Annotated in this window: 115 protein-coding genes and 3 tRNA genes (2 of these 118 only partly in view); 70 read left to right on the top strand and 48 right to left on the bottom strand. The window is 68.8% G+C overall.

Going from position 1 to position 112,723, the window contains the following annotated elements; all coding sequences use genetic code 11:
- Positions 1 to 85: the 5' end (the start) of a (Fe-S)-binding protein gene (locus tag QSK35_RS23715; RefSeq protein WP_285749781.1), read on the bottom strand. It extends 626 nt beyond the left edge of the window; only the first 85 of its 711 coding nucleotides appear in the window; the start codon lies at positions 83 to 85; the stop codon falls past the left edge of the window.
- Positions 86 to 196: 111 nt separating this feature from the next.
- Between QSK35_RS23715 and QSK35_RS23710 the strand changes: the two genes are divergently transcribed.
- The gene (locus QSK35_RS23710) at positions 197 to 1,456 is read left to right on the top strand and encodes a histidine kinase (RefSeq protein ID WP_285749650.1); all 1,260 of its coding nucleotides are present in this window, start codon (positions 197 to 199) and stop codon (positions 1,454 to 1,456) included.
- Positions 1,457 to 1,589: 133 nt separating this feature from the next.
- On the top strand, positions 1,590 to 1,733 hold the full coding sequence (locus QSK35_RS23705; RefSeq protein ID WP_285749649.1) for a hypothetical protein: 144 nt from the start codon (positions 1,590 to 1,592) through the stop codon (positions 1,731 to 1,733).
- Here QSK35_RS23705 and QSK35_RS23700 read toward each other — a convergent pair whose 3' ends face one another.
- Positions 1,734 to 1,901 (bottom strand): hypothetical protein, encoded by a 168-nt coding sequence (locus tag QSK35_RS23700; RefSeq protein ID WP_186762810.1) that lies wholly within the window; start codon positions 1,899 to 1,901, stop codon positions 1,734 to 1,736.
- Positions 1,902 to 2,006: 105 nt separating this feature from the next.
- Here QSK35_RS23700 and QSK35_RS23695 point away from each other — a divergent pair, with 105 nt between their 5' ends.
- The 8 genes from QSK35_RS23695 to QSK35_RS23660 all read left to right on the top strand — a co-directional run bounded on the left by QSK35_RS23695 (position 2,007) and on the right by QSK35_RS23660 (position 9,543).
- A complete protein-coding gene (locus QSK35_RS23695) occupies positions 2,007 to 2,873 on the top strand; it encodes a S49 family peptidase (protein WP_285749648.1) in 867 nt (288 codons plus the stop codon).
- Between the two features lie 63 nt (positions 2,874 to 2,936).
- Complete coding sequence (locus QSK35_RS23690) at positions 2,937 to 3,797, top strand: LytR/AlgR family response regulator transcription factor (protein WP_285749647.1); 861 nt, start codon at positions 2,937 to 2,939, stop codon at positions 3,795 to 3,797.
- Positions 3,794 to 4,222, top strand: a complete 429-nt coding sequence (locus QSK35_RS23685) for a hypothetical protein (RefSeq protein WP_285749646.1) — start codon at positions 3,794 to 3,796, stop codon at positions 4,220 to 4,222. Before QSK35_RS23690 ends, QSK35_RS23685 begins: the two co-directional genes overlap by 4 nt.
- Before the next feature lies 1 nt (position 4,223).
- Positions 4,224 to 6,023 carry a sodium/solute symporter gene (locus tag QSK35_RS23680; RefSeq protein WP_285749645.1) on the top strand — a complete coding sequence of 600 codons (1,800 nt, stop codon included), beginning with the start codon at positions 4,224 to 4,226 and terminating at the stop codon, positions 6,021 to 6,023.
- A gap of 258 nt (positions 6,024 to 6,281) precedes the next feature.
- The gene (locus QSK35_RS23675) at positions 6,282 to 6,632 is read left to right on the top strand and encodes a DUF485 domain-containing protein (RefSeq protein WP_285749644.1); all 351 of its coding nucleotides are present in this window, start codon (positions 6,282 to 6,284) and stop codon (positions 6,630 to 6,632) included.
- Entirely contained in the window at positions 6,629 to 8,218 is a 1,590-nt protein-coding gene (locus tag QSK35_RS23670) for a monocarboxylic acid transporter (RefSeq protein ID WP_285749643.1), read from the top strand. Before QSK35_RS23675 ends, QSK35_RS23670 begins: the two co-directional genes overlap by 4 nt.
- Positions 8,219 to 8,302: 84 nt before the next feature.
- Positions 8,303 to 8,641 (top strand): rhodanese-like domain-containing protein, encoded by a 339-nt coding sequence (locus tag QSK35_RS23665; protein WP_285749642.1) that lies wholly within the window; start codon positions 8,303 to 8,305, stop codon positions 8,639 to 8,641.
- Positions 8,641 to 9,543 carry a DUF4328 domain-containing protein gene (locus tag QSK35_RS23660; protein ID WP_285749641.1) on the top strand — a complete coding sequence of 301 codons (903 nt, stop codon included), beginning with the start codon at positions 8,641 to 8,643 and terminating at the stop codon, positions 9,541 to 9,543. Before QSK35_RS23665 ends, QSK35_RS23660 begins: the two co-directional genes overlap by 1 nt.
- A gap of 3 nt (positions 9,544 to 9,546) precedes the next feature.
- Here QSK35_RS23660 and QSK35_RS23655 read toward each other — a convergent pair whose 3' ends face one another.
- A complete protein-coding gene (locus QSK35_RS23655; RefSeq protein ID WP_285749640.1) occupies positions 9,547 to 11,181 on the bottom strand; it encodes an MSCRAMM family protein in 1,635 nt (544 codons plus the stop codon).
- A 283-nt stretch (positions 11,182 to 11,464) separates the two neighbouring features.
- Between QSK35_RS23655 and QSK35_RS23650 the strand changes: the two genes are divergently transcribed.
- A complete protein-coding gene (locus tag QSK35_RS23650) occupies positions 11,465 to 12,316 on the top strand; it encodes a glycerophosphodiester phosphodiesterase (RefSeq protein WP_285749639.1) in 852 nt (283 codons plus the stop codon).
- Here the strand turns inward: QSK35_RS23650 and QSK35_RS23645 are convergent.
- Positions 12,294 to 13,493, bottom strand: coding sequence for a cytochrome P450 (locus QSK35_RS23645; protein ID WP_285749638.1), 1,200 nt, complete (start codon positions 13,491 to 13,493; stop codon positions 12,294 to 12,296). The genes QSK35_RS23650 and QSK35_RS23645 overlap by 23 nt on opposite strands.
- A gap of 62 nt (positions 13,494 to 13,555) precedes the next feature.
- Between QSK35_RS23645 and QSK35_RS23640 the strand changes: the two genes are divergently transcribed.
- From QSK35_RS23640 to QSK35_RS23610, 7 genes are all read left to right on the top strand, one after another.
- Positions 13,556 to 14,374, top strand: a complete 819-nt coding sequence (locus QSK35_RS23640) for a glycerophosphodiester phosphodiesterase (protein ID WP_352244144.1) — start codon at positions 13,556 to 13,558, stop codon at positions 14,372 to 14,374.
- Positions 14,334 to 15,269 carry a DUF5926 family protein gene (locus QSK35_RS23635; protein ID WP_285749637.1) on the top strand — a complete coding sequence of 312 codons (936 nt, stop codon included), beginning with the start codon at positions 14,334 to 14,336 and terminating at the stop codon, positions 15,267 to 15,269. The genes QSK35_RS23640 and QSK35_RS23635 overlap by 41 nt, the downstream gene beginning before the upstream one ends.
- 32 nt (positions 15,270 to 15,301) lie before the next feature.
- Positions 15,302 to 15,640 (top strand): DUF952 domain-containing protein, encoded by a 339-nt coding sequence (locus tag QSK35_RS23630; RefSeq protein WP_285749636.1) that lies wholly within the window; start codon positions 15,302 to 15,304, stop codon positions 15,638 to 15,640.
- A gap of 159 nt (positions 15,641 to 15,799) precedes the next feature.
- On the top strand, positions 15,800 to 16,240 hold the full coding sequence (locus QSK35_RS23625; protein ID WP_502881707.1) for a SigE family RNA polymerase sigma factor: 441 nt from the start codon (positions 15,800 to 15,802) through the stop codon (positions 16,238 to 16,240).
- A gap of 2 nt (positions 16,241 to 16,242) precedes the next feature.
- Positions 16,243 to 16,974 (top strand): hypothetical protein, encoded by a 732-nt coding sequence (locus tag QSK35_RS23620; protein WP_285749635.1) that lies wholly within the window; start codon positions 16,243 to 16,245, stop codon positions 16,972 to 16,974.
- Between the two features lie 152 nt (positions 16,975 to 17,126).
- Positions 17,127 to 17,720: a hypothetical protein gene (locus tag QSK35_RS23615; protein WP_285749634.1), complete on the top strand. Its 594-nt coding sequence runs from the start codon at positions 17,127 to 17,129 to the stop codon at positions 17,718 to 17,720.
- Between the two features lie 36 nt (positions 17,721 to 17,756).
- Positions 17,757 to 18,371: a hypothetical protein gene (locus tag QSK35_RS23610; protein WP_285749633.1), complete on the top strand. Its 615-nt coding sequence runs from the start codon at positions 17,757 to 17,759 to the stop codon at positions 18,369 to 18,371.
- Between the two features lie 76 nt (positions 18,372 to 18,447).
- Here the strand turns inward: QSK35_RS23610 and QSK35_RS23605 are convergent, their stop codons facing one another.
- From QSK35_RS23605 to QSK35_RS23590, 4 genes are all read right to left on the bottom strand, one after another.
- Positions 18,448 to 19,008 carry a ferritin gene (locus QSK35_RS23605; protein ID WP_285749632.1) on the bottom strand — a complete coding sequence of 187 codons (561 nt, stop codon included), beginning with the start codon at positions 19,006 to 19,008 and terminating at the stop codon, positions 18,448 to 18,450.
- Positions 19,009 to 19,100: 92 nt separating this feature from the next.
- The gene (locus QSK35_RS23600) at positions 19,101 to 20,288 is read right to left on the bottom strand and encodes an arginine deiminase (RefSeq protein WP_285749778.1); all 1,188 of its coding nucleotides are present in this window, start codon (positions 20,286 to 20,288) and stop codon (positions 19,101 to 19,103) included.
- 181 nt (positions 20,289 to 20,469) lie between these two features.
- Complete coding sequence (locus QSK35_RS23595; RefSeq protein WP_285749631.1) at positions 20,470 to 21,255, bottom strand: CPBP family intramembrane glutamic endopeptidase; 786 nt, start codon at positions 21,253 to 21,255, stop codon at positions 20,470 to 20,472.
- 10 nt (positions 21,256 to 21,265) lie between these two features.
- A complete protein-coding gene (locus QSK35_RS23590; protein WP_285749630.1) occupies positions 21,266 to 22,030 on the bottom strand; it encodes a DUF2470 domain-containing protein in 765 nt (254 codons plus the stop codon).
- A 59-nt stretch (positions 22,031 to 22,089) separates the two neighbouring features.
- On the opposite strand from QSK35_RS23590, the gene QSK35_RS23585 reads away from it, so the two are divergent.
- On the top strand, positions 22,090 to 22,566 hold the full coding sequence (locus QSK35_RS23585) for a hypothetical protein (protein WP_285749629.1): 477 nt from the start codon (positions 22,090 to 22,092) through the stop codon (positions 22,564 to 22,566).
- A gap of 32 nt (positions 22,567 to 22,598) precedes the next feature.
- Positions 22,599 to 23,048, top strand: coding sequence for a hypothetical protein (locus tag QSK35_RS23580; protein WP_285749628.1), 450 nt, complete (start codon positions 22,599 to 22,601; stop codon positions 23,046 to 23,048).
- Here the strand turns inward: QSK35_RS23580 and QSK35_RS23575 are convergent.
- The 6 genes from QSK35_RS23575 to QSK35_RS23550 form a co-directional block, all read right to left on the bottom strand.
- Positions 23,045 to 24,187, bottom strand: a complete 1,143-nt coding sequence (locus QSK35_RS23575) for a VWA domain-containing protein (protein WP_285749627.1) — start codon at positions 24,185 to 24,187, stop codon at positions 23,045 to 23,047. The genes QSK35_RS23580 and QSK35_RS23575 overlap by 4 nt on opposite strands.
- Positions 24,184 to 26,310 (bottom strand): DUF5682 family protein, encoded by a 2,127-nt coding sequence (locus QSK35_RS23570; protein ID WP_285749626.1) that lies wholly within the window; start codon positions 26,308 to 26,310, stop codon positions 24,184 to 24,186. Before QSK35_RS23570 ends, QSK35_RS23575 begins: the two co-directional genes overlap by 4 nt.
- Complete coding sequence (locus tag QSK35_RS23565) at positions 26,303 to 27,376, bottom strand: ATP-binding protein (RefSeq protein ID WP_285749625.1); 1,074 nt, start codon at positions 27,374 to 27,376, stop codon at positions 26,303 to 26,305. Before QSK35_RS23565 ends, QSK35_RS23570 begins: the two co-directional genes overlap by 8 nt.
- A 331-nt stretch (positions 27,377 to 27,707) precedes the next feature.
- The gene (locus tag QSK35_RS23560; RefSeq protein ID WP_285749624.1) at positions 27,708 to 29,123 is read right to left on the bottom strand and encodes a DUF5691 domain-containing protein; all 1,416 of its coding nucleotides are present in this window, start codon (positions 29,121 to 29,123) and stop codon (positions 27,708 to 27,710) included.
- Complete coding sequence (locus QSK35_RS23555; protein WP_285749623.1) at positions 29,120 to 30,292, bottom strand: SWIM zinc finger family protein; 1,173 nt, start codon at positions 30,290 to 30,292, stop codon at positions 29,120 to 29,122. The genes QSK35_RS23560 and QSK35_RS23555 overlap by 4 nt, the downstream gene beginning before the upstream one ends.
- Before the next feature lie 100 nt (positions 30,293 to 30,392).
- On the bottom strand, positions 30,393 to 31,556 hold the full coding sequence (locus QSK35_RS23550) for a homogentisate 1,2-dioxygenase (protein ID WP_285749622.1): 1,164 nt from the start codon (positions 31,554 to 31,556) through the stop codon (positions 30,393 to 30,395).
- 69 nt (positions 31,557 to 31,625) lie between these two features.
- Here QSK35_RS23550 and QSK35_RS23545 point away from each other — a divergent pair, with 69 nt between their 5' ends.
- The 3 genes from QSK35_RS23545 to QSK35_RS23535 are packed head-to-tail and all read left to right on the top strand — an operon-like array spanning position 31,626 to position 34,284.
- Complete coding sequence (locus tag QSK35_RS23545) at positions 31,626 to 32,489, top strand: hypothetical protein (RefSeq protein ID WP_502881704.1); 864 nt, start codon at positions 31,626 to 31,628, stop codon at positions 32,487 to 32,489.
- Complete coding sequence (gene fahA / locus QSK35_RS23540) at positions 32,486 to 33,652, top strand: fumarylacetoacetase (protein ID WP_285749620.1); 1,167 nt, start codon at positions 32,486 to 32,488, stop codon at positions 33,650 to 33,652. Before QSK35_RS23545 ends, fahA begins: the two co-directional genes overlap by 4 nt.
- A complete protein-coding gene (locus tag QSK35_RS23535) occupies positions 33,652 to 34,284 on the top strand; it encodes an IclR family transcriptional regulator (RefSeq protein ID WP_285749619.1) in 633 nt (210 codons plus the stop codon). The genes fahA and QSK35_RS23535 overlap by 1 nt, the downstream gene beginning before the upstream one ends.
- Before the next feature lie 100 nt (positions 34,285 to 34,384).
- Here QSK35_RS23535 and QSK35_RS23530 read toward each other — a convergent pair whose 3' ends face one another.
- The gene (locus tag QSK35_RS23530) at positions 34,385 to 34,738 is read right to left on the bottom strand and encodes a cupin domain-containing protein (protein WP_285749618.1); all 354 of its coding nucleotides are present in this window, start codon (positions 34,736 to 34,738) and stop codon (positions 34,385 to 34,387) included.
- A gap of 74 nt (positions 34,739 to 34,812) precedes the next feature.
- Between QSK35_RS23530 and QSK35_RS23525 the strand changes: the two genes are divergently transcribed.
- Positions 34,813 to 35,253: a MarR family winged helix-turn-helix transcriptional regulator gene (locus QSK35_RS23525; protein ID WP_285749617.1), complete on the top strand. Its 441-nt coding sequence runs from the start codon at positions 34,813 to 34,815 to the stop codon at positions 35,251 to 35,253.
- On the opposite strand, the gene QSK35_RS23520 is transcribed toward QSK35_RS23525, so the two are convergent.
- On the bottom strand, positions 35,254 to 35,841 hold the full coding sequence (locus QSK35_RS23520) for a TMEM165/GDT1 family protein (RefSeq protein WP_502881703.1): 588 nt from the start codon (positions 35,839 to 35,841) through the stop codon (positions 35,254 to 35,256).
- 126 nt (positions 35,842 to 35,967) lie between these two features.
- On the opposite strand from QSK35_RS23520, the gene QSK35_RS23515 reads away from it, so the two are divergent.
- Genes QSK35_RS23515 through QSK35_RS23500 form a run of 4 tightly spaced genes read left to right on the top strand, consistent with a single transcriptional unit; the run spans position 35,968 to position 42,566 of the window.
- Positions 35,968 to 37,425, top strand: a complete 1,458-nt coding sequence (locus QSK35_RS23515; RefSeq protein ID WP_285749616.1) for a cytochrome ubiquinol oxidase subunit I — start codon at positions 35,968 to 35,970, stop codon at positions 37,423 to 37,425.
- Positions 37,426 to 37,435: 10 nt separating this feature from the next.
- Positions 37,436 to 38,404: a cytochrome d ubiquinol oxidase subunit II gene (gene cydB / locus QSK35_RS23510; protein ID WP_285749615.1), complete on the top strand. Its 969-nt coding sequence runs from the start codon at positions 37,436 to 37,438 to the stop codon at positions 38,402 to 38,404.
- Positions 38,404 to 41,457 (top strand): thiol reductant ABC exporter subunit CydD, encoded by a 3,054-nt coding sequence (cydD, locus tag QSK35_RS23505; RefSeq protein ID WP_285749614.1) that lies wholly within the window; start codon positions 38,404 to 38,406, stop codon positions 41,455 to 41,457. The genes cydB and cydD overlap by 1 nt, the downstream gene beginning before the upstream one ends.
- A 5-nt stretch (positions 41,458 to 41,462) precedes the next feature.
- Positions 41,463 to 42,566, top strand: coding sequence for a GAF domain-containing sensor histidine kinase (locus QSK35_RS23500; protein ID WP_285749613.1), 1,104 nt, complete (start codon positions 41,463 to 41,465; stop codon positions 42,564 to 42,566).
- On the opposite strand, the gene QSK35_RS23495 is transcribed toward QSK35_RS23500, so the two are convergent.
- Entirely contained in the window at positions 42,541 to 43,161 is a 621-nt protein-coding gene (locus QSK35_RS23495) for a response regulator (protein ID WP_285749612.1), read from the bottom strand. The two genes, QSK35_RS23500 and QSK35_RS23495, sit on opposite strands and share 26 nt — an antisense overlap.
- 60 nt (positions 43,162 to 43,221) lie before the next feature.
- Here QSK35_RS23495 and QSK35_RS23490 point away from each other — a divergent pair, with 60 nt between their 5' ends.
- Positions 43,222 to 43,716: a GNAT family N-acetyltransferase gene (locus QSK35_RS23490; protein ID WP_285749611.1), complete on the top strand. Its 495-nt coding sequence runs from the start codon at positions 43,222 to 43,224 to the stop codon at positions 43,714 to 43,716.
- A 47-nt stretch (positions 43,717 to 43,763) separates the two neighbouring features.
- On the opposite strand, the gene QSK35_RS23485 is transcribed toward QSK35_RS23490, so the two are convergent.
- The gene (locus QSK35_RS23485) at positions 43,764 to 44,333 is read right to left on the bottom strand and encodes a macro domain-containing protein (RefSeq protein ID WP_285749610.1); all 570 of its coding nucleotides are present in this window, start codon (positions 44,331 to 44,333) and stop codon (positions 43,764 to 43,766) included.
- Between the two features lie 88 nt (positions 44,334 to 44,421).
- Between QSK35_RS23485 and pheA the strand changes: the two genes are divergently transcribed.
- Both pheA and QSK35_RS23475 read left to right on the top strand, forming a co-directional pair.
- Positions 44,422 to 45,321, top strand: a complete 900-nt coding sequence (gene pheA / locus QSK35_RS23480) for a prephenate dehydratase (RefSeq protein WP_285749609.1) — start codon at positions 44,422 to 44,424, stop codon at positions 45,319 to 45,321.
- The gene (locus QSK35_RS23475; protein ID WP_285749608.1) at positions 45,318 to 45,911 is read left to right on the top strand and encodes a histidine phosphatase family protein; all 594 of its coding nucleotides are present in this window, start codon (positions 45,318 to 45,320) and stop codon (positions 45,909 to 45,911) included. Before pheA ends, QSK35_RS23475 begins: the two co-directional genes overlap by 4 nt.
- Positions 45,912 to 46,719: 808 nt before the next feature.
- On the opposite strand, the gene QSK35_RS23470 is transcribed toward QSK35_RS23475, so the two are convergent.
- Both QSK35_RS23470 and QSK35_RS23465 read right to left on the bottom strand, forming a co-directional pair.
- A complete protein-coding gene (locus tag QSK35_RS23470; protein WP_285749607.1) occupies positions 46,720 to 47,070 on the bottom strand; it encodes a metallopeptidase family protein in 351 nt (116 codons plus the stop codon).
- Complete coding sequence (locus tag QSK35_RS23465; RefSeq protein ID WP_285749606.1) at positions 47,067 to 48,113, bottom strand: septum formation family protein; 1,047 nt, start codon at positions 48,111 to 48,113, stop codon at positions 47,067 to 47,069. Before QSK35_RS23465 ends, QSK35_RS23470 begins: the two co-directional genes overlap by 4 nt.
- Positions 48,114 to 48,252: 139 nt before the next feature.
- On the opposite strand from QSK35_RS23465, the gene QSK35_RS23460 reads away from it, so the two are divergent.
- The 11 genes from QSK35_RS23460 to QSK35_RS23410 all read left to right on the top strand — a co-directional run bounded on the left by QSK35_RS23460 (position 48,253) and on the right by QSK35_RS23410 (position 58,780).
- Complete coding sequence (locus QSK35_RS23460; protein WP_352244143.1) at positions 48,253 to 48,900, top strand: hypothetical protein; 648 nt, start codon at positions 48,253 to 48,255, stop codon at positions 48,898 to 48,900.
- A 1-nt stretch (position 48,901) separates the two neighbouring features.
- Positions 48,902 to 50,065, top strand: coding sequence for a glutathionylspermidine synthase family protein (locus QSK35_RS23455; RefSeq protein ID WP_285749605.1), 1,164 nt, complete (start codon positions 48,902 to 48,904; stop codon positions 50,063 to 50,065).
- Positions 50,066 to 50,084: 19 nt separating this feature from the next.
- Positions 50,085 to 50,534, top strand: coding sequence for a DUF350 domain-containing protein (locus QSK35_RS23450; protein ID WP_285749604.1), 450 nt, complete (start codon positions 50,085 to 50,087; stop codon positions 50,532 to 50,534).
- Between the two features lie 56 nt (positions 50,535 to 50,590).
- Entirely contained in the window at positions 50,591 to 51,847 is a 1,257-nt protein-coding gene (gene serS, locus QSK35_RS23445; RefSeq protein WP_285749603.1) for a serine--tRNA ligase, read from the top strand.
- Between the two features lie 97 nt (positions 51,848 to 51,944).
- On the top strand, positions 51,945 to 53,312 hold the full coding sequence (locus tag QSK35_RS23440; protein WP_285749602.1) for a hypothetical protein: 1,368 nt from the start codon (positions 51,945 to 51,947) through the stop codon (positions 53,310 to 53,312).
- A 112-nt stretch (positions 53,313 to 53,424) separates the two neighbouring features.
- On the top strand, positions 53,425 to 54,123 hold the full coding sequence (locus QSK35_RS23435) for an acyl-ACP--UDP-N-acetylglucosamine O-acyltransferase family protein (RefSeq protein ID WP_285749601.1): 699 nt from the start codon (positions 53,425 to 53,427) through the stop codon (positions 54,121 to 54,123).
- A gap of 30 nt (positions 54,124 to 54,153) precedes the next feature.
- Positions 54,154 to 54,393 carry an acyl carrier protein gene (locus QSK35_RS23430; protein ID WP_285749600.1) on the top strand — a complete coding sequence of 80 codons (240 nt, stop codon included), beginning with the start codon at positions 54,154 to 54,156 and terminating at the stop codon, positions 54,391 to 54,393.
- On the top strand, positions 54,386 to 55,120 hold the full coding sequence (locus QSK35_RS23425; protein ID WP_285749599.1) for an SDR family NAD(P)-dependent oxidoreductase: 735 nt from the start codon (positions 54,386 to 54,388) through the stop codon (positions 55,118 to 55,120). The genes QSK35_RS23430 and QSK35_RS23425 overlap by 8 nt, the downstream gene beginning before the upstream one ends.
- Positions 55,117 to 56,505 (top strand): AMP-binding protein, encoded by a 1,389-nt coding sequence (locus tag QSK35_RS23420; RefSeq protein ID WP_285749598.1) that lies wholly within the window; start codon positions 55,117 to 55,119, stop codon positions 56,503 to 56,505. Before QSK35_RS23425 ends, QSK35_RS23420 begins: the two co-directional genes overlap by 4 nt.
- The gene (locus QSK35_RS23415; protein ID WP_285749597.1) at positions 56,502 to 57,557 is read left to right on the top strand and encodes a LuxE/PaaK family acyltransferase; all 1,056 of its coding nucleotides are present in this window, start codon (positions 56,502 to 56,504) and stop codon (positions 57,555 to 57,557) included. The genes QSK35_RS23420 and QSK35_RS23415 overlap by 4 nt, the downstream gene beginning before the upstream one ends.
- Complete coding sequence (locus QSK35_RS23410; protein WP_285749596.1) at positions 57,554 to 58,780, top strand: acyl-CoA reductase; 1,227 nt, start codon at positions 57,554 to 57,556, stop codon at positions 58,778 to 58,780. The genes QSK35_RS23415 and QSK35_RS23410 overlap by 4 nt, the downstream gene beginning before the upstream one ends.
- Positions 58,781 to 58,838: 58 nt before the next feature.
- On the opposite strand, the gene QSK35_RS23405 is transcribed toward QSK35_RS23410, so the two are convergent.
- The 6 genes from QSK35_RS23405 to QSK35_RS23380 form a co-directional block, all read right to left on the bottom strand.
- Positions 58,839 to 60,155 (bottom strand): glucosaminidase domain-containing protein, encoded by a 1,317-nt coding sequence (locus tag QSK35_RS23405; protein WP_285749595.1) that lies wholly within the window; start codon positions 60,153 to 60,155, stop codon positions 58,839 to 58,841.
- Positions 60,156 to 60,187: 32 nt separating this feature from the next.
- Positions 60,188 to 61,537 (bottom strand): C40 family peptidase, encoded by a 1,350-nt coding sequence (locus QSK35_RS23400; RefSeq protein WP_285749594.1) that lies wholly within the window; start codon positions 61,535 to 61,537, stop codon positions 60,188 to 60,190.
- Between the two features lie 116 nt (positions 61,538 to 61,653).
- Positions 61,654 to 62,832 (bottom strand): L-2-hydroxyglutarate dehydrogenase, encoded by a 1,179-nt coding sequence (gene lhgD / locus QSK35_RS23395; RefSeq protein ID WP_285749593.1) that lies wholly within the window; start codon positions 62,830 to 62,832, stop codon positions 61,654 to 61,656.
- Between the two features lies 1 nt (position 62,833).
- Positions 62,834 to 64,033, bottom strand: coding sequence for a glycosyltransferase family 4 protein (locus QSK35_RS23390; protein WP_285749592.1), 1,200 nt, complete (start codon positions 64,031 to 64,033; stop codon positions 62,834 to 62,836).
- Between the two features lie 6 nt (positions 64,034 to 64,039).
- The gene (locus tag QSK35_RS23385; RefSeq protein WP_285749591.1) at positions 64,040 to 65,020 is read right to left on the bottom strand and encodes a Gfo/Idh/MocA family protein; all 981 of its coding nucleotides are present in this window, start codon (positions 65,018 to 65,020) and stop codon (positions 64,040 to 64,042) included.
- Complete coding sequence (locus QSK35_RS23380) at positions 65,017 to 66,114, bottom strand: DegT/DnrJ/EryC1/StrS family aminotransferase (RefSeq protein ID WP_285749590.1); 1,098 nt, start codon at positions 66,112 to 66,114, stop codon at positions 65,017 to 65,019. The genes QSK35_RS23385 and QSK35_RS23380 overlap by 4 nt, the downstream gene beginning before the upstream one ends.
- Before the next feature lie 228 nt (positions 66,115 to 66,342).
- Between QSK35_RS23380 and QSK35_RS23375 the strand changes: the two genes are divergently transcribed.
- The gene (locus QSK35_RS23375) at positions 66,343 to 67,347 is read left to right on the top strand and encodes a lysylphosphatidylglycerol synthase domain-containing protein (RefSeq protein WP_285749589.1); all 1,005 of its coding nucleotides are present in this window, start codon (positions 66,343 to 66,345) and stop codon (positions 67,345 to 67,347) included.
- 68 nt (positions 67,348 to 67,415) lie between these two features.
- Here the strand turns inward: QSK35_RS23375 and QSK35_RS23370 are convergent, their stop codons facing one another.
- The gene (locus QSK35_RS23370; protein WP_285749588.1) at positions 67,416 to 68,219 is read right to left on the bottom strand and encodes a Cof-type HAD-IIB family hydrolase; all 804 of its coding nucleotides are present in this window, start codon (positions 68,217 to 68,219) and stop codon (positions 67,416 to 67,418) included.
- A 63-nt stretch (positions 68,220 to 68,282) separates the two neighbouring features.
- Between QSK35_RS23370 and QSK35_RS23365 the strand changes: the two genes are divergently transcribed.
- The gene (locus tag QSK35_RS23365; protein WP_285749587.1) at positions 68,283 to 69,188 is read left to right on the top strand and encodes an LLM class flavin-dependent oxidoreductase; all 906 of its coding nucleotides are present in this window, start codon (positions 68,283 to 68,285) and stop codon (positions 69,186 to 69,188) included.
- On the opposite strand, the gene QSK35_RS23360 is transcribed toward QSK35_RS23365, so the two are convergent.
- The gene (locus QSK35_RS23360) at positions 69,178 to 71,145 is read right to left on the bottom strand and encodes a DUF6541 family protein (RefSeq protein WP_285749586.1); all 1,968 of its coding nucleotides are present in this window, start codon (positions 71,143 to 71,145) and stop codon (positions 69,178 to 69,180) included. The genes QSK35_RS23365 and QSK35_RS23360 overlap by 11 nt on opposite strands.
- A 190-nt stretch (positions 71,146 to 71,335) precedes the next feature.
- Here QSK35_RS23360 and glf point away from each other — a divergent pair, with 190 nt between their 5' ends.
- Entirely contained in the window at positions 71,336 to 72,520 is a 1,185-nt protein-coding gene (gene glf, locus QSK35_RS23355) for a UDP-galactopyranose mutase (protein WP_285749585.1), read from the top strand.
- Positions 72,521 to 72,693: 173 nt separating this feature from the next.
- A complete protein-coding gene (locus QSK35_RS23350) occupies positions 72,694 to 74,592 on the top strand; it encodes a glycosyltransferase (RefSeq protein WP_285749584.1) in 1,899 nt (632 codons plus the stop codon).
- 15 nt (positions 74,593 to 74,607) lie between these two features.
- Here the strand turns inward: QSK35_RS23350 and ddaH are convergent, their stop codons facing one another.
- Entirely contained in the window at positions 74,608 to 75,348 is a 741-nt protein-coding gene (gene ddaH, locus QSK35_RS23345) for a dimethylargininase (RefSeq protein WP_285749583.1), read from the bottom strand.
- A gap of 61 nt (positions 75,349 to 75,409) precedes the next feature.
- Here ddaH and QSK35_RS23340 point away from each other — a divergent pair, with 61 nt between their 5' ends.
- Positions 75,410 to 76,147 (top strand): class I SAM-dependent methyltransferase, encoded by a 738-nt coding sequence (locus QSK35_RS23340; RefSeq protein ID WP_285749582.1) that lies wholly within the window; start codon positions 75,410 to 75,412, stop codon positions 76,145 to 76,147.
- Here the strand turns inward: QSK35_RS23340 and QSK35_RS23335 are convergent.
- The 9 genes from QSK35_RS23335 to QSK35_RS23295 form a co-directional block, all read right to left on the bottom strand.
- Positions 76,144 to 76,956, bottom strand: a complete 813-nt coding sequence (locus QSK35_RS23335; protein ID WP_285749581.1) for a carbohydrate ABC transporter permease — start codon at positions 76,954 to 76,956, stop codon at positions 76,144 to 76,146. The genes QSK35_RS23340 and QSK35_RS23335 overlap by 4 nt on opposite strands.
- Positions 76,953 to 77,819 carry a carbohydrate ABC transporter permease gene (locus QSK35_RS23330; RefSeq protein WP_285749580.1) on the bottom strand — a complete coding sequence of 289 codons (867 nt, stop codon included), beginning with the start codon at positions 77,817 to 77,819 and terminating at the stop codon, positions 76,953 to 76,955. The genes QSK35_RS23335 and QSK35_RS23330 overlap by 4 nt, the downstream gene beginning before the upstream one ends.
- Positions 77,816 to 79,045, bottom strand: a complete 1,230-nt coding sequence (locus tag QSK35_RS23325) for an ABC transporter substrate-binding protein (protein ID WP_285749579.1) — start codon at positions 79,043 to 79,045, stop codon at positions 77,816 to 77,818. The genes QSK35_RS23330 and QSK35_RS23325 overlap by 4 nt, the downstream gene beginning before the upstream one ends.
- A gap of 19 nt (positions 79,046 to 79,064) precedes the next feature.
- Entirely contained in the window at positions 79,065 to 79,262 is a 198-nt protein-coding gene (locus QSK35_RS23320; RefSeq protein ID WP_285749578.1) for a hypothetical protein, read from the bottom strand.
- Between the two features lie 75 nt (positions 79,263 to 79,337).
- The gene (gene glfT1 / locus QSK35_RS23315; RefSeq protein WP_502881702.1) at positions 79,338 to 80,240 is read right to left on the bottom strand and encodes a galactofuranosyltransferase GlfT1; all 903 of its coding nucleotides are present in this window, start codon (positions 80,238 to 80,240) and stop codon (positions 79,338 to 79,340) included.
- Positions 80,241 to 80,243: 3 nt separating this feature from the next.
- Positions 80,244 to 81,059 (bottom strand): galactan export ABC transporter ATP-binding subunit Wzt/RfbE, encoded by an 816-nt coding sequence (gene wzt, locus QSK35_RS23310; protein WP_285749577.1) that lies wholly within the window; start codon positions 81,057 to 81,059, stop codon positions 80,244 to 80,246.
- Positions 81,060 to 81,077: 18 nt separating this feature from the next.
- Entirely contained in the window at positions 81,078 to 81,998 is a 921-nt protein-coding gene (gene wzm / locus QSK35_RS23305; RefSeq protein WP_285749576.1) for a galactan export ABC transporter permease subunit Wzm/RfbD, read from the bottom strand.
- Positions 81,999 to 82,067: 69 nt separating this feature from the next.
- Complete coding sequence (locus QSK35_RS23300; RefSeq protein WP_285749575.1) at positions 82,068 to 82,910, bottom strand: class I SAM-dependent methyltransferase; 843 nt, start codon at positions 82,908 to 82,910, stop codon at positions 82,068 to 82,070.
- Positions 82,911 to 82,960: 50 nt separating this feature from the next.
- Positions 82,961 to 83,449, bottom strand: coding sequence for a bacterial proteasome activator family protein (locus QSK35_RS23295; RefSeq protein ID WP_285749574.1), 489 nt, complete (start codon positions 83,447 to 83,449; stop codon positions 82,961 to 82,963).
- Between the two features lie 90 nt (positions 83,450 to 83,539).
- Between QSK35_RS23295 and QSK35_RS23290 the strand changes: the two genes are divergently transcribed.
- Complete coding sequence (locus QSK35_RS23290; RefSeq protein ID WP_285749573.1) at positions 83,540 to 84,739, top strand: cysteine desulfurase-like protein; 1,200 nt, start codon at positions 83,540 to 83,542, stop codon at positions 84,737 to 84,739.
- Here the strand turns inward: QSK35_RS23290 and QSK35_RS23285 are convergent.
- Positions 84,736 to 85,695: an NAD(P)H-quinone oxidoreductase gene (locus QSK35_RS23285; RefSeq protein ID WP_285749572.1), complete on the bottom strand. Its 960-nt coding sequence runs from the start codon at positions 85,693 to 85,695 to the stop codon at positions 84,736 to 84,738. The two genes, QSK35_RS23290 and QSK35_RS23285, sit on opposite strands and share 4 nt — an antisense overlap.
- A gap of 44 nt (positions 85,696 to 85,739) precedes the next feature.
- Between QSK35_RS23285 and QSK35_RS23280 the strand changes: the two genes are divergently transcribed.
- The 3 genes from QSK35_RS23280 to QSK35_RS23270 all read left to right on the top strand — a co-directional run bounded on the left by QSK35_RS23280 (position 85,740) and on the right by QSK35_RS23270 (position 88,411).
- Entirely contained in the window at positions 85,740 to 86,372 is a 633-nt protein-coding gene (locus QSK35_RS23280) for a GNAT family N-acetyltransferase (RefSeq protein ID WP_285749571.1), read from the top strand.
- A gap of 80 nt (positions 86,373 to 86,452) precedes the next feature.
- Positions 86,453 to 87,946, top strand: a complete 1,494-nt coding sequence (locus QSK35_RS23275) for a M28 family metallopeptidase (protein ID WP_285749570.1) — start codon at positions 86,453 to 86,455, stop codon at positions 87,944 to 87,946.
- A gap of 66 nt (positions 87,947 to 88,012) precedes the next feature.
- Positions 88,013 to 88,411 carry a hypothetical protein gene (locus QSK35_RS23270; protein ID WP_285749569.1) on the top strand — a complete coding sequence of 133 codons (399 nt, stop codon included), beginning with the start codon at positions 88,013 to 88,015 and terminating at the stop codon, positions 88,409 to 88,411.
- Positions 88,412 to 88,518: 107 nt separating this feature from the next.
- Here QSK35_RS23270 and QSK35_RS23265 read toward each other — a convergent pair.
- Both QSK35_RS23265 and QSK35_RS23260 read right to left on the bottom strand, forming a co-directional pair.
- Positions 88,519 to 88,603: transfer RNA gene (locus QSK35_RS23265), tRNA-Ser, on the bottom strand.
- Between the two features lie 13 nt (positions 88,604 to 88,616).
- On the bottom strand, positions 88,617 to 89,048 hold the full coding sequence (locus tag QSK35_RS23260; RefSeq protein WP_285749774.1) for a MarR family winged helix-turn-helix transcriptional regulator: 432 nt from the start codon (positions 89,046 to 89,048) through the stop codon (positions 88,617 to 88,619).
- Between the two features lie 147 nt (positions 89,049 to 89,195).
- Here QSK35_RS23260 and QSK35_RS23255 point away from each other — a divergent pair, with 147 nt between their 5' ends.
- The 4 genes from QSK35_RS23255 (at position 89,196) to ypfJ (ending at position 93,794) form a co-directional block, all read left to right on the top strand.
- Positions 89,196 to 90,926 carry a bifunctional metallophosphatase/5'-nucleotidase gene (locus QSK35_RS23255; protein WP_285749568.1) on the top strand — a complete coding sequence of 577 codons (1,731 nt, stop codon included), beginning with the start codon at positions 89,196 to 89,198 and terminating at the stop codon, positions 90,924 to 90,926.
- A 94-nt stretch (positions 90,927 to 91,020) separates the two neighbouring features.
- A complete protein-coding gene (locus QSK35_RS23250; protein ID WP_285749567.1) occupies positions 91,021 to 91,560 on the top strand; it encodes a hypothetical protein in 540 nt (179 codons plus the stop codon).
- A gap of 50 nt (positions 91,561 to 91,610) precedes the next feature.
- Positions 91,611 to 92,327, top strand: coding sequence for a hypothetical protein (locus QSK35_RS23245; protein WP_285749566.1), 717 nt, complete (start codon positions 91,611 to 91,613; stop codon positions 92,325 to 92,327).
- 570 nt (positions 92,328 to 92,897) lie between these two features.
- Positions 92,898 to 93,794: a KPN_02809 family neutral zinc metallopeptidase gene (gene ypfJ / locus QSK35_RS23240; RefSeq protein WP_285749565.1), complete on the top strand. Its 897-nt coding sequence runs from the start codon at positions 92,898 to 92,900 to the stop codon at positions 93,792 to 93,794.
- On the opposite strand, the gene QSK35_RS23235 is transcribed toward ypfJ, so the two are convergent.
- From QSK35_RS23235 to QSK35_RS23225, 3 genes are read right to left on the bottom strand one after another with little or no spacing between them, the layout of a single operon-like run.
- Entirely contained in the window at positions 93,795 to 94,187 is a 393-nt protein-coding gene (locus tag QSK35_RS23235; protein ID WP_285749564.1) for a DUF6228 family protein, read from the bottom strand.
- Positions 94,188 to 94,196: 9 nt separating this feature from the next.
- Positions 94,197 to 94,604 (bottom strand): VOC family protein, encoded by a 408-nt coding sequence (locus QSK35_RS23230; RefSeq protein ID WP_285749563.1) that lies wholly within the window; start codon positions 94,602 to 94,604, stop codon positions 94,197 to 94,199.
- A 10-nt stretch (positions 94,605 to 94,614) separates the two neighbouring features.
- Positions 94,615 to 95,046: a helix-turn-helix transcriptional regulator gene (locus QSK35_RS23225; protein ID WP_285749562.1), complete on the bottom strand. Its 432-nt coding sequence runs from the start codon at positions 95,044 to 95,046 to the stop codon at positions 94,615 to 94,617.
- A gap of 50 nt (positions 95,047 to 95,096) precedes the next feature.
- Between QSK35_RS23225 and QSK35_RS23220 the strand changes: the two genes are divergently transcribed.
- The 3 genes from QSK35_RS23220 (at position 95,097) to QSK35_RS23210 (ending at position 100,327) form a co-directional block, all read left to right on the top strand.
- Positions 95,097 to 96,230, top strand: a complete 1,134-nt coding sequence (locus QSK35_RS23220) for a cytochrome P450 (protein WP_285749561.1) — start codon at positions 95,097 to 95,099, stop codon at positions 96,228 to 96,230.
- A gap of 164 nt (positions 96,231 to 96,394) precedes the next feature.
- Entirely contained in the window at positions 96,395 to 99,463 is a 3,069-nt protein-coding gene (locus QSK35_RS23215; protein ID WP_285749560.1) for a hypothetical protein, read from the top strand.
- Between the two features lie 114 nt (positions 99,464 to 99,577).
- The gene (locus QSK35_RS23210; RefSeq protein ID WP_285749773.1) at positions 99,578 to 100,327 is read left to right on the top strand and encodes a sulfite exporter TauE/SafE family protein; all 750 of its coding nucleotides are present in this window, start codon (positions 99,578 to 99,580) and stop codon (positions 100,325 to 100,327) included.
- On the opposite strand, the gene hisC is transcribed toward QSK35_RS23210, so the two are convergent.
- Positions 100,317 to 101,384 (bottom strand): histidinol-phosphate transaminase, encoded by a 1,068-nt coding sequence (hisC, locus tag QSK35_RS23205; protein ID WP_285749559.1) that lies wholly within the window; start codon positions 101,382 to 101,384, stop codon positions 100,317 to 100,319. The two genes, QSK35_RS23210 and hisC, sit on opposite strands and share 11 nt — an antisense overlap.
- A 75-nt stretch (positions 101,385 to 101,459) precedes the next feature.
- Here hisC and QSK35_RS23200 point away from each other — a divergent pair, with 75 nt between their 5' ends.
- From QSK35_RS23200 to QSK35_RS23160, 9 genes are all read left to right on the top strand, one after another.
- The gene (locus QSK35_RS23200) at positions 101,460 to 102,095 is read left to right on the top strand and encodes a dienelactone hydrolase family protein (protein ID WP_285749558.1); all 636 of its coding nucleotides are present in this window, start codon (positions 101,460 to 101,462) and stop codon (positions 102,093 to 102,095) included.
- Between the two features lie 112 nt (positions 102,096 to 102,207).
- Positions 102,208 to 102,693 carry a hypothetical protein gene (locus tag QSK35_RS23195; protein WP_285749557.1) on the top strand — a complete coding sequence of 162 codons (486 nt, stop codon included), beginning with the start codon at positions 102,208 to 102,210 and terminating at the stop codon, positions 102,691 to 102,693.
- The gene (locus tag QSK35_RS23190) at positions 102,693 to 103,952 is read left to right on the top strand and encodes a hypothetical protein (RefSeq protein ID WP_285749556.1); all 1,260 of its coding nucleotides are present in this window, start codon (positions 102,693 to 102,695) and stop codon (positions 103,950 to 103,952) included. Before QSK35_RS23195 ends, QSK35_RS23190 begins: the two co-directional genes overlap by 1 nt.
- Positions 103,949 to 104,710: an ESX secretion-associated protein EspG gene (locus QSK35_RS23185; RefSeq protein WP_285749555.1), complete on the top strand. Its 762-nt coding sequence runs from the start codon at positions 103,949 to 103,951 to the stop codon at positions 104,708 to 104,710. The genes QSK35_RS23190 and QSK35_RS23185 overlap by 4 nt, the downstream gene beginning before the upstream one ends.
- A gap of 10 nt (positions 104,711 to 104,720) precedes the next feature.
- Positions 104,721 to 106,670 carry an acetoacetate--CoA ligase gene (locus QSK35_RS23180; protein WP_285749554.1) on the top strand — a complete coding sequence of 650 codons (1,950 nt, stop codon included), beginning with the start codon at positions 104,721 to 104,723 and terminating at the stop codon, positions 106,668 to 106,670.
- Positions 106,671 to 106,791: 121 nt separating this feature from the next.
- Positions 106,792 to 106,881 (top strand) — tRNA-Ser (locus QSK35_RS23175).
- A gap of 39 nt (positions 106,882 to 106,920) precedes the next feature.
- Positions 106,921 to 106,993: transfer RNA gene (locus QSK35_RS23170), tRNA-Arg, on the top strand.
- Between the two features lie 784 nt (positions 106,994 to 107,777).
- Positions 107,778 to 108,029, top strand: a complete 252-nt coding sequence (locus QSK35_RS23165; protein ID WP_285749553.1) for a hypothetical protein — start codon at positions 107,778 to 107,780, stop codon at positions 108,027 to 108,029.
- Between the two features lie 141 nt (positions 108,030 to 108,170).
- Complete coding sequence (locus QSK35_RS23160; RefSeq protein ID WP_285749552.1) at positions 108,171 to 108,509, top strand: hypothetical protein; 339 nt, start codon at positions 108,171 to 108,173, stop codon at positions 108,507 to 108,509.
- Here QSK35_RS23160 and QSK35_RS23155 read toward each other — a convergent pair.
- Together QSK35_RS23155 and QSK35_RS23150 are read right to left on the bottom strand one after the other, a co-directional pair.
- Complete coding sequence (locus QSK35_RS23155) at positions 108,506 to 109,207, bottom strand: aminotransferase class IV (protein ID WP_285749551.1); 702 nt, start codon at positions 109,205 to 109,207, stop codon at positions 108,506 to 108,508. The genes QSK35_RS23160 and QSK35_RS23155 overlap by 4 nt on opposite strands.
- Positions 109,200 to 110,009 carry a serine hydrolase domain-containing protein gene (locus QSK35_RS23150; RefSeq protein ID WP_285749550.1) on the bottom strand — a complete coding sequence of 270 codons (810 nt, stop codon included), beginning with the start codon at positions 110,007 to 110,009 and terminating at the stop codon, positions 109,200 to 109,202. Before QSK35_RS23150 ends, QSK35_RS23155 begins: the two co-directional genes overlap by 8 nt.
- Before the next feature lie 23 nt (positions 110,010 to 110,032).
- Here QSK35_RS23150 and QSK35_RS23145 point away from each other — a divergent pair, with 23 nt between their 5' ends.
- Positions 110,033 to 110,935, top strand: a complete 903-nt coding sequence (locus QSK35_RS23145; RefSeq protein WP_285749549.1) for a ribonuclease Z — start codon at positions 110,033 to 110,035, stop codon at positions 110,933 to 110,935.
- Here the strand turns inward: QSK35_RS23145 and QSK35_RS23140 are convergent.
- On the bottom strand, positions 110,895 to 111,740 hold the full coding sequence (locus tag QSK35_RS23140) for an NAD-dependent epimerase/dehydratase family protein (RefSeq protein WP_285749548.1): 846 nt from the start codon (positions 111,738 to 111,740) through the stop codon (positions 110,895 to 110,897). The genes QSK35_RS23145 and QSK35_RS23140 overlap by 41 nt on opposite strands.
- Positions 111,741 to 111,806: 66 nt before the next feature.
- Here QSK35_RS23140 and QSK35_RS23135 point away from each other — a divergent pair, with 66 nt between their 5' ends.
- Positions 111,807 to 112,004, top strand: coding sequence for a hypothetical protein (locus QSK35_RS23135; protein ID WP_285749547.1), 198 nt, complete (start codon positions 111,807 to 111,809; stop codon positions 112,002 to 112,004).
- 158 nt (positions 112,005 to 112,162) lie between these two features.
- On the top strand, positions 112,163 to 112,723 hold the 5' portion of the coding sequence (locus QSK35_RS23130) for an ATP-grasp domain-containing protein (protein ID WP_285749546.1). It continues 867 nt past the right edge of the window; only the first 561 of its 1,428 coding nucleotides appear in the window; the start codon lies at positions 112,163 to 112,165; the stop codon falls past the right edge of the window.

Raw genomic sequence — 112,723 nt, 5'->3', positions numbered from 1 at the left:
AACCGAGTCGTTCCAGCAGGCGGACCACGGCGCGTGCGGTCGACGGGAAGAACGTGTCCGTGAGGCACGTAGCAAGCAGAGCCACTTTCACGGACACACACTCCACTGAAATTCATCGGATGTCTACCCGGATCGGTGGACCGACCGGGTCGTCACCGGCCGCGCCTCTTGCCTACACGGGTGTCAGCAGCACAGCATGGTGCCCGTGGGTGACCTGTTGACCGAGCGCGCTGTGCTCGGTGTCATCGCGACCCTGGCCGTGCTCGGCCTGTTCGTGATGCTGTGTCGGGCGAGGCGCGTGAGCACCTCGGTCGAGGATGCCGTGATGGACATGTTGCACCGCATGTCGAAGGCGTCCGCCGACCTCAGAGAAGGGCTCACCCAGGAGGCCGCCGACAAGGCCACACCCCACCTGCGCGAGATGCTGCGGTGCGTCGCGGTCGCCATCACCGACTCCGACGGCACGGTCCTGTCCTGGGACGGCGGGGCCGCGGACCACTACGAGTACCTGCGCGACACCATCGCCCACGCGGTGACCAACAACCGCAAGGAGCACATCGAGCACCGCAAGCTCGGCTGCGAGCTGCAGGGCCCGTGCTCGCTGCACAGCGCGGTGGTCGTCCCACTGCGCGTCGAGGGCGACGTCACCGGCACGTTGATCGTGGTCAGCGGCGTGGCTTCGAAGCGCCAGATCCGCATGGCCGAGGAGACCGCCAGGTTCGTCTCGACGCAGCTCGAGCTCGAGGTGCTGCAGAAGTCCCGCCAGGCGCTGGCCCAGGCCGAGGTCCGCGCGCTGCGCGCCCAGATCTCGCCGCACTTCGTCTACAACGCGCTGAACACCATCTCGTCGCTGATCCGCACCGACCCCGCGCACGCCCGCGAGTTGCTGCAGGAGTTCGCCGAGTTCACGCGGTACTCGTTCCGCACGGACGGCCTCTTCACGACGCTGGCCGACGAGCTGACCAACATCCACCGCTACCTGACCATCGAGCAGGCCCGGTACGGCAGCCGCCTGAACGTCCGGCTGCGGATCGCACCCGAGGTGCTGCAGGTCGTCCTGCCGTTCCTCGTGCTGCAGCCGCTGGTCGAGAACGCCGTCCGCCACGGCCTCGCGAAGAAGCCCGGCGGCGGCATGCTGACCATCACCGCCGAGGACAACGGCAACGAGGCCCTGATCAGCGTCGAGGACGACGGCGTCGGCATGGACCCGGACCGGCTCGACGACATCAAGGACGCCCACCAGACCGGCGCGCACGTCGGCATCGGCAACATCAACGACCGCATGCGGACCGTGTTCGGCGCCGAGTACGCGCTCGTGGTGGAGACCGCGCCGAACGCCGGGACCAAGGTCATCCTCAAGGTCCCGAAGGGACGGAGGGGTGTGCTGCCGAACCTCAACTTCGGTGGCGTGACCGACGAACCCATGACGAACGAGCAGCCGGTGATCAGGGCCTAAGGGATCCGGTAAATCAGGGTCCAAAGGCTTCAGCTCGGCTATGCGCGCAGACCGGTCGGCGCGCCTCGGCGACCGTTGATCGTTCCGCCGGAACACGGCCTCAACCCGCGACCGTTCGGGTCCGATTACCCCGGTGACCAACGAGAAGCCGCGCGTGAGCCGCCCGCTCGGCCTGAATTTCCAGGGGTTCCACACAGTGCAAGAACAACAAGCACCCGAACGCGTCCGCGTCTGCATCAAGTGCACGGCCAAGGGGCTGTCCGGCTGCCGTTGCTGATCAGCGGGCGGCGACCGCCAAGGTGGTGATCAGGACGACCGCGCACACACTCCAGGTGACCCACATCCAGTAGATGTGCATCGGAGTGGGACCGGCGGCGTTCTGCCTGCCGCGGTCGTCCCACCACTCGACGTACCGCTCGAGCCACCGGATCGGGTTGAACGTCACCGGCCGATGCTAACTCCGCCGGACGTGTTCCAGGTCACGCGGGAGCCCTCTGTCACGCGTCGGAGGGCTCCCGCACGACGTCAGAACGCACGTACTGTGAGTCGTATGAGCGTGACGGACAAGATCGCGGCAAGGCTGCCGAGGATGGTCACCGACCGGGGGGAGCGGCCGCCGGTGGTCGCCGCCGTGCGGCTGCACGGGGTGATCACGCCGACGCCGACACCGGTGGCGCGCAACACGATCAGCATGCAGTCGATCGAGAGCGCGCTGAACCGGGCGTTCGACAACGAGCGCCTGATCGCCGTCGCGCTGCTCATCAACTCACCGGGTGGCGCGCCCACCCAGTCCGCCCTGATCGCCGAGCGCATCCGTGAGCTGGCGACCAAGAAGCACGTCCCGGTCCTCGCGTTCTGCGAGGACCTCGCCGCGTCCGGGGGCTACTGGCTCGCGTGCGCCGGCGACGAGATCTACGCCCACGGCACGTCCATGGTCGGCTCGATCGGTGTCGTGAGCGCCGGGTTCGGCCTGAACGGCCTGCTGGAGAAGTATGGCGTCGAGCGGCGCGTCTACACGGCCGGCGAGAACAAGGTGCGGCTCGACCCGTTCCAGCCGGAGAAGGCGGACGACGTCGAGTGGCTCAAGGGGTTGCACGCCGAGCTGCACGAGCAGTTCGTCGCGTGGGTCAAGGAGCGCCGCGGCGCCAAGCTCAAGGCGAAGGACAACGAGCTCTTCGAGGGCGAGGTGTGGACCGGCGCCAAGGCGTTGGAGCTCGGCCTCGTCGACGGCCTCGGCACGATGCGAGGCATTCTCGCGAAACGGTTCCCGGACGCCGAGATCTCCATCGCCGAGCCCCGCAAGAACCTCCTCCAGCGCCTTGGACTGAGCGCTGCCGCCACACGATCGGGGGACATCGTGACTGATGTCCTGGCCGCTGTGGAAGAACGTGCTCGCTGGTCGCGATTCGGCTTGTGATCATCACGGGCAGGTGATCGACAGGGTGTGGAACGTAGACACAACCCCCTGTTGGTAGGCAAGATGCCCGACACAGTGAGTACCCAAGACAACGCCGGTCTCCTCGTTCTCGCCGTGGACGACGAGGCACCGGGCCTGAGCCTGATCAAGTTCACGCTGGAGAGCAGTCCGCACGTCAAGCGCGTCCTGACGGCGTTCGACGCGGCCGAGGCGCTGCGGATTCTTCGCGGTGGGGATGACGACGAGGTCATCGAGCGGACCAACGCCGGTCTGCCGCCCGTCGACGCCGTCTTCGCCGACATCAACATGCCCGGACTCACTGGCATGGACCTGGCGCGCGTGCTCAGCGCGTTCCGCCACCCGCCTGCCCTCGTGTTCGTCACCGGGGTCGAGGAGCGGGACGCGCTCGTCGCGGCGTTCGACGTCGGCGCGCTCGACTTCATCAACAAGCCGATCAACGACGAGCGCGTGCTCAAGGCCGTGAAGCGCGTCGCCGAACGGGTCGCGCGCACGCACGCCACCACGCCGCAGACGCCGGTGCACGCCGCGGCCGCGGCGGCCGAGCCGTCGGACGACGAGGTCATCCCGGTCGAGCTCGGCGGCACCATCAAGCTCGTGCCCCGCGCCTCGGTGCGTTACGTCGAGGCGCAGGGCGACTACGCCCGGCTGCACACCTCCGACGGCAGTCACCTGGTGCGGATCCCGTTGGCACAACTCGAGGAGCGCTGGGCGAACGCCGGGTTCGTGCGCATCCACCGGTCGTACCTCGTCGCGCTGCCGCTGGTGAGCGAGCTCCGCATGACCGCGAACGGCTACGCCGTCGTGATCGGCACCGGTCCGGACGCCAAGGAGCTCCCGGTGAGCCGCAGGCACACCAAGGAGCTCAAGGAACGGATCGTCCGTCCGCCCAAGAGCGGCTGGTGAGCAGGCACGACGCCGGCGCACCCGAGCCGGCCGCGCGGGACCAGTGGCTGGGCGAAACCGCCCGGAAGCCCCGTCGCCGCCGCGTCGTGCTCGCCGACACCACGAAGTCCCGCGGCAAGGCCATGCGGACGCTCATCGAGCTCGAGGAGCAGACGAGCGTCGGCGAGAAGCTGGTCCGCGACCTGATCAAGCAACAGCTCCGCTCGGCGTTCGGCCTCGGCGGCCTGGTCCTGCTCGGACTGTGCGGCCTGCCGTTGCTCTTCTATCTGGTGCCCTCGCTCGCCGACATCCACGTGCTCAACATCCACCTGCCCTGGCTCGTGCTGGGGCTCGCGCCGTTCCCGATCCTCTACGCCGTCGGCTGGGTCTACCGCAGGCAGGCGGAGCGGCACGAGCGCGACTTCGTGAACATGGTCGACCGCTGACGTGAACGCCACCGCATGGAGCCTGGCCGGGATCGGCGCAGTAGCGCTGGTGACCTTCCTCCTCGGCTATGTCGGGTCCCGCAAGGCCAACACCACGCCGGACTTCCTGGTCGCGCGCCGGGCCATCCCGGCCACCCGCAACGCGGCCGCGATCTCCGGTGAGTACCTGTCCGCCGCGTCGTTCCTCGGCGTGGCCGGCCTCGTGCTCAAGGACGGCATCGACGCCCTCTGGTACCCCATCGGCTTCACCGCCGGGTACCTCGCGCTGCTGCTGTTCGTCGCCGCGCCGCTGCGGCGGTCCGGCGCCTACACGCTGCCGGACTTCGCCGAGGCCCGGCTCGGCAGCCCGAACCTGCGGCACTTCTGCACGTTCTTCGTCGTGTGCATCGGTGTGCTGTACCTGGTGCCGCAGCTGCAGAGCGCGGGCCTGACGCTCACCACGATCACCGGCCTGCCGTCGTGGATCGGCGCGTTCGCCGTGACGGTGATCGTCGTGGTGAACGTGCTCGGTGGCGGCATGCGCGCGATCACGCTCGTGCAGGCGTTCCAGTACTGGGGCAAGCTCTTCGCGATCGCCGCGCCCACGTTCGTCCTGTTCGTCGTCTTCCTCGCTAGCCCCAGCCAGGGCACGCAGCCGCTCAACGACCACGGCGTGATGCGGTTCCCGAAGGCCGAGCTGGTCGAGATCAAGGAACGCCCGGTGCGGCTGCAGGTCCCGGAGGCGATGAACCTGCGCGCCGAGGGCACGATCGACGACCGCCCCGCCCACGGCAGCGTCTACTGGGGCAAGGGCCTGTACGAGATCGGGCCGAACACGAAGCTGTGGTTCCAGGCGGGCAACCCGGTGCCGGTCGTGGACGGCTCGCCGACCACGAACGACGGCTGGATGCGACCGCAGTCGGGCGGCATCTGGAACCTGTTCGAGACGTACTCGCTGATCTTCGCGACGTTCCTCGGCACCATGGGCCTGCCGCACGTGCTCGTCCGCTTCTACACGAACCCGGACGGCAAGGCGGCCCGGCGCACGGCGTTGCACGTGCTGTACCTGCTCGGCCTCTTCTACATCTTCCCGACCGTGCTGGGCGTGCTGTCCCGGCTCTACCTGCCGAGGCTGCTGGTCAACGGCAAGACCGACGCCGCGGTACTGATGCTCCCGAACGCGATGGTGCCGAACCTGGCCGGCCAGATCCTCGGCGCGATCGTCGCCGCGGGCGCGTTCGCCGCGTTCCTGTCCACGTCGTCCGGCCTGGTCGTGAGCGTGGCCGGCGTCGTGTCGACGGACATCATGCCGGGCAAGGTGCGCGACTTCCGGTGGGCGACTGTGTTCACCGGCGCCGCCGCGATCGGTCTGGCGTTGCTGCTGCCGCGCAGCGACGCGTCGTTGACCGTGGCGATGTCGTTCGCGCTGGCCGCCTCGACGTTCTGCCCGCTGCTGGTGCTCGGCATCTGGTGGCGGGGCCTGACCTGGATCGGCGCCGTGTGCGGGATGTTGGTCGGTGGGGGCATGGTCATCAGCGCGCAAGTACTCAGCGTAGTGAGCAGTTACACAGGGCGTTGGGCGCCGAGCATCTTCACTCAACCGGCGTTGATCACTGTCCCAACGGCTTTTCTCACCATGATCATCATCAGTAAGGCGAGCAGGCGACGGCGGCCGCAGGACGTGAATCAGATTCTGCTCCGGCTGCACGCTCCGGATCCGCTCGGCTTCATTCGCGATCGCGACATCGCCCGCTTCGGCACGGCCGAGGAGAAAGCCCGGCTGGCGGACACGAAACGTAGCGGGACAGCTCGGTCGCTCTGAGTAGCAGACTGTTCAAACGGGTGAAAAGGGGGAACCCGTTCCGGTGAACGGTGATCTTGATCACGCTCCGTGCAGCTCGTCTTTGCATACCGACCGTTCGTCGCATCACCCGACTGCTTGGCGCATGGGCACGAACGGGGTCTTACGACCGTGACCAAAGTCTCCTTACGGTTCACCGCATAGATCGACCGGGAGCAGGAGGCATTACGTGCCCGTCACGTGGCTGATAACTACGACGAGGATCGCGAGGAGGGGACTGTGAGCACCACTGAACACACCCCAACCGACTCGGCCCCAGATGCGCAGAAGTGGGTCGAGGTCCAGAACAGTCCTGACTTCGCGCAGCTGAAGCACCGGCTGCGCAGCTTCGTTTTCCCGGTTTCCGGCCTGTTCCTGGCCTGGTACCTGGTCTACGTCCTGCTGGCGGACTACGCGCACGGGTTCATGGCCACGAAGGTCGTGGGCAACATCAACGTGGGCCTGATTCTCGGGCTTCTCCAGTTCGTGTCCACGTTCGTCATCACGACGCTTTACGTGCGGCACGCCAACAAGAACCTCGACCCGCTGGCCGAGAAGCTGCGGCACGAGATCGAGGGAGAAGCCAAGTGAGCAACAACGCGCTGCTGAACATCAGCATCTTCGGCGTCTTCGTCATCATCACGCTCGTCGTGGTGCTGCGCGCCAGCCGCAACACGAAGACCGCGGCCGACTACCTCGCCGCGGGCCGCGCGTTCACGGGTCCGCAGAACGGCATCGCGATCGCGGGTGACTACCTGTCCGCGGCGTCCTTCCTCGGCATCGCGGGCGCCATCGCGGTCAACGGCTACGACGGCTTCCTCTACTCCATCGGCTTCCTCGTGGCGTGGCTCGTCGCGTTGCTGCTGGTCGCGGAGCTGCTGCGCAACACCGGCAAGTACACGATGGGCGACGTGCTCAGCTTCCGGATGCGCCAGCGTCCGGTCCGAGCGGCCGCCGCGACGTCGACGATGGCGGTGTCGTTCTTCTACCTGCTCGCGCAGATGGCGGGCGCCGGCGGCCTCGTCGCGCTGCTGCTCGGCATCACCGGCAAGGGCGGCCAGGCGATCGTGATCGCCGTGGTCGGCGGCCTGATGATCGCCTACGTGCTCATCGGCGGCATGAAGGGCACGACCTGGGTCCAGATCATCAAGGCGGTCCTGCTCATCGTGGGTGCCGGCGTGATGACCCTCTGGGTGCTCGGCAAGTACGGCCTGAACCTGTCCAGCGTGCTCGGTGCCGCGGTCGACAACGCCCCCAAGGCGGGCGAGAAGATCCTCAGCCCCGGCCTGCAATACGGCGCGTCCGCCACGTCGAGGCTCGACTTCCTGTCGCTGGCCCTCGCGCTGGTGCTCGGCACGGCCGGTCTGCCGCACATCCTGATGCGCTTCTACACGGTCCCGACCGCGAAGGAAGCCCGTCGCTCGGTCGTCTGGGCGATCTGGCTGATCGGCATCTTCTACCTGTTCACGCTGGTCCTGGGCTACGGCGCCGCGGCGCTCGTCGGCTCGGACAAGATCAGCAAGGCGCCCGGTGGCGTGAACTCGGCGGCTCCGCTGCTCGCCGAGGCGCTCGGTGGTCCGCTGCTGCTCGGCCTCATCGCGGCCGTCGCGTTCGCGACGATCCTCGCGGTGGTCGCCGGTCTGACGATCACGGCGTCGGCGTCGTTCGCACACGACATCTACGCCAACATCATCAAGCACGGTGAGGCCGACGACAAGGACGCCGAGGTGAAGGTCGCCCGTCGCACGGCGATCGTCATCGGCGCCGTCGCGATCCTCGGCGGAATCGCGGCGAACGGTCAGAACATCGCGTTCCTCGTGGCACTCGCGTTCGCGGTCGCCGCGTCCGCGAACCTGCCGACGATCCTTTACTCGCTGTTCTGGAAGCGCTTCAACACCGCCGGCGCGTTGTGGAGCATCTACGGCGGTCTGATCGTCACGATCGGCCTGATCGTGTTGTCGCCCGCGGTTTCCGGAACGAAGAAGTCGATGTTCCCGAGCCTGGACTTCGACATCTTCCCGTTGTCCAACCCGGGAATCGTCTCCATTCCGGTCTCGTTCCTGCTCGGTTACCTCGGCACGATCCTCTCGAAGGAATCGTCCGACTCCGTGAAGCAGGCCGAAATGGAGGTCCGTTCGCTGACCGGTGCGGGTGCCGAGAAGGCGATCGCTCACTAGTTCGTCGTTGGACGTGAAGGGCACTCTCCCGCGGGAGGGTGCCCTTCACGGCGTTCTGACCGGTATTCGTGCGAACATCAGCGCGTGACGGTTCCGAGCGTTGAGGTCGCCGACATCCCGGCCGAGCTGCCCGAGGGCACGGTCCTGCTGGACGTGCGCGAGAAGGACGAGTGGGAGGCCGGCCACGCGCCCGGCGCGCTGCACATCCCGATGAGCGAGATCGGCGCCCGCCTCGACGAGGTGCCCAACGACGTCTCCCTCTACGTGATCTGCCGCGTGGGCGGCCGGTCCGCGCGCGTCACCCAGTACCTGAACCAGAACGGCTGGGACGCGGTGAACGTCGACGGCGGCATGTCGCACTGGGCGGCCGCGGGCCGTCCGCTCGAGGGCGGCTCCGACGGCGCGGAGCCCGAGGTCATCTGATGCTGCGTCCGCTGCGCGTCGACTGGGTGGCGTCCCCGCCACCCGGTGCCTACGCGCAGCGTGAACCGGCCGGGCAGCGCCCGCCGTACGACGGCCCGCCGAAGTACCCGGTGCCGCCCAAGTGGGGTTTCCCGCTGCTGGCGTGGCGCTGGCCGACGGCCGTCCCCGGCTCGCTCGACTCCCCGGCGGACTCCGTCGACGGCGTTCGCCGGTTGGCGCGCACGGCGTCGAACGCCCTGTGGCTCCTGGCGGTCGTGGCGGTGTGGGCGTTCGGCAGCGAGGTGTGGCGCTACGTCCTGGTGCTGCTGTCCCGCTTCGGCGCCCTGTCGTCCGGCGTGGTCGGCACGTCCGACGCGTTGGTCGTCTCGGCGTCGGTGGTCACGTCGATCGTCTCGTTCGTCGCGCTCGCGCTGACGCTGCTGTGGGTGCGCCGCGCGCGCAACGTCTCCGCCGAAGCCGTCGGCTACGGCCCTTCGCGGTCGGACCGCGAGGTACTCATCGGCATGATCGTGCCCGGCGTCAACCTCGTGATCCCCGGCTCGACGGTGGCGGAACTGGAACACGCCGCTCTGCTCCGGCCCGCATCGGTCCGTCCCGCGCCGTCCCGCCTGGTGCTGTGGTGGTGGGGCACGTGGGTGGCGTCGGCCCTGTTGTTCGTGATCACCGTGGCGTGGTCGTTCCGGTCCTCGGTGCAGGCGCAGGCGGACGGGATCGTGCTGCACGCCCTGTCGGATCTGGCGGTCGCCGGCGTCGCGGTCGCGACCGCACTGGTGGTCCGGCGGATCACCACCCTGCTGCTGCCGGTGGACGCCGATTCCGTCCGGCTGATGCGCGTGGTCGAGGTGAGGGACGCGCCCGAACCGCCACTGCGTGCGGTCCGGGCGTCCGGTTCTCTTCGCTAACTACTACGAGATGCCGATCGGGTCGGCCTTGTGGTTGCCGGTGGTGAGGCCACCGCGCTGGCCGGTGCTGATGCCGCACAACGCCGCTTCACTCAGGCCCGCTGCCGACGCCTGCGCGCTGGACAGCGTGTTGCCCGCGGCCGTTCCGTCGATCGTGACCGGGCTCGGGTAGAGCTTGCCGTCGGCCTCGCGGCAGACGAGCACGATCACCTTGAACGTCCTCGGGTTCGTGAACGACAGATTCTTCGTGTCACCGCGCGCCACCGTGAACGTCACCGGCAGCGTGGAGTCCTTCACGTAACCCGTCGGCGTCGTTGTCTCGTCGATCGTGTACGTGCCCGCGGGCAGGTTGGTGAACGGCGGCTGGCAGACGCCCGTCGCGTCCGTGGTGCAGGTGCCGACGACGGTGCCACCCGTACCGGTGCCCTGGTACAGCGTGAAGGTGGCACCCGGAACCGCGTTGCCGGCGTCGTCCTTCTTCTGGACGTTCACGGTCGCGGGCTTCGCCGGGTCGGTGAAGGTGAGCTGCTTGGTCTCACCGGCCGCCAGGCTGAACGTGGACGGCAGGTTCGGATCCTTGTTGTATCCGGCCGGGACCGTGGTCTCGTCGATCGTGTAGGTGCCGACCGGCAGGCTGGTGAACGAAGGCGTGCACGAGCCGTTGGCCTGCACGGTGCAGGTGCCGACGACGGTGCCGCTGGTGTTCGCGCCCGAGTACAGCGTGAAGACCGCACCCGCCTGGCTGCCACCGTCACTGCCGACCTTGCTCACGGTGACCGTGCCGCAGTTGTTGATGCTGATGTTCCCCGGTCCGACCAGGTCCTTCATCTGGGCGGTCGAGGACTGGCCGGAGCTGCGGCTGACCGCGTAGGTCTTGCCGAAGCCCTCGCACACGCCGGGCGTGAACACGCCGGCGGCGGTCAGGTTGATCCCGGCCTCACCGAACTCGTGCAGCCCCAGCGTTTCCGTCGTCGGGCCGACGGTGTCCTGCGCGCTCGAGGCGGTGTTCACCGCGGCCTCGGCCACGCCGGAGGTGAGGGTCGTCGCGACACCCCAGCACGGTGCCGAGTTGCTGCCGACCTCACACGCCCCGCTCGTGATCCAGCGGGACAGCTTCAGCACCGGGGTGCCGCCGCCCTCGAAGTCGAAGACGATCAGCATGTCGCCCGCCGTCCGCTGCACGAGCCCGCCGGACCCGGCGGGGCACGGCGTGGTGCCCTTGTTGAACTCGAACGCCACGTGCGCCGACGGTGACGTGGTGTTCTGCTCGATGCGAATCCACGCGAGCGTCAGGTACACGTTGCTGCCGACCGTCTTGCTGGCCACGTAGTACCGCTTGAGGTCGTCCTTGTTGGACGCCTTCTGCGTGATGACGCTCGGACAGGTGTTGTCCTGCTTGGTGCCGCCCGCGAAGCCGCTGTCGGAGCCCGTGGCCTGCCAGTCCTCCAGGCCGGTGAACGACCAGCCGTTCGTCACCTTCTGCGCGGTGCGGGTGGGTGCGGTCCCCGTCCAGGTGGCCGGGGTGAAGCTGTTCCAGTCGAAGTTGATCGGGGCCTGCGGAGCGAGGTTGGCGTCGTCGTCCTCGAACCCTGCCGCGGTGCCGACGGGCCCGGCGATGGCTACACCTGCGGGGCCCATAACTCCGAGTACAAGTGCGGATATCGCGGCAGCCGCGATCGTCAAACGTCTGCGCATGGTTTCTCCCGCGTTGGGACGCGGCGGCAGACGACCCCCGAGACCGGTGTCGTCGCGTCGTGCTGAATGCCGAATTCACGGAGTGTAGGCACGCTCGTGGACGAACTGCGGTGCCTCTGCCAGCATCAAGGCCGTTCAGCGAGCCGAACGTCCTAGAACGGACCGTCACTCACTGTTATTCCTCAGGTGCCTTGGACTCTTGCGGCGGCTGTGCCAGGTTCGGATCATGCGCGCACCGTTCGACCTCCAGGCACACCGCGGCGGTATCGGCCTCATGGTCGAGAGCACGCTGGCGTCGTTCGGCAAGGCGCTGGAGGTCGGCGTCACCACGCTGGAGCTGGACCTCCAGATCACCAAGGACGGCCGCGAGGTCATCACGCACGACCGGAAGACCAACCCCGCCAAGTGCATCGGCCCACATGCGGGCAAGTACGTGAAGGACCTGACCTTCGCCGAGGTCCGCACCCTCGACTGCGGCTCGCGCCGCTGGGACCAGTACCCCGACCAGGAGCTCTCGCCGGGAGCTCGCATGCCCACGCTCGCCGAACTCTTCGAGCTCGTGCGCTCCCGGCAGGCGTGGACCATCCGGTTCAACATCGAGACCAAGGTCGAGGCCGCCGCGCCGCACGAGACCGCGCCGCGCGAGCAGTTCGTGCAGGTGGCCGTGCGGGAGATCCGGCGTTCGGGCTTCCTGCCCAACGTGACCATCCAGTCGTTCGACTGGGGCACGCTCATCCGGGTCCGCGAGGTCGAGCCGCGCATCCCGTTGGTGGCGTTGACGCAGCCGGACTTTCTGTGCGAACCGTGGACCGGTGGGATCGACGTCGGGGACAACATCGCCCGTGCCGTGCGGAGCTTCGGGGCTTCCGCGTTGTCACCGGTGCACACGATGGTCACGCAGGAGCTCGTCGACCAGGCGCACGAGGAAGGCCTGAAGGTGATCCCGTGGACCGTCGACGATCCCGCGCGGATGCACGAGCTCATCGGCCTGGGGATCGACGGGTTGATCACCGACTACCCGGACCGGCTCCGGAAGGTGTTGGCGGAGCGGGGGTTCAGCCTGCCCCGGAGGTACTGAGCGGCAGCTCGTGCAGACCGCGGATGACGAACTCCGCGCGGCGGCGGGGTTCGGCCGCCAGCACGGCGCCGGGCAGCTTGCGGGTCAACGCCGACAGCGCCGCCTCGACCTCGATGCGGGCCAGCGGCGCGCCGAGGCAGTAGTGGATGCCCGCCCCGAAACCCAGGTGGGGATTGGGGGATCGTGTGATGTCCAAAGTGTCCGGGGCCTCGAAGACCAGCGGATCACGGGCCGCGGCGCCGAGCAGAGCGGCGATCTTCTGACCCGGCTCGACGGTGAAACCGGCGATCTCCACGGGTGCGGTGGCAGTGCGTTGGAACAGCTGCAGCGGCGAGTCGAACCGGATCAGCTCCTCGACCGCGGAGGACATCAGCGAAGGGTCGGACAGCAGCAGTTCCCACTGCGACCGGTTGCGCAGCAACGCGAGCACGCCGTTGCCGATCACGTTGACCGTCGCCTCGTGGCCCGCCATCAGCAGCAGGACCGCGGTGGCGACCAGCTCGTCCTCGGTCAGCCGGGCGCCGTCGGTGTCGGTCACCGCGACGAGGTCGGAGACGAGGTCGTCGCCGGGGTTCTTGCGGCGCAACGCGATCAGGTCGCGCAGATACGCGACGAACTCGGTGGCCGCGCGTTCGGCGAGCGCGCGCCGATCGTCCGGAAGCCCGTACTCGTACATCTTCACGATCGCGTTGGACCACGGCTGCAGCAGGAACCGGTCCGACGCGGGCACACCCAGCAGTTCCGCGATCACCTCGACCGGCAGTGGACCTGCGACGTGGGCGAGCAGGTCCGCGGAGCCCTGGTCGCTGATCTTCGCGACCAGCTCGTCGGCCAGCCGGTCGGCGAGCTCGGCGACCCACGGGCGCAGCCGTTCCACGTGGCCGCGGCCGAAGGCGGCTGCGACCAGCCGGCGCAGCCGGCCGTGCACCGGCGGTTCGTTCTCCAGCAGCGAGTTGCGGTGCAGGAGGTTGAACGACTGGAACGCCTCGACCGGCGCGACGTCGGACCAGATGCGGCCGAGCGAGCGGTGCCGCAGCACCGCCGAGCACGCGGCGTGCGAGACGGCGACCGCGACCCCGAGGCCCTCGTGGAGGTGCACCTCGCCCGCGGAGCGCAGCTCGGCGAACGCGGGGTACGGGTCGGCGATGAATTCCGCGTCGCGTTGGTCGAACGTCACCTCGCGGACGTTAAGTGAGAGCGGTCCTCACGTCCATGCAAAGTTGATTGAACCGTCAAACTGTGACCGACAAACTACTCTCCAGGACCGTGCAGCCATCAATCGTCGCTCATCGTGGAGCCTCCGCTCACCGTGCGGAACACACATTGGCCGCCTATGAGCTCGCCCTGGAACAGGGGGCCGACGGGCTCGAGTGCGACATCCGGCTGTCGCGCGACGGCCACATCCTCTGCGTCCACGACCGGACGCTGACCCGCACGTCCAACGGCCGGGGCACGGTCAGCGCGCTGACGCTCGACGAGTTGCGGAAGTTCAACTACGGCACCGCGGACGAGCCCGCGGAGCTGCTCACCCTCGACACGCTCCTCGAGCTCGTCAAGGGCCGCAGCACCGAGCTGTTCGTGGAGACGAAGCACCCGGTCCGCTACCGCAACGAGGTCGAGCGGAAGCTGGCGGAAACGCTGAAACGTCATCGGGTCGCCGACCAGATCATCATGATGTCCTTCTCACCGACCGCGGTGCGGGTGTTCAAGGACAGCCGGCCGGAGATCAGGACCGTGTTGCTGCTCGACCGCTTCCGCCCGCGGCTGCGCACCGGCGCGCTGCCGCCGTACGCCGACTACACCGGGCCCGGTGTCCACTTGCTGCGCGACGACCGCGAGTACGTCGCCCGCAGCCGGGAGCGCGGGCATGACACGTATGTGTGGACCGTCGACGACCAGGCGGATGTCGAACTGTGCCGCGACCTGGGGGTTCGGTACCTCGCGACCAACGCCCCGGCGAACACGCGGCGGCTCCTCGGGGATAACTTGACCCCCGAACCCGATGAAGGAGGACCCGGTGGCCAAGCGGACGGCCGTGAAGAACGCACCGACGGCTGACGGGATCAACCCGCGCCAGCCCTGCCCGTGCGGTTCGGGCAAGCGGTACAAGGCGTGCCACGGGGCCGCCGGTGGCGCCGCGGACGTGATCGTCGCCCGGCCGTTCGAAGGACTGGCCGCCGAGTGCGAGCTCATCGCGCTGCGCGAGTTCGTGCCGTCGGCGACCGCCAAGCTGCCGCTCAAGGACGGCGAGGTCACGCTCGCCACGGTGCTGCCGATGGCGGCCGCCGGCCTGGTCCGCGGCGACGGCGTGCCGTTCGTCGGGTTGCAGGTGCAGACGCGCTCCGGTGACGTGAGCCGCGACCTCGCGCGTGCGGTCCAGTGGGCCAAGGAGGCCAAGACCGGCGACGTGCTGCCCGTGGTCGGCCCGGACAACGGGGACAACCCCGGTCGCCTGCAGGACCTGCTGGTCGCCGACGCCGAGATCACGCCCGAGCTGCACCCCGACTTCGCGTGGTGGCTGCCCGAGGACAGCGAGCCGACCGGAGAGGTCGCGCTGTCGCTGGAGCGCGCCAACGCGGCGATCCTGCCGACCGAGCGCCTCGACGCGCCCGGTGTGCGGGCGGCCTACTGGGTCGACGCGGGCGACAAGGCGCACCTGCGCTGGGTTCGTCCGGAGCCCGAGGAGAAGCTGCTCAACGGCATGGCGCGGCTCGCCGCCCGCGGTGAGCTCGACCTGGGCGAGGGCTCGCGGTACGCGGGCTCGTTCCGTGCCCACGGCCTGCTGGTGCCCGTGTGGGACCTCGACCGCGAGATGCACGCCCGCGAGTGGGCGTCGCCCGCCGAGGCGCTCGGCAAGCGTTTGCTCGACGCGTTGAGCAGCGACGATCAGCTGAACGACGCCGAGCGGCGGGCCCGCGAGGGCCTGCGCGGCCGCCAGATCACCATCCGCTGATCCACAGGGTTGTCCACAGGGGGTGTGGATAAGTGATTCTGCACATCATCTCCCGCGACGACTGGGCCAACGCCCGGTCGGGCGTGGGAGTCAGCGCTGACGGCTTCGTGCACTGCTCGGACTTCGGCACCGCGCACCTGCCCGCCAACGCGGTCTTCGCCGGACGCACGGACCTGCTCCTGCTGGTGATCGACCCGGCCCGCGTCGGCGCGCCGGTGAAGTGGGAGGCGGGTGTGCCAGAGCACCCCGCCGGCGTGTGGTTCCCGCACGTCTACGGCACCATCCCGGTCGACGCGGTCGTGGCGGTGCACGACTTCCCGCCCGGCGCGGACGGTGTTTTCCGGCTGCCTGAGGCCGTTGCCAATCTGTGATAAATCGGCGGCAACCGCCGTCACGGTTCGAGCGTGACCTTCCCGTCGCACCATTGGGGGAGGAGGCCGGCCGTGACGGCGGTGCTGCAGGTGGGATTGACCGCCGACCGCGGCGGGGGAAGAGCGGAGATCGTGGGGGACTTCGCTGAGTTCGTCCAGATGTCGTTGCCTGGGCTGCTCCGGTACGGCCATGCGCTGACCGGCAACCCGCACGACGCTGCGGACCTGGTGCAAGCCGTGCTCGAAAAGGTCGGCTCGCGGTGGCAGTCGGTGCTCGGCAAGGGCGACGAGCCGCTCGCCTACGTCCGGCGGGCCATGGCGAACACGCACATCAGCATCTGGCGCCGCCGGCGCCGCGAGAACCTGGTCTCCGAGTTTCCGGAGACCGCCGTGCACGACGCCGGCAAGCTCGAGCACGAGCCGCTCTGGCAGGCGCTGCGCGACCTGCCGCCGCGCCAGCGCGCGGTCGTCGTGCTGCGGTTCTACGAGGGCCTGTCGGAGGCGGAGATCGCCGACGCGCTGGGCATCTCGCGCGGGACGGTGAAGAGCCAGAACAGCAAGGCCATGGCAACACTGCGAACAAAGTTGGGGAGGGACTGACCGTGGACCTCGACGACGAGCTGCGGAGGCTCTTCTCCGACGACCGGCTCGACCTGGCCGTACGGCCGGGCACGGACGCCGAGATCGTGACCGGCGCGCGGCGCATCCGCCGCCGCAGGCACGCGATCGCCAGTGCCGCGGCCGTGGTCGCGATCGCCGCGACGGGCATCGCGATCTCGAACTTCGGTGCCGCGCAGACGTTGCCACCGGCCAACTCGCTGTCGAACGTCAGCCCGACGCCGTCGGTGTCCACCACGACGGTCACGCCGAGCACCGTGATCGAGACGCACATCGTCACCGTCACCGTCGATGCGCCGGCGACCGTGCCCGAGGTCATCGGCGGCCCGGTCGGCTACGGCAAGCTCAAGCTCGGCATGTCGCAGCAGGAGGCGCAGGCGACCGGTGTGCTCGTCGAGCCGTCGGACGGGGCCGCGTGCCCCGCGTTCGCGTCGCAGAGCGTGCCGTCCGACAAGGCCGCCGTGGTGATCTCGCCCAAGGCCGGCGTCAGCCGGATCACGCTGCCGGGCTTCGCCAAGACGTCCACGGGCGTGGGTGCCGGATCCTCGGCGTCGGACGTGAAGGCGAAATACCCGAACGCCGTCCAGCAGGAAAAGAAGATCACCGTCGCGATGCAGGGACAGTTGTCGTGGCGCTTCGTTTTCCTGTTCGACAATGCACAGAAGGTGTCGGTCGTACGCATGGAGCTCACGACTTCCGACTGCCCGCTCAGCTGATTTTTGGCTGAAAAGCACCCGCTTTCGGGCGGGTGCTTTGTGCTGCGCATTTTCTTTGGTTCTGGCGTGACTTTTTCGTGATGAACTCGCTGGCAACCGTTGTGGTGTGTCGGCGTCCTATGAGTGTCAAGTTCAAACTGGGGGACAAAGAAATGAAGAACACTGTCAAGTCGTTGATCGCCATCGCTGTTGCGGCAATCGCGCTGACCGCGTGCACCGCGGAAAAGCAGGAGCCGGTTTCCGCGCCGACGACCACGACCACTACTTCTGCGCAGGCAGCTCCGGTGCAGCCGGTCACCGAGACCGTGCACGTCACGGAGACGCAGACCAAGGTCGTCGACCCGCGTCCGGTCCTGGACGACACGGGCCTCGGCAAGCTCAAGCTGGGAATGAGCTACGACGAGGCGATGAATACAGGGCTGCTCGGGCCGAACAAGTCGCCGGACGACAAGGTCTGCAGCCTGCACGACATCAGCGGCGGTCAGGGCGCCTGGGTCTACATCTCGAAGCGGATCGGAGTTTCCACGATCACCATTTCCGCGGCGATGCGGACGGCCAAGGGAATTTCGATCGGCTCGACCGTCGATCAGCTGACCGCAGCCTACCCGGACGCCGAGAAGGTCGAGGCGTGGAACACGTGGTTCGTCAAGGTGGCGCAGCCCAAGGCGAGCTACCGGTTCTCCGCGGGGGACGGGAAGGTCAACCTGGCGCAGATCAACGCGGCCGGGCAGGACTGTCACAGCTGATACTCGTTCGAACCGCAAATCCGGGGGGAGAAAGAAATGAAGAACACGATCAAGACTCTGCTCGTCGTCGGCACGGCCGGCCTCGCCCTGGTGGCGTGCGGCCCCGGTGAGAACGGCGCCGGGGCCGTCGGCACGACGATGGCCCCGGCCACCACCAGCGCGTCCGTCACGAAGGTCACTCCGCCGGTCAGGACGATCGTCGAGACCCGCACGGAGACGGTGGTGGTGCCGGCCAAGGAGCAGGCGGACACCCGCCTCGGCTACGGCAAGCTGAAGCTGGGCATGACCCGGCAGGAGGCGGAGGCGACGGGCCTGCTCGGCCAGTTGGACCAGGAGCAGGACGGCTGCCGCCTCTACCGGCTCGCGGAGAACCCGGCGTTCGGGCCGAGCGTGGCGATCGCCGAGAAGTCCGGCGTCGTGAAGATCCGCCTGCCCGCCGGAACCAAGACGTCCAAGGGCATCGGCACCGGGTCGAGCGTCGCGGATCTCAAACAGGCGTACCCGAACGCGATGCCTTACCGCATCGGCTACCGGGCGGAGATCGAAGGCGGTGTGACCGTCGATCTCAAGGTCTTCGACACCGGCGTGGTGCAAGGGATCGGGCTCGCGAGCGCCAATCCGGGTGACTGCCAGGTCGGCGCCTATCTGTGAATACAGCGAAATGTCCGCCGCGCGGGGGGTGCGGCGGACATTTCGATTTCGAGCGGCGCTCAAGCGTGCGAAGGAACTACAGTGCGCCGCCCGCGGCGCGAGGGGCGCCGGCGTCCGCGCCGTCGTCGCCCACGGATTCGCGGACGAGGAAGTTCTCCACGTAGAACATGTTGCCGTCGGCACGCTCCATGACGGTCAGCAGCGTGCTCATCGACGACACCTCCTCCACCTGTTCCTTGAGGAACCACTGGAGGAACTGCTCGCCGAGGTAGTCGCCCTCCTCGCGCGCGGCCTTGGCCAGCGCGACGATCTGGTCGGTGACTTCCTTCTCCTGGGCCAGCGCGAGTTCGACGAGCTCCTTCGGCTCCTTGAACTCGTTGCGCACCGAACCGACGCCGGGAATGGTGACCGGCAGGTCGTTGTCCATGAGGTACTGCACGATCATCATCGCGTGGTTGCGCTCTTCCAGGGACTGCTTGTAGAAGTGCGACGCCAGGCGCGGCAGGTCCTGGTTGTCGAACCACACGGCGAGCGCGATGTACTGCTGGGACGCGGCGAACTCGTTCGCGACCTGAGCCTGCAGCATGTCGTGGAACTTGCTCTTCTTGGGCGAAATCTTCTTCACGTTTGAGGCCATGGGTGTACCGTAACCCAAATTCAAAACAATCGCATTTGAGGTAAGCCTAACGAGTGTTTGGAAAGGTAATCCAAACACAGGTTAGGCATTCCTCATACGAGCGGTGCGCGGTCAATTGGGCACGACATGCAACGCGGTCCGCCGCGACCGGAACCGAGTTCGGAACCGCTGATGCGCAACACCTCGACGCCCGCGGCCTCGAGACGTTCGTTCGTCTCGACGTTGCGCTCGTAGGCCACGACGAGGCCGGGGCCGACCGCGAGGGTGTTGTTGCCGTCGTCCCACTGCTCGCGTTCCGCGGTCACCGGGTCCAGGCCCGTGTCGATCACGCGCAGGCGCTCGATGCCCATGGCCTCGGCCGCGGCCTCCAGGAACGGCACCGGGCCGTCGACCAGCACGCCGCCGTTGCCGTCGGACTTCATCGGGTACGCGGACAGGGTGTGCCGGATCGCCGGGTACATGACCACCGCGTCGCGGTCGACCATCGTGCACACGGTGTCCAGGTGCATGGTGGCCCGCTCCTGCGCGATCGGCACCGCCAGCACGGTGTGCGCGAGGCCGTCGGACAGCGCGGAGCGCGCGAACGACTCGGCGCCCGCCGGCGTGGTGCGCTCGCCGACACCGATCGCGATGACGCCCGGCGCGAGCAGCAGCACGTCGCCGCCCTCCAGCGGCGCCGAGTGCGCGCCGTACGCGCGGGCCGTCTGCCGGAAGCGCGGGTGGTAGGCGTAGATCAGGTCCGTCAGCGTCGTCTCGCGGTCACGCGCGGGCAGCGCCAGCGAGGTGATCGCCACGCGGTCGCCGACCCAGATCGACGAGTCGCGCGTGAACAGCAGGTTCGGCAGCGGGTCGACGGCGAAGTCGATCGGGTGGTGCATCTTGCGCACCAGCGAGGCGCCCTCGGCGGCCGGCAGCTCCTCGAACGTCATGCCCGCCATCAGCACGTTCGCCAGCTGGTTGGCCGGTAGCGAGTTGAGGTGGCTGCGCAGCGCGTCCGCCAGGTCGATGCCGAGCCGGCGCTCGTTCACCGCGCTGTGGATGCCCGCGATGCGCGCGCGGTTGTCCTCGAGCGCCTGGACCAGCACGTCCGCCAGGAGCAACACCTCGACGCCGCGCGAGGCGAGCACCCCGGCGAACGCGTCGTGCTCCTCCTGCGCGCGGTCGACCCACGGCACACCGTCGAACAGGAGCTGGTCGTTGTTGCGCGGCGTCAGGCGCTTGAGCTCGGCGCCGGGGCGGTGCAGGAGCACCGTGCGCAGGGGGCCCACCTCGCTGTCCACGCGGGGGGCCGCGGAGGGGCGTGCTTCGGTCTCGGTGATCGAGTGCGCAGTCACGAGATTGAGGGTAGACCCGCGCAGCACAAATCGTCGCCTGTGCGACCCGAATTTGACCGATATCGCTGCTCGTTTGGGCCAGATGTGGCGAATCGTTAACCAGAAGGTACTCGAATGGCCCTGATCGTTACGGAAGCCAGGTGACTTTGCCGCGCAACAGCGTGTAGCCCACGAACGCGACCACGTCGAGCGCCGTGTGCGCCACCACGAGCGGCCACAGCCGGTTCGTGCGCTGCCAGTACCGGCCGAACACCAACCCCATGATCAGGTTGCCGACGAACCCGCCGAAGCCCTGGTAGAGGTGGTAGCTGCCGCGCAGCACGGCGGCCAGCAGCAGCGAGCCGTTCTCGCGCATCCCGAGCTGGCGCAGGCGGGTGATCAGGTACCCGACGACCAGCACCTCCTCGGCCCACGCGTTGCCCGCCGCGTAGAGGACCAGCACGATGCTGCGCCACCACGACTCGTCCAGAGTGGACGGTTGCACCGCGAGGTTGAGGCCCAGGCGCCACGCGGCGAAGTAGAAGACCAGTCCGGGAATGCCGATCACCGCGGCCAGCCCGAGGCCGGCCAGCGCATCCCGGCCCTTTCGCGCACGGTCCAGTCCGATGCGCACGCCGGCCCGCCACAGGAAGTACACGCCGAGCGCGCCCCACGCCGCGAGCTGCACGACGCTGAGCAGCTGTGCGATCAGGTCCAGCAGGTCGAACCGCGCCTGCGGCACGTTGATCGCGACCTGCTGCTGGTCCAGCGGCACCGGCTTGAGCAGGCTGTCCAGCAGCCGCACCAGGCTGCGCATACCGGACAGCCCCAGCGTCATGCTGAAGACGATCACCAGCTCGAGCACGTAACCGCGGCGTTGCGGCTCCGGCAGCAGGTCGGGCTCGCGGGGGCGTTCGGGTGCCAGCCAAGTCACTCGCGCGACGTTACCTCTGGGTCAGGAAGGGGCAGCCCATCAACCTGCGCAGTTCACCCGCGAGTTCCTGCGGGGTGCCGACCGGGCGGGAGAACGCGATGCGCACGTCGTGATCCTGATCCAGCGTCTCGACCCGTAGCCGCAGACCGAACCGGTCGAGCCCCAGCGGCCGGACGTTCCCGCCCCTGAGCTCCTCCGGCAGGTGCCGCGCGAGCAGTCCGACGACGTCCGAATGCGCGATCTCCAGGTGCCGCAGCCAGTGGTCCTCGTTGCGGCAGAACGGATCCGGCGCCGCCTCGGCGAACTGCTCCGGCCGCAGCGAGCACGTGCCCTCGGCGTCCGCGACGACCAGCGACGCCGGGTTCAACCGCAACGCCGTCGCGCCGTGGCCGACGTCGAGCAGCCGCGGGTCGGGCCGGACGTCCGCGACCGCGAGTGCGGCCCGCCGCGCCTCGTCGCCGTCCAGTGCCTGGATCCAACCGGTGATCCACAGCAACCCGCGGGTCGGCTCTCTGAGCGGCACGGGTGCCTGGTCGGCGATCTCCAGCATGGCGGTCGCCTCGGCGTGTGGCTCCTGCCACAACGCGGCGACCAGCGGGTGCTCGTCGGGCAGCAGCAGCAACGTCGTGCCGCACGGGTGCACGTGGTGCAGCAGCGGGCTCGTACGCGTGCCCGACTGCGGAAGCAGTGCTGCGGGACCGCTGCGCGCCGCGATGGTGCGCGCGCGTTCCGCCGGGTGCGGCGCCGGTGGCCGCCGGGTCTCCGTGTCGCTCATGGTTAGGTAAGCCTAACTTAGCTTCGTTCCTCGACGGAAGCCTCCGCTGTACCGTGTCGGTGGAGGTAGCCGTGGTCGTGCCGAACAAGCCGTCCACCGACAGGGCGGCTGCGAGTGACCAGTGGACCCAGCATTGTCTGGACCGCGCAAGTCGACGCGCGCTGTGGTGGACGCTCGCCGCGATCGGCGCCTTTGTGCTGCAGTTCTTCCTGGTGTTCGTCCTGGAATGGTCGTCCGCGCTGGCTTTCGTGCTGTTGATCTTCGCCGCGGTCGTGCTCTACCTCCTGCTGCGCCGCAAGCCGGTGCGCTTACCCGAGGGTGAACCGTGGCACTTCGCCGAGGCTCGCTGGGAGGGCGGCCGGCTGGTGATCCTCGGTTCGCCCCCACTGCTGCTGACCGTGCGGTTGGGTCCGCTCACCCGTAGTCGTGTTTCCCGTCACCGCCGCGTCTGGCTCGTCCCGCCGGACTCCCGCGGCCACACCTTCGTCACTTTTCGTGGTGTGCCAAGACTTTTTGAGGCGAAGGTGTTTCGTTGATCATCTCCACGGATACCTCAGAGAATGTGGACATGTCGGTATGGACGGTTACCTGTCTGGAGAAGGCGGACGTCCGTGCGGCCAAGTTCCTCGCGCTTGCCGCGGCGTGTCTGCTCGTCGTGCTGTTCATCCGGATCCCGTGGATCGCGGTCCTGTCCGTGCCGCTCGTCATCGAGCTCGCCGCGCCCGGTCTGCGGCACCTGTTCTCGCGGCGCCGGATCGTCCGGCTGATGGACGGCCGCTGGCGGCCCGTCGCCGTCCGGTTCGTGCCCGGTCGCGGCCGGATCGGGCGCTCCGCCTATCTGGAGATGACCGGATCCGACCGCTCGTTGCTGCGGCTGCCCGACATGCCCGAGCGCGTCCGGGTGCTGGTCCGGCACTCGCGGCGCGTGTGGATCACCGAACCCGATGATCGCGGCCGGTCCGTCGTGATCACCAGGGGGCGGCCGTTCCTGACCCTCGGGCGCGTGGTCATCCGCTAGTGGGCGGCAATACCCTCGCTCTCCGCCCACGCCGTGAGGTCGTCACGCCGCAGGGCCGCCGCCATGAGCTCGGGGAACCGATCCGGGGTGCACGCGAACGCCGGCGCCTCGATGCGGGCGGCCAGTTCGTGGTTGAACGACGGCGTGCCGCTGTCCGACAGCGCCAGCAGCACCACGACGGTCACGCCGCTCGCGACCAGCTCCCGGACGCGCCTGCGCAGCTCGTGCTCGTTGCCACCCTCGTAGAGGTCCGTGATCAACACGACGGTCGTGTCGGTCGGCCGGCTGACCAGGGTCTGGCCGTACGCGACGGCCCGGTTGATGTCCGTGCCGCCGCCGAGCTGGGTGGAGAACAGCAGGTCGACCGGCTCGGTCAGCTGGTCGGTCAGGTCGACGACCTCGGTGTCGAACACGACGAGCTTCGTGCTCAGGCTCCGGATCGACGCCATCGCCGAACCCAGCACCGCGGCGTGCACCACAGACTCCGCCATCGAGCCCGACTGGTCGACGAGCAGCACCACGTCCCGCAGTGACGCCTGCCGGCTGCGGCGCTTGTGGCCGACCAGGTCGTGCACGACGACCGTGGCGTGTTCCGGCTGGTAGTGCTTGAGGTTCGCCCGGATCGTGGCGTTCCAGTCGACGTCGGGCAGCTGGGGCCGGTGGGTCCGCTGCGAGCGGTCGACGGCGCCGCGCACGGCCTCGACCAGCCGGTCCGCGATCCGGCGTTCGATGTCCTCGACGACCTGGCGCACCACGGCCTTCGCGGTTTCGCGCGTGCGCGCCGGGATCGCCTGGGAGAGCGAGAGCAGCGTGCCGACGAGGTTCACGTCCGGCTCGATCGTCGAGAGCAGCTCCGGTTCCAGCAGCAGCTGCTTGAGGCCCAGGCGTTCCACGGCGTCGCGTTGCATCACCTGCACGACGCTCGTCGGGAAGTACTTGCGCACGTCGCCCAGCCACCGGTGCAGCTGCGGCGTGCTGCCGCCCAGACCGGCCCCGCGCTCGCCGCGTTCACCGCGTTCGCCGCCGCCATACAGGCCGGTCAGCGCCGCGTCACGGTGCTGGTCGTCCTCGTTGAGGGCCGCCACGTCCTCGGCGGACGGGCCCAGCAGCAACCGCCATCGGCGCAACCGTTCGGTCACAGCAGCTCCCGAATCCGGGCCACCAGCCGTGCGGCGATGGCGTCGTCCCACTCGTCGTCCACCCGCTCGACCGCGCCGGACGTCACCCGCTCGCCGAGCAGCCGGCGTTCTGCCGGGCTGAACTCGCTGATCGCCCGGCGCAGCAACGGCAGCGCGTCGTCGAAGTCGGGCGTGTGCAACGCGGTCAGCCACTCGTCGATCAGGCCGAACAGGCGCGGGTCCGCGGCCAGCAGGGTGGCCGACCCGCGCAGGAAGCCCGCGACGAAAGCCGAGGCGACCGACCGGTGCAGCCGCACGGCGACCGCGTCGGTGTCCAGCGATCCGGCCTCCCACAGCAGGCGGGTCGCCCGGCCCGCGGGCAGGCCGTGCGCGTCCGGCTCGGCCGCCAGCTTCGTCAGCGCCCGCCACCACGTCTGCTGATGCGGCTCGTCGGCGGCCAGGCGAACGGCCTCGTGTGCATCGTCCACAACGGACAGTGCCTGTTCGCCGGTCTCGTCGTCCACGCCGCGGCACGCCAGCGGCAGGCCGACCGCGCCGCGCGCCAACAGGCCGTGCAGCGCGACCCGCAGCAGTTCGGGATCCGTTCCGCGCACCGATCCGTAGCGGACCGTGCGCGCCAGCGACGGCACCGCGCCGAGCAGTTCCAACGCGTCGGTCGCCTTGGCGGCGCACCGGTCGAGCGCCTTGCGGCCCGCCTCCACCGCCGCGGGCAGCTCACATCCGACGGCCCGCGAGAGGATCCCGGACGCGACGGCGACCCGGTCGGCCTCCTCGGCGTCCGTGCACAGGACCGTAGACGCGGCTTGTTCGACGGTCGTGCCATGGCGTGCCGCGACCGCCACCGCCACCTCGAACGCCGGGTTCCACTCCAGCTGCCACATCTCGGCGAACGTGCCGAGCGAGCTGGTCCGATCGGGCTTGCCCCAAGGCACGCCGAGAACCTCCAGGTGTTGCAACAGCTTCGAGCGCTCGCGGTCGGTGTCCTTGCGCAGGTCGAGCCGCAGCTGCCGCGGTTCCAGCGAAGCGGGGAGCCGCAGCCGTTTCCGCAACCGCGCCAGGTCCGCCGCCAGGGGCGAGCGCGGCACCTCGGCGCCGACCGACCCGAGCCGCTCGCCGACGACGAGCTTGCGGTGCACCAGCTGCAACGGAACCCGGTCTCCGCCGCACAGCACGGCGAGCGCCGCCTCGGTCACCTCGGACAGGCCGGGCGACGGCCGTTCCCGCAACGCCGCCAGCGTGTCGGCGAGCCGCACCGCCTCGACGGCCGACGCGGTCGAGGCCGGCAGATCCTCGGCCCGCAGCACCGAGCACGCCTTCGCGAACCAGCGCGGCACCACGTCGTCGTGGTGTTCCCACAGGTGCGCGTACCAGCCGGGCGAGTCGACGCCGGCGCCGTAGCCGGACGAAGCCGCCAGCTGGCCGTGACTCCACGGCACCCACGTCCCGGAGATCTTCCGGCGCCGCAGGCCTTTCAGCAGCGCGTTGTCCGACGTCGCGGTGGGCAGCGGCGGCATCAGCGCGGGCACGTGCCACGCGCCGCACACCACGGCGACTTCACCGTCGAAGTCCTTGAGCGACTGGCGCAGCGACCTGCGCATGTACGCCTCGCGCAACAACGTGTGCTCGCCGAGCACATCCGTGGACACCTCGGCCCGCACCGACGCCATCGCCTCCGCCACGGCCTTCGCGAGGTCGATCGGGTCGCTGGCGCTGTGCTCGACCACGTCCTCCCACCAGCGTTCCGGATCGTCGAACCCGGCGGCCTCGGCGAGCAGCCCGATCGGGTCGACCGAGCCATGCCCTTCCGAGTCGAGTGACGCCGCCGCCGGCAGATCGAAGAACCGCACCGGCACGCCGTTGCGCGCCGCCCACGTCATCGCCTGCCACTCCGGCGAGAACGACGCGAACGGCCAGAACGCCGCCGTCGACGGATCCGACTCGTCGTGCAGCAGCAACGCCACGGGCGGCGTCAGGTCCGGCACGTGTCTTGTCAGTGCGTCCGCCTCCGGCGGTCCCTCGATCAGGACCACCTCGGGCCGCACGCGTTCCAGCGCCGCGGCGACCATGCGCGACGAGCCCGGCCCGTGGTGGCGGATCCCGAGCAGCGTGACGCGATCAGTCACGGCACGCCCGGTACAGGTCGCGCCACTCGGCCCGCTCCTTCACCACGGTCTCCAGGTACTCCTCCCAAACCGCAGCGTCCGACACCCGGTCCTTCACCACCGCGCCGAGCAACCCGGACGCCAACTCGTCCGCGCCGAGCGTCCCGTCGCCGAAGTGCCCGGCCAAAGCCATCCCGGACGCGATCACCGAGATCGCCTCGGCCGTCGACAGGCTGCCGCTGGGCGACTTCAGCTGCGTGCGCCCGTCCACAGTGGACCCGTTGCGCAGCTCGCGGAAGATCCGCACGACGCGGCGCACCTCGTCCAGCGCGGGCGGCTCGGCGGGCAACTCCAGCGCCTTGCCGAGCTGCGCGGCGCGGGTCACGACGATCTGCACCTCGTCGTCCTCCGTGGCCGGCGGCGGCAGGACCACGGTGTTGAACCGTCGCGCGAGCGCCGACGACATCTGGTTCACGCCGCGGTCGCGGTCGTTCGCCGTGGCGATCACCGTGAAGCCCGGTACGGCCTGGACGGACGTGTTCAGTTCCGGGACCGGCAGGGATTTTTCCGACAGCACCGTGATGAACGAGTCCTGCACCTCCGACGGCATGCGCGTGAGCTCCTCCACGCGCACGACTGCTCCCGTGCGCATGCCCCTTAGGACGGGCGACGGGACAAGTGCCTGGTCGCTTGGACCTTCGGCGATCAGGCGGGCGTAGTTCCAGCCGTAGCGGACCTGGTCCTCGGACGTGCCCGCCGTGCCTTGCACGACGAGCGTCGAGTCGCCGCTGATCGCCGCCGCCAGGTGTTCGGACAGCCACGACTTCGCTGTGCCAGGCACGCCCACGAGCAGCAGAGCCCGGTCCGTCACCAGCGTGCCGACGGCCACCTCGACGAGCCGCCGGTCACCCACGTACTTGGGCGTGATCACGGTTCCGTCCGGCAGGGTGCCGCCGAGCACGTACTTCACGACGGCCTGCGGGGACATCCGCCAGTTCGGCGGCCGCTGCCGGTCATCGGCGACGCGAAGCGCCTCGAGCTCAACGGCGTACTCCTGTTCGGCCGTCGGCCTGAGTACGGCAGTCACATGTCCTCCTGGTTGAGCGACAGCTTGGTGGTTGTGGCTGCCGGTTTCGTGCGTGGTCTTTGGCTGCCGGTTGTGTGCGTGGTCGCCCTTTTGTTGGCTGCCGGTGTCGTGGGGCGCTGCGTCTTCCGGGACGCGCTTCGCGCGTGCGATTGGGGCTTGACTTGGGGCCCCTCGCGGCGTGGTGGGCCGGCTCCGCCGGCAGATTCAAGATCTGCCGGCCCAACAAGGGCTACCACGCCGCACCCCAAGTCAAGCCCCAATCGCGTTCCGTACGTGGTCACCAGACGCGCCCCACTCTGGGTGCGTGGTTGCGTTCGTTGGTCGCCCCTCGTCACGAGTCCTCCTGGTTGAACGACTCGCGGAGTTTGATTCGCAGGCGCAGCACTTCCAGTTCCAGCGTGCTCTCCGGCCACCGCTTGGTCAGCGCGTCCCAGTTCGCGCCCAACAGGTCCGCATCGCCGCGTGCCAGCACCACGGACGGCGGGCGCCCACGACGCCAACGGGGATCGGGCAGGGCCGCGTAGCGGTTCAGCAGTGCCCTGGTGGTCTCGGCGGACCACGGCGCGGGCAACTGAGCGCAGGCGTGATCCAGCAGGTCGTAGTTCCAGTTCAGCGACACCGCGACCACGGCCTGCTCGGCGATGTCGTCCGGCAGCCCGGCGAGCATCTCCAGCTGCTCCATGCCGGTCAACGTCTCGGCCGCAGCCACAGCCCATGGCCGCGCGTCCACCGCCTGCGACAGCCGATCCGCGACACCCCGCAGCAAAGCCGCCGCCCAGGCGCCCCGGCGGAGGAAGGCGGCCGCGCCGGCATCATCGGTGTCCAGACGGGACGTCCAGTACGACGGCGGCACGCTGGCTGCCGCGCCACGGATGCGACCGGCGACACCGCCTTCCGTGCCGTCGCGCATCAGGTCCCGCTCCTCGATCGGATCAACCCGGCGCGACCACACCTCGTCCGACTGCACCTCGAACCCGTCCTGCGTCAGCCACAGGCCCGCGAAGAGCCGTTCGGCGGCGCGCGCCGACAACGCGCTGCCAGGCAGCTTCCGCAGCAGCCGCAACGCCTCGTCGTGCACCGCGCTCGACCGGTCGTCCAGCGCGGACTCCAGCAGGGGCTCGTCCGCCGCGCCTAGGCCGGTCTCCAACGAGCTGATCAGCACCTGCCGGTCCGTGGCCCGCTTCTGCACCGCGAACTGCTCGACGATGAAGGCCGTGGTCTCCTCCGGGGAGGACAAGCGCTTGCGCCGCAGGGCACGGACCCGTTGCGCGCTCGGGAGGTCCAGGACGTCCGCCAGCGCCACCTCGGTGATCTGCGGGGCAGCGCCTAGCGCCCACGCCCAGCCTGGGCGCGTCGCGGCCAGCCACCGGCCGCGCGAGCCGAGTACCTCGACGATCGCCGAGCGCAGGCCCGGCCGGGCGGTGCCCAGTGCGAGCAACGCGGGCAGGCGCCGGTGTTCGGCGACGACGCCATGCGCCTTGGCCAGCGCGCACCACTCCGTGAGCAGCACCTCGTCGTCCAGGCCGAGGATCGCCTCCAGCACGAGCCGGGCGGCCTCGCCGGGCAACCGGTCGTCCGACGCGGGGGCCTCGCGGATCGGTGCCTCGCGCACGACGGGAGGCACCGTCGCGCCATAGGCGGCCACACCGAAGGCTGCGCAGTCGTCCAGGAGCTGACGAGGGTCGCCACCGCCGCGGTTCGTGCCGACCAGGAGTGCCTGGACCGTGTCGTGCCACTGCTGCCTCACCCGACCACCTCCGGCGGGCCACCGGGCGTCGCGACGGCGCCCAGCCGGAACGTGCGGCCGTCCCACAGGCCCCACGCGTCGAATGCCGCACCGCCGGTGATCGCCAGCGCCAGGTCCAGCGCGCTGTCGTCACGTACGGGTACGCCGCGCTGGTCGACGTCCACCAGGTGACCGCCGGCGAAGCGGACCGACGCGCACGACACCGGCAGCAGCCTGGTCCACGGGTCGCCCGCGATCAACGGCTCCAGCGCGGCGATCGCCAGCCGCCACGACTCCGCCACCGGGATCGGATCCGGCGCACGGCTCCCGGCCAGCTCACCCAAGGCCACTCGGAACGGGGCGGCGCCCGGATACGGGAACAGCTCCGCCGAGCTCTCCTGGCCGTGCGGCAGCAGCGGCACCGGCGCGCCCACCGCCGAGTGCCGCACGCCGACGACCCACTCGCGGCGCTGTCTGCCCCACGCCCACTGCCGGACCGTGCGCACCCGTCCGTCGTCGGACTCGGCGCGCATCAGCGGGATCCAGCGGTCCGACCAGCCCTCGCCGGACTTCACGCTCTCCTCGGTGACCGTGACCCCGAGCCGCCACGGCGGCTGCACGCGCGTCATCAGGTGCAGGGCGCCCAGCCGGTCCGCGGCCTCGACCGTCCAGTGCGGCTCGGCCCGCATGACCGTCTCCTGCAGTGCCGTCACCGCGGACGCCAGGCCCGGCACCTGCGCGTCGATCATGCGTGCGGCGATGTTCTGCCACCACGCCGCGCTGTGGCCGGGCAGCGACGCCGTGCCCGCGGCCGCGACGTCCACCAGCCAGTCCGACAGGCCGGCTACACCGCCCGCCATCGCCTCCGAGCGCGCCTCGGCCCGGGACGCGCGAGCCTTTGCCCGGCGTTCGACGGCCTCGGGCGACTCGTCCAGCGGCTCACGGCGTCGACGCGTGGTCCATTCCTCGACCCAGGGCGGCGGCAGCGCGTCCGGCAGGTCCAGCTCCTGCAGGCCGCGGGCGTGCTTGCACGGGAACTGCCGGGACGGGCAGGTGCACTTCGCCGTGCCCGCGGCGAGGTCGACGCAGACCAGGTACGGCGACTTGCCGCTGCCCGAGTACACGCCCCAGAGCACCGGCAGGGCCTTGCCCAGGCCCTGCCAGCGCCCCGCGACCGCACGTGTTCTCACAACCCGAACGCTATTACGCGCCCCTGACAATTTCGGGCGCATGTGCCCTGAAGGGCACCCTCAGGGCGTCAGATGTCCTGAGGGTGCCCTTCAGGGCATTTCAGCGGCGGGCCCAAGTCCACGCGTAATTCGGGTCCTCACACGCGTCGGCGGCCTCGCCGAGCTCCAGCGGGCGGAACGTGTCGACCATGACCGCGGTCTCGTCGAAGTAGTCCACACCCAGCGACGCCTCGACCGCGCCCGGCTGGGGGCCGTGCGTGCAGCCGGACGGATGCAGCGACATCGAACCGATGCCGATGCCCGATCCCTTGCGGGCCTCGTAGTTGCCGCCCACGTAGAACATCAGCTCGTCGGAGTCGACGTTCGCATGGTTGTAGGGCACCGGGACCGCGAGCGGGTGGTAGTCGACCTTGCGCGGGCAGAACGAGCACACGACGAAGTTCGGGCCCTCGAACGTCTGGTGCACGGGCGGCGGCTGGTGCACGCGGCCGGTGATGGGCTCGAAGTCGCGGATGTTGAACGCCCACGGGTAGAGGCACCCGTCCCAGCCGACGACGTCGAACGGGTGGTTGGCGTAAGTCATCTTGGTGATGCCGTTGCGGTGCCGGACGATCACGTCCACGTCCGTGCCCTCGACCAGCAGCGGCTCGGACGGGCCGCGGATGTCGCGTTCGCAGTACGGCGAGTGCTCCAGGAACTGGCCCTTGGCGGACAGGTAGCGGCGCGGCGGCCCGATGTGGCCTGTGGCCTCCAGCACCAGGATGTTCATTGGCTGGGACGGAACCACCCGATAGGTGCACGACGTCGGGATGACCAGGTAGTCGCCCTCGGCGACGTCCAGCGCGCCGTAGATCGTCTCGACGACACCGGCGCCGGTCTGCACGTAGAGCAGCTCGTCGCCGAACGCGTTGCGGTACAGCGGCGACGGCGCGGTGGCGCGCACAAACCCAATCGTCACGTCCGGGTTGCCGAACAGCTTGCGGCGACCCGTGATGGCATCGACATCGTCAGAAGCCCAGGTCAGGTCACCCGTCTTGAAGTGCCGCGGCTTCAGCGGCAGGTTCGGGGACACGGTGCCGCGCTCGTCCTTGACGACCTCCGCGGCGACGATGGCGGTGGGCAGGTACCGGTGGTAGAGCAGGGCCGAATCGTTGGAGAAGCCCTCGACTCCCATCAGCTCTTCCGCGTAGAGGCCACCGTCCGGTTTGCGGAACTGTGTGTGGCGCTTTCGGGGTATCTCCCCGACCGTGCGGTAGTAAGCCATAGCTATCTCCGGGCGTTCGATAGTCGGACATCTTTGTTCAGTTGCCGGTACACGGCTAGCGTGTCAGCCGTGTCAAGCGCTGTCGAACTCCGAGCACCCGGTCCGCGCGGTACTCCACCCCTGCTGGCAAGGCTTGTTGACGACGCCGCACTCTTCCCTCCGGGGAACGCGGCCATGCCCGACGCGGTGCGCGGGCACCTCGACGGACGGGTCGGCGAGTGGGCCGGCGTCATGGGTCTTTTCCTCTGCCCGGCATCCCGGCTCGCCGAGCTGATCACTGAGTTGATCAAGGTTAAGCCGGTCAAACCGATCGCGCTCTCCCTCGTGATCGACACCGGGCTCGGCGGCGTGCCGAAGGCCGTGTCCATCGTCGAGTCGCGCAGCGAGCTGCTGGCGCTGCGCATGGTCGAGATGCCCGCCCCGTCCGATGTGGACGAGGTGTGGCTCGAGCGGGTCTCCGAGTTCGTGCCCGAGGACGTCATCCGCGTCGTCGAGCCGCGCCGCGGTGGCCCCGAGTGGCTCGACGGCGTGAGACGCGTCATCGAGCACGGCAGCTGGCCGAAGCTCCGCTGCGGCGGGCTCAGCTCCGAGAACTTCCCGAGCGTCGACGAGGTCGCGGACTTCCTGTCCGTGGTCAGCGGCGGCGGGGTGGCGTTCAAGGCGACCGCGGGGCTGCACCGGGCGGTGCGGCACGAGGACGAGAACGGGTTCACCCACCACGGGTTCCTCAACCTGCTCGTCGCAACCGCGCGGTCGCTGTCCGGCAAGGACGTGCGCGAGGCGCTCGCCAGCACGGACGCCGAGGCGCTGACCAAGGAGGCCGCGGCGCTCTCCGATCAGGCCGCGCACGCCGTGCGTGGCGTCTTCGCCTCATACGGCTCGTGCTCGCTGTCCGAGCCGGTCGAGGACCTCTCCGGACTGGGGCTGTTGTGAGCTGGGTCAGTGACGCCGCGTTCGCGGAAGACCAGCCGTTCGGCCCCCAGACGCTGCCCTACGGCGTGGTGGCCGAGGGCGTGGCGGTCCGGGTCGGTGACTCGGCCCTGCCGTTGCGCGGGCTCGCGCTCGGCCCCCGGCTCTCCGGGTTGGTGGAAGGCGACTCGCTCAACCCGTTGCTGGCCGCCGGCCGGCCCGCGTGGAGCGAGCTGCGCGCCCGGCTGCGCGAGATCGTCAACTCCGCGTCCGCGCCCCGCGGTGCGTCGCTCGTGCCGATCGCGTCCGCCGTCCTGCCGTTCCAGGTCGGCGACTACGTGGACTTCTACTCGTCGCGGCACCACGCGGAGAACGTCGGCCGGATGTTCCGTCCCGACGGCGACCCGCTGACGCCGAACTGGACGCACCTGCCGATCGGCTACCACGGCCGCGCGGGCACGGTGTACGTCTCGGGCACCGACGTCACCAGGCCGTCCGGCCAGCGCCGGTCGTCCGACGGTCCGGTGTTCGGCCCGTCGGAACGGCTCGACATCGAGGCCGAGGTCGGGTTCGTGTGCGGCGGCCCAGTCGCGTCGCGACTGTCCACCTCCCGCGCGCCCGAGCACGTGTTCGGCGTCGCGCTGGTGAACGACTGGTCCGCGCGCGACATCCAGGCGTGGGAGTACCAGCCGCTGGGCCCGTTCCTGGCGAAGTCGTTCGCGACGTCGATCGCCGCGTGGATCACGCCGCTGGAGGCGTTCTCCGTCGCACGCGTGTCGCCGCCGCCGTTCGACCACCAGCTGCAGGACTACCTGAAGGCCGACCAGCCGTGGGGCCTCGACATCAACATCGAGGTCACGCTGAACGACACGGTCGTCGCACGACCGCCGTTCCGCACGATGTCGTGGACGTTCGCGCAGCAACTGGCGCACATGACCGTGAACGGCGCTACGGTTCGTCCAGGAGACCTGTTCGCGTCCGGCACGGTCTCGGGGCCGCTGAGGGACGAGCGCGGGTCGTTCCTGGAGCTCTCGTGGGGCGGCAAGGAACCCTTCCTGCTGAAGGACGGCTCCACCCGGTCGTTCCTCGAGGACGGTGACACGGTGACGCTCACCGCCACCGCACCCGGAGAGGGCGGCTCCGTTGTCGGGCTGGCCGAGGTGGTCGGGACGATTCGGAGCGCGTGATGGTCGGAGCCACCAAGGAGAGCTCGCTGACGCTGGAGCGGGGCCTGGCCCTGCTCCAGGCGGTCGCCGAAGCCGAGTCCGAAGCGCCGTCGATCTCGGAGCTGGCGGCGGCGATCGGCGCGTCCAGAGCCGCGGTCTACCGGCTGCTCGTGCCGCTGCAGGCCCGCGGACTCGTGCGCCGCGAGGGCTCGAAGGTGCGGCTCGGCCTCGGCGTGCTGCGCCTGGCGTCCAACGTGCTGCCGCAGCTGCGGATGGCCGCGAACCCGGCGCTGCGGGCGCTCGCCGAGAAGGTCGGCGCCACCGCGCACCTCACCGTCGCGGACGGCTCCGAGGCCCAGGCCGTCGCGGTCGTCGAACCGTCGTGGACCGCGTTCCACGTCGGCTACCGCGTCGGGTCCCGGCATCCTGTGCACCGCGGCGCGGCGGGCAAGGCGATCTCGCTGCACGTCGAGGGCTGGGTGACGTCGACCGGGGAGCTGCAGCCCGGTGCCTACGGCGTCGCCGCTCCCGTCCGCGGCGTGCCCGGCCTGCGTGCCTCGGTTGGTGTGGTGGCTCTGGAAAAGCTCGACGGCGACGTCGTCGGGCCGCACGTCGTACGTGCCGCCGAGGACGTCGCCGCCGCCTTGCGTTGATTCGTTGTTCTCCGGGTATCCCCAGGTCATGCCGGACTCCGAAGAGCTCGAGAAGACCCAGCAGCTGATCGACGAGGCGAAGAAGCTCGCCGCCGAGGTCTCAGAGGGACCAGGGGCCGGTGATCTTCTGGCCGTCGGCGAGGATCCCGGTGATGCCGACGCTCGTGGCGACGATGAGCCGAGCGGGCCCGCCGCTGATCGATAGGTCGGTGAACGGCTTGCAGATCACGACGTCACCTGGCCCGGCCTCGTGGCCCTGGATGCGGACCCGGCCCTCCAGCACGTAGAAAACCTCTTCCTTGTCCACCTGATGCGACTCGGAGTCGGCGTTCTCCGGCACGTCGACCGTCCACAGGGCGATCTCCTCGCTGCCGCGCGACGGCACGGCCAGCGAGCGGAACACGAACCCGTGGCGCTCGAACACGGGGGCGGCGGCAGCGGTGGCGAGTGGCATTGCGTCTCCTTGAAGTAGTCAACTTGGTTGTCTAACCATAGAATATGGTCAACCAGGTTGTCTAGGAGGTTTTCGTGGAACCTGTGTCGATGCTGCTGGCCATGGCCTACCGGGCGATGGGGGACCAGTTCCACGAACGCCTGCGCGCCGTCGAGCTGGAGCCCCTGCGGCCCGCGCACGGGTACGTGTTCCGGTTCCTCGCGGAGCGTCGCGCCACCGCTCAGGACCTGGCCGCGCACCTCGGGGTGACCAAGCAGGCGGCGGCGAAGATCGTCTCCGAGCTCGTGGAGTGGCGGTACGTGCAGCGAGAGCCGCATCCGACGGACAAGCGGGCGCAGTACGTCACGCTCACCACGAAGGGACGGGACTACCTCAAGTTCGCCGACGGGATGTGGGCCGATCTCGAAGCCGAGATGGCGTCGGTCATCGGCACCGCGGAACTACACGCGCTCAAGGGGAACCTGAAGAAGTACCTCGACCACGTGGGCGTGCACCACCTGCGCCCGGTGTGGTGACTAGATCGCCTGCCAGAACGCCAGCGCCGAGAACACCGCGAACACCACGCCGGCCACCCGCTGAATCCAGTGCGTCGGCAACCGGTCCGCGAGCTTGCGCCCCACCAGCACCGCCAACCCGGCCACGGCGACCAATGCCAGCCAAGCGCCGACACCGACCGCCACCGGCGTCCCGTACCGCGCGGTGATCCCGGCCGTGGCGAGCTGCGAGGCGTCACCCCACTCGGCGGCGAACAACACCCCGAACGACGCGAGAGCCGCCCGCCAGAACGGGACCGACGCAACCCCGGATGAGGAAGCGTCGACCGCGGAGTCCGAAGAGAACCCCTCGCGCAGCAAGAGAAACGCGCCGACACCGAACAGCACGCCGACCACAAGCGACACCAGCCGGTCCGGCAACAACGTCAGGACCGAACCGAACGCGACCGCGATCAGCGACTGCACCGCGAAGGCGAGCACCACGCCGACGAACACCGGCAGCGCGCGGTACCGCGTGGTCAGAACCAGGGTCGCGACCATGGTCTTGTCGGGCAGTTCGACGACGAACACCACCGCGAAGGCGGTGAGCAGTGCGATCAGGGCGGCCACGAGACTCCGTTCTACCCGCCACGCCGCCACGGATGGGGGTGATGTCGCGCACGGGACCAAGGTCCTACCCGGACGAGGGACCGTCGTACCTGATAACCGCCGTGATCACCGAATACCGTCGATGACGTGGACGTGCTCGATGTGGCCCGGTGGCAGTTCGGCATCACCACCGTCTACCACTTCCTCATGGTGCCGTTGACCATCGGTCTGTCATTGCTCGTGGCGATCATGCAGACCGCCTGGGTGCGGACGGACAACCCCAAGTACCTCGCGATGACGAAGTTCTGGGGCAAGCTGCTGCTGATCAACTTCGCCATGGGCGTCGTGACCGGCATCGTGCAGGAGTTCCAGTTCGGCATGGCCTGGAGCGAGTACTCGCGCTTCGTCGGGGACGTGTTCGGCGCGCCGCTGGCCATGGAGGGGCTCGTCGCGTTCTTCGTCGAGTCGACGTTCCTCGGGTTGTGGATCTTCGGTTGGGACAAGCTGCCGAAGAAGGTGCACCTGGCGTGCGCGTGGGCGTTCTCGTTGGCCACGCAGGCCTCCGCGCTGTTCATCATCGCCGCGAACTCGTGGATGCAGCACCCGGTCGGGATCGTCTTCGAGGACGGCAAGCCGCGGCTCACCAGCATCTGGGCGGTGCTGACCAACAACACCGCGCTCGCCGCGTTCCCGCACACCATCGCGGGCGCGTTCGCCGTCGCCGGGACGTTCCTCGTCGGCATCAGCGCCTGGCACCTGTGGAAGAAGTCGGACCGGGAAGAGGTCTGGAAGGGCAGCCTGAAGTTCGGCACGTGGGTCGGCGTCGTCGCGTTCGCCGTGCTGGCGATCACCGGGGACGTGCAGGGCAAGCTGATGTTCGAGCAGCAGCCGATGAAGATGGCGGCCGCGGAGGCGTTGTGCCACACCGAACAACCGGCGAGCTTCTCGGTCTTCGCGATCGGTGACGTGCGCCGGCCGGACTGCGAGAACGTCAAGAGCATCACCGTGCCCGCGTTGCTGAGCTTCCTGGCGCACAACGACCTCACCAGCGAGGTCAAGGGCATCGAGGACCTCGTGCCGCTCTACCAGGAGAAGTACGGGACCAACTACCCGGTCGACGAACGGCTCGGCGACCTGTCGGGCAAACCGATCGACTACACGCCCGTGCTGCCGGTGACGTACTGGGGCTTCCGGCTGATGATCGGGTTCGGGGCGATCGCGGCGGGCTTCGGGCTGCTGGCGCTGTGGCTGACGCGCAAACGCGTCCCACAAGGTCGCTGGTTCCCGCTCGCGGCACTGGCGAGCATCGCGACCCCGTTCCTGGCCAACAGCTTCGGCTGGATCTTCACCGAGATGGGCAGGCAGCCGTTCGTGGTGGTGCCGAATCCCAATCCGTCCGGAGTGGACGGTGTGTGGATGTACACGGCACAGGCCGTCTCGGCATCGACGGTCGGCGAGATCCTCACCTCGTTGATCGCGCTGACCCTGACCTACGGTGCGCTGGCGTGCGTCGAGGTCTACCTGATCCGCAAGTACGTGCGTGGTGGCATCGCCGGCGTCATGCCCGCGAAGACCACCGACGGCACGCTGGCCTTCGCGTACTGAGGGAGAAACCGTGGAGACGCTCTGGTTCTGCGTGATCGCCCTGCTGTGGCTGGGCTACCTCTTCCTGGAGGGCTTCGACTTCGGCGTCGGGATGTTGCTGCCGATTCTCGGTCGCGACAACACCGAACGACGCGTCATGATCAACACCATCGGGCCGGTCTGGGACGGCAACGAGGTGTGGCTCCTCGTCGCGGGCGGTGCCACGTTCGCGGCGTTCCCCGGCTGGTATGCGGCGCTCTTCAGCGCCGCGTACCTGCCACTAACCCTGTTCCTGCTGGCGCTGATCGGGCGCGGCGTGGCGTTCGAGTACCGCGGCAAGGTCGACTCCGACCGCTGGCGCCGGACGTGGGACACGGTGATCACCATCGGGTCGTGGGTCGCCGCGCTGGGCGTGGGGCTGATCGTCTCGACGACCGTGCTGGGCCTGCCGTTGAACGCCAACGGCGATCGCGTCGGCTCGGTGTTCGCCGCGGTGCGCTGGGACACGGTGCTCGGCGGGCTCGCGGTCGCCGGGTACGCGCTGGTGCACGGCGCGGTGTTCGTCGCGCTCAAGACCGAGGGCGACATCCGCGAGCGGGCCCGGCGGCTCGCACTGCGGATCGCGCCGGTCGCGTTGCTGCCCGTCGCAGTGCTGCTGTTCCTGGTGGCGGGCTGGTGGGCGGTGGGTGCGGCGGTACTGGCCGTGGCCGCCGTGTGGCGGCTTGCGCTCGGTCGCGAGGGGCAGGCGTTCGCGTTGCTGGGGCTCACGATCGCGGCGACGGTCGTGACCTTGTTCGGCTCGCTCTACCCGAACGTCCTGCCGTCCACTTTGGACAGCGCGTACTCGCTCACGGTTCACGGCGCGGCCTCGTCGCCGTACACGCTGACCGTGATGACGTGGGTGGCCGCGTTCGGCACGCCGGCGGTGCTGATCTACCAGGGCTGGACGTACTGGGTGTTCCGCAAGCGCATCGGCGTCCAGCACATCCCGAGCCACTGATGAGAGGCCCGCTGGGCGCACTGCCCGCCCTCTCGCGAAGCGCCCGGAAAGCACTGGTGCTGGTCGGCGTACTGGCGTTCCTCAACGCCCTGGCGCTCGTCGCGCAGGCGGTCGCGCTGGCCACGGCGTTGACCGCGCACACCGGACTACCGCTCCTGCTGATCGCCGTCGTGGCTCGCGCCGGGCTCGCCTGGGCGACGGAGTCGGCCGCGGCCCGTGCGGCGGCGGGCGCGAAGGAAGAGCTGCGGACCAAGCTGCTCGCCTCCGCGATGGCCCGCGGCCCGGAGTGGATCTCCGCCCGTGGGCCGGCCGAACTGGCCGTGCTCGCGACCAAGGGCCTGGACGCGCTGGACGCGTACTTCACGCGGTACCTGCCCGCGCTGGTCACGGCCGTGGTCGTGCCGCCGGTCGTGGGCGCGTGGATCCTGTGGACCGACTGGACTTCGGCCGCGCTGATCGTGGTCACCGTGCCGCTGATCCCGGTGTTCGCCGCGTTGATCGGCTGGTACACCGAGAAGCGGGTGGCGCGGGCCGCCGAGGTGACCGAGCGGCTGTCGGGCTACCTGCTCGAACTGTTGCGCGCGCTGCCCGTGCTCACGGTGTTCGGCCGGGCGAAGGCCCAGGCCGAGGCCGTCAGAGCGGCCGGTGAGCAGCACCGCCGCGCCACGATGGGCACGCTGCGGGTGGCGTTTCTGTCCGCGCTGGTGCTGGAGATCGCCGCGTCGCTGTCGGTCGCGTTGATCGCGGTCGGTATCGGGCTGCGGCTCGTTTCCGGCGACCTGACGCTGGCGACCGCGCTGGTCGTGCTGATCCTCGCGCCCGAGTGCTACCTGCCGTTGCGTGCGGCCGGGGCCGCCCATCACGCCAGCGAGGACGGCCTCGAAGCCGTCCGCCGAGTCGCCGAGGTCGTCGGCGACGTGCCTGCACCGGCCGACTCGGGGGAGCGGCCGGTGCAGCGCATCAGCGTGCGGAACCTGCGGGTGCTGCGCCGCGGCGGGTTCGCGCCGGACGGCGTGTCGTTCGACGCCGTCGCCGGTCGGATCCACCGCCTCGGCGGCGCCAGCGGGGCGGGCAAGTCTACGACGCTCGGCGTGCTGCTCGGGTTCGTCACGCCGCACGACGGCACGGTCGACGCCGACGGCGACCTCAACTCGCGCACGGTCGCGTGGATCCCGCAGCGGCCGGCGTTCGCCGCGTCCACTGTGGACGCTGAGCTGGAGCTGGCCGAACCTCGGTCTACCGAACGGCAACGGCACCGGGTTTTGGCGGAGGTCGCCGCCGGTCACCTGGCGCACCGGCCGATCACCCAGTTGTCCACAGGTGAACGGCAGCGCGTCGCCGTCGCGCGGGCGTTGCTGCGGATGCAATGCGGCGCGAACGTGCTGCTCGCCGACGAACCCACCGCGCACCTCGACGCCGCGACCGCGGCCAAAGTCGACAAAGCGATCAAGCGAGTTGCCGACCTGGGCGCGATCGTCGTGCTGGCCACGCACCGCACCGCCGAGCAGGTCGAGGACGAGACGCCCGCACTGCTGCGACAGTCCGAAGAACTCCCTGAGCAGGCCAAACCCAAACGGCTGCTGACCCGGCGCGCGCTGGCCGGCGCCGCGCTGGGCATCGCGGCGAGCGCCAGCGGCGTGGCGTTGACGGCGCTCTCGGCGTACCTGATCGCGCGCGCCGCCGAACAGCCGCCGATCTTCACGCTGTCCGTGCTCGTCGTGGGCGTGCGGACGTTCGCGCTGGCCAAGGGCGTGCTGCGGTACACCGAGCGACTGGTCTCCCACGACGCGGCGTTCCGGCTCGCCGAACGCCTGCGCGTCGACCTGTGGCACGCGATGGTCCGGCTCGGCCCGGCCCGCGTCCGGCCGGACGGTCTGCAGCGACTCGCCGACGACACCGACACCGTGCGCGATCTGGTGCCGCGCGTGCTGTTCCCGCCGATCGTCGCGGCCGGTGTGGGCGCCGGAACCGTCGCGCTGTTCGCGTTCATCGACCCGCGCGCCGCGCTCGCGCTGGCGGTGGCGTTGCTGATCGGCGGCATCGCGGCACCGCTGGTGGCGACCCTGACCGAACGCCGGGCGAGCCTGGTGCTGGCCCAGGGCAGGCGGGAGATCGCGGCCGAGGTGCTGACCGTGCTCACCGCCGCGCCCGACCTGATTGCCGGCGGCGCGCACGAACGCAAGCTCGCCGAGCTGGAGCGCAAGGACGCGGAGCTGGCGAAACAGGCGCGCCGGCAGGCGTTCGGCACGGGCGCGGCGACGGCGATCCTGCACCTCACGACCGGTGGCGCAGCGCTGGTCTGCACGGCGCTGGGCGCTGGCCTCACGGGCCCGGTGCTCGGCCTGGTCCCGTTGGCACTGGCCGAGGTGCTGAGCCCGTTGCCGCTCGCCGCGCAGCAACGACGCACGCTCGTCCAGGCCCACCAGAGGCTGTCGATTGACGTGTCGAAGCAGCCGGAACCGTTGCGCGGCAAGCGAATCCGGCTCAGCCACGTCGACGTCGGCTGGCCCGGCGGCGACCCGGTGCTGACCGACGTGAACCTGGACGTCAGGCCGGGCACGCACCTCGCGGTCGTCGGCCCGTCGGGTACCGGCAAGTCGACGCTCGTCGCGTTGCTGCTCGGTTTTCTCCAGCCCAGCAAGGGAATCGTGGAGCTGCCGCGCGCGACGTGGTGCCCGCAGGACCCGCAGCTGATCTCGACGACGGTCCGCGAGAACCTGCGCATGTCCGGCCCGCACGACGACGAGCGCTTGCGCTGGGCGTTGCGTCAGGCCGCGCTGCCGCACTGGACCGACCGGCTTGACGTGGTGATCCGCCAGGACCAGGTCAGCGGCGGCGAGGCGCAGCGGCTCGCGCTGGCCAGGGCCTTGCTGCACGACGCCGACGTGCTGCTGCTGGACGAGCCGACGGCGCACCTCGACGACGACACCGCGTACGAGATCCTGATCAACCTCAGCAAGATCGACAAGACGATCGTGCACGTCACGCACCGGCCCGAAGAGGCGGCTCGCGCGGATGTCGTGCTGGACACGGGACAGCCCGCATACCGTTGAACACCATGGACCCCCGCCTGGCGCGCCGCGTGCTCGTCGCGTCGACCGAGATCACCTCCGCCGCGCTCGAGGACCCGGACGCGGTGCTCGGCCTCGTCGTGCGCAGTGCCGCCGAACTCGCCGAGGCCGACCTCGGTCTCGCGATGCTCACCGCCGACGACGGCAAGCTCTCCGTCGAGGCGTCCAGCGGTGAGCCGATCGGCGCGGTGCTGTCGTCCCGGTCGGCCGCGGCGAAGGCCGCACGCACCGGCGTGCCCGTGGTGGCCGACGACGTGACGAGCGACCCGCGCACGGCGCCGTTCGTGCCGAAGGCGTTGCGCGGCTACGGCCCGTTCGCGGTGGCGCCGTTCGGCACCAAGGACCGCAGGCTGGGCGCGCTCGCCGTGTACCGCAAGCGCGGCGCGAAGCCGTTCACCGAGGCCACGGTCGACGTGCTGGCCGCGTTCTCCGCGCAGGCGGGCCTCGCGGTCGTGCTCGCCGAGGGCGTGACGGCCCGGCAGCGGGTCGCGGTCTACGAGGAACGCGACCGCATCGCGCGCGACCTGCACGACGTGATCATCCAGCGCCTCTACGCCGCCGGAGTGCAGCTGGACCTGCTGGAACGCCGCGTCGGCAAGAAGCTGGACGCGCCGGACCTGGCCCGCATCAGCGAGGCCGTCGACCAGCTCGACCAGACCATCGCCGAGGTCCGAGGCACCGTGCGCCGGCTGCGCAGTGCCGACCCGGACGACCACGCCGACCTGCTCAGCTCCGTGCGCGCCGAGGTGCGCACGGCGGGTGAGCTCCTCGGGTTCCCGCCGAAGCTGCACGTGCGCGGCGACCTCGCGGACGTTCCCGCGAAGCTGGCCGACGACTCGCGGGCGGCGTTGCGCGAAGCCCTCTCCAATGTGGTTCGCCATTCCGGAGCCACTCGGGTGGCGGTTGACGTCCAACGTGACGAGAAACGGCTGTCGATCCGGATCGAGGACAACGGCTGTGGAATCCCGGAGGGCGTCACTCACCGCGGTCTGCGGCACCTTCAGGAACGTGCCGAGACGGCCAACGGCGAGTGCGACATCCAGACGTCCCCAAACGGTACAACCGTCACCTGGGTGGCCCCGATCTCCTAGCCACCCAAGCGGCGGCTTGCGTTCGGCGTTCCATGCCCAACTTCGACAGAACGGAAGTCACGTAGTTCTTCACGGTCTTCTCCGCGAGGAAAAGGCGCTCACCGATCTGACGGTTCGTGAGACCTTCACCGATGAGGTCGAGCACGCGCTGTTCCTGATCGGTCAACCCGACCGGAGCGGGCCGTCGCATCCGCTCCAGAACACGTGCCGTCGTGGCCGGGTCGAGCAGTGACCGCCCGGCCGCCACCTCGCGCACCGCGGTCACCACGTCCTGGCCTCTGACCTGCTTCAACAGGTATCCCGAAGCGCCCGCCATGATCGCTCCGACGAGCGCTTCCTCGTCGTCGAACGCGGTCAGCACGAGGCATCTCAGGCCTTTGTCGCGCAACGTGCGGCACAGATCCACACCGCTGCCGTCGGGCAATTGCACGTCGACGACGGCGACATCGCACGACTCCGCATCCGCGCGGGTTACCGCTTCGTGCACCGATCCCGCTTCCGCGACAACGGTGATGTCCGATTCGTCGTCGAGCATCTCGCGCAGACCTCTGCGCACGACCTCGTGGTCGTCCACCAACAAAACGCGCACTGGCACGAATCCACCGTACGTCGAATGCCGGTTCACGAGTGAGTCTCGTATTGGCACAGTGCATGCATGACTGACGGCAGTGTGCGCGCGATCGAGGAAGCGGATCGAATCGTGGTCGCCCGGCTGGTGCTCGAATTGTGGGGCGCGCACACCGCAGTCGCGCACGGAGAGGTCTTCTTCCCGGCGAGCCTCCCCGGATTCCTCGTGGAGCGGCAGGGACAGGTGCTGGGCCTGCTCACCTACACGGTGACCGAGTCGATGCTGGAGATCGTGACGATCGACGCGCTGCGAAGAGGCCGGGGCGTCGGGACGTTGCTGGTCGACGCCACCGTGCGCAAGGCGCGCCAGATCGGCTGCACCCGCGTGCGGCTGACCACCACGAACGACAACCTCGACGCGCTGCGGTTCTACCAGCGCCGGGGGTTCAAACTCTGTGCCTTACGACCGGACGCGGTGCGCGAGGCGCGCAAGCTGAAGCCGGAGATCCCCACGGTTGGGGATTACGGCATCCCCATCACAGACGAGCTTGACCTGGAACGATGGGTCGCGCCCCGGCAGTAGTCCACAGGCATCCACATCCTTGTCCACAGGGTTGTGCACAACTCTGGTTATCCGACCCGAAGCGATGAGAAGACCTCGTCCCAGGCCGTCGCGACCTGGTGGGCACAGGTCTCCGGTGCGACGCCGCCGACACCGGTGCCGAGGCCGGGCATCGCGATCGTCTTGACGACCGTGCGCACCGGCCGGCCGTCTTCGAGCCGCCCTTCCTGCCAGAGCCGCAGCACCGCGCGTGCCGCGAGGTAGGGGTGCACGGTGTCCGATGGCAGCAACTCGCCGGGCCGCCGCATGGTCGGGGCGCTGATGAGCCACGCGGGCTCCTCCTCGCCGGTTGCCACGATCTGTGCCTCGCCGACCGGCAGCTCGCCGCCGTGATAGGCCAGCACCGCGCTGCGCACGTGCTGCTCGACCTGCGGAAACGCCCGCGCGTAGACGGCGTCGATGCCGCCGCGCATCCACCCCTGCGAGTTGGCCGGGCTGACCACGGCCTGCGCCTCGATGTCCAGCACGGAGCCCGGATGCACCCGGACGCCCGCCCGGCCGACCGCGACGGTCATCCAGGCGTTCGCGAGTGGTTCCTCGACCGCGCACAGCACGAGTTCAGGCGCTAGTTCGGGCACGCCCCCAGCATTCCAGTAGTGACACCGTGTTCGGAACCGGGTTTGATACCGGCCACCTGGGTGATCCTTGCCTCAGTAAGGTTGTGAAGTGCCGCGCATCGCCTACTTCGGACCGCAGGGAACGTTCACCGAGCAGGCCGCCCTGGCCTTCGCGCTGGAGGACGCCGAGCTGGTACCGGTGGACACCGTCCCGCTAGCGCTCGCCGCCACCCGCCGCGGCGACACCGACTTCTGCTGCGTCCCGGTCGAGAACTCCGTCGAGGGCGCCGTTCCCGCGACCATGGACGCCCTGGTCACCGGCGACCCACTCGTCGCCGTGGCGGAAACCGTGCTACCCGTGCACTTCAGCATCCTGGTCCGGCCGGGCACCAATGAGATCAAGACCGTCGCGAGCCACCCGCATGCTCTGGCCCAGGTGCGCGAATGGCTCGGCGAGCACCTGCCGCACGCCACCCCGATCGCCACCGCGTCGACCGCGTCCGCTGCCAAGTCGGTCGCGAACGGCGAGTTCGACGCCGCCGTGAGCGCCCCGGTCGCGGTCAGCCACTACCCGCTTTCGGAGTTCGCCACCGAGGTCGCGGACGTCGCCGACGCGCGCACCCGATTCCTGCTGCTGCGCAAGCCAGGTTTCCTGCCGGCGCCAACGGGCGCCGACCGCACCAGCGTCTGCGTGACCACCCCGGACCGCATGGGCGTCCTGGCGGAGCTGCTGACCGAGCTCCGCCTGCGTGGCATCAATCTCACCGGTCTCGAATCGCGCCCGACGAAAGGCAAACTGGGGGAGTACCGCTTCTACATCGACCTGGAGGGTCATGTCGCGGAGCCGCAGGTCGGCGACGCGCTGGCGGCGCTGCACCGGCACTCCCGCGAGATCAGGTTCCTCGGGTCCTACCCCAAGGCCGACCACGAGCCCGCACCCATGCACAACGCCGAGTTCACCGCCGCGACCACCTGGGTCGAGGCCGTGAGAAAGGGCGAAACCGGGTGAGGTTGCTGCTGGTCAGGCACGGTGAGACGGCGTCGAACATCGCACGGGTCCTGGACACGGTTCCCCCCGGCCCGCCGCTGACCGAGCTCGGCCACAAGCAAGCCCGCGAGCTGGCCGACGCCCTGGCCGACGAGGACATTTCGGCCGTCTACGCCAGCGTCGCTCTGCGGACCCAGCAGACCGCCGCACCGACCGCCGAGCGGTTCGGGTTGCCCGTTCAGGTGCTCTCGGGCGTGCACGAGATCCAGGTCGGCGACTACGAGGGCATGAACAGCACCGAGGCCTACCGCGCCTACCTGCACACCGTCGTCGCGTGGGCCGAGGGGCGGCTCGACGTCGCGTTCCCGAACGGCGAGTCCGGGCAGCAGGTGCTGGACCGGTTCCTGCCCGCGGTGCGGTCGATCGAGCAGGACGGGACCGTCGTGCTCGTCACCCACGGCGGGTCCGGGCGGATGGCCGCGCTGGCGCTGGCTTCCAACGTGCCGGCGGAGCTGGCCGAGAACCTGTTGCCTAACACCGGGGTCGTGGTGCTGGAGACGGCCGGGGACGGCTACCGCTGCACGTCGTGGGCGGGTGTGCCCGTCCCGTAGGCCTGCGGGTGTACCCGGTTCCGTGGCGGCGCCTGCCGCCGTGGGCCGGCGGGTGTGCCCGTCCCGTGGCGGCGTGCCTGCCCGGTGGGCCTCCACGTCGTGGCAGGTGTGCCCGTTCCGCGGACTGGCAGGTGTGCCTGTTCCGCGGACCGGCGGGCGTGCCTGTTCCGCGGACCGGCGGGCGTGCCTGTTCCGCGGACCGGCGGGCGTGCCTGTTCCGCGGACCGGCGGGCGTGCCTGTTCCGCGGACCGGCGGGCGTGCCCGTTCCGCGGACCGGCGGGCGTGCCCGTTCCGCGGACCGGCGGGCGTGCCCGTGGGTCTCCACGTTGTGGCCTGGTGCGCCAGTCCCGTTAGACCGGCGGGACGTACCTGGCCCCCTAGACCCCGTGCACCCGCGCGCCCGTTCCCGTGGGCTGGCGTGCGTCCCCGTTTCCCTAACGGCGTGCCGGCTCCGTGGCCCGCGAGCGTGCCCGTTTCCCGTGGGGACCGAGCGTGCGTCCGTTCCGTCGGCCCTGCACCCGGTGGCTGGTGTGCCAGTCCCGTTAGGCCAGCGGGCCACGGTTCCCCAGACCCGTGCACCCCCGTGCCCGTTCCGCAAGCCCGCAGACGCCCGCGTATCCCGTCGATCCACACCCCGTGGCGGGCGGCCTTCCGTGAGATCGCCCCGCTCGACCACCCATCCCGTGCGAGATCGCTCGCTGCCCCCGCGCGCTTCCTTATGCGCTTCAAGCGTACCGCCGGGGTCTGACAATTCCGGGCCTCCGGCCCTGGTCACCACGAACGGGTGTACGAATCCGCCGAAAAAAATCAGCCCCACCCGAGCTCGTGCAGCCGGTCGTCATCGATCCCGAAGTGATGAGCGATCTCGTGGATCACAGTGATCGCCACCTCCTCCACGACATCCTCCTCGTCGGAGCAGATGTCGAGGATGGCCTCGCGGTAGATGAAGATCTGGTCGGGCATGACCCCGCCGTAGTCGGTAGTCCGCCGCGTCAAAGCAATCCCGGTGTACAGCCCGAGCAGCGAAGGATCCGACGGGTTGCGGTCCTCCACCAGCACGACGACGTTGTCCATGGCCCGCGCGAACTCGGGCGGCAGCAGGTCCAGCGACGAAGCGACCAGCTCCTCGAACCGAGCACGCGTCATCTCGACGCTCACGGCGTCTCCGACGAAGTGGTGGTGGGAGGACGCAGGGTCGGCACCTGGAGCCCCGAAGAAGACGGCGGCGCCGTGGAGGAAGCGGACTCCGAGTGCAGCGGAGCACCGGTGGCTTCGGACTGCTGCACGGTCGTCGTCTGCGGCGGGTTGGACGGCGTGATGGGCGGGGCGTTCGGGTTGCGCACCGAGCCGGTCCACGGCACGAGTTTGCCGTCGGCGGGCACGGCGCCGACCTTGCAGTTCGCCTTGTGCGAGCCGGCCGCCCAGCTTTCCTGCTTGCGCGTGTCCCAGCTGACCAGCAGGTTCTTCGCTCGAAGGTCGGCGCCGCCGGTGTACTCGGCGGTGATCTTGGCGCACTGCTCGGCCATCGTGGCTTCCTGCTTCTCCGGCGCCGGGAACTCGCCGTTGCCGAGGTCGACGATGCCGACGATCTCGAACGTGTGCGCCTGCGCGCAGTCGACGGGGTCGCCGACGTTGCCCTCGGGGGTTACGCCGAGGCAGACGGCCGGGTCGAAGACGTCGGACTGGTCGACGTTCTTGGCGCTGCCGAACGACGGGAGCAGCGCGCCGGATGGCGCGGACACCTGTAGGCCGCAGCGGATCGAGCGGTCGCCGGCCACCCAGCGCTTCTCGTCCGGGTTCAGGGAGCCGACCGAGTACTTGCCGAACGGGTCGAACTTGTTCGACAGGTAGGTCAGTGACGTCTGGGCGCAGTGGTCCTGGCTGATCTTCTGCCACAGCGTGCCGTCTGGGAACGGCGCTGAGGCCGGATAGGTCGCGCTGAGGTCGGCCAGGCCGCTGACCTCGAACTTGTGCTGCTTTCCGCAGTCCACTTTCTGGGCGTCGGACAGGTCCTTCGACCAGTTCAGGCAGTCGCCGGCGTTGGCCTCGTAGGCGGCGTTGACCGCGGAGCGGGAGTGGCCCAGCGGGCCGCCGGTGCCCAGGACCGTGGTGAACGCGCTGAGCATGAGCAGGATGAACGCTCCCGCGAGCGCGCCCAGCATGACCACCCGCGTGTCGCGGGTGTGTCCTGGTCGACTCAACCAACGGGCGCTCGGAGACATCTAAGCCATGATGCCTGTGCCGTGTTAGACCAGTGTCGGCTGGGTGATGTGTGTTTCGGTTAGGACACTCGTCACTCGTTCGGCCGCGTCTCTCGGTACCTTCCCCGCGGGAGTGGTGATGACTGACAACAACGTGCCAGGACCAGACAACCCGACACCGCCGTCGGGCCAGCCGCAGCAGCAGCCGCCGCCGTACGTTCCGCCGCCCGCGGAACAGGTTCCTGACCCGAACGCGCCGGCGAAGAAGGGGCGCGGGCAGATGCGCCAGCAGCGGCCCGGCGTCACCCAGCCGCGTCCGCCGACACTGGCCGAGCAGCGCGCACGCGAGGCCGCGAAGAAGGCCGAGCAGGAGCGCTACCTCGCCGAGGCGGCCGCCTACGAGAAGAAGCGCAAGATCCGTAAGCGCGTGCTCATCGGTGGCGGCGTCACCGTGGGCGTCGTCGGCCTCGTCGCGATCTGGTACGCGGCGGCCAGCCCCGACAACGTGACCGCGCAGTGCACGCAGAACGACGTCGTCGTGGACGACGACTACTGCAGCGAGAGCTACTACCGGTCGCACGGCGGGTACAGCAGCAACGGCTTCATCTACGTCGGCGGCAGCTCCTACCGCTACTACTACGGCGGCCCCGGCTACTCCGTCGGCCAGAAGGTCAGCGGCGGCAGCTACACCCTGCCCAAGGGTGCCAACGTCACCACGAAGTCCGGCACGACCATCCAGCGCGGTGGGTTCGGTCTGAAGAGCAGCGGTTCGAGCGGGGGCAGCTGACTTGCGTCGCGAAACTTCGCAACCACGCCAGAACTGGCAGTCGGTGGTTGCGGAACAGGGGCTCGTCTTCGGAGCGCCCGCCGCCGGGTTGAACGGCGCGCAGCGGCCGTACTGGGACGAGTCCGTCCACTACGTCTTCGACATGAGCGACATCCTGTCGCTGGAGGCGGACGTCGAGCTGCTCCACTCCATGTGCCTCGACGCGGTGGACAACGTGGTCACCACCGAGCGGTACCGCGACTTCGGCATCCCCGAGTGGGTGTGGCCGGCGATCGCGGACTCGTGGAAACGCCGCGACCCGCACGTCTACGGCCGGTTCGACCTCCGTTACGACGGCAAGGGCCCGGCCAAGCTGCTCGAGTACAACGCGGACACGCCCACGTCCCTGCTGGAGGCCTCGGTCATCCAGTGGAACTGGAAGACCGACGCGTTCCCCGAGGACGACCAGTGGAACTCGATCCACGAGAAGCTCGTCGAGCAGTGGGCGGAGATCACCGCGAAGCTGCCGTCCGGCGAGGTGCACTTCACGTGGTCGTCGGCGGACCCCTCGGGTGAGGACCACCTGACGCTCGCCTACCTGCAGGAGACCGCGGCCGAGGCGGGCATGAACACCGTGGGCCTGGCGATCGAGGAGATCGGCTGGGACTCGCTGTTGCGCCGGTTCGTCGACCTCGAAGAGGCGCCGATGAGCACGGTCGTGAAGCTCTACCCGTGGGAATGGGTGGTCGAGGAGCAGTTCGGCCGCTACGCCGTCGAGTCCCTGCCGGGCACGCTGTGGATCGAGCCGCTCTGGAAGATGCTGCTCTCCAACAAGGCGCTGCTGGCCGTGCTGTGGGAGATGTACCCCGGCCACCCGAACCTGCTCCCGGCGTACCTCGACGAACCCGGGATGCTCACTGAGTACGTGCGCAAGCCGCGTTTGGGCCGGGAGGGCTCGAACATCCAGATCGTGGCGCCCGGTTACGAGACCCAGACCGGCGGCGTCTACGGCAAGGAGGGCTACGTCTACCAGCTGTTCGACCCGCTTCCGGAGTTCGACGGCTACCGCCCCGCACTGGGTGCCTGGATCGTCGGCGACACGGCGGCGGGACTCGGCATCCGAGAAACGGTCGGTCTCGTGACCGACGATGGCGCGGCGTTCGTGCCGCATCGAATTGTTGAGTGACTGGAAGGGAACAGCACAAATGGTGAGCCTCGCGTTGGACCCCGGCTTCGGCTCGGCCATCGGCCGGGGCGTCGGCGCGATCGCGCTGTACGCCGTCGTCGGTCTGATTCTGATGGTGTTCGGCTTCTACGCGATCGACTGGACGACGCCGGGCAAGCTGTCGTTGCTGGTGCGCGGCGGCTGCCCGAACGCGGTGATCGTGACCGCGGCCGGCATGTTCAGCATGGCGCTGATCGTCGTCGTGGCGATCTACTCGTCCGCGGGCAAGCTCGACGAGGGCCTGCTCAGCTCCCTGATCTACGGCCTGGTCGGCATCATCGTGCAGGTCGGCGCGGTCCGGCTGCTGGAGTGGATCACGCGGCTGGACATCGGTGGCCTGATCGAGGACAAGAACTTCGCGCCCGCCAGCGTCGTCGTCGCCTCCGCGCACGTGGCCCTGGGCCTGGTCGTCGCCGTCGCGATCAGCTAGGACGTTGCAGTAGGCCTCCACAAAGTTCTTTGTGGAGGCCTACTACTCTCATTTGTGTGATTGACCTCAAAGTTCTGCGCGAGAACCCGGAGATCGTGCGCGCCTCGCAGCGCGCCCGTGGCGAGGACGAGGGTGTCGTCGACTCCCTCCTGGCGGCCGACGAGCGCCGCCGTTCCGCCATCTCCCGGGCGGACTCGCTGCGCGCCGAGCAGAAGCTGCTCGGCAAGGAGGTCGGCAAGGCCAAGGGCGACGAGCGTGCGGCGCTGCTCGCCAAGGCGAAGGAGCTGGCCGCCGAGGTCAAGGCCGCGGAAGCCGAGCAGCACCAGACCGAGCAGGAGCTCGAGGAGCTGCACCGCAGCGTCCCGAACCTGGTGCACCCCGACGCCCCGGTCGGCGGCGAGGACGACTTCGTCGTGCTCAAGACGGTGGGCGAGCCGAAGACGTTCGACTTCGAGCCCAAGGACCACCTGGACCTGGCCACGGCGCTCGGCGCGGTCGACATGGAGCGCGGCGCCAAGGTCAGCGGCTCGCGGTTCTACTTCCTGACGGGTGTCGGCGCGCAGCTCGAGCTCGCGCTGCTGAACATGGCCGCCGCCGAGGCGATCAAGAACGGCTTCACGCTCACCATCACGCCCACGCTGGTCCGGCCGGAGATCATGGCGGGCACCGGGTTCCTCGGTGCGCACGCGAGCGAGATCTACCACCTGGAGAACGACGACCTGTACCTCGTCGGCACCTCGGAGGTGCCGCTCGCCGGCCTGCACGCCGACGAGATCATCGAGACGGACAAGCGGTACGCGGGCTGGTCGTCGTGCTACCGCCGCGAGGCCGGGTCGTACGGCAAGGACACCCGAGGCATCATCCGCGTGCACCAGTTCAACAAGGTCGAGATGTTCTCCTACGTGAAGCCGGAGGACGCCGAGGCCGAGCACGCCCGGCTGCTGGGCTGGGAAGAGGACATGCTCGCCAAGATCGAGGTGCCCTACCGCGTCATCGACACGGCGACCGGCGACCTCGGCACGTCCGCGCACCGCAAGTTCGACTGCGAGGCGTGGGTGCCGACCCAGGGCAAGTACCGCGAGCTGACCTCGACGTCGAACTGCACCACGTTCCAGGCGCGGCGGCTGAACATCCGCTACCGCGACGAGAACGGCAAGCCGCAGACCGTCGCCACGCTCAACGGCACGCTGGCCACGACCAGGTGGATCGTCGCGATCCTGGAGAACCACCAGCTCGCGGACGGTTCCGTGCGCGTCCCCGAGGCGCTGCGGCCGTTCATGGGTGGCGTGGAAACACTTGCGCCGATCAAGTGAGAAATCCGCAAAACCTGGTACTTGAGCCGTAGCGAGCGCCTCCTAATAGACGACACCACATACGTACGACGTGGTGTGCGTCACAAAGGGGGAGTTCATGGCGTTCGAAGCGGCCGTCGACTCGATCGACATCACGCCGGAGTTCCCGCCGTACCCGAGCCTCTGGATGGGCGGGTACGGCTGGGACCGGCGCGGCAACCACGGGGTGGTCGCACGCAGGTTGCGCGCGCACTGCCTGGTGATCTGGGACAACGACGTCCCGAAGGTGCTGCTGCGCGCGGACCTGGTCAGCGTTCCGCGCGACGTGCACCAGACGATCAGGGGGACGCTGGTCGACGAGGGGCTGATCGCCGAGAACGACCTGATCATCCTCGCCAGCCACACGCACTCGGGCGCGCTGTACGGGGACACGCGGCCCAGTCCGTTCATCATCATGGGCCTCAACGACCAGGACATCGACGCCGTCAACGGCACCGCGTTCCTGATCACCGACGCGCTGATCCAGCTGGTCCGCGACACGCTCGACCAGGAGCGCAAGGAGGTCACGCTCTCCTACGCCGAGGGTGAGGCCAACATCGGCTTCAACCGCGTCGGGCTGGACACCGTGCTGAACACCGTGCCGGTGCTGCGCGTCGACACGGTCGACGACGAGCTGTTCGCGGTCGTCTTCGGCGCCGCCTGCCACCCGGTCTCGCGCGGCAAGGACGACGTGTTCGACGGCGAGTTCCCGGCCGTGGCCGCCGAGCTCATCGAGGACGAGCTGGGCGTGCCCGCGCTCTTCGTGCAGGGCGCGTGCGGCGACCAGGAGGCGCACGACCCGCACATCCCGGCCACCACCGACCTCATCGGCGGCATCCTCGGCCGCGAGGTCGTGCACCTGGTCGACGAGGCCGACTTCACCCCGCTCACCGGGCCGATCGGCACCGCGCTGGTGGAGATCGACCTGCCGTTCAACGTGGACACGTCCAAGCCGTCCGTCCGGGCCATGCTGCGGGAGAAGTACCAGGCCAGGCACGACTCGCTGAACCCGCTGGACGTGGACTGGCGGCACGCCGACGTCATGCTCAAGCTGATCGACGACGGCGACCTGCCGACGTCGATCCCGATGCCGATCCAGCGGTGGAACCTCGGCGGGCTCAGCATCCTGGCGCTCGCGCACGAGCCGTTGTCGGCGTACCACGTGCGGCTGCGCAAGATGTTCCCCGGCAACCTCTGGGTGATGGGCTACGCGAACGAGTGCGAGGCCTATGTCGCGGACAACGACACGTTGCGCTCGGGCGGCAACCTGCACGGTGGCTACGAGGCCGGGTGGAACGACGGCGACGACACCATCGCGGGCTCCGGGTGCTGGACCATGTCCTACGCCTGGCCCAGCCCGCTGAAGTTCTCCTCGGGCTTCGAAGGGGGTCCCGGAACCGCGGAACGCCTGGTGATCGACACCTGCAAGGGCCTGCTGGGCCTCTGAGGCGCGTCCTGGCCTGTCCTGCTCGTTGGGTAGAGTGGCTCCCCGGCCCCGTCCGGTGGATACGCCCCGGTGACGTGGGTTACAAACCGACTCACGGGCAGGACAGGACACGGTGGCCAACCGCATTCACGAGACCGCGATCATCGGCGCGGACGTCGAACTCGGCGACGACAACGTCATCGGACCGTACACGGTGATCGCCGGGCCGACCCGCATCGGCGACGGCAACTGGATCGGGCCGCACGTCAGCATCGGCGGACCCGCCGAGTACCTGGCCGCGCCGCACCCGGCGGGCTGGGACGGCGAGGTCGAGGGCCCCGGCGTCGAGATCGGCGACCGCAACCGCATCCGCGAGTTCGTCACGGTCAACCAGGGCTTCACGCACCCGACCAAGATCGGCAACGACTGCTACCTGATGGGCCGCGCGCACGTCGCGCACGACTGCCGCCTCGACGACAACGTCGTGGTCACCAGCGCCGTGCAGATCGCGGGCCACGTGCACGTCTGGTCCTACTCGAACATCGGCCTCGGCACCGTCGTGCACCAGCGCGTCGAGATCGGCCCCGGCGCGATGGTCGGCATGGGCTCGGCCGTCCGCAAGGAGGTCGGCGCGTTCACCATCACCGTCGGCAACCCCGCGCGCACGTCCGGCATCAACGTCGTCGGCCTGCAGCGCCGCGGCTGCGACGAGGACACCATCGCCGCGCTCACCAGCTTCCTGACCGGTAAGGACCCGCAGGTGCCCGCCGGTCTCCCCGAGGAAGTCGCCGCGCTGCTCAAGGCGTGGTCCGAGCGCGAACCCCAGCACTGATCCGGCTACCGAGAGAACGAGAGCAACAGCATGTCGCTTAACGACCGTCTTCGCGGTGTCTTCGTCGACGCCCTCCAGCTGGACGACGACGTCGACGTCGAGAACCTCAAGTACCGCGACATCGAGGCGTGGGACTCCGTCGGCCACATGGCGCTCGTCGCGGCCATCGAGGACGAGTTCGACGTGCAGTTCGAGACCGAACAGGTCATCGACATGAGCAGCTTCAAGGTCGCCGTCGACATGCTGAAGGGGTTCGGCGTTAGTGAGTGACTTCTCCGGCAAGGTCGCGGTGGTCACGGGCGGAACCCGCGGCATCGGCTTCGCCACCGCCTCGGCGCTGGTGGAGGCCGGTGCGACGGTCGTCATCACCGGCCGCGACCGCGAGACCGCGGAGAAGCGCGCCGCCGAGCTGGGCGAACGGGTCCACGGCGTCGCGCTCGACGTGACGGACTCGGCGGCGATCAAGGACGTCTTCAAGGCCGTCGCCAAGGAGCACGGCCGTATCGACGTGCTCGTGGCCAGTGCGGGAATCCTCGAGGGCGGCCTCATCGGCATGCTCACCGACGAGCACATCGGCACCACGCTGCAGACGAACGTCGCGGGCACGATCAACACCGTGCAGGCCGCGGCGCGGGCGATGATGCGCAAGCGCACCGGCGCGATCGTGCTGTTCGGCTCGATCGTCGGCGAGCGCGGCAACGCCGGTCAGACCGTGTACGCCGCGTCGAAGGCGGCGCTGGTCGCGGCCGCGAAGTCGGCGGCCAAGGAGCTCGGCCGGTACGGGATCAGGGTCAACGCGGTGGCGCCCGGCGTCATCCAGACGGACCTGATCGCCGAGCAGTCCGACGAGGTGCTGGAGCGCGTGAAGTCCGACACCGCGCTCGGCCGGCTGGGCACCCCGGACGAGGTCGCGAAGGTGATCCGCTTCCTGGTCAGCGACGAGGCGTCCTTCGTGACCGGCCAGGTGCTGGGAATCGACGGAGGGTTGGTGCTGTGACGCTGGTGCACGCTCAGGCTCGCCTGCGCGACGCGGCGACCGGCGAGCTGCTCGGCGGTGCCGAGCTCGCGAGCCGCGTGTCCGAGGTGGCGAAGACCTTCGCCGACCTGCCGCCCGGAGTGCTCTTCCTCCGGGTCGGCCTGGACCTGCCGAGCGTGCTGCGTTACCTCGGTGCGTTCGAGGCGGGCCGTGCGGTCGCGCTGCTCGACCCGGCGCAGGACCGCGAGGTCCTCGACGGCCTGGTCGAGAAGTTCCGCCCGGCCGCCGTGATCGGCATCGACGAGGAGCCCACCGCGGGCTACACCGCCGAGTCGAACTCTTTTGGCTGGGTGCGCGAGGACGCCGAGGGCGTCACCCCTCACCCGGACCTGGCCGTGCTGCTGCCGACCAGCGGCTCGACCGGCAACCCGAAGTTCGTGCGGCTCTCCCGTTCGGCTGTGCTGGCGAACGCCGACCAGATCGCCGAGGTCCTCGGCATCACGGCGGACGAGGTCGCGCCGACCAGCCTGCCGCTGCACTACAGCTACGGCATGTCCGTCATGAACAGCCACATGCGCGTGGGCGCGACCGTCCTGATCGAGGGCTCGGGTGTCGTCGCGCGACCGTTCTGGGACGCGGTCACCACCTACGGCGCCACATCGCTCGCGGGTGTCCCGTACCACTACGAGATGCTGCGCCGCCTGCGGTTCGACCCGGCGAAGTACCCGACGCTACGCACCCTCACCCAGGCCGGCGGCAAGCTCCGCACCGAGCTGGTGAGCGAGTTCAACGACAAGATGCGCGCCGCCGGCGGGCAGATGTTCGTGATGTACGGCCAGACCGAGGCCGCGCCGCGGATGGCGACCGTGCCGTCCGACCGGCTCGCGGAGAAGATCGGCTCGGCCGGCCCCGCACTGCCCGGCGGCAAGTTCACGATCCGCGACGAGGACGGGAACGAAATCGCCGAGCCCGGTGTTGCCGGTGAAGTGGTCTACCGCGGTCCGAACGTGATGATGGGGTACGCCGAGTCGGAGTCCGAGCTGGCGCTCGGCGACGAGACCGGCGGCGTGCTCGTCACCGGTGACCTCGGGTACCTCGACGAGGACGGTTTCCTCTACATCACCGGCCGCTTGAAGCGGATCGGCAAGGTGTTCGGCAACCGGGTCAGCCTCGACGACCTGGAGCAGATCGTGAAGGGCTTCGGCGCCGCCGCCGCCGTGCCCGCGGGCGACAAGGTCGTCGTCTTCCTCGACCGGGCTGGCAAAGAGACCTGCAAGGCCGCCGCGAAGCTGCTGTCCGAGACGCTGCACATGCACGTCACGGGCTTTGACGTGCGCACCGCCGACGGGTTCCCCCAGCTGCCCAGCGGCAAGATCGACTACCGGTCCCTGGAGGCACAGGTATGAGCGTGTTCGGACGCGGCCAGGCCGAGCGGGAGACCGCCCTGCTGGCCGAGCTGACCGAGTTGACCGAGCACCACCGGGCCAACAGCGAGCAGTACGACCGCATCCTGTCGGCGCTCGGCCACAAGTCCGGTGCGTCGTTCGACTCGTTGAAGTCGCTGCCGTGGCTGCCCGTGCGGATGTTCAAGACGCACGACCTGAAGTCCATTCCGGACTCCGAGGTCTTCAAGGTGCTCACGTCGTCCGGCACGACCGGCGGCGGCGCGTCGCGCATCTACCTCGACAAGGACGCCGCCGCGGTGCAGACCCGCCAGCTCGGCGCGACGCTGCAGGAAGTGCTCGGCGGCAAGCGGCTTCCGATGCTCATGGTCGACACCATCGGCATCATCAAGAACCGCCGCTCGTTCTCCGCGCGCGGCGCGGGCGTGCTGGGCATGGCGACCTTCGGCCGCAGCCACGTCTACGCGCTGGACGAGAACGACCGGCCGGACGTCGAGGCGGTCAAGGGCTTCCTCGAGAAGCACGGCCACGAGCCGTTCCTCATCTTCGGCTTCACCTTCATGGTGTGGCAGTACCTCTACGAGGTGGCGCGCGACCACAAGCTCGACCTGTCGAACGGCATCCTGATCCACTCCGGTGGCTGGAAGAAGCTGATCGACATCGCGGTGGACAACTCCGAGTTCCGCCGCCGGTTCGCCACCGACACGGGGCTCACCCAGATCTACAACTACTACGGGATGATCGAGCAGATCGGCACGGTCTTCCTGGAGGGCAAGTCCGGGAACTCCCTGTACTGCCCGGACTTCGCGGACGTGATCATCCGCAACCCGGAGACGTGGGAGGAGCAGCCCGTCGGTGAGCCCGGTGTGATCGAGGTGCTCTCGACGTTGCCGCGCTCCTATCCCGGCCACGTGCTGCTCACCGAGGACCTCGGTGTCGTGCACGGCATCGACGACGGCGACTGGCCGGGCAAGCGGTTCTCCGTGCTCGGCAGGCTCCCGCGCGCCGAGGCCCGTGGTTGTTCGGACACCTTCTCTGGAGCGATTGCCTCATGAAGCGGCGTTTCCCCGCTGGATCGGACGTCTCCTCCGTCGACGAGCTCCTCGCGAGCATCTCCGGCGAGCCCACGGGTGGCCGGCTGAAGGTCGGCGACGAGCGGATCGTCGACTTCCTGGTGTCGTTCGCGCGCAAGCTGCTCGCCCCGGCGACGGCCCGTCGTTATCCCGAGCTGGCGTCGCTCGGCTTCTTCCTCCGCCGCGGCGAGATCGGCAAGGTGCTGCGCCGGCTGGAGACGCCGGCGGGCGTGCTGCGCTTCGGGCGCGGACTCGTCTTCCACATCCCGCCGGCCAACGTGGACACGATCTTCGTGTACTCGTGGGCGCTGTCGGCGCTCGCCGGAAACCGCAACGTGGTGCGGATCTCGCCGCGTTCGGCCGGTGCCGCCGAGGCCGTGGTCGAGGCGCTGAACGAGGCGCTGAAGGACGCGCACCCGGCCGTCGCCGAGACTCAGGTCATGGTCACCTACGACCGTGACGACAAGGTGACCGCCGCGCTGTCCGCCGCGTGCGACCTGCGTGTGATCTGGGGTGGTGACCGCGCCGTCAACGAGGTGCGCAAGCTGCCGCTCGCGCCGCACGCGCGCGACGTCACGTTCCCCGACCGCGCGTCGTTCGCGTTGATCTCGGTGGAGGGCTGGGTCTCCGCGACGCCGGAGCAGAGGCGCGATGTCGCCGTCGGTTTCTACAACGACTCCTACTGGTTCGACCAGGCCGCCTGCTCGTCGCCGCGTGCGCTGTTCTGGGTCGGTGACGAGGTCGCGGCCCAGCAGGCGCGGACCGAGTTCCGGGCCGAGCTGAGCGCGGTGCTGGAGGCCAAGCACCACGTGGTCGAGCCCGCGATGGCCGTGCAGAAGCGGGTTTCCGCCTACGGTGTCGCCGCGGACGGTCACGCGACGTCGATCGCGTTCGACGGCAACGCGGTGGCCACTCTGGAGCTCACGGCCGCGGCCGACGTGCCGCGGGAGTGGCTCGGCGCGGGCACCTTCCCGTTCGCCACGCTGCCTTCGCTCTCGGCGCTGGTGCCGATGGTGCAGCGCAAGGACCAGACACTGTCGGTGTTCGGCTTCTCCCAGGAGGAGTTGGAGTCGCTGGCGCACGAGCTGGCCGGTCGCGGCATCGACCGCATCGTGCCGTTCGGCAACGCGCTGACGTTCTCCGACCACTGGGACGGCTACGACCTGCCGGCCGAGTTCACCCGCCTGGTCACCGTCCAGAGCTGACAGTCCACAAACGACGAAAGCCGCACCGGAGTCCGGTGCGGCTTTCGTCGTTCTGTGGTCAGACCAGGTGCAGGTTCTCCTTGGTGAACTCGGTGGCGATGATGACGCTGTTGCCGTAGGGCGTTGCGGCGAAGCCGTTCTCGTTGTGCCAGGCGACGACGTTGCCGTCGGCTCCGACCTTGGCGATCTCGGCTTTGCGGTCGCCGTCGAGGTCGGCGAAGTGCACGTTGTCCGCGGTGAACTCGGTGGCGATCACGACGCTGTTGCCGTAGGGCGATGCGGCGAAACCGTTGTCGTTGTGCCAGGCCACGACGTTGCCGTCCGCCCCGACCTTGATGATCTCGGCCCTGCCGTCGCCGTCGAGGTCGGCGAACTGGATGTTGTCGCTGGTGAACTCAGTGGCGATGACGGCGCTGTTGCCGTAGGGCGTGGTGGCGAAGCCGGTTTCGTTGTGCCAGGCGACTACATTGCCGTCCGTCCCGACCTTGATGATCTCCGCCTTGCGGTCACCGTCGAGGTCGGCGAAGTGCACGTTGTCCGCGGTGAACTCCGTGGCGATGACGGCACTGTTGCCGTATGGGTACTCGGCGATGCCGTTGTCGTTGTGCCAGGCGACGACGTTGCCGTCGGTGCCGACCTTCATGATCTCGGCCTTGCCGTCGCCGTCGAGGTCGGCGAACTGGATGTTGTCGTTGCTGAAGTCGGTGGCGATGATGGCGCTGTTGCCGAAGGGCGTCGCGGCGAAGCCACCGTCGTTGTGCCAGGCCTGGACGCGGCCGTCGACACCGACCTTCGCGATGTCCGCCTTGCCGTCACCGGACAGCGAGGACCCCGAACGGTTGTCCAGGCGGTACAGGTTGTTCGTCCGCATGGTGGCGATGACCAGGTGGGCGTAGTCGGGATCCGTCGCGTACTTCTTGGCGACTTCGCGGATGAACCGGTCGGGGTCGTTCCGGTATGGAAGTGCGTAGGCGTAGGTTGCGCTCTGGGTGAGCATCCTGCCGTAGTCGCGGAACGAGTCGGTCATCGAGCGATAGACCCGGAAGTACGCCGTGGCCGGGTGACAGGTCGGCGTGCACTCCGTCGTCGGGTACTCGGCGCATCCGGTCGCGATCGGGCCGGGGGTCGGCGGGCTGCCACCGCATTTGATCCCGAAGTAGTTCTTGTCCCTGGTGGAGAGCGTGCTCTTGCCCCAGGCCGACTCGTGGATCGCCTGCCCGGCGGTCACCGAGGCCGGGATCCGGTACTCCGCCTGCACGGCCTGGGCCTCCGGCGAGATGACGTTGATGAAGTCTTCCTGCGAGTCGGCGTGGGCGGTGCCTGCCATCAGTCCTGCGATCGCCGTGGCGAGCAGGGCAGCGGTCAGTTTTTTCATGACTGTCAGTCCCTTCAGGTCTCGCGTGGGCGTCAGGCGAAGTGGAGGTTTTCCTTGGTGAACTCGGTGGCGATGACGACGCTGTTGCCGTAGGGCGTTGCGGCGAAGCCCTTGTCGTTGTGCCAGGCGACGACGTTGCCGTCGGTGCCGACCCTGGCGATCTCGGCTTTGCGGTCGCCGTCGAGGTCGGCGAACTGGATGTTGTCCGCGGTGAACTCGGTGGCGATGATGGCGCTGTTGCCGTACGGGTACTGAGCGAAGCCGTTGTTGTTGTGCCAGGCGACGACGTTGCCGTCGGCTCCGACCTTGGCGATCTCGGCTTTGCGGTCGCCGTCGAGGTCGGCGAACTGGATGTTGTCCGGGCTGAACTCGGTGGCGATGATGGCGCTGTTGCCGTACGGGTACTGAGCGAAGCCGTTGTTGTTGTGCCAGGCCACGACGTTGCCGTCGGCTCCGACCTTGATGATCTCGGCCTTGCCGTCGCCGTCGAGGTCGGCGAAGTGGACGTTGTCCGCGGTGAACTCGGTGGCGATGATGACGCTGTCGCCGTAGGGCGAGTTCGTGAAGCCGTTGTTGTTGTGCCAGGCGACGACGTTGCCGTCGGTCCCGACCTTGATGATCTCGGTCTTGCCGTCGCCGTCGAGGTCGGCGAACTGGATGTTGTCGTTGCTGAAGTCGGTGGCGATGATGGCGCTGTTGCCGTAGGGCGTGGTGGCGAAGCCGTTGTCGTTGTGCCAGGCCTGAACCCGGCCGTCAGCACCGACCTTGGCGATCTCGGCCCTGCCGTCACCGGAGAGCGAGGGACCGGTCATGTCCTCGACGATGTGGTCGTAGCGGTACGGCTTGAACCGGTTGTCACCGTTGAAGTACGGGTACGGCACCTTGTGGTAGCTGGTGGGAGCTCCGTTGGGGCCCGCCTGCTCGTAGGCCCAGTAGCTCGTCTGAGAGCCGTCGACCCAGCGCTCGAAGATCGCGACGTGTCCGGCGTCGCCCAAGGTGCCCGGTCCAACGTTCCCCATGATGTCGCCCGCCCGCAGCTCGCCCTTGGCGATCGGGTGCGAGACGTTCGGGAGCGTCTCGGTGTTCATGGAGGCGGACAGCCGCCACGCCATCGAGACGAACCCGGAGCAGTCGGTCCGGTAGCCGTTGTAAACCGCCCCCTGGCTGTACGGCACCCGCGCGTCCACCCAGGTCTTCGCCCTGGCGATCACCTCGGTGCGGCTGATCGGGCTCGCGGTGGCCATGGCCTGCTGAACTTCGGCCGCGGTCGGCTCACCCTGGCCGGCTCCCGGTGCGGGTGCGGCATGACCCACCGACATCCCGGCGAACGTCATCGCCGTCGCGGTCAGCGCCAGCACGATTCCTGCTCTTCGCAGTCGCATCTCTCTCTCGATCCCCCAGTTTGTGTTGCTTTGTGACAACACGAACTCTGCTGGGGGCGCCTGTAAACCGTCTGCAAGTTCACTGCTGAAGTACCCACAGCGGACTTACAGGTCATTCACACCGTGAACGTCACCTGGTCGGCGATGTGCTTCGCGATCTCCAGCGCGCTGGTCGCCGCGGGGGACGGCGCGTTCAGCACGTGCACCTGGCGCGGTGCGGACTCGATCAGGAAGTCGTCGACGAGCGAGCCGTCCGGCAGCATCGCCTGCGCCCGCACACCCGCTTCGGCGCGCACGATGTCGTCCTCGCGCACGGCGGGCACGAGCCGGGCCAGGCTGGCGGCGAAACGCTTGCGGGAGAACGACCTCAGCACCTCGTCGAGGCCAGTCAGGCCGAACCGGCGGGCCAGCTTCCACGTACCGGGGAAGCGCAGCACGTCCCACACGTCGCGTGCGGACACGTCGCGCCAGCGGTAGCCCTCGCGGCGCAGCGCCAGCACGGCGTTGGGTCCGGCGTGGACGGAGCCGTCGAGCATGCGCGTGAGATGCACGCCCAGGAACGGCAGAGCGGGGTCCGGCACCGGATAGATGAGCCCGCGCACCAGATCCCGGCGCTCTGGACGCAGCTCGTAGTACTCGCCGCGGAACGGGACGATCGTGGCGGACGGCGTCAGGCCGGCGAGCTTGGCCACACGGTCGCTGTGCAGACCCGCGCAGTTCACCAAGGCGTCGGCGCGCACAATCCCTTGTGGCGTGGCGACTTCGACGCCGGAAGCCGTCGACCGGATCGCCAGCGCGGGCGACTGGAGCCGCAGATCAGCGCCGTCCAGCAACCGGACCAGGACCTCGCACACGGCGGCGAAGTCGATGATCGCCGTCGACTCGACGCGCAGGGCGGAGACGGCGGACACCTCGGGCTCGTACTCGCGAGCCTCCGAACCCGAGATCAGCTTCGCGGGCACGCCGTTGGCAGCGGCCCGTTCGGCCAAGGTGTTCAGGCGGGGAAGTTCGTCCTCGGACGTCGCGACGACGAGCTTGCCGCAGACATCGACGGGGACACCGTGCTCACGAGCGAACGCGATCATCGACGCGTTGCCCGCCACGGACATGCGGGCCTTCAACGAACCCGGCTTGTAGTACAGACCGGCGTGCACGACGTTGCTGTTGTGGCCGGTCTGGTGCTGACCCCAGTGGGCCTCCTTCTCCAGCACGGTCACGGAAAGACCGCGCCGGAGAAGGTCGTGAGCGACGGAGAGACCCAGGATCCCTCCGCCGATCACGACGACGTGCTTCACGTCAGTCCTTGCCCGAGATCTTCTTCAGGATGTCGAGGTTGGCCTCGCAGATCTTCGGCATGTCGAAGTTGTCGAAGACCCACTGACGCCCGGCCTCGCCGATCTTCTTGGCGACGCCCTCGTCCTCGATCAACCTGATGATCGCCTCGGCGAGCGCGTGGTGGTCGCCCGGCTTGGTGAGCAGCGACTCCGTGCCGTTGGTGATCACGGCGTTCGGGAAGTAGTCGGCGCGCTCGGCCATGACGGTCGGGATGCCCGCCGCCATCGCCTCCAGCGAGGCGATGCCGATGCCGAAGCCCTGCAGGTCGTGGATCTCCATGTCGGAGCCCGCGAGGATGCCCGGGATCTCCGCCTTCGGCAGGGTGCCGGTGCAGATCAGCGCGTCCTCGATGCCCAGTTCCTTGGCCAGGTCCAGGAACGTCGAGTTGTACATGCCGCCGATCACCAGAACCTTGGTGTTCGGGTGCTTCTTGAGCACCTCGGGCAGCGCCTTGACCAGGTTCACGCGGTCGCGGACCGGGATCACGTGGCCGAGCGACGCGATCAGCGGGCCGTCACCGGTGTTGAACCGCTCACGGACCTTGGCGCGCTCCGCGACCGGGTCGAGGTCGTGGAAGCGGTCCAGCTCCACGCCGACGGCCAGCTTCTCGATGCGCTCGTCCGGCAGCTTGTAGCGCTTCTTGATGTACTCGTAGAAGATCGTGTCGATCGCGACGACCTTCGTCGGCTTGTTGTACGACGTGATCGGCTTGACGACGAACGCGTCGAGCATCCGGAAGACCGCGTGGATCGGCTTCATCGGGCTCTGCAGTCGCGTGTGCAGCGTCAGCAGCGACGGCACCTTGCGCTTGCGCGCCCACAGGCCGCTCTGCCAGGTCAGGTCGAAGAACTGGCCGTGCTGGTGGATGACGTCCGGCTGGAAGCCGTCCAGCAGCTTGAAGACCTTCTTGCGGTTGCCCCACTTCAACGCGAACGTGATGTCGAAGTTGAACGAGATGCGGGTCTCCGGCAGCGTCCACGACGGCAGGCGCACGATCTTGATCCCGTCGCGCTCCTCCACCGGCAGCGCGCCGCCGTAGGCGGCGGTGATGACCATGACCTCGTGGCCCTGGGCCGCGTAGTACCTGGCCAGCGTGTCCGACACGTAGGCGCTGCCGCCCATGCGGGGCGGGAAGAAGTTGTTGATGATCGCGATGCGCATCGCGGACTACGCCTTCCCGTCCGTCGCCGACAGGGTGGCCTCGTGCACGACCTTGTGCGCGGGGAGGATCGCGTTGCGCTCGGCCGCCACCTCGTCCGAACCGGCGCCCAGCTCGAGCAGGTTCAGGAAGTGGTTGAGCTGCGCGGCCAGCGGCTCGGCGCTCTGCAGGATCGTCGGCAGCTCGATCACCGTCTGGGACTGGTAGCCCACGCCGTCGGCCGCGGGCGAGTCCGCGACGTGCCGGTAGATGGTGATGTCGCGGCGCAGCAGGTCGATCTCGATCAGCCGGTCGAGCTCCAGCACCGAGATCTGCCGCACCTTGCGCTGGCTGATCCGGGACGCGGAGATCGTCGCCAGGGCACCGCTGTCGAACGACATGGTCGCGTCCGCGGAGTCCTCGGCGCGGTTGTCCTTCGACTGCTCGTGGAAGAAGCCGAACGAGCCCTTCACGGCCGCCGGGGCGTCGCCGACGAAGCGAATCGCCAGGTCGACGTCGTGGATGAGCAGGTCACCCGCGACACCGGTCTTGATCCGCGGCACGAACGGCGAGTGGCGCATCGCGTTGATCTGCACGACCTCGCCGACGAACTGCTTCGCGGTGAGGATCGCCGGGTTGAACCGCTCCAGGAAGCCGCAGACCAGCGGCAGGCCGCGCCGCTCGGACTCGGCGACAAGCTCCTCGGACTGCGCGTAGGTCGCTGCCAGCGGCTTCTCGATGAGCAGCGGCTTGTTCAGCTCCAGCGCCTGCTTGGCGATGTCGTAGTGCGCCTCGGTCGCGGCCGCGATGACGACGGCGTCGACGTCCTTCAGCGGCTCGAGCCCGGCGGAGTACGTGGCGCCGTAGCGGTTCGCGATCTGGTTGCCGGTCTCGGCGTTCGCCTCGATCACGTAGGAGAAGTCGACACGGTCGGACTGCGACAGCACGCGCGCGTGCAGCGAGCCCATGGTGCCCGCGCCGATGAGGGCGACCTTCGGACGTGCGGTCACGCGCCGAACACCTCCCGCACGGCGGAGACGATGGTCTCCAGTTCGGCGTCGGTCAGCTTCGGGTGCACCGGCAGCGACAGCGCCTGCTCGGCGACCTTCTTCGCGACCGGGACGTCCGAGGCGATGACCTGCGGGTTGTCGCGGTAGCAGTCGTAGTCGAAGACCAGCTTCGGGTAGTAGATCCCGTTGCCGATGCCCTTCTCGGTGAGCTTCGCGGCGAACTCGTCGCGGGTCACCGGGGCGTCGTCGCCGACGAGCACCGTGTACTGGTGCCACACGTGCTCACGGCCGGGCAGCACGCTCGGCACGGTCAGGCCGGGAACGTCCGCGAGGCCCTTGGACAGCGCCTCGGCGTTGCGGCGGCGCGCCTCGGTGAGCTGCGGCAGCTTCTCCATCTGCGGGATGCCGACCGCGGCGTGCAGGTCGGTGAGCCGGTAGTTGTGGCCGGCCATCTCGTACTGGTAGCGCGCCCGCATGCCCTGGTTGCGCATGACGCGGAGCTTGTCGGCCAGCGCGTCGTCGGACGTCGTGATGACGCCGCCCTCGGCGGTGGTGACGTTCTTCGTCGCGTACAGCGAGAAGCAGCCGATGCCGAACGAGCCGGCGGGCTTGCCCTCGAAGGTCGCGCCGACGGCCTGCGCGGAGTCCTCGACGATGGTCAGCCCGTGCTGCTGCGCCAGCGGGACGAGGCGGCCCATGTCGGCCATCTGGCCGTACAGGTGGACCGGCATGAGGACCTTGGTGCGGTCGGTGACCGCGGCGCCCACCTTCTCCGGGTCGATGTTGAAGTCGGTGGCGCTGATGTCGGCGAACCGAGCGGTCGCACCCGCCTCCAGGATCGCGTTCAGCGTCGCGACGAACGTGAACGGCGTGGTGATGACCTCGTCACCCGGCTGCAGGTCCAGCGCCTGGATGGAGGCGACGAGAGCGGTCGTGCCGTTGTTGACGGCGACCGCGTGCGGCACTCCCGCCACTGCGGCGAACAGGTCCTCGAACCGCTTGACCATCGGGCCCTGTGCGATGACACCGGAACGGAGCACTTCGAGCACGAGCGGCTCGGCGTCCTGGACGTCGACGACGGTGATCGGAATCATGCAGCAGACTTTCCACTTCCGGAGACGGTTGGGTGCGTCCGGTACAGTTGCCCGCGCGGTGTTACCGCCAGATTGCCGACCAGGCGCGGCCCACAGGCTACCTGCCTGATGGAGTGATCCTTTTCAGGGTCCGCTGTGGATCCGCAGCGCAGGAGAACGACTTTCATGGACTCCCAGCCAGCCGTGCCCGACCCGTCTGTGGGGACCGAACCCGGAAGCGGAGAAGTGATGACCGTCAAGTCCGACGTGGCCCCGGCCGACGCCGAGCAGGCGCCGCCGGCGAAGACACGCAAGGCAGTGGTCATCGCATGGGCGAAGCGGCTCCTGGTCGTCGCGGTCCTCGCGGGTGCGACCTGGTCGCTGGTCGGCCAGTGGGACGAGGTCTCCGCCAGGCTCCTGGCGCTGCCGTGGCAGTCGGTCGTGCTGTCGCTGGTCGCCGTGTTCGTCGGCATCTTCCTCGGCCCGCTGGTCTGGAAGATCGTGCTGTCCGACCTGGGCGCACCGGTCCGCTTCGTCGACGCGTCGAAGTTCTACCTGGTCGGCCAGCTGGGCAAGTACGTTCCCGGCGCCGTCTGGGCCGTGCTGCTGTCCATGGAGCTGGCCCGTGAGGCGGGCGTCAACCGCGCGCGCAGCTTCACCGCCGGCCTGGTCGCGACCGGCATGGGTGTCCTGGCCTCGCTGATCGCCGGCCTCGCCGCCCTGCCCGTCATGCTCTCCGGGCGCCCCGAGTCGAACCAGCTGCTGTGGCTGTTCCTGTTGCTGGCCGTCGGCCTGCCGTTCCTGCACCCGAAGCTGTTGACCTGGTCGGTCAACCTGGTGCTGAAGACGTTGCGCAAGGCGCCGATCGATCGTCGCTTCACCGGCGTCGAGATCCTCAAGGCGCTCGGCACCGCCGTCGCGATCTACCTCTGCTACGGCGTGCACCTGTGGCTGCTGGTGAACTCGCTGGGCTCGCCGCGCTGGGACACGCTGATCCTGTCGACCGGCGCCATGGCGCTGTCGATGACCGCGGGCCTGCTGGCGTTCTTCCTGCCGTCCGGTCTCGGCGCCCGCGAGCTGGTGATCACCGGCACCATCGCCACCGTGCTGCCGCTTCCCGACGCCATCGCCCTGGCGCTGGTCTCGCGCCTCATGTTCACCATCGCGGACCTGGTCTCCGCCGGCGCGGCCGCGCTCCTCGCGTACGTGCAGAAGAAGCGCGGCGCGCCGGTCCCGGTTCCGGCCGAGGACTGACCTTCAGCTGTACGTCACGCGGGAGCCCCGCGATGCATGACACGCATCGCGGGGCTCCCGCGTGACGGTCAGAACCAGCGTTCGAGGACCAGGGCGACGCCGTCCTGGTCATTCGTACCCGTGACCTCGTCGGCCACCTCGAGCAGCTCGGGGTGCGCGTTCGCCATCGCCACCCCGTGCCCGGCCCACTGCACCATCGGCACGTCGTTGGGCATGTCGCCGAACGCGATCACGCTGCTCGCCGCCACCCCGAGCCGTTCCGCCACGTCGGCCAGCCCGGTGGCCTTCGTCACGTTCCGTTCGGAGATCTCGATCAACCCGCCGCTGGCCGAGTAGGTCACCGCGAACTCGTCCCGGATCACGGCCCTGATCGCCGCGGCCATCTCGCCGCTGGTCATCCCCTCGTGCCTGACCAGCACCTTCACCGATGTGTGCCCGAGCACCTCGGCCCGTGTGGCGACGCCGTGACCGTCCGCCCAGAGGTGCTTGTAGTCCTCCTCGGCGAGGAACGGTTCGACGTCCAACGCCCGCGCGCCCACGCGTTCGGCGGCCAGCGCGCACCCCGGCAGGGCCGTGTCCAGCGCGTTCGCCAGGTCGTTCAGGCGCTGAGGGCTGATCCCGCGCTGCCACAGCACTCGGTCCTCATCGAGGTCGTAGAGCACCGCGCCGTTCGCGCAGACCGCGTACCCGTGCGTGCCCGCCGCCTGCGCGACGCGCGACATCCACCTCGGCGGCCGGCCGCTGACCAGCACGAACGGCGTGCCGTCCTCGACCACCCTGCCCACGGTCCTCGCCGTGTACTCGCTCACCTGCTCGTCCGTGCCGAGCAGTGTCCCGTCGACGTCCGACGCCACCAGTGCGGGTTTCTCCACCTCTCCATCCTGACTGACGGCATGGATTCGCCGGGCGACGTACCTCGTCGTTAGTGTCTGGGGGTGCGCGTTGGTGTGGTGATCCTCCCCGAGTACCGCTGGTGGGTGGCGGAGCCGAAGTGGCGGGCCGCCGAGGAGCTGGGCTTTTCCCACGCCTGGACCTATGACCACCTCGGCTGGCGGACACTCGTCGACGGCCCGTGGTTCTCGGCCGTGCCCACCCTGACCGCGGCCGCCATGGTCACGTCCCGCGTGCGGCTCGGCACACTCGTCGCGTCACCGGTCTTCCGGCACCCCGTCCCGTTCGCGCGCGAGGTGCTGACCCTCGACGACCTGTCCGACGGCCGGCTCAACCTGGGCATCGGCTCCGGCGGCACCGGCACGTACGACGCCAACGCGATCGGCGGGCCGGAGCTCACGCCGGGACAGCGGACCAAGCGCTTCGGTGAGTTCGTCGAACTCCTCGACCTGCTGCTGACCAGGGACAAGACGACCTGGAAGGGCGAGTTCTACGCCGCCGACGAGGCCCGCGGGCACCCCGGCTGCGTGCAGCGGCCGCGCGTGCCGTTCGTCGTGGCCGCCGACGGTCCCAAGGCGATGAACATCGCGGCCCGCTACGGCACCGGCTGGATCACCACCGGCTCACGGCAGGTGGAGAACCCCGACTACGAGGGCTGGTGGCGCGGGGTCGCCTCGGTCGTTCGCCGGTTCAACGACGAGCTCGCCTCGATCAACCGGGCCAAGGGCACCATCGACCGGTACCTGAACCTGGACTCCGCACCCGTCTACTCGCTGTCCAGTGTGGAGGCGTTCCAGGACGCCGCCGGACGGGCCCGCGAGCTCGGGTTCACCGACCTGATCGTGCACTGGCCGCGTAGCGACGGCGTCTACTTCGGACACGAGTCCGTGCTGGAGCAGGTGGCCGGGGACATCTTCCCCGGCCTGGCCGACTCCGAGATCAGGGGCTGACGGGCTCGCCCGGCGGCGGCACCAGCTTGTAGATGATCGCGTCCTGGTTGGCGTAGACCCGCTGTACGAACGGCTTGCTGTCGAGGCCGCGCAGGCCTTCGACGCGATCCTTGCCGCCGTGCACGTAGCCGGTATCGACGATCGCGTAGCGGGCGTTCAGGTACTTCACCGCATCCCGCACCGCGGAGTCGGTCGTGTAGTCGTTGAACTCGGTCTGCAGCAGGTGCACCGAAGCCGACTCGGCCGAACCGTCGTAGTGGCCGACGACCGGCTGCACGCCCGCGAGCGCGTACATCCAGACCGAGCCGTCCCGGCGGTCGTTGAGCACCCGCTCGCCCGGCTTCACCAGCTTGGCGAGTTCCTGGAAGGCCAGCACCTCGTCCGGGCTGACCACCATGTTGTGCCGGTCCGCGCCCGGCTGGTTGGCGTAGCCCTGCTCGACCTGGCGCTTGTTGAGGTTGAAGTACAGGCCCTGGCTGCCCACCGCGAACAGCACCGCGACCAGAGCGGCCGACAGCGCGGGCACCGCGGGGTTGGTCGACTTCCAGCGCGCGGCCAGCGACTTGACGCCGTCGTGCGCGACGGCGAGTCCATGCCCGGCGATGACGACGAGCGGCACGCAGGCCAGGGCGATGAGGCGCCACTGGTCGTTCCACCAGGGGCTGGTCACCTTGGCGACCCACGGCTGCGAGTAGGACGCGGTGAGCACCCACACGCCACCGAAGAACGCCGCCGAACCCAGCAGCCAGCGCAGCTCGCCGAGGCGTGAGGCGAACACCAGGCCGACCCACAGCGCGAGCGCCAGCCAGTACTGCGGCAGCGCGATGACGTGCTGGAACGTGAGCAGCGAGCCGACGGACTGGCTGACCGGGAAGGTCGACGGCCAGTCGACGATGGCGATCTTGCCGCCGACCGCGAGCGCACCCAGCAGGTGCGGCGCCGTGACGATCATGGCGACCACCGCGGGCACGATCAGCACGAGCGCGTCGCGCCAGATCAGCTTCCACCGACCCCACCAGCGCTGGATGAACATCGGCAGCACGAACAGGATGCCGCCGAACAGCGTGCTGGAGTGGATCGCGAGCAGGCCGACCGCGACACCGCCGAAGAACACGCCGGTGTCCAGGGCGGGGCGCTTGAGGTACATGTCCGTCGCGATCGCGAGGACCGGCATGACCGCGATGCCGAGCGTGAACGTCAGCAGCGGCCCGCGCCACAGGTTGTCGTAGGTGGCGCTGGTGCAGGCGACGGTCGCGAGCGCGGTGAAGCCGGCGGTGACCGCGCGGCCGTTGAAGTACCGGATCATCGCGGCCAGCGTCAGCCCGAGCAGGCCGGGGAACAGCACGGTGTTCGCGTTCAGCACGGCCGGGACGGCGGCACCGGTGATCTTGTAGATCAGCGCGCCGACCAGGTGGTAGGCGTTCGGGTAGAAGACGCCGTCCTTGAGCTCGTACCAGTTGACCTTGCCGGTCGCGTACAGGCTGCCCTCGCCGGTCTCGGCGATGTAGCGGATGCCGTTCGCGTGGTACGCGGCGTCCCAGTCCTGCGGGATGGAGTTGATGTCCCACCGCATCGCGGCCAGCAGCACGGCGGCCCCGACGACCGCGGCGGCGACCAGGGTCAGCGCGACCGCGACGTTCGCCCGCGTCGTCCACTCGGAACGGCGCTCCTCGATCGGCCCGCGCCTGCGCACCACCCACCAGCGTGCGGCGAAGCACAGCCCGGTGATCAGGACCGTGGTGAGCAGGAATGTCCAGACGTTGAACGGGATCCCGATCTTCCACAGCCACGGCCCGGCCAGACCGGCGATCAGGTAGGTGAACAGCGGCGCACTGGCGGCCAGCGTCCACCCGCGCACGCCGGCGGCCGCGGCGGCGAGTCCGCCCGGCAGCCACAGGACTGCGAGATACGTCCCGATCGTCCCCACGGTCAGCAGGAAGCTCGCTTCGGTCGGCACAGGACCACCCAAGGAAGGTAGAGATGTGGATGTACGGGGTTAAGCCCGTGTAACAGGACGCAAGGCTATCCGGCGGGGTTGCTCGGTCCGTCGCAGGCCGGTGTCGAACCGTTTGTGCTGATCAAGGCCAGTGCGGTCAGCGGAGGGGGCATTGGGAGTGTGCCGGGTGGCACAGGTACCCTTCCCGCTCGTGAGCTTCGCTGGTTATGACCTGATCGTCGTCGGATCCGGATTCTTCGGTCTCACGGTCGCCGAGCGCACCGCCTCCCAGCTGAACAAGCGGGTGCTGGTGCTGGAGCGTCGTGCGCACATCGGCGGTAACGCCTACTCGGAGGCGGACCCCGAGACAGGAATCGAGGTGCACGTCTACGGTGCGCACCTCTTCCACACCTCGAACAAGCGGGTCTGGGAGTACTGCAACCAGTTCACCGAGTTCACCGGGTACCAGCACCGTGTCTTCGCGATGCACAACGGCACGGCGTACCAGTTCCCGATGGGCCTGGGCCTGATCACCCAGTTCGTCGGCAAGTACCTGTCGCCGGACGAGGCGCGCGCGTGGGTCGCCGAGCAGGCGTCCGAGATCGACTCGAAGGACGCGAAGAACCTCGAGGAGAAGGCGATCTCGCTGGTCGGCCGTCCCCTCTACGAGGCGTTCATCCGCGACTACACCGCCAAGCAGTGGCAGACCGACCCGAAGGAGCTGCCGGCCGCGGTCATCAGCCGCCTGCCGGTCCGCTACACCTTCGACAACCGCTACTTCAACGACACCTACGAGGGTCTGCCGGTCAACGGCTACACCGCGTGGCTCGAGAAGATGGCGGACCACCCGAACATCGAGGTGCGCCTCGAGACGGACTTCTTCGACGTGAAGGACGAGATCCCGGCGGGCACGCCGATCGTCTACACGGGTCCGGTCGACCGCTACTTCGACTACTCCGAGGGCTGGCTGGGCTGGCGCACGCTCGACTTCGAGCGCGAGGTGCTGCCGACGGGTGACTTCCAGGGCACGTCGGTCATGAACTACAACGACGCGGACGTTCCGTACACCCGCATCCATGAGTTCCGCCACTTCCACCCGGAGCGCGAGTACCCGACGGACAAGACGGTCATCGTCCGCGAGTTCTCCCGTTCCGCGGAGAAGGACGACGAGCCGTACTACCCGATCAACACGCCCGAGGACCGGGAGAAGCTCGAGCGGTACCGCGAGCTCGCCAAGGCCGAGGCCGCGGAGAAGAACGTGCTGTTCGGCGGCCGTCTCGGCACCTACAAGTACCTCGACATGCACATGGCGATCGGGTCGGCGCTGACCGCGTTCGACAACAAGATCGCGCCGCATCTGACCGAGGGCAAGCCGATCACCGGCGACCTCGACTGATGCACTTTTAGGTGTAATTCGCCCGGTCGGACAACCTGTCCGGCCGGGCGATCGTCATTTGTAGACGAGTACTATGGCGCCCTGACGCCGCGCCACGACATCTCTCGATGTGGCGATTAGCCATCCATGAAGCTGACCCGAACCGAGTGTGTTCGGTTCGCCGGAGGAAGCACGTGACCGAGCAGGCCAAAGCCGCAAGCGACACCAAGATCAAGCCGACGCAGGTCCTGCAGCGGGTGATCATGCCGCGGGACGAGGACCCGCTGGACGTGCGGCCCCTCTACCTCGACGAGCCGGTGAACGTGCACAGCCACGTCGCGTCCCGGCGCTCGGTGACGGTGCCGACCTCGGCCAAGGTGTCGTTCGCGTCGTACTTCAACGCCTTCCCGGCCAGCTACTGGAAGCGCTGGACGATCGTCGAGGATGTCGTGCTGCGCATGTCCGTGCGCGGCGCCGGCCGCATCGACGTGTACCGCTCGAAGCCGAACGGCGACATCATCCACCTCGATGGCCAGGTCGTCCGCAGCCCGAAGGCGTGGACCGAGCTCGCGATCAAGGTCTCGCTGAAGCCGTTCGAGGACGGCGGCTGGATCTGGTTCGACGTCTTCACCGACGACACCACGATCGAGATCGACGAGGCCGCGTGGACCACCGAGCAGGACCTGCCCGCGCAGACCGTCGCCATCGGCATGACCACCATGCGTCCGGTGGACGCGGTCATCGCGCTGCGCGCGCTCGGTGAGGACCCGGCCGTCCTCTCCGTGCTGAAGAAGGTCTTCGTCGCCGACCAGGGCGCGGTCAAGGTCCGCAACACGCCGGGCTACGAGGAGGCCGTCAAGGTCCTCGGCGACAAGCTCGAGGTCATCGAGCAGGACAACCTCGGTGGTTCCGGCGGCTTCACCCGCGGTCTCTACGAGGCGATCGAGCACACCGACGCCGACCAGATCATGCTGATGGACGACGACATCCGCCTTGAGCCGGACGCCGTCCTCCGTTCGAACGCCTTCGCGCGTGCCTCCGCGCAGCCGGTCATCGTCGGCTCGCACATGCTCAACCTCCAGGCCCGCGCCCGCCTGCACAGCATGGGCGAGGTTGTCGACCTCGGCACCTGCTACTGGCGCGCGGCGCCCGGCGCGCTCACCGACCACGACTTCGGCACCGAGTCGCTGCGGGAGACCGAGGAGCTGCACGCCCGCATCGACGCCACCTACAACGGCTGGTGGATGTGCCTCTTCCCGCGTGAGGTCGTGCAGCGCACCGGTTACCCGCTGCCGCTCTTCATCAAGTGGGACGACGCGGAGTACTCGCTGCGCGCGCTGGAGAAGGGCTACCCGACGGTCTCGCTGCCCGGTTCGGCCGTGTGGCACATGCCGTGGACGGACAAGAACGACGCCACCGACTGGCAGGCGTACTTCCACACCCGCAACCGCCTGGTCCTGGCGGCGCTGCACAGCCCGTACGACGTGCGGTCGACGCTGCTCAAGCAGGGTCTGAAGCTGTCGCTGCGGCACCTGCTGTCGATGGAGTACTCGACGGTCGCCGTGCAGCAGAAGGCGATCGAGGACTTCCTGGCCGGCCCGTCGCGCCTGTTCGACTCGCTGCGCACGGCGCTGCCGGAGATCCGCGAGATGCGCAAGGGCTACACCGACGCCCAGGTCCTGCCGTCCGCGCGTGAGTTCCCGCCGCCGACGTTCGACATGGTGCGCGCGGAGCAGATGCTGACCCCGCCGACCAACCCGGTGACCATCGCGTCGGAGGCGGCGAAGGCCCTGGTCCACAACCTGCGCGACCCGGAGCCGGCCACGGCCGAGCGCCCGCAGATCAACGTGCCCGCGACCAACGCCCGCTGGTTCCTCCTCGGCAACCTCGACAGCGCCACCGTGTCGAACGCCGACGGCAGCGGCGTCGCGTTCCGCCGGCGCGACCCGAAGGAGTTCCGCCAGCTGATGAAGCGCGCGGTCCGCAACTACCGCCGCCTCAGCCAGGAGTGGCCGCGGATGAAGAAGATCTACCGTGACGCCCTGCCGGAGCTCACCTCCGTCGAGTCGTGGCGCAAGGTCTTCGAGAACTGATCTCGTGCGCCTGCCTCAGCGTGCTTCGACAAGCACGCTGAGGCAGGTGACGCAGCCCTCGAGCTTCTCGAACTCGCTGATGTCGACGATCCTGGTGCGAAAGCCCAGGTCTTCCAGCTCCGCAGCGGTCTTCGGCGCGCTGGCGCTGATCAGCACCTCGTCTGCGCCGAGCAGCACGACGTGACTGCCGGCCTCTTCCTCGACCTCGCGCACCACCGGGAACACGCCGGGGTTCTGCTGCGCCAGGAACGTCCCGTCCGGCAACGCCGTGATCGCTGACTTCAGGTGCAGCACGTCCGTCAGTTTCACCGGGACGACCGTCTTGCCCGTCAGTTTCCGCAGCTGGCGGATGCCTTCCGCATTCGTGCGCCCGCCGCGTCCCACGTAGATCGTGTCGCCGACCTGCAGCACGTCGCCGCCGTCCAACGTGCCGGGCTCCTCGATGCGGGCGATCTCGAGCCCGAGCTCCCGCGCCGCCTGTTCGGCGCCCGCGATCTCGCCCCGGCGTTCCGGCGCGCCCGGCCGCGTGAGAATTGCCAGCTCACCGACCACGACCAGTGCGTCCTCGATGAACACCGAGTCGGGGCAGTCGTCGGCGGACGGCACCTCGACGACGGCCCAGCCGGCGTCACTCAACGCCTGGCGGTACGCGTCGTGCTGCCGCATCGCCAGGTCGACGTCGACGGGCGTGCGGTCGATGTGGGTCACGATGCCCTCGGCCAGCCGCGGGCTGGGCTTGCGAACGAGCGCGATCATGGGGCTCCTTTTGGTTCGGGCGAAAGGGCAACCGATTCGGCCGAGTCGGCGTCTTGGGTGCATGGGGGACACGAAGCGAGCGGATTTCTACGACGGACCGGCCCACGACTACCTCAGGTACTGGGACGGCCGAGACTACGAGAACGCCGCCGAGCGCATCGCGCTCGACCGGCTGCTGCGGGGCCAGCACTTCGCGCACGCCGTGGACGTCGGCGGGGGATACGGCCGGCTGTCCACGCAGCTCTACCGGTACGCGGACCGCGTGACGCTGGCCGAGCCGAGCACGCGCCAGCTCGACATCGCCGCGCGCGTCAACCCGGCGCTGGAGACCGTCCAGGCCCAGGCCGCCGACCTGCCGTTCACCGACGGCTCGGTCGACCTGGTCACGATGATCCGGGTCATGCACCACCTGCCCGACCCGCGCCCGGAGCTCGCGGAGATCGCGCGGGTGCTCGACCCGATCGGTCTGGCGATCCTCGAGGTCGCGAACCTCGGCCACTTCCGCAACCGGCTGCGTCACCCGCGGACTCCCGCCGGGCCGGTGGACATCCGGTCGCCGGAGAACCGGCACGACGACGAGATCCCGTTCGTCAACCACAACGTCCGCACGGTGCGGGCGCAGCTCGCGGAGGTCGGGCTGTCGGTCGAACGGACGTTGTCGGTGTCGAACTTCCGGTCCGCGACGCTGAAGAAGCTGGTGCCGCAACGGATGTTGCTGCGGTTGGAGCGGGCGGCGCAGCCCACGCTGGCGCCGATCCTCTTCGGACCGAGCATCTTCCTGCTGCTCCGCAAGCACTAACCCTTGATGCCCGTCTCGGTCACGCCGCGCACCAGGAACCGCTGGAGCGCGACGAACACGATGATCAGCGGCGTGATCGAGACCGCGGCCGCCAGGAACAGTTCGTGCACGTTGAGGGACTGGGCGGTGAGGAACGTCGACAGGGCGACCTGCACCGTCCAGGCGTCCTGGTCCTGCGCGATGACCAACGGCCACAGGAACTGGTTCCACGACGTCACGAACGTGATGACGCCCAGTGCCGCGAAGAACCCGAGCGAGTTCGGCACGACGATGCGCCAGAACGTGCCCCAGTGCGCGAGGCCGTCGATCCGCGCCGCCTCTTCCAGCTCACGCGGGAAGTTCAGGAAGTACTGCCGGAACAGGAACACCGTGAATCCGCTGAACAGTCCGGGGATCACCAGCCCGCGCAGGTTCGACACCCAGCCGAGCGTGGACACCACGACGAACGTCGGCACGAACGTCACCGCCGCCGGGATCATCAGCGTCGCCACCACGGCGTAGAAGACGACGTTCGCGAACCGGTACGGAATGCGCGCCAGCCCGTACCCCGCCAGCGAGCAGATCAGCAGCGTGCCCGCCGTCTGCAGCACGGCGACGACCAGCGAGTTCGTCATGCTCTTCAACAACGGAACGGCCGGATCGTTGAAGAGCTCGGCGAAGTTCTCCCAGTGGATCTCCCGCGGGAAGAGCGTCCACGAGGTCGCGGTGATCTCGGACTCCAGCGCGAGCCCGTTGCGAACGATCAGGTAGAACGGCACCAGGAAGATCACGGCCGACACGGACAAAGCCAGGTAGCGCAACGCTTTCATCGCGTGAACACCCGCCCCTGCGCCAGCGTCACGCCGGCGATCAGCAGCGACAGGATCACCGCACCCGCCGTGCCGTGGCCGAAGTCCTGACCGCCGCTGCCCAGAGCCGTGTAGTAGAGGTATACCAGCGGCGGCCGCCCGAACGGCCCGTTGCCGAGCACGTTGTAGAACTCGTCGAACGCCTGGTAAGCCCCGATCAGGAGGAGCAGCAACACCGCCACGGATGTCGTGCGCAGCTGCGGCAACGTGATGAACCGCAGCGTCTGCCAGCCCGGACGCGCGCCGTCGACCCAGGCCGCCTCGTAGAGCACCTGCGGAATTCGTTGCAGCCCCGCGATGAACAACAACAGGTAGAACCCGAGCTGCAGCCACAGCCGCAACGTCACCAGCACCAGCCAGTACCACGGCGGCGACGTCGACACGGTCCACGCGACCGGGTCCGCGCCGAACCACGCCAGCACGGTGTTGGCGAGTCCGAAGCGCACCCCGTTGAAGATCGACAGCTTCCACACGAGCGAAGCGACGACGTAGGAGCACGCGAAGGGCAGGAAGAACACCGAGCGGAAGAACGCCCGCATGAAGCGGATTCCGTTGACCAGCAACGCCAGCGCGAGCGACAGCACGAACGTCAGCGGCACCACGAACAGCGCGAACAGGCTGAACGTGCCCAGCGACCGCAGGAACGGCCCGTCGGTCAGCATGTCCGCGTAGTTGTCGAACCCCACGAAGGTCGAGGGCGTGACCGTGTTGCGCGCGTCGAAGAACGACAGCAGCACGCTCCAGCCGATCGGCAGGTACACGAAGACGGCCAGCCCCAGCGCGAACGGCCCGACGAACAGCCAGAACGCCCGGGCGTGCCTCATCCGTAGATGCGCTTCAGCTCGTCGTTCACCTTCGACACCACCGTCTTGAGCTCCTGGTCCGGGTTGGCGCCGTCCCGCACGATCCGCGCCACCGCGTCCTTGAACGACGTCCGCATCGCCGACGTCCAGTCCGGCGGGTTCGACGGCTTCGCGTTGTCCCGCACGAACTTCACCGCGTCCGCGGCCGCGCCGGACTTCAGCTTGTCCGCCTTTTCCGACAACGACTTGCGCGGCGGGATGTGGAAGCCGTAGGAGAGGTTGAAGTCCTCCTGGTAGTCGGTCTGCTCGACCCACAGCCAGCGCACGAAGTCCTTGGCGTCGTTCACCCGCGGCGACTTGGCGTTGACCATCGAGCCGTACGCGCCGACCGGCACGGACGGCCTGCCCGCGGCGTTCAGCTTCGGCCACGGCAGCACGCCGAAGTCGTCACCCAATGCCTTCTGCACCGCCGGAACCGTCCACAGGCCGGTCCACTGCATGGCGACGAGCCCCTGCGTGAACGCGTCGGGCTCCGCCCAGTCCTTGACCGAACCCAGCAGCAGCGAACCGCCCTCGTACAGCTGCCGCAGCTTCGCCAATGCGGAAGAAGCCGCGGGATCGTCGAACCCCACCTTGTGGTCCGGCGTCACGTAGTCCAGCCCGGCCGACCACAGTGCCGGGCCGCCCAGCACCTCCACGCCACCGTCGTTGCCTGCGAAGAGGCCCTTCACGCCACCGGTGGTCAGCTTGCGCGCCGCGTCCACCAGTTCGTCCACAGTGGATGGAGGCTGCACGCCGGCTTTCTCGAGCATGCTCTTGCGGTAGAACAACATCTGCATGTCGACGGCCTGCGGCACACCGTAGACATGTCCGTCCACGGTGTGTCCCGCGAGGATCGACGCGGTGAAGTCGTCCTTCGCCGCCGAGATGACGTCGTCGAGCGGCACGATCTGGCCGGACCGCACCGCGCTCACCTGCAGCGTGGACTCGAAGACGTCAGGGCCCGTGCCGGACAGCAGGCTGGTCGCGAGCTTCGAGTCGTAGTCCCCCGGATTCCACTGCACCTCGACGGGTGCGATGTACGACTTGGCGTAGCGTTCCACGGCCTGCTGGACACCGGGTTCGCCGTACGCGTGGTACCACTGCCGCAGGGCCTGGCCGCCGCCACCCCGACCGGTGTTGGACCCGCACGCGGCGAGCAGTGCGGTCGCGGCGCCGGCGCTGAGCAGCCTTCGTCGAGAGATCACTCTTCACGTCTTACACCGCCTACCCGAAGTATGCGATCACAACGTGCGAGAAATTGACTACGAACTGTTGCCCGTCGGCGCCTTCGATCACCTGCGTGTGACCGTTGCGCACGATCTGCGTCAGCCGCTCGCCGAGGTCGGCGGCGACCTCGGCCTTCACCTTGAGGCTGATCGGGTTCGGGTTGGCGGCCAGGTGCAGCACGAGTTGTTTGCTCATGCCACCGAGCAAACCGCTGCCGGCGACCACCGACAACGCGGTTTCACCGACAGCGATTACCCGCTGAGCGAACCGTCAGGGGCGGAAGAACTTCTCGTCGCGGCCGAGGCGAACGAGCTTGAGCCACTCGACGAAGGCCTTGGGGTCCTTGCGGACGCCGAGGAAGTAGAGGCCGAAGCGGAACACCTCGAGCAGGCCGAGCTTGCGCATGCCGGGCTGCGACAGCAGGTAGCCGCGGTTGCGATAGGTGAAGTAGCGCTTGACCGGGTTCTCGGGGTCCTGCGCGTGGAAACGTCCGCCGAGCATGGGCTTGAACTCGTCGGAGCCGTCGGGGTGCACGTAGGCGACCTTCAGCGAGGTGCCGAACGGCAGGCCGGTGCGCACGAGGCGGCGGTGGATCTCGACCTCGTCGCCGCGGAAGAACAGCCGGTAGTCCGGCACACCCACGACGTCGATCGTGGAGGCGCGGAACAGCGCGCCGTTGAACAGCGACGCGATGCCCGGCAGGAAGTCCGTGCCGAGCTCGTGCGCGTTGCGCTTCCAGGTCAGGCCCCGCCGCAACGGGAAAGCCAGCTTGGACGGCTGGTCGATGTTCGTGACGACCGGCGAGATCTCGGCGAGGCCACGCTTCTCGGCCTCTTCGAGCAACGTCGCGAGCACGTGCTCGTCGGCGGGCCGGCCGTCATCGTCGGCCAGCCACAGCCAGTCGGCGCCCAGCGACAGGGCGTGCAGCATGCCGAGGGCGAACCCGCCCGCACCGCCGAGGTTGCGGTGCGAGGCCAGGTACGTCGTCGGGATCGGGCACTGCTCGACGAGGTCGTCGACGGGCTGGTCGGGTCCGTTGTCCACGACCACCAGGTGGTCGGGGGCTCTGGTCTGCGTAGCGAGCGCCTTGAGCGACTCGCTGAGCAGTTCCCGGCGGTGCCGGGTGACCACCACGGCCACGACTGAGCCCTTGGGCAGTGCCTCGAGGTTCACGATCTACTCGCCGCCATTTCCGCTGAGGACGGGGGGTTGGCCGATGCGGGCCAGGGTCTCCTCGCTGAACTTCAGGAACGGGTCGTAACCCTTGTAAGCGGTCGTGACCTCACGAAGTCCACCATGCATCTTGACGCGGCCCTCGTCCATCCAGATCGCGGTGTCGCAGAACTCGGCGAGGAACTCGTCGGAGTGGTTCGCGAAAACCAGGAGTCCGGATCGGCCCACGAGGTCCTTGAGCCGGTCGCGGGCCTTGGCGAGGAACGCCGCGTCGACCGCGCCGATGCCCTCGTCCAGCAGCAGGATCTCCGGGTCGATGGACGTGACCACGCCCAGCGCCAGGCGGACGCGCATACCGGTCGAGTACGTGCGCAGCGGCATCTGCAGGTAGTCGCCGAGCTCGGTGAACTCCGCGATGTCGTCGACCCGCTTCTCCATCTCCTTGCGGGTCATCCCGAGGAAGAGGCCGCGGATCATGATGTTCTCGTAGCCGGAGATCTCCGGGTCCATGCCGACGCCGAGGTCGAACACGGGCGCGACCTTGCCGATGATGCGCGACGAACCGCGCGTCGGCTCGTAGATGCCGGCGAGCAGGCGCAGCAGCGTGGACTTGCCGGCGCCGTTGTGGCCGACGAGGCCGACCCGGTCACCGTGGCTCAGCGACAGCGTGATGTCGTGCAGCGCCTCGATGATCGGGACACGACCTTCGGAGCCGATCTTGCCGCCGACCTTGCCGAGCGCGAGCTTCTTCAGCGAGCGCGACTTGGCATCGAAGATCGGGAAGTCGACCGATGCGTTCCAGACGTCAATGCTGACCATGTTTGGTTTCGACCTCCCTCAGACCCAGTAGGACACACGTGCGCGCCAGTTCCGCAGCGCCACCAGCGCGAGGAACCAGCCGAAGATGGTGAGGCCGCCGACCACGGCCCAGTGGTGCCACAGGATCGGGTGCCCGAGCATCGGCGCCCGCACGACCTCGACGTAGTGGTAGACGGGGTTCAGCTCCGCGATCAGCACGCGCCAGTTGCCGCCGTCGCCCTGACCGGCCGTGACTCGGTTGAGCACGCCCGCGTGCCAGACGATCGGCGTCATGAAGAACACCAGGTTGATGAAGCTGTTCACGACGGGCGGGATGTCGCGGAACCGGGTGCTGATGATGCCGAACAGCAGCGAGACCCAGATCGCGTTGAGCGCCAGCAGCGCGAAGCCCGGGATGGTCAGCAGGATCGACCACCCGAGCCCCGGCTTCTCCAGCGGGTCGTTCCCCATCTTGTACGGGTGGTTGAGGCTGGTGAAGAAGATCGCCAGCACCACCACGTAGACGATCAGGTTGTGCGCGAAGAACAGGATCTGGCGCCACACCAGCCGCAGCACGTGCACCGTGATGGGCGCCGGGAGGTGCTTGATCAACCCCTCGTTCGAGATGAAGACATCTGTGCCCTCGGTGACGCAGCCGAGGATGAAGGCCCAGATGACGAAGCCTGCCGTGACGTAGGGCAGGAACGTCGCCGTGTCCTCGTTGAACAGCTGCGAGTACAGGAAGCCGAGCGCGAGCGCCGTCGTGCCCATCGAGATGGTGATCCACAAGGGACCGATGACGGACCGGCGGTAGCGCTGCTTGATGTCCTGCCAGCCGAGGTGACCCCAGAGTTCCCGGTGCTCCCACGCGATCTTCACGTCCGCGAATGCGCGTGCGAAGGTGCGCGAGTTCGGGGCAGGGGGTGCCTCGGCTTGTTCGAGCGTAGGGGTGGCTTGCACGAGGACTGAGGGTACCGGCGTACGGAGCGTGCTCTTTCCGCCGGTGGGTCACGGACCTGTCAACCCCGCTCAGACCTTGATCACCTTGACGATGACCTGCTCGTGGTCGTACGTGAACCCCACGTACTCGAACTCGATCCCGGTCTCCTCGACGTACTCGAGCCACGCCTTGTGCTCGTGGTCCTGCCAGCCGGGGAAGTTGAAGTACTCGTCGAACACCACGATGCTGCCCTCGACCAGCCGCGGGCCGCACAGCGCCAGCACGGTCTTGGTCGACGAGTACAGGTCGCAGTCGACGTGCAGGAACGTGACCGGGCCCTCGTGCTCCTCGATGAACTTGGGCAGCGTGTCGTCGAACCAGCCGACGACCAGCTCCGCGCCCGGCACGTCCGGCAGGCCCTCGACGTCGAACGTGCCGGCGGGGAACCCGTTGCGCCAGTCCTCGGGCAGACCCTCGAACGAGTCGAAGCCGTAGACGTCCTTGCCTTCGCGCGCCTCGGCGATGATCTTCAGCGTGCTGCCCGTGTAGACGCCGAACTCCAGCGCCAGGCCGCCCTCGGGCGTCAGCGTGAGCGCGTGCGCCAGCGTCTCGTGCGGGTGGCCGAACTGCGGCGCGGTCGGCATGTGCTCGCGGACGAACTGCGCGCTTTGCAGCGCCGCCTCGTGCTCGCCCGCGAACACCAGGTCGCGCCGGGCCCGGATCTCGTGCTTGATCGTGTGGTCGACGATGCGGTCCGACTGGTGCCGCAGGTCCTCGCGGAGTCCCTCGACCTGCGCCCGTACCTCCTCGATCCGCGCCATCTGCTCGCGGTGGTACGGGGTGACCGCGTCCTCGACGGCCCGCATCAGCTTGTCGCGGAACGCCTTGCGGAAGTATCCGGGCTCAAGGCTCCGGCGGACTCGGTCGAGCACTGTCGGCTCTCCTCTCACGTGTGTCGCCGCATCGTAGGGCCCCGTTCGAGCTACAGGTACTGGCCAGTGCCCTTTCCACCGGACCCGTCATGACCGCCGTGACCGGCGGGCAGCGCGCGACCGCGCATCGACTCCAGCTGCGCCCGCGCGGCCATCTGCTGCGCGAACAGCGCGGTCTGGATCCCGTGGAAGAGCCCCTCCAGCCACCCGACCAGCTGCGCCTGCGCGATCCGCAGTTCGGCGTCCGACGGCGTCCCGTCCTCGGTGAACGGCAGCGACAGCCGCTCCAGCTCGTCGCGCAGCTCCGGCGCGAGGCCGTCCTCGAGCTCGTCGATGGACCGCTTGTGGATCTCCTTCAGGCGCTGGCGGCTCGCCTCGTCCAGGGGTGCCGCGCGCACCTCCTCGAGGAGCTGCTTGATCATCGTGCCGATCCGCATCACCTTCGCGGGCTGCGCGACGAGATCCGTCAGATCCTCGTTGCCGTCGTTGTCCTCATCACTCGACGGGCTGACCACGAACACCGGCTGCTCCTCGTTCATAGCTCCATCCTGGCCCGATCAGCGGTCCCGGTGTGAACCGGGTGGCCCCTGGGCTTCATTCCTTTCGGCGTCCTCCGTACGGTGTGCGGCATGGCGTTCGACGTCGCACGGGTACGAGGGCTCTTCCCCGCGCTCGGCGACGGCTGGGTCCACCTGGACGCTCCAGCGGGCATGCAGGTGCCCGAGCAGGTCGCGACCGCCGTCTCCACCGCGCTGCGCGCCCCCGTCTCAGGTCCTGGTGGTCTGTTCCCCGCCTCCCAGCGTGCGGAGGCGATCGTGGACGCCGCCCGCCGGTCCGTCGCGGACCTGGTCGGCGGCGACCCTGCGGGTGTCGTCCTCGGTCCGTCGGCCGCGGTGCTGTTGCAACGGCTCGCCGACGCGTTGACCGACGACTGGTTCATGGGTGACGAGGTGTTGGTTTCCCGGTTGGACCATCCGGCGAACATCGCGCCCTGGTTGCGCGCGACACAACGGACCGGCAGCGCGGTCAAGTGGGCCGAGATCGACATCGAGACGTGCGAGCTGCCCAGCTGGCAGTACGACGAGCTGGTCACCGACCGCACGAAGCTGATCGCGGTCACGGCGGCCTCCGGATCCGTCGGAACCCGTCCTGACCTGGGCAAAATCGCATCCGTCGCGCGTGAACACGGCTCGATGCTGGTGGTCGACGCCTCGTCCGCCGCGCCGTTCGTGCCGCTCGACATCAACGCGATCGAGGCCGACGTCGTCGCATTGTCGGCGAACGCGTGGGGCGGCCCGCCGGTGGGCGCGCTGGTCTTTCGCGACCCGTCGCTGCTGGACCGCCTGCCGTCGTGCTCGGTGGAGCCCGGTGCGCGCGGCCCCGAACGTCTCGAGCTCGGCCCGCACGCGTACCCGCTGCTCGCGGGGCTCGTCGCGTCGGTGGACTACCTGGCGGAGCTGGACGACACCGCGTCGGGCACCCGGCGTGAGCGGCTGGTGACGTCGCTGGCGTCGGTGAAGGCGTACCAGGCTGGCCTGCTCGCCAACCTCATCAACGAGCTGCGCTGGCTGCGGCACGTGATGGTGATCGGCGACGCCATGCGCCGGATCCCGACGCTGGCGTTCACGGTCACCGGAGTCAAGGCGACGGATGGGGTCGAGCACCTCGCCGCGCGCGGGGTCTGCGCGTTCGCAGACCCCGGCCAGCACGGCGTGTTCTCGGTGCTCGGCGTGGGCGAGGTGGGTGGAGTGATCCGCGTCGGCCTCGCGCACTACACGAACGCGGTCGAGATCGACCAGCTCGTGCGCGCCGTGGCCGAACTCGGTTAGCGCCTCAGCAGCAGCTTGCCGAAGACGCGCCCCTCGTCGAGCTGCCGGTGGGCCTCGTTCGCGCCGGCCATCGGCAGCACGTCCTGCACGACCGGCTTGATCTCACCGCTCTCGACCAACGGCCAGACGTTCGCCACGACCGACCGCACGATCTCCGCCTTCTCCTCGATCGGGCGCGAGCGCAGCGCGGTGCCCATCACCATGGCCTTCTTGACCAGCAGCTTGCCCAGGTCGAGCTCGGCCTTGGTGCCGCCCTGCATGCCGATCACCATCAGCCGGCCGTGGACGGCCAGCACGTCGACGTTGCGCGCCAGGTAGGCCGCGCCCATGTTGTCGAGGATGACGTCCGCCTGCTTGACCTCGGCCACGAAGTCCTGAGTCCTGTAGTTGACCGTGATGTCCGCACCCAGCTCCGCGCATCGGCGCAGCCGCTCGTCCGAACCTGCGGTCACCGCGACGGTCGCGCCCAGCGCCTTGCCGAGCTGGATCGCGTGGGTGCCGATGCCGCCCGCGCCGCCGTGGATCAGGAACGTCTCGCCCGCCTGGAGCTTCGCGATCATGCCGATGTTCGACCACACCGTGCACGCGATCTCGGGCAGCGACGCCGCGGTCACGAGGTCGACGCCCTTCGGCACGGGCAGCACCTGTCCCGCGGGCACGGCCACCTTCTCGGCGTACCCGCCGCCGGCGAGCAGCGCGCACACCTCGTCGCCGATGTTCCAGTCCGTGACGTCGTCCGCCTTCGCGATGATCGTGCCGGAGCACTCGAGCCCCGGATACGGCGAGGCGCCGGGCGGCGGGTTGTAGAACCCCTTGCGCTGGATCACGTCCGCGCGGTTCAACGCGCTGGCCGCGACATCGATCAGCACCTCGCCGGGACCGATCTCGGGGTCGGAGACCTCCGTCCACTCGAGGACGTCAGGGCCGCCGTATTCGCGAATCGTGATGGCACGCATGCCGACGACCGTAATCGGGTCGACGGCACTTGGAACATCGAGACATGGACACATGGCCCTTGAGACGCCTCGTGCTGCGCACGCCCCGGCTCGAGCTGCGCCCGGACGACGACGCCGGCCTGTACGAGCTGGTCGAGGTGGCGCGCGGGGGAGTCCACCCACCGGACGAGATGCCGTTCGGCACGCCGTGGACCGACGCGCCGCCCGAGCAGCTCGGCATGAACACGATGCAGTTCTTCTGGGCCCGCCGCGCCGAGCTGTCGCCGCGCGACTGGTTCGTCAACTTCCTGATCAGGGTCGACGGCCGCGTCATCGGCATGCAGGAGCTGGCGGCCACCGACTTCGCCTCGCTGCGCGAGGTGCGGTCCGGTTCGTGGCTCGGTAAGCGCTATCAGAAAAACGGATACGGAACAGAGATGCGTGCTGCGATTCTCTTGTTCGCATTCGACCACTTGGGTGCCGAGATAGCGCGTTCGGCCGCGTGGGAGAAGAACGTGGCGTCCAACCGAGTGAGTGAGCGACTCGGTTATGTACCGGACGGATCGTTCCGCGTCGCACCGAGGGGCGAACCGTTGACACATACGCGACTGCGCCTGGACAAGGCCGCGTTCCGGAGGCCGTCGTGGCAGCTGGAGGTCGACGGACTAGCGGACTGTGTTCACCTGCTCACTGGGTGAGAACCCGCCACTCGAAGGATTGTTTTCCCGCGCCCGAATTGTGCAAGGTGCAGCGACTCCGGAACGAAGGGGAATCGTTCATGTCAGCCAGAGCCAAATTCGCGGGTGTCCTTGCGGTGTGCGCACTTGTAGCCGCACCCACCGCGACCGCATCCGCCGCCGAGCCCGAGGGCCCGGCACTGGCCAAGAAGCTCGCCAAAGCCGTCACCACCGACGGCATCAACCGGCACCTGATCGCGTTGCAGCGCATCGCCGATCGCAACAACGGCACGCGCGCGGTGCTGACGCCGGGCTACGACGCGAGTGTCGAGTACGTCGCCGGCAAGCTGCGGGGTGCCGGCTTCGACGTCACGACGCCGACCTTCAAGTTCGATCAGCAGGTCCCGGACGCCGAGACCGCCAAGGTCGGGGGACAGACCTTCGAGGCGATCCCGCTGGAAGAGTCGCCGCAGACGCCGGTCGGCGGCATCACCGGCCCGCTGCGCGTCGTGCCCGAGGACGCCACCACCGGCTGTGAGGCCGCGGACTTCGCCGGCCAGGACTTCAAGGGCACCATCGCCCTGATCCGCCGCGGCGGTTGCACGTTCGACCTGAAGCACCGCAACGCCGCGGCCGCGGGCGCCATCGGCGTGATCATCGGCAACAACGTCGACGGCCCGCTGAAGAACGTCACCCTCGGCCAGCCCGGTGTCCTCCCGACCGGCGGCGTCTCGAAGGCCGACGGCACGACGCTGGGCGGCTTCGCCGGCCAGGCGGTCACCCTCGACCTCCGGTTCCACCTGGAGACCCGCACGGCGCACAACGTCATCGCGGAGACCAAGACGGGCCGCAAGGACAACGTCGTGATGGCGGGTTCGCACCTCGACAGCGTCGAGGCGGGCCCCGGCATCAACGACAACGGCTCCGGCTCGGCCGCCCTGCTCGAGACCGCCCTGAAGCTCGGCGGCAGCCCGAAGGTCAACAACGCGGTCCGCTTCGCGTGGTGGGGCGCCGAGGAGCTCGGCCTGATCGGCTCGACCGAGTACGTGAAGTCGCTGAGCTTCGACGAGCAGCTGAACATCGCCCTGTACCTGAACTTCGACATGATCGCCTCGCCGAACGCCGCGTACTTCATCTACGACGGCGACAACTCCGACAACGTCGGCGCGGGCCCCGGTCCGTACGGCTCCGCGCAGATCGAGAAGGCCTTCGCGGACTACTTCGGCGCGGTCGGCGTGCCCACCGAGGGCACCGACTTCAGCGGTCGGTCCGACTACGGCGAGTTCATCGCGCAGGGCATCCCGGCCGGTGGCCTCTTCACCGGCGCGGAGGGCGTCAAGACCGAGGCGCAGGCCGCCAAGTGGGGCGGGCTCGCCGGTGTCGCGTACGACAAGTGCTACCACTCGAAGTGCGACAACCTGGGCAACCTGGACCGCACGGCCCTCGGCCGCAACGGCAAGGCCGTCGCCTTCGTGACCGCGTCGTACGCCATCAGCACGGAGGCCGTGAACGGCGTGCCGCCGCGTTCGATGCGCGCTTCGGCCCGTGCGTTCAAGGTGGCTTCGGCGCCGCACTCGCACGCCGACGCAGCCTGATCGACCGCTCGGGGTTGTCCACCGCTCGTGGACAACCCCGAGCACGTTCGGCACGTCCTTCAAGTCGTGCGCGCTGTCCGGAACACCGCGGTTGGTGTGGCCGTGCTCGGTCTCGTCGGAGTGCTGTGCTGGTTCTGGATGATCAGGTACCTGATCGGCCCGCTCGAAGAGGTCGCGGTACTGAAGTGCGGTACGTACAAGGAGATCTACGGCGAGGTCGCCGACAAGAGCGGCCACTATTGCCTGCTCAAGGGTGACTACTACGCCGTTCACGCGGTCGGCGTTCCGGCGTCCGACGGGCCGCTCGTCATCACGGCACTGGTCGAACGCGGCAACCACGAGGACATCCGCACGATCTACGCGCCGAGCACCGGAGACTTCGTGATGTTCGCCCTCTCGGCGGGCTTTCTCCTGGGCGGTTTGAACGGACTGCTAACCGTTGTACTCGCGAGCAGGCGCCGATGAAGGGGTCCGGGGGCGGAGCCGCCCGGCTGGGGTGTGGGGGCTTGGCCCCCACAAAACACCTGGAGCAAACGTGGTCCGCGCTTTCCGCGGACACACGTCCCCATTTGCGGAAGCGGAGGGATTTGAACCCCCGGACGGTTGCCCGTCTCCCGCTTTCAAGGCGGGTGCATTCGGCCGCTCTGCCACGCTTCCTTGCAGGTGCAGCCTAGCCGTCGATCGCCCGCAGGTGCGTCATGACCCGGTCGAACACCTTGGCCAGCACTTCCTGCTCCTCCGCCGTCAGCAGGTCGATGATGTGTTTACGCACCCCGTCGAGGTGCGTGGGCGCGGACTCCTTGAGCAGCGCCATCCCCAGCGCGGTCAGCTCGGCGAACACGCCACGCCCGTCCTCGGGGCACTCCCGCCGCAGCACGAGGCCGGCCTTCTCCATGCGCGCGATCTGGTGCGACACCCGGCTCTTGGACGACGCGACGTCGTCGGCGAGCTGGGTCATCCGCATCCGGAGTGACTTCTGCTCGGAGAGCCGGACAAGGATTTCGTAGTCGGCGAGTGACACGCCGTGGCCGTCCTGAAGCTCACGGTGAAGGCGGTCCATGAGCATTGAGGAACCGTTCACATAGGTGCGCCACGCACGCATCTCGCCTTCGTCGAGCCAGCGCGGCTCCTGGTCGCTTCGCGTCACGTCAACAGGCTAATCCCGAACCGTGACGATCGAGCCACTTCTCTGGTGCGACGGAGTTTCGGAAGGCAGACTGCCCGCCGACATTCCATGGTGGGGAGAGACATGTTCAGACGGTATTCCGTCCTGGCGATCACGGCCGCCGCTGCGGCCGCAGTGACCTTGACCGGGCCCGCACAGGCCCAGGGGGTCGACTCGACGCGTGGCCAGGGCACTGTCGACGTTCGCCTGATCGGCATCAACGACCTGCACGGCAACATCGAGCCGCCGAGCGGTTCGTCCGGCCGCGTGATCCTCCCGGACGGCACGACCGTCGACGCCGGTGGCGCCGCGTACAACGCGACGCACATCAAGAAGCTCCAGGGCGAGGTCAGGAACTCGGTGCTCGTCGGCCAGGGCGACCTGATCGGCGCTTCGCCGCTCACGTCGGCGCTGTTCCACGACGAGCCGACCATGGAGATCCTCAACGACTTCGGTCTGCAGACCACCGCGGCGGGCAACCACGAGTTCGACGAGGGCTACCAGGAGCTGCTGCGCATGCAGCGCGGCGGCTGCCACCCGAAGGACGGCTGCCAGTTCCGCGACGAGTACGAGGGCGCGAACTTCCCGATCCTCGGCGCGAACGTGACGCTCGCGAAGAACGGCCGGCCCGCGCTGCCCCCGTTCTGGGTCGAGATCCGCGGTGGTGTCCCCATCGGCTTCATCGGCATGCCGCTCAAGGACGTGCCGATCCTGGTCGACCCGAACGGCATCAAGGAGCTGCAGTTCGGCGACGAGATCGCGGCCGCGAACAAGTACGCGAACCTGCTCGACGCCATCGGCGTGAAGTCGATCGTGCTGCTGGTCCACCAGGGCGACCAGGTCGCCACGAACCAGGGCGGCCCCAACGCGTGCAACGTCGTGCCGGACACCCCCGGCCAGACGCTCAACCCCGGCACGATCATCGCCAAGAAGGTCAGCCCGAAGATCGACGCGGTCTTCAGCGGCCACAGCCACCAGCACTACAACTGCGTGGTCAACGACCCGGCGGGCAACCCGCGCCCGTTCATCGAGGGCCTCGCGTTCGGCCGTGAGCTGTCCGTGGTCGACCTGAAGATCGACCGCCGTACCCGCGACGTCGTCCGCTCGGCGACCAAGGCCGAGAACAAGATCGTCACGCGGGACGTCGCGCCGGACCCGGAGATCCAGGCCGTGATCGACCTGGCCAAGTCCAAGGCGGCTCCGATCGCGAACCGCCGCATCGGCGGGATCACCGCGGACATCGTTCGCGCGCAGAACCCGGCCGGTGAGTCGCCGCTCGGTGACCTGATCGCCGACTCGCAGGTCGCGGCCACCGCGACCAACGGCGCGGTCATCGCGCTGATGAACCCCGGTGGCGTGCGTGCCGACCTGACGTTCGCCAGCTCGCCCGCGGGTGAGGGCAACGGCGTCGTCACCTACGGCGAGGCGTTCACGGTCCAGCCGTTCGGCAACATCCTGCAGACGGTCACGCTGACCGGCGCGCAGCTGAAGAACGTGCTGGAACAGCAGTGGAACGCGAGCCGGACCTTCATCCTGCAGCCGTCGTCCGCGCTGAAGTACGCGTGGTCGCAGGCCGCGCCGATCGGCTCGAAGATCTCGAACATCACCATCAACGGGACGCCCGTCGACCCCGCGGCGAACTACCGCGTGACGATCAACAGCTTCCTGCAGGGCGGTGGTGACGGCTTCTCCGAGTTCACCAAGGGCACGAACGTCACCGGTGGCGGCATCGACCTGGACGGGTTCTCGGCGTACCTGGAGGCGCACCCGAACCAGGCGCCTCCAGTGCTGGACCGCATCACCCGGCTCTCCTGATTGACGCAGTGGGCCACCTCACCCGTACCGCTGGGCGGGTGAGGTGGTCATAAACGGCACCTCAGTTGGGCCGTTTGATCTAAGGTTGGGCCCGATGTCCTGGGTGCGTCGGCTTCTCCTCCTCGCCGGGCTGGTGCTCGGTGGGTGGCTGCTTGGCGCGGCCACCGCGAACGCCGACGTGAAGATCGACATCGAGCTGCCGATCGCGCACGTCACCGTCGAGCTGGACACCACGCCGGACAGCCCGCCTGCCCCGCCCGCCGAGGCGCCGCCCACTCAGCCGCGGACCGAGACTCCTCCACCGTCGTCGCCTGTCGCCGTGCCTGAGGCGCCGAGTGTGCCGCGCACCGTCGTCGAGAGGACTTCCGAACCGCGAGCCGCACTGCCACCCGCGACGCCCGTCACGGAGACGGAGACGCCCGCCCCGAGCACGCCCGCGCCGCAGCACCTTGACCTGCCGATGTCCGGCAACCCGCCGCAGAGCGGGGCCGGCCAGTCGACCAACACCCCGCCCGTGGGCACGCTGACGTTCGCCGTGTCGCGTCCGGCGGCCGTGAGCAGCGTCGTCCGCGACGCCGACCGAGACGTTCCGCTGTCGACCTTCGTCAGAGACCCGTCGTTCTCACCTGACTGATCCGAGGTCCTGCTTTCGGACTACGAGGATCACCACAACCAGGGAGAACCATGAAGAACGTCAACCGGGCGGTCGGTGCCGCCCTCTTCACCGGCAGCCTGCTCATGCTGGGCTCGCCGATGGCGCACGCCGATGACCTGATCACCGTCAACGACGAGATCCGCGTCGGCGACCTCCTCAGCGTGCCGGTCAAGGTCTGCGGCAACGCCGTCAACATCCTCGGCAACAGCGACGCCACCTGCCCGAAGGCGCCCGCCGAGCAGCGCGCGACCGCGGCCCAGCCGCTGATCTCCGCGCCGGTCACGGTGTGCGGCAACTCCGTCGGCGTCCTCGGTGGCGGCAGCGGCAGCTGCGGCGACGCGCCCCAGTCCAACCCCGGCGGTTCGGTCGTGACCGCGCCGGTCACCGTCTGCGGCAACGCGGTCGGCGTCGCGGGCGACACGTCCGGCGACTGCGGCAAGACCGAGGAGCCCCCCGGCGAGGAGCCGCCCGGCCAGGAGCCCCCCGGCCAGAACCCGCCCGGCCAGAACCCGCCGAACAACGGTGGCCCCGGCCAGACCCCGCCCGGATCGCCCGCCGACGAGATCGGCGACCACCTGGGCCTCGGCCGTCCGTCGACGATCGGTTCCCCGGCCGCGCAGGCCTCCGAGCCCGTCAAGCCGCTGCCGAACACCGGTGCCGACGTGCTGCAGCTGATGCTGGCCGCCGTGGCCATGGTCGCCTCGGGCGTCATGGCGCGCCGCGCCGGCCGCCGCCAGCAGGTCTGATCGTCACCCCGCTTGCCCGGAGCGTCTCAATTGGACCCTCCGGGCAAGCGCTTTCCGGTCGCTCTCCGCACACCTGCCTTCACCCCCTCACGAGGGTTCGCACTTCACCAATTCAGGTTCCGGGTGAGGTGTTGAGATCGGGGCTGATCAAGCGCATGCTCGATAACGAGCTGGCAACCGGCAGGTGAATGAACGACCACCCGGTGGCCACGCCCAGAAGGGGTAGGTGGTGCCGTGCAGGTAACTCCTCGCTGTGGCGATACCCGGTCGGCTGCATCCCCGCGATCGGAATGGACGTAACCCGTTCCGGGCGCGAATGTGAGCGGCAAAATCGGAGTCTCGGGTGCCCAGGCGCCATCGGCGTCGCTCGGCGCACTTCGACGCTGTTGAGCTCGACGTCGGTTTTCGTCTCAGGACGTCACCGGTCGAGCGCCACGCCAACTCCGACGACCGTCGTCGTCACTACCAAATGGGAAAGCCTCGGTGCGGTGCCCCGACGTCGGGCCCCGCACCGAGGCGTCTTCATTGCTTTATCGTGTGCCGCAACAGGTCCTTGTGAGGAGGCACGCGGTGCAGTTCGACGAGGGTGCGGATCTTGATGTTTCGCAGGTCTCAGACCTCCGCGGCGTGGGCGGCCGGGTGGCACTCGGCGGCGGTGGCCTCGGCATCGTCGGCCTGATCGTCTACTTCCTGTTCCAGCAGTTCACCGGCGTGCAGCTCCCGTCCGGCGGCCTGCCGCAGATCGGCCAGGGCCAGCAGGTCGAGTCGGGCCAGCTCGCCGAGAAGTGCAAGACGGGCGCGGACGCCAACAAGGACGAGGACTGCCGGGTAGTCGCGATCATCAACTCGATCCAGGGCTTCTGGAAGGACCAGTTCGCCCGCTCCGGCAAGACCTACCAGGTCACCACCACGAACTTCTTCCGCGGCAGCGTGAACACCCGCTGCGGCAACGCCACGTCGGCCGTCGGCCCCTTCTACTGCCCGGCGGACTCCCAGGTGTACATCGACCTGGACTTCTTCCAGGAGCTGCGCACCAAGTTCGGCGCCACCGGCGGCCCCTTCGTCGAGGCCTACGTGCTGGCCCACGAGTACGGCCACCACATCCAGAACCTGCTGGGCACCTCCGACCGCGTCCGCACGCGTTCGGGCCCCACGTCCGACTCGGTCCGCCTGGAACTGCAGGCCGACTGCTACGCCGGCGCGTGGGGCAACGCCGCCACCAAGACGCCCACCGCGAGCGGCAGGCCGTTGATCACGAACATCACCCAGGAAGACGTCAATGCCGCGCTGGACGCCGCGTCCCGCATCGGCGACGACTTCATCCAGAAGGAACTGGGCGGCGGCCGGATCGACACCACCCAGTTCACGCACGGCAGCTCGGCGCAGCGGCAGAAGTGGTTCACCACGGGCCTGCAGACGGGCGACCCGGCGCGCTGCGACACGTTCGGCACGAACAACCTGGGCTGATCAGTCCGGGTGGAGGACATGACGCACGTCGGAAGCCAACGTGCGCATGTCCTCGCCGGCGTCGAGCGTGACCGTCACCGAGGCCGACCACCTACAGTCCGACCACTCCGCGCTCCGCATCGTCCAGGTCAGGTCGACGTGCCCGAGTGACCGGAACACCGCGTCCAGCTGGACATCGCGGTAGGCGGCGTGCCAGGTGCGCGTGTCGTCCCAGCCGGTGAAGTCCTCGGCGAGGCCGGACAGAAATCCGGACAGGTCGCCGAGGTCGACCACGTGCCCCATCGAGGCCAGGACGGTGCCGTGTTCGAATCCGATCTCGACCGAGAACGAGCTCACGTACCCGTCGTACGTGGCGTCGAACAGCCGGATCCACGGCGCCGTCCCGATTTTCACGCCCGAAAGCTATCCCAGCGGCTGCGAGAACCGGATCATATTTCCGCTCGGATCCCGGAACGCGCAGTCGCGCACCCCGTAAGCCTGGTCGATCGGCTCCTGCATCACCTCGGCCCCGGAAGCCCGGATCTCCTCGAACGTCTTGTCGACGTCGTCGGTCGCGAAGATGACCCCGCTCAACGACCCCTTGGCCAGCAGATTGCCCATCACGTCGTGGTCGGGCTCGGGAATGGGCGGCCCGATCTTGAGCAACCCGATCTCGATGTCCGGCTGCGAGGACGGCCCGACGGTCAGCCACCGCATGTGCTCCATGGTGGCGTCGGTGCGAACCTCGAGGCCGAGAGCGTCGCGGTAGAAGGTCAGCGCCGCGTCCTGGTCGTGCACGTAAATGAACGAGTGAGAGAGCTTGAGTTCCATGCCAGGAACCCTAGAAAGCGTTGGACCGCCGCGCTTCTCCGTTCCTGCTCGGTCGGGTCATGCGCTTGGCGAAGCAGCCGGGCACCTGCGAAACCACGTCGTGTGACCGGGCGCGGTAGGCGCTGGGCGTCTCGCCGACGAGCTCGGTGAACCGGGCGCTGAACGAGCCGAGCGACGTACAACCCACCTGCATGCAGACATCGGTCACGGAGAGATCGCCCCGCCGCAGCAACGCCTTCGCGCGCTCGATCCGCCTGGTCATCAGGTACCCGTAGGGCGTCTCGCCGTAGGCCTGCCGGAACTGGCGGGAGAAGTGCGAGGGCGACATGAGGGCCGCGCGCGCCATCGTCGGCACGTCCAGCGGGCGGGCGTACTCGCGGTCCATGAAGTCGCGGGCTCGGCGCAGATGCGCGAGATCCTCCGGCGTCACGGTTCCGAGCATGCCCGAATGGACCTGCCCGCACCACAGCGGCGCAACTAGCGTCGAAAGCCGTGACGTTCCCGTTCGACTCGGTCGGCCTCGAAGAACCGCCCGCGCTGCGCGACCTGCGCGAGCGGGAGGGCATCCGCAAGGTCGCGCTGAAGACCGGGGGCGAGGCGTGGCTGGTCACCCGCTACGCCGACGTCCGTCAGGTGGAGTCCGACCCGCGGTTCAGCCGCGCGGCGGCGACGAAGCCGGGGACGCCGACGGTGTGGCCCGATTTCCAGGTGCAGCAGGGATTGCTCTATCTGGACCCGCCGGACCACAGCCGCGTCCGCAAGGTGATCGCCGCGGTGTTCAGCCCACGCCGGATCGAGCTGCTCGCACCCAAGGTCCAGCAGTTCGTCGACGAGTTGCTCGACGAACTGCGGCCCGGTGACGACTTCTTCGCGAAGTTCGCGTATCCCTTGCCGCTCAAGGTGATCGCCGAAGTGCTCGGCATGCCGCCGACGGACCGGCAGCGCTTCCAGGGCTGGATGAACGTCCTGCTCGACTCCGCGCAGCCGCCGGAGGCGATCGGCCGCGCGTTCGGTGGTGTGTACAGCTATCTCGCGCAGCTCATCGAGACCAAGCAGCCCGGCGACGACGCGCTCACCGCGCTACTCGAATCCGGTGAGCTGCGCGGGCAGGAACTGCTCCACAACGTGCAGAGCCTCATTTTCGCCGGGGCGGACACCACCGCCGGCATGCTCGCCAACGGCCTCATCACCCTGCTCCGCCACCCCGACCAGCTTTCGTTGCTGCGCAAGGAACCCCAGCTGATCAAATCGGCCGTCGAGGAGCTGCTGCGCTTCGTGCCGACGCTCGTGGCGAGCCCCGCCCGAGTGGCCACTGTGGACGTCGAGATCGGCGGCACGGTCATCCCCAAGGGCGACAGCGTGCTGACCATCGAACGCTCGGCGAACCACGACGCGGCGGCGTTCGATTCCCCGGAACGTCTCGACATAACCCGAAACCCCGTGCATCTCGCATTCGGGCACGGCCCCCATTTCTGCATCGGCGCGGCCATCGCCCGCCTTCAGCTCACCACGGCGCTGGGAACCTTGATCAACAAATTCCCAGGCCTCCGGCTCGCGGACGAGCAGCTCGAATGGTTGCCCAACCGCATCCTCTTCACCGTGCGTGAGCTGCGCCTGCGTTGGTGAAATGTTTCCTCGATTCTCTTCCCGGTGTTCGTCCGGTGAGGTAGCTTCCGCTCCGACTGACGGGCGCGTGCGGGGGCGCTGAGGCTCGTCACTGGGGTTTGACTCTTTGGGGGAGACCTTTGTCCGAGAGATCGATTCACCGTGCCCTGCTCAGACTCGGCGCGGTGACCACGGCCGCCGTGCTCGCGTTCGGCGTCGCGCCCGCGTTCGCGCAGGACGACCCGACCAGCACACCGCCGACGCCCGTCGAAACGACGACGCCGACGACGCCCAGTCCGACGGAGCCCACGACCCCGTCACCGAGCGAGCCCACGAGCACGCCGCCGTCGGAGCCGACGAGCACGCCGCCGTCGAGCAGCCCGTCCAGCGAACCCGCGAAGCCGTCCGAGACGCCGCCGTCCGAGCAGCCTGCCGAGCAGAAGTTCGAAGAGCCGAAGCAGGCCGACGAGCCCAAGTCCGATCTGAAGCTCACGGCGACCTTCGACAAGGCCGAGTACGAGCCGGAAACCGACCTCGGCATCACGATCACCGTGAGCAACGTCGGCACCGCGCCCGCGAAGGACATCCGCTTCGCCACCGAGACGTCCAGCATCTGGCTGCGTACGGGCGCCGAGCAGCTCACGTCCAGGCCGACCCTCGGCCCCGGCGAGCAGAAGACGATCAAGCTCACGGCGGCGGCCAGGTGGCCGCGACAGTCCGACGCCGACTTCTACGTGCGCACCTACCTGGATGGCATCGCGGACCCCACGCCAGGTAACAACGAGCAGCGGGCTTGGACGAAGGTCCTGCAAAAGCGCGGCACCGCGTCCGGCGTCCTCTACGTGGACAAGAACGGCAACGGCCAGGTCGACTCGGGTGAGGGACTCGCCAACACGCCGCTCTACGGTGAGGGGCGCTCGTACCTCTACAACCTCTACACCACGACCGATGCGAACGGCCGGTACACATTCAGCGACGCGACACCCGGCAAGTACCTGCTCCGCCTCGGCTACGACACCAAGCAGATCCCCAAGCCCGGTGAGCTCGTCATCGAAGAGGGCAAGAACACCGCACAGGACCTCGCGGTGATCGCGCCGACGATGGACACCCTCAAGCCGGTGATCGAGCTCGACAAGGACCGGTACGGCAAGGACGCCCCGATCTCGATCAAGATCACGCTCAGGAACACGGGCCAGGCGCCGTTGACCGGTGTCGTCGCGCTCTGCACCCAGTGGGCGGACTGGTACCTCGAGGGCGACGGGCCGGGCTGGGCTTCGCTGAACCCGGACGGCCCCGGCGTGTCGATCGCGGCGGGTGAGACCAAGGTCATCACGGTCGCGGACTTCGTTCCCGAAGCCGCTTACAAGGCCGGCGAGCTCGGCGTCGCCTGCAACTTCGGCAACAACGGCCGCAACCCGTATGGCACGGTCGGCGCATCCGACTTCGCCGATGTCGTCGGCGCGTTCGGCACGGTCAAGGGCAAGGTCACCATCCCGCCCGGTGCCGCTGGGGTGACGGTCGTCGCGCTCGACCCGGTCACGCGGAGGCCGATCCCGTACGGCCACACCTCGGAGACCGACGGGAACGGCAACTGGCGGATCTCAGATCTTCGCGAGGGCAAGACCGTCATCATGGCCGTTGGGCCGTGGAAGCACGCGGATGGCAGCGACGGCGTGGTCGTCGACGTCATCGGTGGCGAGGAAGTCACCGCCGACTTCGCCGTCGTGCCGGGCCCGATGATCGAGGACCCGACCTACGGTCGTCCCGACCTGCAGCTCACCGCGAGCTTCGACAAGGCGGCGTACGACATCAACGACCAGATCCAGCTCAAGGTCAGGGTCACGAACATCGGCAAGGGCTGGCCCGGGTATCCCGGCTACGTGTACGTCGACTCCCATGAGAACGGGCTGGAGTTCGACGACACGCAGCTGGCACCGCTGCGCGACTGGCAAAAGGGCGGGCTGTGGCCGGGTGAGAGCCGTGAGGTCACGCTGATCGGCACTGTGCGTCCCTACTCGTCCAAGGACTCGGTGCGGTTCCAGGCCCGCTTCAGTCTCGGGGACACGAACCCCGCCAATGATTCGGTCGACGTCAGTGCACCGGTCACATACGGCATCGGCGACGCCGCGATCACCGTCTATGGCGATGCCAACGAGAACGGTCAGCTCGACGCGGGTGAGGCACTGGCCGACCGCAAGTTCCACGGCTACGGCGGTCGTCCGAACCGTTCGGTCGACGGCGTCACCGATGCGGCGGGCAGGATCGTGTTCAAGGGCCTGCCGGCGGGCAAGTACGACATCTACCCGGACATGGGGCCGGACGACGACTGGGTCCTCGAGAGCAGCCGGTACCCGTTCGTCATCGTGAGCAACGGTGTGGAAACGCCGCTGCAGGTGCGGATGGTCCGCCCGCTGAAGGAGAAGGTCGAGGCGAGCATCGTCTTCGACAAGCCTTCGTACGAGGCTGAGGAAGACGTGACGATCAAGGTCACCGTGCGGAACAACAGCGACAAGCCGTTGCAGATCAAGGCGGCGTGTGGCCTCGGTGACCCGCCCAGCTACTTCTTCTTCAACAACAACCCGTTGTGGGGCGACTGGATCTACAACGGGTCCGGCTACCTGGTCGAGCCGCACCACGCGGTGACCAAGCACATCCGGCAGCCGATGCCCGCGAACGCGGCCGACCACGGGCTCGTCGGGGTCGGCTGCGCATTCGGTCCCGATCCGGAGGCGAATGGCAGCCCCACCGCCACCGCCATCGCGAAGGTGCCCGGCGCGACGTGGACGACGAACGGCAGCATCCTGATGAACACCGACACCGGCACCAAGGTGATCACCGGCACGAAGCTCGTCCTGCTCGACCCGGCCACGAAGAAGCCGGTGGCGCGGGTGATCTCCGACGCGGCGGGCAAGTTCACCTTCCCGGACCTGCCGGTCGGCAACTACACGCCGGTCGTCGTCGGCCCCTGGAAGGTCGTGAGCTACCGCCAGGGACCGCTGTTCCCCGTGGTCCGGGGCAACGAGTACCCGGTGGACGTCCACGTCGAGCCCGGTCCCGTGGTCGCCGACCCGGACGACGCCGACTCCGGCGTGCTGCTCCCGCCGAACGCGGGCGCTCCGGCGCCGGGTGCGGACGGCGGCGCGAAGGAGGCACTCGCCCAGACCGGCGCCAGTGTGCTTGGGCTGCTCCTCCTCGGCGGACTGCTGGTGGCGTTCGGATTCGGTGCTACGGCAGCGACCCGGCGCAAGGTCTAATCGAATAGCGAAAAGGGAGCGGTACTCACGAGTGAGTGCCGCTCCCTTTTTGTGTTGTGCGCACCACACCGCGTGGTCCGCAATGGAGTGTTAGCGTTGCTAACCATCATGGAGCTGACACTGCTGGAAGCCCTTGCGGTGGTCATCGCCGGCGTGTTCGCCGGCGGTATCAACACGGTGGTCGGCTCCGGCACCCTCGTCACTTTCCCCGTGTTGCTCGCGGTCGGTTATCCCCCTGTCGTCGCGAACGTGTCGAACAGCCTCGGCCTCGTGCCCGGCTCGCTCAGCGGCGCGTGGGGTTACCGCGAGGAGCTCAAAGGCCAGAAACAGCGGATCGCCCGGCTGCTGCCCGCGTCGATTCTCGGCGGCATCGTCGGCGCGATCCTGCTGGTCACGCTGCCGGAGAAGGCGTTCACCGGGATCGTGCCGGTGCTGATCGTGATCGCGCTGGTCCTCGTGGTGCTGCAGCCGTGGCTCAACAAGAAGCTCGCCGAGCGCCACAACGAGGAGCACGGCGGCGTCGCGTTGTGGATCGGCGTGTTCCTCGCCGGCATCTACGGCGGCTACTTCGGTGCGGCGCAGGGCGTGCTGGTCATGGGGCTCATGGGCGTGTTGATGAACGAGCACCTGCAGCGGATGAACGCGCTGAAGAACCTGCTCACGGCGTTCGTGAACCTCGTCGCGGGCGTCCTGTTCATCTTCATCGCGCACGTGTCGTGGGTCGCCGTGCTGCTGCTCGCCGTCGGCTCGACCGTCGGTGGCCAGATCGGCGCCAAGATCGGCCGCAGACTCCCACCGGTCGCGCTGCGCGCGGTCATCGTCGTGGTGGGAGTCGCGGCGATCGTTCAGCTGCTCATGAAGTGAAGCTGCGCGCGGCGGCCAGGAAGGCGTCGTTCTCCTCCGGCTCACCGATCGTCACGCGGCAGCCCTCACCGAGGAACGCGCGCACGACGACCTTGTGCGACAGGCAGTGTTCGTTGAACGCCGCGGTGCGCTCGCCCAGCGGCAGCCACACGAAGTTCGCCTGCGTCGGCGGCACCTCGAAGCCCGCCTTCAGCAGCTCGTCGCGCACGCGGACGCGTTCGGCCATGATCGCGCGGCAGCGGACCATCAGCTCGTCCTCTGCGTCCAGCGACGCCAGCGCCGCGACCTGGGCCAGCGCGTTCACGCTGAACGGCACGAAGACCTTGCGCAGCGCCTCGGCGACCGCGGGCGGCGCGACCGCGTAACCCACGCGCAGGCCGGCGAGGCCGTACGCCTTGGAGAACGTGCGCAGCACGGCGACGTTGTCCCGGCCGCGCGCCCACTGCTGTTTCGCCAGCTCGACGCCGTCGGGCACGCTCGGGTCGTCGACGAACTCCTTGTACGCCTCGTCGAGGACGACCAGGACGTCCGACGGCACCTTCTCGATGAACGCCTCGATCTCGGCCGCGGTCACCGCCGTGCCGGTCGGGTTGTTCGGGTTGCACACGAAGACCATGCGGGTCTTGGGCGTGATCGCCGCGGCCATGGCGTCCAGGTCGTGCACGTGCTCCGGTGTGAGCGGAACCCGCGTCTGACCCGCGCCCGCGACGTGCGTGACGATCGGGTACGCCTCGAACGAGCGCCACGCGAACACGACGTCATCGGCCTCGGTGCAGGTCGCCTGCACCAGCTGCTGGCACAGCGACACCGAGCCGCAGCCGACGGCCAGGTTCTCCGCCGCGACGCCGAGCTTGTCCGATAGGCGGTTCACCAGCTCCACACAACCGCTGTCCGGGTACCGGTTGATCGCCGTCGCCGCGTCCGCGATCGCCTTCACGACGCTCGGCAGCGGGCCTGCCGACACCTCGTTACTGGCGAGTTTGATCGCACCGGGGATGCTCCTGCCCGGTACGTAGGCGGGCAAAGTGGCCAGGTCTGCGCGGGTTCGGACGGTCATGCCCCGGATCCTCGCATTGCTCCGTCCGATTGGTCACGTTGACTTTTGTTCACGCGACCGTGGAAGGGTGGGCGCATGACCCGTATCGAGACTCTCTCGCTGACCGACGGCCGCAAGCTGCGCATGACGGTCGCCGAACCCGAGAACGCCGTCCGCGGCGGCCTCGTGGTGCTGCACGAGGCGCGTGGCATCACGACGGGCGTCCGCAGCCTGGTGAAAAGTCTCGCCGAGGAGGGGTGGCTCGTCGTGGCGCCGCACCTGTACGAGGCGGACCTCGTCCGCGGCGACGAGGTGCACGATCAGGTGAGCAGGCTTTCGGGTGACGCCGTCCTCGAGGACACCGACGTCGCGTTCGTGTGGCTGGGGCAGCAGGGGGTGAGCCCGGACCGGATGGGCGTCGTCGGATTCGATCTTGGCGGCACGGTCGCGATGGTCGTGGCGGCGAGCCGAACCGTCGGGGCGGCGGTGACCGTACAAGGTCCCGGGATCCTCGAACCGCTGTCCGACGGGCTGCCCGCGCTGGTCGATGTGGCCGGCGAGCTGTCGTGTCCGTGGCTCGGGATCTACAGCGACGACGACTCCGAGGCGGTCGAGAAGCTGCGCGACGCGGTGATCGCCGGAGAAAGTGCGTCCGATGTGGTCCGTTTCGACAAGACGAGCGACGAAGCCTGGCAGCGTGCGCTTAACTGGTTCGACGCACACCTCCGTTAAGGGTCTTTACGGCGGATTGGAACCGAACAGTCACCCAGGTACATCTAATGGGTGCTGCTGAGGTAACGCTTGGTGCGGCTGCGGCGAGAGTGCAGTGCAGGGGGTAAGAGGGATGGCTGAAGGTACGGAGATTCCGGGCTCCACACCGGCTGTGACACCGGCGACGGTGACCAGTCCGACCAGTCCTACGGCGACGACGCAGTCGCTCAAGGTCATGAGCGCTGACGTCTACACGGCGAACCAGGCCGTGGGCGCCATGGACTCCGCGGTCGGCAAGGGCAAGGTCACGCTCGACGAGGACGCCGCGGAAAAACTGATCAAGGCGCTCGATGACGCACAGGAGCAGGTGCGCAAGGCGCTCTTCGACAACCACGGGAAGATCGCGACCGAGCTGAAGTTCGGCAACAACCCGGTGGCGGACGCGATCAGCACCAAGTTCCGCGAGATCGCGGTCGGCGACGAGACGTCGGCGACCCTGGTGCTGGAGGAGCTGATCCAGATCCTCGGTGACGTGCGGGACACCGTGAAGGACGCGGTCGACAAGACCCGCGGTACCGACGAGGACACGGCCCATGCGATCACGAAGGGGGCGAGCTGATGACCAACCCTCAGCACGGTAACCAGACGTCGCAGAGCCACGACCACGACGAGCACCCCAGCGATCTGCACGAGCCGGTCAACTGGATGACGTACAGCCACGTCGACCTGTACAACATGCTGACCAAGGACGTGGACCTCGCCAGCGCCCAGAACGTCCGGGACGGCTGGACGTCCATCGGCACCGTGCTCCACGAGGTGCAGGGGCTCCTCGAAACGGCGATCAAGTCCTCCGACGCCGGCTGGCAGGGCGACGCGGCGGAGAAGGCCCGCGAGGGCCTCGGCCACGTGTCCAAGTGGACCGGGGACGCGGCGCACTACACCACCACGGTGAGCGCGTTGATCGACACCGAGATCAAGAACGTCTCGGACGCGATCCACGCGATGCCGCCTCCTCCGCAGCCCACGCCACCGCCGGTTCCGGTGCCGCCCCAGCCCACGCAGGTGATCTCCGGCTACTCGATGATGGGCATGAACGTGCCCGGCGTCAGCGCCGAGCAGATGTTCGGACCCGCGGCGGCGCAGCAGATCTTGGCCGCCCAGCAGGCGAACCAGTTCGCGGGCGCGGCGCAGATCGGCGCGTCGTCCGTCGACATGGTGACCGCCGCCGACTCCGCGCACCGTCAGGCCGCGGACGTGATGGCCGCGTTCCAGCGCAACTCGGCCACGGTCGACCAGACCGTGCCGCAGCTCGCGCCGCCCACGAACCCCGTCGCGCCTCCGCCGGGAGGTGGCCAGGTCGGGACGATGAAGCACCCGACGGGTGGTCCGGCGGACGGTTCCGGCGCCGGTGCGGGCGGTCCGGTGGTGACCGGGCCCGCGGGTGGTCCGACCGACACGCGCACGTCGTCGTCGCGCGGTGGTGGCTATGGCTACGGCCGCATGCCGATGACCGGCGGCGGTGGTGGCGGTGGCAACTTCGGCCGCACGTTCATGCCTCCGGCAGCCGCGGCGTCCGGCGCCGCGGGCGGTATCGGTGCCGGTGGCGGCGGTCTGGGCGGCGCTGGTTCGGCTGCGGCGTCCGAGTCGTCCCGTAGTGGCGGCATCGGCGGTGCCGCGGCAGCGCAGAACGTGAACCAGACCAAGGCGTTCCAGAACCCGCTGCAGATGGGCGCGGCGCCGATGGCCGGCGCTCCGGCGGGCGCGGCCGGCCGCGGTGGCGAGGACGAGCGTGAGTACAAGCACGCCGCGTACCTCGAAGAGGACGACAACGTGTTCGGGCTCGACCGCAAGGCCGCTCCGCCGGTGATCGGTCAATGAACGACACCGAAAGAGGATTCAAGCTCAGCTCGCGCGAGTTCTTCCTGCTCTGGCAGGCGGTCCACGGCGAGGAGCGCGAGGTGCCGCTCGGGACGCCGCACGTCGGCCGTACCCGAGCGGCCCGCCAGCGCCTGACCGAGGAGACGTCGAACGAGCTGTACCGGCGTGGCCTCGGCACGATCGGCCGGCCGGATCCGGACCTGCGTGCGCTGGTCAGCGGGCTCGCCGAGTTCGAACGCGCGCTGGAGGTCGTGTACTTCAAGGGCACCGAGATGGCCCGCGCGCTCGCGACCGCGGGCTGGAGCGGCACGTTCGCGGCCCGAGTCGGTGACGACGTGCACCTGCGGTCGTTCCGCTCGACCGCGCTGGCGTCGTCGACCGTGGCCGCGCTCCCGGCGTTGCGGCCGGGCAACGGCCGGGCGGTGAACATCCGCTGGGACGACTACGTCCGCGCCGGTGAAGCGGGCGAACGCGACGGCGAGTCGGGCTTCATGGAGGTCCTGCGCCACGCGGGCATCCGCGAGCCCGAGGCCTACACGCTGCTGCGCGCCGTCACGTCCCGCATCGGCGGCGGCCAGCTCGCGCTGACCGCCCGCAACCGCGACGGCATCCCGCGGCCGACCGGCCGCTCGGTGTCCTGGTTGGACACTCGCGAGGGCCGTTACCTCGTTCGGCAGAAGGACGGTTGGCTCGTTCTGGCGCCGACCGATCAGGCACGACTGACGGGCGCGGTGGACGAGCTGTTGTCCACCAACTAGAAACTGGAGCATGACCGACACCGGCGTCGAACTGCTCTGGCAACCCGATCCCTCGCGGGACAACGCGATGACCGCGTTCCGGTCGTGGCTACGCACGGAGCGTGGCCACGACTTCCCGTCCTTCGACGAGCTCTGGGAGTGGTCGACGACCGACCTGGAGGGGTTCTGGAGCGCCGTCGCCGCGTACTTCGACGTGCGGTTCCACACGCCGCCTTCGCAGGTGCTCGGATCGACCGAGATGCCGGGCGCCACATGGTTCCCCGACTCGACGCTGAACTACGCCGAGCACGCCCTGCGGTCCGGCGCCGACTCCGACCTGGCGGTGATCTTCCACCGCGAGGACGGCCTGACCCGCCACCTGACGTTCGGCGCGCTGCGCTCCCAGGTGGCCGCGTTCCGAGCGGCGCTGGTGTCCCTGGGCGTCGGTAAGGGTGACCGCGTAGCCGCTCTCGTCCCGAACTCACCGGAGGCCCTGGTCGCCTTCCTGGCGGCCGCGTCACTGGGCGCGACGTGGTCGTCGTGCTCCCCGGACTTCGGCGCCCGCGCGGTCGCCGACCGGTTCACCCAGATCACGCCGACCGTGTTCATCGCGGTCTCCGGCTACGTCTACAACGGCCGCTCGTTCGACACGCGCCCGGTGGTCGAGGAGATCCGTTCGCAGATCCCTTCGCTGCGTGCTGTTGTTTTGATCGACTATCTGGACAACGGCGCCGCGTTGCCCGACACGGTGTCGTGGGACTCGTTGCTCGCTTCGTTCGCCGACGCCCCGCTCGAGTTCACGCCGGTGCCGTTCGACCACCCGCTGTGGATCCTGTACTCGTCCGGCACGACGGGCCTGCCGAAGGGCATCGTGCAGGGCCACGGCGGCATCGTGCTTGAGCACCTGAAGATGCTCGGCCTGCACAGCGACCTCGGTCCGGGCGACCGCTTCTTCTGGTTCACCACGACCGGCTGGATGATGTGGAACTTCCTGGTGTCCGGCCTGCTGGTCGGCACCACCATCGTCCTGTTCGACGGCAGCCCGGCGTACCCGGACCTGAACACGTTGTGGCACTTGGCCGAACAGCACCGCGTGACGTACTTCGGCACCTCCGCGCCGTACGTGCAGTCGTGCCTGAAGGAGGGCCTGACGCCCTCGTCGCGCTACGACCTGACCGGGCTCCGCGTAGTCGGCTCCACCGGCGCACCGCTGACCCCGGAGGGCTTCCGCTGGATCGCCGCGGCCGTGGGCAAGGACGTCCAGATCGCCTCGGTCTCCGGCGGCACCGACCTGTGCACCGCCTTCGTGGCCGCGTCCCCGGACCGCCCGGTATGGCTGGGCGAACTGTCCTGCCGCGCCCTAGGTGCCGCCGTCTTCGCTTATGACGAAGCGGGTTCGCCGGTCGTAGAACAGGTAGGCGAGTTGGTGATCACCAAGCCGATGCCGTCCATGCCGATCTTCTTTTGGGGCGACGCCGACGGCTCACGCCTACGCGAGGCCTACTTCGAGACATACCCCGGAATCTGGCGCCACGGCGACTGGATCCGCATCACCAAACGCGGCTCGGCCGTCATCTACGGCCGCAGCGACTCGACCCTGAACCGCGGCGGCGTCCGCATGGGCACCTCCGAGTTCTACCGCGTAGTCGAGGGCATCGAGGGCATCGAGGACTCCCTCGTGATCGACACGTCGGGCGCCACGGAAGGCGAACTGCTCTGCTTCGTGGTCCTGTCTTCCGGCGTGGCACTGGCGGATGTCGAACCCCAACTCCGGACATCCCTGCGCCAGAACCTCTCGCCGCGCCACGTCCCCAACCGCTTCATCGTCGTGAGTGAGATTCCTCGCACCCTCAACGGCAAGAAGTGCGAGGTCCCCGTGAAGAAGATCCTCGCCGGCGTGTCCCCGGACCGCGCGGTCTCGCGCGATGCCCTCCGCAACCCCGAGTCCCTGCGCCCGTTCGTCGATCTTGCCGCGCACTGATCGTTCGTTGATCGATCGTTGATCGACAGCCCCCTGAGCAGCGCGAACAGCGCTGCGAGGGGGGCGTTTTGCTTATCGGTTGAGGACCTGTGTAATCTATGCGTCGTGGCCGAGGGCCCCGGGAGGCTTCGCCTAGTCTGGTCTATGGCGCCGCACTGCTAATGCGGTTTGGGGTAACCCCCCATCCCGGGTTCAAATCCCGGAGCCTCCGCTAGACCCGAACTCCGGTTCGGTTACAATTGAAAAGTATGCGCTCGTAGCTCAACGGATAGAGCATCTGACTACGGATCAGAAGGTTGCAGGTTCGAATCCTGCCGAGCGCGCTCGATCGCTGAGAGAGCCCTGTTCGCGAAATGCGCGAACAGGGCTCTCTCGTTGTGTTTTGTGGGGGCCAAGCCCCCACACCCCAGCCGGGGCTCCGCCCCCGGACCCCCGGCCGGCTCGCCTTCGGCATTGCAGACGTGTACAGGTCCGCTGACCGATGACCGATCACTTAGCGCAGCCGGTCCGTTACGGCTGAGCGCTGCGTGGGCTCGACCTGTCGACCGTGCTTGTTGCGACCTTCCTTTGCGGTTGTACAGCGTTGTTTGTTCAGTGCGAAACGCCGAAGCCTGACAACGAAGCTCCTGATAGACATGTGGTTGAGGGTGAGGTTGACCGGGTGGCAGGGGGTTTGTGATGTTTGCGAGCGAGTGGAGCGGTGCGCCAGCCTGAGGGGCGCATCACCAGGGGGGCGGCGTGGGGGACGTCGCCCCCTTTTTCGTTTGCGTAGCAATCAATGCGCTTTCGTGCATGCTCGAACCATTTGAGATAAATGAAGATTCGACGACTACGGTTCGTGTTCCCATCCCGATAGGCCACCCCATTGTGTGATCTAAAGATTTCCGGCCGAGCGATAAGTGCCAGGTCAAGCGGTGACTACTCGATCGCGAAACTAAGGCTCTCGGGTTAGCGGTTGCTCCGGTAGCTTGACGTCCATTTGGGTGATCAGTAATCTTCGCGGCGTCGAATTCTCGACAACGCCTCGGAAATTGAGGCAAAGCCTGTCTTTCTTCTCGCGCAGTCGACGACTGTGCGATTTCGATGATTTATGCGGAGTGTTATCTAATGAAGCGCAAGGCATTTGCTGCTGTCCTGGCCGGTGCGGCCGCCACCCTCGCCGGCGCGGTTCCCGCGTTCGCCGCGCCCGTCGACATGCCGGCCGTTCCCGGTGCGAACGGGGACGTGGCGGCGCTGTGCGACCTCGGTACGTACGGCGACGCGACCGAGCTGTGCGACCCGATGACCGCCACCGACGCGGGCAAGTACCTCGACATGGGTACTTACGGCGACTACGGCTCCGCGCTGAACCTCGGCTGATTTTCTGCGAGAGGTGGGCCCGCGTGTCGGACACACACGCGGGCCCACCTCACCAATCGTACGGGGGTGACCGCGGGCACTTCGGGGGCTCAGCGGTCACGTCCCTTGGCCTCTGCGCGCCGCAACCGCGAAGATCGACCTGTGGACAAGGTGGAGATCATGCAGCGGGCGCTCGGGGTGCTGATGCTCACGTACGACTACGAGGCCACCGAGGCGAGCGACGACCTGCGCACCGCGCTCAAGGTTCTGCAGCAGGGCGTGTTCAGCTACGACGTCGAACTCGAGAAGCCGCCGTCGCCGGAGACCGAGGCGGTGGTGAAGCAGGCGCTCGACCAGGTGTTGTCGCAGTTCGCCTGGTTCACGGCCGGCTTCATGTTCGCGTTCCGCGGCGTCGTGCAGGCGTACGAGAACGACTGTCCGGACGCCGATGTGAAGGAAGTTCTGCGGCATCTCGCCATACAGCTGGCGGAACGCGACTAAATCGGATCCCAGGGAACGGAATCGTAGGCCTCGGTCAGTTCCTTCATCCGGCGTTCGTCGGCCTCGAACGAATGCGAATCGATCGCCGTCACCGGTGACACGCCCGAGGAATTCGTCACGAACGCCCCGGAGAACCGGCCGATGTCGCTCAACGACACGACTTCGCGTCGCGACGGCACCAAAGGCTCCAGGAGTTGCATCGTCGTGCCGTTCAACTGCGGCGCCGACGGCCACACCACGAAATCGCCGTCGAAGAACCCGACGTTGGCGATCGTCGTCTCGGTCACCGCACCCGACGGCGCGACCAGCAGCGCGTCGTCGAAGCCGGCCTGTTCCGCGAGCTTGCCGAAGTGGATCTGCGCGAACATCCCGACGTGCTTGATGTGTGCGAACGGCCGCGCGTGCTGGACGCTCATCAGGCGGCGCGGGCCGCGTGGGTCACGCGGGGGACGAAGCGTCACCAGGATCGACGGTGTGACTCCCGCGATCGTCACCCGCACCGTCGCGTCGGCCGTGGAACCGAGCGCGCGCAACACGTAAGGACGCACGTCGGGCAGGGAGACGCCGTAGAGCTCCTCGGTGGCTGAAGCGAGCCGCGCGAGGTGTAGCGCCAGCCCCTGAACCCGGCCGCCACGCACCTGCATCGACGTGAAGTGCCCGTAGTTGATCAATAGGTCCGCAAAAGAAGCCTCACGCATCGAGTTCCCCCAGCACTGCGTCGGAGAAGGGCGTCCACGCCTCGATCGCCCACGGCCCGAAGGCCCGGTCGGTCAACGCGACACAAGCCACCTCAGCAGCCGGATCCACCCAGAGGAAAGTGCCCGTCTGGCCGAAGTGACCGAACGTGCGCGGCGAGTTGCGCAGCCCGGTCCAGTGCGGCGACTTCTCCGCACGGATCTCGAACCCGAGGCCCCAGTCGTTCGGCCGCTGGTGCCCGTAGCCCGGCAGCACCCCGGACAGGCCCGGGAAGACCACGGAGGTCGCCTCGGAGACCAGCGCGGCCGACACCAGCCGCGGCGCCTGCAGTTCGCCGGCGAACCGGACCAGGTCCGAAACGCAGGACTCGGCGCCCGCGGCCGGGCTGCCGGCCAGGCGCGTGGACGTCATGCCCAACGGCGCGAAGACGGCTTCCTCGACGTACGACGCGAACTTGATGTCGCAGGCCTGCTCGACGTGCGACGCCATCGCCTCGAAACCCGCGTTGGAGTAGATCCGGCGCGTACCGGGCGGCGCCTGCACGGCAAAAGAATCGAACGCGAGCCCGGAGGTGTGCGAGATCAGGTGCCGCAGCGTGGCGGGCCCGGCCGGGTCGTCCCACTCGACCGCGCCCTCCTCGACCGCGACCAGCACGGCGTACGCGGTCAGCAGCTTGGTCACCGACGCCAGCGGGAACACGCGCGACTGGTCGCCGAAGGACCCCAGCACCGAACCGGACGCGGCCACGACGGCCACCGCCACGTTGTCCACCGGCCACGACTCCGCCACGCGCACGCTCTGCATGGGACAGACGTTAACGTTCGGATGTGACCGTCCGGGAACTGATCGTCCTCGGGACCTCCAGCCAGGTGCCGACGCGCAGCCGCAACCACAACGGCTATCTGCTGCGGTGGGACGGCGAGGGCTTCCTGTTCGACCCCGGCGACGGCACGCAGCGCCAGCTCCTGCGCTCCGGCGCCGCCGCGAGCGACATCACGCGCCTGTGCATCACGCACTTCCACGGCGACCACTGCCTGGGCGTGCCGGGCATCGTGCAACGGCTGTCGCTCGACAAGGTCCAGCACACCGTGCACGCGCACTTTCCCCGCTCCGGCAGCCACTTCTTCGAACGGCTCCGCTACGCCAGCGCCTTCTACGACGCCGTCGACATCAAGGAGGAGCCCGTCGACGGGAACGGCGTGATCGCGTCCGGCAGGTTCGGCACGCTCGAGGCGCACCGGCTGGACCACGGCCTGGAGAGCTTCGGCTACCGGCTCGTCGAACCCGACGGGCGCCGCATCCTGCCGGCCAAACTCGCCGAGCACGGCATCAGCGGACCGCGCGTCGCCACCCTGCAGAGGGAAGGCGTGCTCGACGGCGTGACGCTCGAAGAGGTGAGCGAACCGAGGTACGGCCAGAAGTTCGCGTTCGTCATGGACACGCGGATGTGCGACGGCGTCTACGAGCTCGCCGACCACGCCGACCTGCTGGTGATCGAGTCGACCTACCTGCACCGGGACGTGCAGCTCGCGGGCGACCACGGTCATCTCACGGCCCGGCAGGCCGCCCGCGCCGCGCAGGAGAGCGGCGTGCGCACGCTCGTGCTGACCCACTTCTCGCAGCGCTACGACAATCCGCGCGAGTTCTACGACGAGGCCAGAGGCGTGTTCGACGGCGACATCGTGGTGGCTAACGACCTCGACCGGGTCCCGGTCCCCAAGCGTCGCTGACGAACCGGTCCAGCGACGAGTGCTCCGGCCGCCACCCCAACGCACGCAACCGGGACGTGTCGGCACGCACCTCCGGCGCCTCACCGGGATGCGCGGGCCGCCACGTCACGTCGACCACCCGCCCGGTGACCCGCTCGACCGCCGAGAGGACGTCCCGCACCGACGCCGGGCACGCGCCGACGTTGTAGACGGCCGACGATCCGGCCTCGCTGTGCTCCAACGTCACGACGACGGCCCGCGCGATGTCGCGCACGTGCACGAAGTCCCGGACGGCGCTTCCGTCGCCGTACACCGGGAAATCGGCCACCCGGCCAAGCACCGAACCCACCGCCCGAGTGATCACCCGATCGGTGTTGGTGTCGTCGCCGCCGGCCGCGTTGAAGATCCTCAGCACGGCGCCGCCGATGCGTCCCGACGACGCGGTCCAAGTGACCAGGTCCTCGGCCGCCGCCTTGGAGGCGGCGTAGGGCGACAGCGGGGCGCGGGGTGCGGACTCGGAGATGGGCTGAGCTGCGGGGGCGCCGTAGACGGCCGCCGTCGAGGCCAGCACGAACCGCTGGCCGTCGAGGTGCGAGAGCAGGTTCAGCGTGCCCGCGACGTTGACGTCGTAGTACCGCAGCGGCTGTTCGAACGACTCCCGCACGTTGCCCAGCGCGGCCAGGTGGACGACGGCGTCGACGCCGGTCGCGTCGAACGGTTCGTGTAGCCGCTGACCAGGACAGATCACGTCGTGACCGGAAAACCGCAGCTCAGGGACCACGGCTCGGCCGAGGTACCCCGTGGCGCCCGTCACGAGAACTCGCATGAATTGACCCTAAAGGTCGACGGGAACTACGCCGATAACACACGAGTGAGTTACCCCCATCGCGCTGTGCACACGAGCATCGCAGGCCTCCTGCACGACCACGCTGTGCACGAGTACAAGCGGCAGGAGTTCCTCCGTCACGTCGCCGACATCGTCGGCGCGGCTCCCATGCCCGCGGCCGAGGTGACCCAGCTGCCGGTCTCGTCGTTCCGCTCGTACCTGAACGGTGTCGATCAGGTCCTGAGGGACGCCGCGCGCGCCTGATCCACTTCACGTCCGGCCCATGATCGTGACCGGACGGCAACCTTCATCCGGCTGTTGCCGGACCGTGCTTCGCCACACATACCGGGTGCATCTACGCTACGCGTCACCCGGCGCTCGCCGGTCTCCTCCATCGCTTCTCACAAAGCGGGTTCTCGGCGATGACTCATGTTCTGGCAGCGCTCAACGAGCGCCTCGGCAGGTTGTTCGGTGATCGGCTGGTCGTGCTGGCCGGCGGCACGCGTTTGGCCAAGCGGGCGCAGGAACTCCATGCGCTCGGCGCCCGCCATACGCTCGTGCTCGATACCGACGATCATGCGCCGCTGCATGACTCCGAGATCGCCCGCTGGGTGTCGCTGGGCATCAAGGGCGGCTTCGTCGCCGTCGAGCAGCGCCGGCTGGGCAAGCTGCTGACCAAGCCGGGCGCGAACGTGCGCGCGATCATGCGGGACTTCGACGCGAACCGCGAAGCCGTCGTGATCAGCACGCCGTACAACGAGATCCCGAGGTTCATGGGCCGGCCGGTCCTCAACGCACGCAAGCGCGAGTGGGTCGAGCTGGAGAACAAGACCACGATCGACGCGCTGTGGGACGAGCTGTCCGCGCCGCGTGCGGACGCGATGGTCTTCGACCTCGACTTCGAGGCGCTGTGGGGCGCCAGCGAGCTGATGGACCGCGGCGCCGGCGTCGTGTGGTCCGGCGACGGCCCGGCGATCAACGGC

Source organism: Lentzea sp. NBRC 105346, assembly GCF_030269605.1.
In the GTDB taxonomy this organism is placed as follows: Bacteria; Actinomycetota; Actinomycetes; order Mycobacteriales; family Pseudonocardiaceae; genus Lentzea.
The sequence above is the reverse complement of the archived record's forward strand: the minus strand, read 5'-3'. Positions and strand labels throughout refer to the sequence as shown.

What these genes read in the sequence shown, in the direction of transcription:
- QSK35_RS23710 (WP_285749650.1), top strand. Translation starts at nt 197, where the DNA reads ATGGTGCCCGTGGGTGACCTGTTGACCGAGCGCGCTGTGCTCGGTGTC.
- QSK35_RS23695 (WP_285749648.1), top strand. Translation starts at nt 2,007, where the DNA reads ATGAGCGTGACGGACAAGATCGCGGCAAGGCTGCCGAGGATGGTCACC.
- QSK35_RS23690 (WP_285749647.1), top strand. Translation starts at nt 2,937, where the DNA reads ATGCCCGACACAGTGAGTACCCAAGACAACGCCGGTCTCCTCGTTCTC.
- QSK35_RS23660 (WP_285749641.1), top strand. Translation starts at nt 8,641, where the DNA reads ATGCTGCGTCCGCTGCGCGTCGACTGGGTGGCGTCCCCGCCACCCGGT.
- QSK35_RS23655 (WP_285749640.1), bottom strand. Translation starts at nt 11,181, where the DNA reads ATGGGCCCCGCAGGTGTAGCCATCGCCGGGCCCGTCGGCACCGCGGCA.
- QSK35_RS23650 (WP_285749639.1), top strand. Translation starts at nt 11,465, where the DNA reads ATGCGCGCACCGTTCGACCTCCAGGCACACCGCGGCGGTATCGGCCTC.
- QSK35_RS23625 (WP_502881707.1), top strand. Translation starts at nt 15,800, where the DNA reads ATGTCGTTGCCTGGGCTGCTCCGGTACGGCCATGCGCTGACCGGCAAC.
- QSK35_RS23615 (WP_285749634.1), top strand. Translation starts at nt 17,127, where the DNA reads ATGAAGAACACTGTCAAGTCGTTGATCGCCATCGCTGTTGCGGCAATC.
- QSK35_RS23610 (WP_285749633.1), top strand. Translation starts at nt 17,757, where the DNA reads ATGAAGAACACGATCAAGACTCTGCTCGTCGTCGGCACGGCCGGCCTC.
- QSK35_RS23605 (WP_285749632.1), bottom strand. Translation starts at nt 19,008, where the DNA reads ATGGCCTCAAACGTGAAGAAGATTTCGCCCAAGAAGAGCAAGTTCCAC.
- QSK35_RS23590 (WP_285749630.1), bottom strand. Translation starts at nt 22,030, where the DNA reads ATGAGCGACACGGAGACCCGGCGGCCACCGGCGCCGCACCCGGCGGAA.
- QSK35_RS23580 (WP_285749628.1), top strand. Translation starts at nt 22,599, where the DNA reads ATGTCGGTATGGACGGTTACCTGTCTGGAGAAGGCGGACGTCCGTGCG.
- QSK35_RS23550 (WP_285749622.1), bottom strand. Translation starts at nt 31,556, where the DNA reads ATGGCTTACTACCGCACGGTCGGGGAGATACCCCGAAAGCGCCACACA.
- QSK35_RS23535 (WP_285749619.1), top strand. Translation starts at nt 33,652, where the DNA reads ATGGTCGGAGCCACCAAGGAGAGCTCGCTGACGCTGGAGCGGGGCCTG.
- QSK35_RS23530 (WP_285749618.1), bottom strand. Translation starts at nt 34,738, where the DNA reads ATGCCACTCGCCACCGCTGCCGCCGCCCCCGTGTTCGAGCGCCACGGG.
- cydD (WP_285749614.1), top strand. Translation starts at nt 38,404, where the DNA reads ATGAGAGGCCCGCTGGGCGCACTGCCCGCCCTCTCGCGAAGCGCCCGG.
- QSK35_RS23500 (WP_285749613.1), top strand. Translation starts at nt 41,463, where the DNA reads ATGGACCCCCGCCTGGCGCGCCGCGTGCTCGTCGCGTCGACCGAGATC.
- QSK35_RS23490 (WP_285749611.1), top strand. Translation starts at nt 43,222, where the DNA reads ATGACTGACGGCAGTGTGCGCGCGATCGAGGAAGCGGATCGAATCGTG.
- QSK35_RS23460 (WP_352244143.1), top strand. Translation starts at nt 48,253, where the DNA reads ATGACTGACAACAACGTGCCAGGACCAGACAACCCGACACCGCCGTCG.
- QSK35_RS23450 (WP_285749604.1), top strand. Translation starts at nt 50,085, where the DNA reads ATGGTGAGCCTCGCGTTGGACCCCGGCTTCGGCTCGGCCATCGGCCGG.
- QSK35_RS23440 (WP_285749602.1), top strand. Translation starts at nt 51,945, where the DNA reads ATGGCGTTCGAAGCGGCCGTCGACTCGATCGACATCACGCCGGAGTTC.
- QSK35_RS23430 (WP_285749600.1), top strand. Translation starts at nt 54,154, where the DNA reads ATGTCGCTTAACGACCGTCTTCGCGGTGTCTTCGTCGACGCCCTCCAG.
- QSK35_RS23415 (WP_285749597.1), top strand. Translation starts at nt 56,502, where the DNA reads ATGAGCGTGTTCGGACGCGGCCAGGCCGAGCGGGAGACCGCCCTGCTG.
- QSK35_RS23410 (WP_285749596.1), top strand. Translation starts at nt 57,554, where the DNA reads ATGAAGCGGCGTTTCCCCGCTGGATCGGACGTCTCCTCCGTCGACGAG.
- QSK35_RS23405 (WP_285749595.1), bottom strand. Translation starts at nt 60,155, where the DNA reads ATGAAAAAACTGACCGCTGCCCTGCTCGCCACGGCGATCGCAGGACTG.
- QSK35_RS23400 (WP_285749594.1), bottom strand. Translation starts at nt 61,537, where the DNA reads ATGCGACTGCGAAGAGCAGGAATCGTGCTGGCGCTGACCGCGACGGCG.
- QSK35_RS23390 (WP_285749592.1), bottom strand. Translation starts at nt 64,033, where the DNA reads ATGCGCATCGCGATCATCAACAACTTCTTCCCGCCCCGCATGGGCGGC.
- QSK35_RS23380 (WP_285749590.1), bottom strand. Translation starts at nt 66,114, where the DNA reads ATGATTCCGATCACCGTCGTCGACGTCCAGGACGCCGAGCCGCTCGTG.
- QSK35_RS23375 (WP_285749589.1), top strand. Translation starts at nt 66,343, where the DNA reads ATGACCGTCAAGTCCGACGTGGCCCCGGCCGACGCCGAGCAGGCGCCG.
- ddaH (WP_285749583.1), bottom strand. Translation starts at nt 75,348, where the DNA reads ATGATCGCGCTCGTTCGCAAGCCCAGCCCGCGGCTGGCCGAGGGCATC.
- QSK35_RS23340 (WP_285749582.1), top strand. Translation starts at nt 75,410, where the DNA reads ATGGGGGACACGAAGCGAGCGGATTTCTACGACGGACCGGCCCACGAC.
- QSK35_RS23335 (WP_285749581.1), bottom strand. Translation starts at nt 76,956, where the DNA reads ATGAAAGCGTTGCGCTACCTGGCTTTGTCCGTGTCGGCCGTGATCTTC.
- QSK35_RS23330 (WP_285749580.1), bottom strand. Translation starts at nt 77,819, where the DNA reads ATGAGGCACGCCCGGGCGTTCTGGCTGTTCGTCGGGCCGTTCGCGCTG.
- QSK35_RS23320 (WP_285749578.1), bottom strand. Translation starts at nt 79,262, where the DNA reads ATGAGCAAACAACTCGTGCTGCACCTGGCCGCCAACCCGAACCCGATC.
- wzt (WP_285749577.1), bottom strand. Translation starts at nt 81,059, where the DNA reads ATGGTCAGCATTGACGTCTGGAACGCATCGGTCGACTTCCCGATCTTC.
- QSK35_RS23295 (WP_285749574.1), bottom strand. Translation starts at nt 83,449, where the DNA reads ATGAACGAGGAGCAGCCGGTGTTCGTGGTCAGCCCGTCGAGTGATGAG.
- QSK35_RS23290 (WP_285749573.1), top strand. Translation starts at nt 83,540, where the DNA reads ATGGCGTTCGACGTCGCACGGGTACGAGGGCTCTTCCCCGCGCTCGGC.
- QSK35_RS23285 (WP_285749572.1), bottom strand. Translation starts at nt 85,695, where the DNA reads ATGCGTGCCATCACGATTCGCGAATACGGCGGCCCTGACGTCCTCGAG.
- QSK35_RS23280 (WP_285749571.1), top strand. Translation starts at nt 85,740, where the DNA reads ATGGACACATGGCCCTTGAGACGCCTCGTGCTGCGCACGCCCCGGCTC.
- QSK35_RS23275 (WP_285749570.1), top strand. Translation starts at nt 86,453, where the DNA reads ATGTCAGCCAGAGCCAAATTCGCGGGTGTCCTTGCGGTGTGCGCACTT.
- QSK35_RS23260 (WP_285749774.1), bottom strand. Translation starts at nt 89,048, where the DNA reads ATGCGTGCGTGGCGCACCTATGTGAACGGTTCCTCAATGCTCATGGAC.
- QSK35_RS23255 (WP_285749568.1), top strand. Translation starts at nt 89,196, where the DNA reads ATGTTCAGACGGTATTCCGTCCTGGCGATCACGGCCGCCGCTGCGGCC.
- QSK35_RS23250 (WP_285749567.1), top strand. Translation starts at nt 91,021, where the DNA reads ATGTCCTGGGTGCGTCGGCTTCTCCTCCTCGCCGGGCTGGTGCTCGGT.
- QSK35_RS23245 (WP_285749566.1), top strand. Translation starts at nt 91,611, where the DNA reads ATGAAGAACGTCAACCGGGCGGTCGGTGCCGCCCTCTTCACCGGCAGC.
- QSK35_RS23230 (WP_285749563.1), bottom strand. Translation starts at nt 94,604, where the DNA reads ATGGAACTCAAGCTCTCTCACTCGTTCATTTACGTGCACGACCAGGAC.
- QSK35_RS23225 (WP_285749562.1), bottom strand. Translation starts at nt 95,046, where the DNA reads ATGCTCGGAACCGTGACGCCGGAGGATCTCGCGCATCTGCGCCGAGCC.
- hisC (WP_285749559.1), bottom strand. Translation starts at nt 101,384, where the DNA reads ATGACCGTCCGAACCCGCGCAGACCTGGCCACTTTGCCCGCCTACGTA.
- QSK35_RS23200 (WP_285749558.1), top strand. Translation starts at nt 101,460, where the DNA reads ATGACCCGTATCGAGACTCTCTCGCTGACCGACGGCCGCAAGCTGCGC.
- QSK35_RS23195 (WP_285749557.1), top strand. Translation starts at nt 102,208, where the DNA reads ATGGCTGAAGGTACGGAGATTCCGGGCTCCACACCGGCTGTGACACCG.
- QSK35_RS23190 (WP_285749556.1), top strand. Translation starts at nt 102,693, where the DNA reads ATGACCAACCCTCAGCACGGTAACCAGACGTCGCAGAGCCACGACCAC.
- QSK35_RS23185 (WP_285749555.1), top strand. Translation starts at nt 103,949, where the DNA reads ATGAACGACACCGAAAGAGGATTCAAGCTCAGCTCGCGCGAGTTCTTC.
- QSK35_RS23180 (WP_285749554.1), top strand. Translation starts at nt 104,721, where the DNA reads ATGACCGACACCGGCGTCGAACTGCTCTGGCAACCCGATCCCTCGCGG.
- QSK35_RS23165 (WP_285749553.1), top strand. Translation starts at nt 107,778, where the DNA reads ATGAAGCGCAAGGCATTTGCTGCTGTCCTGGCCGGTGCGGCCGCCACC.
- QSK35_RS23155 (WP_285749551.1), bottom strand. Translation starts at nt 109,207, where the DNA reads ATGCGTGAGGCTTCTTTTGCGGACCTATTGATCAACTACGGGCACTTC.
- QSK35_RS23150 (WP_285749550.1), bottom strand. Translation starts at nt 110,009, where the DNA reads ATGCAGAGCGTGCGCGTGGCGGAGTCGTGGCCGGTGGACAACGTGGCG.
- QSK35_RS23140 (WP_285749548.1), bottom strand. Translation starts at nt 111,740, where the DNA reads ATGCGAGTTCTCGTGACGGGCGCCACGGGGTACCTCGGCCGAGCCGTG.